Source organism: Halosegnis sp., assembly GCF_042216475.1.
In the GTDB taxonomy this organism is placed as follows: Archaea; Halobacteriota; Halobacteria; order Halobacteriales; family Haloarculaceae; genus Halosegnis.
Genome location: NZ_JBDGTV010000013.1, coordinates 55,550 through 165,781 on the forward strand (window position 1 = coordinate 55,550; position 110,232 = coordinate 165,781).

Below are 110,232 nucleotides of genomic sequence, written 5' to 3' on the forward strand. Positions count from 1 at the left end.
TGATTTCGACGCCGTAGTTGTGTGCAAACCCGTTGGCGACCTCGTGGAGGAACTCCGTTCGCTCCGTTGTGAACACGTTTCGTCGGTATTTCACGACGAGAACGGGGTGATAGTGTAGGGAGTATACGGAGTGCGCTTCCGTGTCGAGGTCGTATTCCATTGGGTTCGTCTCCGTTTTGGGGTAATCAAAAGCAAAAATATTGTGCGGTGTTGTGTTTCTGTTGTTATATCGGAATAGCGTACGGCTGTATCCCCGCCCTACTGCGCTACTCGTTTGCTCCGCTTACTGCGTTGCTCGGTGAGGACGGGGACTTAGCCTGTAAGAGTTAAATTCGCCCCCTCTCAGAGCCGCGTGCTCACGTACGGGCCATCCTGGTAGTACCCGAGCTTCTCGCGGTAGTACTGACGGACGCCGATGCCGGAGATGACTGCGAGCTTCCCGTAGCCCGCGTCCCGGGCGATCTGTTCGGCCTCACCCAGGAGTCGTCGCCCCCAGCCGCGATGCTGATGGCCATCGGCCGTCCGTTCGCCGGCCTCGCCGACACCCACTTCGCTCCCGTAGACGTGGAGTTCGCGGACGACGGCCGCATCGTCGAGTTCGCGCCGCACCGGGTCGTTTGGGAACCGGAGCCGGCAGAACCCCACGAGCAGGTCCCGCTCGAAGTCCTCGACAGAAATGAAGTGTTCCGTGCCACCAGCCGCCTGGTAGGTGTCCACGCGCAACTCCAGATCCGTGGGGTCCTCGTCGTTCATCCCAGCTTCGCGACACCGGATGCACTCGCACTCCCAGCCGTGCTCGTCCATCACATCCCACGCAAGCTGGCGGAGGTTCGACTTCCACACGCCGGCGTCGATGTGGTCAGCGGGGATGTCCCGCTGGACGCGCTGGAGGCGGGTGTAGCGGGGCACCATCGACTTGATCTCGGCGACCAGTTCGGCTGCCTCGTCGTTGTCCAGTGGCTCGTACTCGCCGCGGCGCCACATATCGTACGTGAGCGTATCGCGGACGACGAGCGTAGGGTAGATCTTCAGGTAGTCGGGCTTCCATGCCTCGCGCTCGAAGATCCGCCGGAAGTCTTCGAGACACATCTCCTTCGACATCCCCGGCTGGCCGGGCATCATGTGGAATCCCACTTTGAACCCGGCGTCCCGAAGACGGCGGTTGGCGTCGATACTCGCCTGGACGCCGTGACCGCGGTGCATCTCGCGATTGATCCGCTCGTAGGTGGTCTGGACGCCAACCTCGACTTTTGTCCCCCCGAGCCGCAACATCCGGTCGATCTGCTCGGGGTCACACCAGTCGGGCTTCGTCTCGAAGGTGGTGCCGATGTTGCGGACGGCTGCGGTCTCGTTCTCGGCGATGACGTCTTCGAGATAGCGGAACGGGTACTCCGACTGGGCGAACGACTCATCTTCGGCGGGCGTCGGCTCTGCGTCGGGGTCGAACTCGTTGAGCGCCTCCAGACACCGCTTCACGAACCACTCTTGATAGTCGTGACTCCGGGCGGTCATCGTCCCGCCCATCAGGATGAGTTCCACCTTGTCGACGGGGTGGCCAATCTGGCGGAGCTGGTTCAGCCGCAACGTCACCTGTCCATACGGGTCGTAGTCATTCTGGACGCCACGGGCTGCGGCGGGCTCGTGACCTGTGTACGACTGTGCGGAGTCGAACTCGCTTGCAGGCCCGCCCGGACAGTAGAGACACTTCCCATGTGGACAGCTGTGGGGTGAGGTCATCACGGCGACGGGCGAGACGCCAGAGGCAGTGCGGACGGGTTTCCGCTGGAGGACCGCCTCCAGTTCCTCGCGGACACCGTCGGGGGCGTGGTCGAGAATGTCTGCGTGTTTAGGTACCGACGCGGCGCCGTGCTCCGAGCAGGCCGCCAGCTTTGCCGACTCGATATCATCCTCACCGATGTCGCCCCGGAGGATTCCCTCTGCAAGGCTACGGCACACTCGCTCGAAGGCGTCCGTGTCAGTATCGGGGTCGGCGTCCGCCTCGGCGTCTGCGTCGGTGTCTGTACTCACGGGTGGGGACAGCTACAGGCGGGCGACCGTTGCAGCGAGGACAGCGTCGACGGCTGCCTCGCGACGGCCAGAGAGGAACGACAGCTTCCCCGTCCGGAGGCCGCTGGCGGCGATACCGGCCGTCGGCGCCCGGGCAGCCGCATCGTCGGCGACCGCCTCAAGATCGACCTCGCCGGTCGCCCGGACGAACAGTTCGTCCTTGCCGAAGCCAACGACGACGGGCGTCTCGTCATGGTGGCGGCGCCCGAGCGTGTCGAGCAGCAGTGCCTTCGGAGGGAAGTCGTAGCGGTGGGTGTACGCGTCCATGTCGAGCACGGATACAGGCGTACCGTCGACCTCGCGGCGCTCGATGTTCGCTTCGGCCGTCTGGAGCTCGGCGTCCAGCTTCTCGCGGAACTGCTCTGACACCTGCTCTGCGAGGCCGACCTCCTGGTCGAACAGGAGGTCGATGATGAGCTCGCGTTTGTCCTCGTAACTCTGGTAGAACGCCTCCAGCGCGATGGCCTCTCGGAGGCGGGTCGTCGCCGTCTCGTCGAGGCCTGCCGTCTCGGCGAGGTCGGTGTACACGGCGGGCGGGGCCTCCCAGTAGGTGATTGCCGGCAGGTGCCGGAGATCATCCCGGACATCGTCGTTGACGGCGGCGGCGACGTTGGCCGCGAGCGTGCCCGCGGTGCGTTCGGGAGCGGCGGCAACTGCACTCGCGAGTTCCGCGACCCGCTCGGCGGTCGCAACGCCGTCGACGACGACCGACTCGGCGTCGTAGATGTCGAGCAGTTCGAGCCCGTCCAGCGAGTCCGTCGTCGACCCAGCGGCCGCGAAGACGAACAGCGGGAGCTTCTCGTCGTGACGCTCGCGGTTGTCCAGCATCCGGCTGGTGTCTTTGGTCGCGTCGGTCATCCCGTAGCTGCCGTCCTCGAGGGGGCGACGGTCGAAGTAGTGGTATTCGGCGTCGCCGCCGGCGTGCTCATCCCGGACCAGTGGCAGCACTGCCCGTTCGATAGCCGCGCCGGCGACGTAGCCGTCCGTCGTCGCGGCGTGGCGCACGACCACCGGCCGGGACTCCAGCACCGCCCGCCGGATGGCCGTGGCGACCTCCTGAATCTCGGCGGTGACGGCGGCGACCGGGTCGTCGTCGGCCAGTGGCTCGAACGCGTCGGGGGCAGCCTCCTCGTCGAGCGCGTCGGCCATCCGTGCCTCGACCGTCGCAGCCTCGTCGTCTTCAAGCGCGACGAGGGCCTCCGTTTCAACCTGTAGTTCGTCGCGCCGGACCCGCACCTCACCGTCGAGCCGGACGATGTCGCCGGTCTCGATTTCGGGGTAGGCACGAACCCCGGCCTCGACGAACGCCGCACAGTCGACCACACCGGTCTCGTCGCGCAGTTCGAACACCGTCGGCCCGGACGTCTGTCGGGCAGAGACGACCTCTCCCTCAAGTCGGACGTTTTCGCCGACCTGGTCGCGGAGATCGCCGACCGGCGTGCGCTCGTAGCCGAGGTCCTCCGACTCCTCTACGTCCGTCTCTTCTGCGTCCGTCTCGACGGGCTCGCTGGTCGTCTGGGGGTCGGCCTCGACCTGCACAGCGCCGCGGCCATCGGCCGAGCGGCCGTCGCCTGCCTCGGAGGCCGACACGGAGTCAGCCGGCTCGGCCGACTCGCTTGCCGCCTCACCGCTCGACTCGTCGCTCGCCTCTGCGGGCTCGCTTCCGGCCTCGGCCGTATCGTCTACGGTCGCGGTGCCGTCGTCATCATCCGAATCGTCCGAGTCGTCTTCCTCGGCCAGTCGGTCGCCCTCTGGCTCTTCGATGAGCGTGCCGCGGAACTCGCGGTCGGACTGGCGGATGGACCAGCCAAGGTCGATGTCGCCGTTGTCGCGGACGTTGGTCACCTGGACGTAGACGGTGTCGCCGGCGTCCCAGTCGAGCGATTCGAGACGCTGGTCGATTTTCGAGCGATGCAGCAGGCCGGTGACACCCGGCGCGAGGTCGATGAAGACGCCGAAGTCGGCGTACCCGTCAACGACTCCCCGGTAGAAGCGGTCCTCGGTAAGCTGGTCAGGACTATCCCCGCGGAAGTCGAAGACGACATCCTGCTGGTGGGTGTCACATATCGGCCCGTCCGTGGACGTACCGCAGACAATGCAGTTTCCCATTACCGGCACCCAACGGTCCCGGGGTAAAACTGTTGTCGGAATCGGCGCGTCTCGGCGGGCCTCCAGCGAGCACGCCGGCAGAACGGGAGCCTCATGTAGCCCGGCCCAGTACAGGTGGTAGATGCGCGTCGAGCAGTTGGGGGATGGAGAGCCGGAGATTGCCGTCGTCGGCAGCATCCACGGCGACGAGCCGTGTGGCGCCCGCGCCATCGACCGGCTCGTCGCTGAGGCACCCGAGGTATGCCGGCCGGTGAAACTTATCGTCGCCAACGAGGCGGCCCTCGACCAGAACAGCCGCTACGTCGAGGAGGACCTCAACCGGGCGTTCCCCGGCGACCCTGACGCCGACACCCACGAGGGTCGGCTGGCCCACGAGCTCGCGGCGGAGCTGCGCGGCTGTACCGTCTTTTCGATGCACTCGACACAGTCGTACGCTGCACCGTTCGCGCTGGTCGACACGCTGGACGCGCTGGCGGAGGCCGTCGTTCCCCACCTCACTGTGGAAGCGCTCGTCGAGACAGCGAAGTTCTCGAAGGGGCGGCTCATCCAGACCGAGAACGTCATCGAGGTGGAGTGTGGCATCCAGGGAAGCGAGCGGGCTGCGGAGAACGCCTATTCGCTGGCCGTGGAGTTTCTGGGGGCCGTCGGTGTCTTCGAGCAGCGAGGCCGCCCCCGTCACGACATTCCTGTCTTCCGGCTGGAGCGGCAGTTGCCAAAGCCGGTCGGCGCCACCGAGTACGAGACATTCGTTGCAAACTTCGAGCGGGTCGCCGAGGGAGATACCTACGCCCGGGCGGACGACGAGTTGTTCGTCGCCGACCGTCCGTTCTATCCTGTGCTCCTGTCGCCGTACGGCTACGAGTCGGTGTTCGGTTACTCCGGGTCGCTCGTCGGTCGGCTCGATGAAGGAGTCGAGGCCGGCCCGGAGCCGACCCCAGAGCACGACTGAGCCGGGTCAGTACCACGTCCCGCCGGCATCGACACCGATCTCCTGGGCCGTGATGTGGCGGCCGTGCGGGCCAGCGAGATACGCCACCTGCTCGGCAACCTCCTCCGGTTCGACGGTGTACTCGGGCAGCGCGAAATCGTCCGAGCCGATGCGGTACGGCTCGGCGCCGTCCACGTCGGCCAGTCGCTCCTGCTTTGCGACGACATCTTCGATACGGTCGCCCGCGACCGGGCCGGGCAGCACCGTGTTCACCGTCACATCTGCCCGCCCGAGTTCGTACGCTAGCGTCCGCGTCAGTCCGATGAGCCCCATCTTGGAGACAGCATACGGCACCCGATTCGGATACGGCAGCTTCCCACCGATGGAGCCAATATTGACGACGCTCCCGCGGTTGCTGGCCCGCAGATGCGGTGCGGCATGTTTCACGCAGGTGGCTGCGCCGGTGACGTTGACCGCGACTGTCTCCTGGATGTCCGCGGGATCGAGCCGGTCGAACGGCTGGGTGGGGCCGGCGATGCCGGCATTGTTCACGACACAGTCGAGGCCGCCGAACTCTTCGACCGTGGCTTCGACAGCCGCCGCAACATCGTCCTCGTCGGTGATGTCTGTCTCGACGGCGACGGCCGCCTCGCCGATGTCGGCGGCAGTCCTGTGAACGCCGTCGCTCCGGGCTGCACACGTCACCGACGCCCCGTGGTCAGCGAGCGTATGTGCGATGACCCGCCCGATGCCGCCGCTGGCGCCCGTTACGAACGCCGTGGTGTCCGAGAGCACGCCCGGAGGGCGCCCGGGGCTGGCAAAAAGCTACTCCTCGTCTGGAGCGGCAAACCGCACGAGCGTCAGGTCGCGATCAAGCATACAGTAGTCATGGGGCGGGTCGCCCAGCACTTCCTCGATGCGATATTCGGCGTCGAAGTCGGCGCCTGCGGGCTCACAGAACTCGTGGCTCGGACACTCCGTGTACGGACACGGTCCCTCGAGAGCCGCGGTTGAGCCCTCGTAGGCGCGCGCAGAGGCGACGTTCGCCTCAACGGCGGCCGGTTCGACCTCGACAGCCCGGACGCCGGCATCGTGGACGGCACACTCCAGCGTCTCGGCGTTTTCACGGACACCCGTAATCCGGTAGCGGCGCCCGGGTGTCAGGTTGAGACACTGCCCCCGATAGGGGCATCCTTCGCAGGCAGCCGACTCACCGTCGTAGACGAACTCGACGCCCGTCTCGGCGAGTCGACTCCCGATGAGCGTGACGTCGGCCATACTGGAAGGAGACACGCCCGCCCCTTCTAGTTGTCGCGGCCGGTCAGCTCGTCGAGCCGCCGAAAGTACGCCTCGCGGGGCACCTGATAGAGTGCGCGGTAATCGATTTCGCCGGCTGCGAATGCCCGGGCCAGCTCGCGAGCCCCCTCGATGGCCGCCGCGCGGTCGGGGTACCGTTCGGGGTCGGGGCCGACCTCCGGTTCGAGAAAGAGCGTCACGTGCCAGTCGGCGCCTGGTCCGGGGTCACGGTCGACGCCGGGGCGGCGCGAGCGCCCGCCGCGAGTGAGGTAGATCGTCGGCAGACAGGCCGCGGGGAACGCATCGCCGTCGAAGATGTCCGGCCGGTAGGCCCACACCAGTTTGTCGGCGGCCTCGCTCCAGGGGCGCCAGCCGTCCGGGAGGTCGGGCTCGTCCATACCCATAAGCAGGCCGCGGAGGGCTTGAGGCCGGCGGTCTGGGGGGCAGGCCGGTCACAAGGGTTATGCTAATCCGACCCATAGGTGTGGGTGTAGCAAACGAAACGCCTTCCCCCGATTCGCCACCGGCCGAGCGCCGCCCCGTGCGGGCGGCGGGACGCGAGCGGTGCACTGCCGCGCCGGGCACGTGTCCCCACGGTCGGCAGGCGTACCCCGGCCTCACCGGCTGATACCAATGAGCGATATGGAAACCCTGCAACAGCTCTCCGAGGAGTACCGAGACTCGATTCCCACGGACCTGCGCGAGGCGCGCTCGTTCGACTGGTATCTCGAGGAGTGTTACGCGAACCCGAAGGTAGCGCGCAACGCCCACCAGCGGGTCGCGGATATGTTCGACTTCTACGGGACGGAGTACGACGAGGAGGACGGCGTTGTCGAATACCACATCGCCAGCGAGGACCCCGTCGGCGACGGCGAGAACGTCTTCTACGGCCGCGAGGTCCACGAAGCCATCCACCAGTTCGTCAACAAGGTGAAGTCGGGCGCTCGCGGGCTCGGTCCCGAGAAGCGTATCAAGCTGCTGTTGGGTCCGGTCGGCTCCGGGAAGTCCGACTTCGACCGCCAGATCCGCCGCTACTACGAGGACTACACCGCCCGCGAAGAGGGCCGGATGTACACCTTCCGGTGGACGAACCTGCGTGACGTCATCCCGGACCAGGACCCCGAGGACGACACTGTGCGGTCGCCGATGAATCAGGACCCGCTCGTGTTGCTGCCCGAGCCGCAACGCGAGAAGGTCATCGACGAGCTGAACGACCGGCTCGAGGCGCCATACACGATTCGTAACGAGCAGGCGCTGGACCCCGCAAGCGAGTTCTACATGGACCGCCTGCTCGACCACTACGACGACGACCTGCAGGCCGTCCTTGAGAATCATGTCGAGGTGATTCGGCTCGTCGCCGACGAGAACAAACGGCAGGCAATCGAGACGTTCGAGCCGAAGGACAAGAAGAACCAGGACGAGACGGAGCTGACGGGCACGGTCAACTACTCGAAACTCGCCGTGTACGGCGAGTCGGACCCGCGGGCATTCGACTACTCGGGCGCGTTCTGTCACGCCAACCGGGGTATTTTCTCCGGCGAGGAGCTGTTGAAGCTCCAGCGGGAGTTCCTCTACGACTTCCTGCACGCCACCCAGGAGCAGACGATCAAGCCCAAGAACAACCCCCGGATCGACATCGACCAGGTGATCGTCGGCCGGACGAACATGCCCGAGTACCGCGAGAAGAAGGGCGACGAGAAGATGGAGGCGTTCAACGACCGCACCAAGCGGATCGACTTCCCGTACGTCCTCCAGTACGAGGCCGAGGCAGAAATCTACCGGAAGATGCTGTCGAACGCCGACGTGCCCGACATCCACGTGGAGCCACACACCCTGGAGATGGCAGGGCTGTTCGGCGTGCTCACGCGCATCACCGAGCCGGACGGCGGGCAGGTGTCGCTGGTCGCGAAGGCGAAGGCCTACTCCGGCGAGATGGACGACGCCGACGACATCGACGTGCGCAAGCTGCGCGAAGAGGCTGCCGAAGCCACTGACGTCGGCGAAGGGATGGACGGCGTCTCGCCGCGGTTCATCGGCGACGAGATTGCCGAGGCCATCATGGACTCGATGCATCGCGACCGCGAGTTCCTCTCGCCGCTGACGACGTTCAACCACCTCGAGGAGAACCTCGAGAACCACGGCTCCATCCCGGAGGAGAACTTCGAGCGGTACCACCGGTATCTCGAGCTGGTGCGCGAGGAGTACAAAGAGCGGGCCATCGAGGATGTCCGGGCGGCACTGGCGTACGACATCGACGAGATTCGCCGGCAGGGCGAGAAGTACATGGACCACGTCATGGCGTACATCGACGACGATACGGTCGAGGACTCCATCACGGGCCGTGAGCAGGAGCCCGACGAGAAGTTCCTGCGTGATGTCGAGGAACGGCTCGACGTGCCGGAAGACCGGAAAGACGACTTCCGCCAGGAGGTCGCCAACTGGGTCTCCCGGCGGGCCCGCGAGGGGTCGTCGTTCGAGCCGCACGACAACGACCGGCTGCGGCGGGCCCTCGAGCGGAAGCTCTGGGAGGACAAGAAGCACAACATCAACTTCTCGGCGCTCGTCTCCAGCGGCGACGTCGACGACGACGAGCGGAGTGCGTGGATCTCCGCTCTGGAGGAGCAGGGCTACTCCGAGGCCGGTGCCAAGGAAGTGCTGGAGTTCGCCGGCGCCGAGGTGGCTCGCTCGGAGATGGAGGAGTGACGCGATGACCGACGGGTCGGAGTATCTCGCGGCCGCCGACGACGCGCTCCGCGAGACCTACGAGCCACCGATGAGCCTCGCCGAGTACGTCGAGCACGTGCTCGAGCGGCCGTCGACGGCCGTCCACGCCTCGAAGTACCTGCTGGACGCCATCGAAGCGGCGGGGACCCGCCCAGTCATCGAAGAGGGGCAAGAGCGGGAGCGCTACCGCTTCTTCGACGACCCCTACAACGACGGCGAACACGCCGTCCTGGGCAACACGGAGACGCTCAACGAGTTCGTCGCGGACCTGCGGGCCATCGCCTCCGGCCGTGGCAAAGACGAGAAGATTCTGTGGCTCGACGGGCCGACCGCGACCGGGAAGTCCGAACTGAAGCGGTGTCTCGTCAACGGCCTTCGGGAGTACTCCAAGCGGCCCGAGGGGCGCCGCTACACGCTCACGTGGAACGTCGACGGCGAAACGACGGCCACCGGGATGACCTACGGCGACGCAACCGAACCCGACGAGGACGACTGGTACCGGTCGCCGGTCCAGACTCATCCACTCGCCGTCTTCCCGGAGCCGGTGCGCGAGGACCTACTGGCGGCCGTCAACGACCAGCACGACGACCACATTCCGGTGCGGGAGCCGGCGAATCTGGACCCGTTCTCGCGGGAGGCGTACGATCATCTCGCCGAACAGTACCGCCGACGGGGCCGCGAGGACCTGTTCTCGGCGGTGACGGACACCCAGCATCTCCGGGTGGAGAACTACGTCGTCGACGTGGGCCAGGGCATCGGCGTGCTTCACTCCGAGGACGACGGCACGCCCAAAGAGCGGCTCGTCGGCTCGTGGATGCCGGGGATGGTGCGGGCGCTCGACTCGCGGGGCCGGAAGAACCCCCAGGCGTTCTCCTACGACGGCGTGCTCTCGCAGGGGAACGGCGTGCTCACCGTCGTCGAGGACGCCGGCCAGCACGCGGACCTGCTGGGGAAACTACTGAACGTCCCCGACGAGGGGAGCGTGAAGCTGGACAAAGGCATCGAGATGGAGGTTGACACCCAGATGGTCATCATCTCCAACCCCGACCTCGACGCACAGCTGAACAAACACGCCGCTGCGGAGGGGTCGGACCCGCTGAAGGCGCTCAAACGCCGGCTGGAGCGACACGAGTTCCGCTATCTGACGAATCTGTCGCTGGAGACGGAGCTCGTGCGTCGCGAACTGACGAATCAGACGGCTGTGTGGACCCCCGACGACGAGGTGGACCCTGGCGACCGGGTGCGCGAGCCGGTCCACGTCCGGGTGCGGGTCGGCTCTGAAGAGACCGTCCGCGAGCGGGAGTTTGCTCCCCACACCGTCGCGACCGCGGCGATGTACGCGGTCGTGAGCCGGCTAGACGCCGACGACCTCCCCGGCGGGCTGGATCTCGTGGAGAAGGCGTTGTTGTTCGACCAGGGCTACCTACAGGAGGGTGACGAGCGCCGGGACGCCGACGAGTTCGACTTCGCCGACGACTCCGCAGACGGCGAGCGCGGCATCCCGGTGACGTTCACGCGGGACGTACTCGCGGAGTTGGCCGGCGCCCCATCCGAGCGGAGCCACCCGACGCTTGCCGTCGAGGACGTCATCACGCCGGAGGACGTGGTGGACGCGATGGTCGACCGGCTGGCAGAGGCGCCCGTCTTCTCCGAGGACGAACGCACGGGCTATGCCCGTCGGGCCGATGCGGTCCGCGCGTACGCCTACGAGCAGCAGGAGGCAGACGTGCTCGCGGCGCTGCTGCGTGACGAGCGGCCCGAACCCGACGCGGTCGCCGCCTACGTGGAAGGCGTCTACGCCTGGGCGGAAGGCGAGCAGGTGGTGAACGACCGCGGCGAGCGGGTGGACCCGGATCCGCTGGAGCTGAAGGTGTTCGAGACCGAACAGCTCGGCCGGTTCGACGAGTCCGATTACGACGGGACGGCGCCGTCCCGTGCGGTCGAGGAATTCCGGCGCGACCGGGTCGTCACCGCAGTCAACCGCCACGCGTGGCGGAGCCGTGACGAGGGGTTCACCGCCAGCGAGCTCGCCTTCGAGGAGATTCCCGCACTCCGGGCCGTCCTCGAGCGGGACGACTGGGACGATGTTGCCCGCACGTACGAGGAGTTCGACCCTGCCCAGTGGGTCGACCCGCCGACGGGCACCGAGACCGCCCGTCTGAAGCAGGAGACCATCGCCAACATGACCGACCTGTTCGGCTACAGCGACGCCTCCGCAGAGCTGGCGAGCCGGCGGGTGATGGCGGAGGTGCGCGAGCGATGGGACTGAGAGAGGACCTCGAGCGGTTCCGCGAGGTCGGCGAACAGCGCCGGCAGGACCTCACCGAGTTCATCCAGTATGGCGATCTCGGCGAGTCCCGCCCTGACGCGGTGAAGGTGCCGGTCAAGATCGTCGACCTGCCGGAGTTCGAGTACGACCAACGCGACATGGGCGGCGTCGGACAGGCTGAGGGCGAGCCCGAGCCCGGCGACAAGGTCGCAGAGGGCGAGCCAGAGGACGGCGACGGCGAGGGAGAGCCGGGCGAGGAAGGGGCCGACCACGAGTACTACGAGATGGACCCCGAGGAATTCGCCCGCGAACTCGACGAAGAACTCGGGCTTGACCTCGATCCGAAGGGCCGAGAGGTGGTCACCGAACGCGAGGGAGAGTACCGCGATATTCGCCGGTCCGGCCCCGCGAGCACGCTCGATTTCGAGCGGCTGTTCAAGAGCGGGCTGAAACGGAAGCTCGCCACGGACTTCGACGACGAATACGTCCGGGAGGCGCTGCGCATCGACGGCTGGGGGCCGGCCCGCGCGTTCGAATGGGCCCGTGAAGAGCGGATCCCCGTCTCGCGGGCCTGGCTCGAGGATGCCTACGACTCGCTGCCGGCCGCCGAGCGGGACCGCTGGCGGTCGCTCGCGGAGATGGAGGCGAACGTCGACCGCGAGCCGACGGCCACCCGAATCCGCCGGGACGGCATCGACAACATCCCGCTCCGCCGTGAAGACGAGCGCTACCGGCACCCCGAGACGGTCGAGGAAAAGGAGACAAACGTCGTCGTGGTCAACATCCGTGACGTCTCCGGGTCGATGCAGGAGACGAAGCGAGAACTCGTCGAGCGGACGTTCACACCGCTGGACTGGTATCTGACGGGCAAGTACGACAACGCCGAGTTCGTCTACATCGCCCACGACGCGGAGGCGTGGGAGGTAGAACGTGAGGAGTTCTTCGGCATCCGGTCGGGGGGCGGGACCCGCATCTCCTCGGCGTACGAACTCGCGCAGGAGATTCTCGCCGAGCGGTACCCCTACTCGGAGTGGAATCGCTACGTGTTCGCGGCGGGTGACTCGGAGAACTCCTCGAACGACACCGAGGACCGGGTCATCCCGCTAATGGAAGACATCGACGCCAATCTCCACGCCTACGTGGAGACCCAGCCGAGCGGCAACGCTATCAGCGCCACCCACGCCGAGGAGGTCGAACGGCACTTCAAAGAGTCCGACGACGTGGCCGTGGCGTACGTCCAGAACGCTGCCGACGTCGTCGACGCCATCTACACTGTGTTATCGACGGAGGAGACCGATGAGTAACGAGGATCGCATCCGAAAACGACGTATCGCCGACGACCTCGAGGAACACGTCGAGGCGGCGACAGCCCTCGCGTCGAAGCTCGGGCTCGACCCGTACCCAGTGAACTACTGGATCGTCGACCACGACGAGATGAACGAACTCATCGCCTACGAGGGGTTCCAGGAGCGGTACCCCCACTGGCGGTGGGGCATGAACTACGACCGCCAGCGCAAGCAGCGGCAGTTCCTCGGCGGGAAGGCGTTCGAGATCGTCAACAACGACGATCCCTCGCATGCGTTCCTGCAGGAATCGAACGACCTGGCCGACCAGAAGGCCGTCATCACGCACGTGGAGGCTCACGCGGACTTCTTCCGCAACAACGAGTGGTTCCGACTGTTCGACGACGGCACGGAGGGAGGCCCAGACGCCGCCGCGATGCTGGCGGATCACGCCGAGACGGTCCGCGAGTACGCCACCGATCCCGACATCGACCGCGAGGCTGTCGAGGAGTGGATCGACCACGTCGCCTGTCTGGACGGCTGTATCGACCAGCACCGTGCCTTCCGCCCGACCGACGCCTGGGAGCGGGACCGGCCCGAGCCTGACGAGTCCGACGAGTCGCTTGGCGAGTTGGATATCTCCGAAGAGGTGCGCGACGAGGTGTTCGACGAGGAGTGGCGCGAGCAGCACGAGCCCGGCGAGGACGCTGTCGGCGAGAAGGACCTGCTGGCGTACCTCGCGGTCCACGGCCGCGCGTACGACGAGGAGACAGGCCGGGCCGTCGAGTACGAAGAATGGCAGCGCGAACTGCTCGAGTTGCTGCGTCGGGAGGCGTACTACTTCGCGCCCCAGCGGATGACGAAGGTGATGAACGAGGGGTGGGCCTGTGTGGCTCCCGACACCCGCGTGTTCACCGAGGACGGGCTGGTGGAGATGCGCGAGGTCGTCGACCGGCAGCCTGACGTGTCCGACGGTGCCGAACGACGGCCGGTGTACGACACGAACGTCATCGAATCACACGACACCGTGACTGTCGAGACGCGTCTCGGGTTCGAACTCACTGGGTCCAACAACCACCGTGTGCGACGGCCGGACGGCGAGTGGGTGCGGCTCGACGGGCTCGAGGAGGGTGACGAAATCGAGGTGAGCGGCGGGAACGGCTGCTGGCCCGACGAGTACGCACCGGTCGACTGGGAGACGCCGTCGTGCACGACGCTTGAGAACGTGGCCGACGAGGCCGGCGTCTCCGTCTCGACGGTCCTCCGGTATCAGCGCGTCGGGCGGGCCGAGCGAGCCGATGCCATCGAGGCCGCCCTCGACGGGTACGACCCAGAGGGCGACGTCGGAGCGAACAGCCGCGACCGCATCCGGGTGCCCGAACGTGTCACCGAGCGGCTTGGCCGCTTCCTCGGACTGTTGGTTGGCAATGGTCAGGTCTCGGCAAACGCTCGCCAGGTTACCTTTATTTCGGGCAAGCGTGAACACGCCGAGGAGTTCGCCGGCCTCTGTGCGGAGTTGTTCGGCGTCGACCCGACGGTCGAACAACAGGGCTCACGCTGGCGGGCAAACGCTCGCTCGAACCACCTTCGTGATCTGTTGCGCGACGAATTCGGTGTTCCAACGGGGGAGGCTGCCGCCGAGCGGACCGTGCCCGAACAGGTGCTCCGGTCGCCGAAGGCGGTGGCCTCGGAATTCCTGCGGGGGCTCTTCGATGCTGACGGCGACGCTGGCAACCAGGGCGTGATTCTCTCGACGAAGAGCGAAGCGCTCGCCCGAACGGTCCAGCTCCTGTTGACGAACTACGGCATCCTGAGCCGGCGAGAACAGACCGACGGCTGTCAGTACGTCCACCTGACTGGCGCATCGGCAGACCAGTTTGCCGACGCCATTGGGTTCGGCCACACACAAAAGTCAGAGCGACTCGTCGCCTATCTCAACGACCTCACCCAACTCGAGGACGCGTCCTGGACCGACGAGGTCGTCCACATCGAGACGGGGACGGGCGATGTTTACGACATCTCCGTCGAAACGACCCATCGGTACGCCGCGGCCGGCTTCGTGAACCACAACTCGAAGTGGGAATCCGTGATGATGACTGGCGAGAACTTCGCGGCCGACGACGAGTTCGTCTCCTACGCCGACCATATGGCGCAGGTGCTCGGCTCGCCGGGGCTCAACCCGTATGCGCTGGGCCTCGAGCTGTGGACGTACGTTGAGAACCGCGCCAACCGGCGGGAACTGCTGGAGAAACTGCTCCGGGTCGAGGGGGTGACGCCCACGACATTCGACGAGCTCGACGAGGACCGGGTGCTGCGGCTGCTCGAGCCAGCCCCTGAGGTGGCGACTGTCGTCGACAATCTCGACCGGCTCGACCCAGAGGACCCGCGGGTCGACGCCGAGGGGCTGGCGGCCGCCCGCGCCGGCGAGTTCGATATCGAGCGGTACCCATGGAAGGTGCTCACCTTCGAAGGACTTGCCGAGCGGCACTACTCACTGGTCAAGCCGCAGCACCGCGGCTTCCTCGGGCGGACGAGTCGCGAGGAGCTCGAGCGGATCAACCGATATCTGTTCGAGCGGGACCGCTACGAGAGCATCGAAGCCGCGGTCGGCGCCGTCGACTACACCGCGGGCTGGGAGCGGCTGTTCGAGGTGCGCGAGAGCCACAACGACGTGACGTTCCTCGACGAGTACCTCACCGAGGAGTTCGTCGCCGCCGGCGGCTACTTTACCTACGAGTACAGCCATCGGCACGGCGACTATCGGGCGACGTCAACGGACCCTCAAGACGTGAAGCAGAAGCTGCTGCTCCAGTTCACCAACTTCGGCAAGCCCACCATCACCGTCCACGACGACAACTTCGGCAACCGCAACGAACTGCTGTTGGCCCACCACTACAACGGCATCGCGCTGGACATTGCGCAGGCCAAGCGGGTCCTCGAACGGCTGTTCGAGCTGTGGGGGCGGCCGGTCCAGTTGCTGACCGTCGTGAAAGAGATCGACGAGCGGGACGTGAAGGCGGCCAGCCGGCGCGGTCAGGAGCCCGAGCCCGAGGAGATTGGGGTTCGCATCCGGTTCGACGGAGAGGGGTTCGAGCGGTTCGAGGTGGACCGGTCGTCGTGGCCACCCCTCGAGACCGACGATGTCGACTACGATACCAAGCCCGACGAGTGGCTGAACTAATATGTGACGAGGGGACCCCGCCCCCTGGGGAGTGGGAGGCTGGCACTCCGAGTCTCATCGTGCCACGAGCACGATAGCTTCAAACCGGGGCGGGGCAAAACACCTGGCGGACGTGGCACACCGACAGCAGACGGCGACGGCCGAGACGGAACTGGAGCCGGCGGATGTCCACGACGTGTTGCGCAACGACCGGCGCCGGCTGACGCTCCAGTGTCTTCGGGAGGCCGACGCGGATGAGATGACGCTCAACGAGCTGTCGGAGCGGGTTGCCGCCCTGGAGACGGGGACGACCCCGGCGCCGCGTGACAAGCGCCAGTCGGTGTATGTCTCGCTGAACCAGACGCATCTTCCGAAACTGGACGGGCTGGAAATCATCAGCTACGACAGCGACGCCCAGACGGTGTCGCTGGCCGAGCGGGCCCCCGAGGTAACCGTCTATATGGAGGTGGTCCCGGAGTACGGGCTCTTGTGGGGGGAGTACTACTTCGGGCTGGGGCTCCTGGCGGCGCTGACAACGATCGCCGCGCTGGTGGGCGTCCCCGGGCTCTCCCAAGTGGACGTCACCGTCGTCGCGCTTGCGTTCTACGTGTTCCTGATGGGGTCGGCCGCCTACCAGGTGTACTCCCAGCAGGACCCCATCCTGTTCCAGCGGCTCAGATCCTGACCACAGCGAGCCGCCGCCACCCGTTCAGGGGTGGGAGAATGGCGACCGGTCCCGTAGCTATTTGTGGCTGCTGGGTGGGACATACTAACACGGATGCGGTTCGAAGTGACCACCGACGAGAAGATTGACGTCGTCGACGTGACTGACCAGGTTGCCGAGGCGGTACCGCGGGACCGCCGGGGCACGGTGACTGTCTACTGTCGGCACACGACGGCTGGGCTGGTCATCAACGAGGCCGAACCGCGGCTGATGCAGGATATCCACTCGTTCCTGCGGGCATCGGTGCCAGCCGTCGAGTGGCGCCACGACGAGATTGACGGCAACGCCGCCTCGCATCTGGCGAGTATGGTGCTGGGCCGAGGCGTGACGGTGCCGGTCGCCGACGGCCGGCTTGATCTGGGTACCCACCAGTCGGTCCTGCTCGTCGACTGTGACGGCCCCCGGACACGGTCGATTGACGTCGTGTGAACTACCCCTGCCTACTCGCCGCCTTCGGCGGCTCCTTGAGGAAGGAGGCTTACCGCCTGCATTCAGCTAAACTCCCCGTCCTGTTCGCTCACGCCGTGCGGCCAACGGCGCAATCTCCGCGACGCTGACGGCACGCTCGCCCGGTTCCCGTGTGGCTTTCCCTGTTCCGTCCCAACGGAACGTATGGATACTGCGGTCGTCTGGTTCAGACGCGACCTTCGGCTCCACGATAACGAGACGCTCGCACGAGCAGTCGCCGATGCCGACCAAGTCGTTCCGGTGTATGTCTTCGATCCGGCTCGGTACGCTGACTCGCAGTACGTCGACGTCCCGAAGACAGGTCCGCACCGCGCAGCGTTCATCCGGGAGAGCGTGGGCGATCTACGGGCGAGCCTCCGGGCCCGGGGCGGTGACCTGCTCGTTGAGCACGGCGATCCTCGGGAGGTCGTGCCGGCCGTTGCCGACCGGTTCGACGCCGAGGCGGTCTACCTGCAGACGATGCCCGCGACGGAGGAACTCCGCGTCGAGAACGCCACCCGGAGCGCGCTCAGCGACCGCGGGGTCACTGTCGAACGGTTCTGGACACACGCACTCTACCACGTCAACGACCTGCCGACGTCCGTCGACCAAATCAATGATACGTTTACGCCGTGGCGCAAGCGGGTCGAGCGCGAGGCGACAGTCCGTGAGACGGTCGAGACGCCGGCACGTGTCTCGACGCCAGCGTTCGAGCAGCCGGGCGAGCTTCCGACCCTCGAGGGACTCGGCGTCTCAGCACCCCCAACAGACGAGCGGGCAGCCATCGCTCCTCGCGGCGGAGAGACGGCCGGTCGCGAACGCCTCCAAACGTACATCTGGGAGGACGACAATCTCCGGCGATACAAGCAGACCCGCAACGGCCTACTAGGTGCAGACTACTCTTCGAAGCTGTCGGCGTGGCTCTCGCAGGGCTGTCTCTCGCCGCGGTATATCTACGAGGAGGTGAAGCGGTACGAGGACGAACGGGTGTCGAACGATTCGACGTACTGGCTGATCTTCGAGCTGCTGTGGCGCGACTACTTCCAGTTTCAGTTCCTGAAACACGGCCATGACTTCTTCCAGCCGGGCGGCATCCGCGGGGTCGACAAGGAGTGGCGCCGCGACGAGACGGCCTTCCGACGGTGGGCCGATGGCGAGACGGGGATTCCGTTCGTCGATGCCAACATGCGCGAACTCAATCAGACGGGCTACATGTCGAACCGCGGCCGACAGAACGTCGCCTCGTTCCTCGCAGATGTACTCGGCGTCGACTGGCGGTGGGGGGCCGCCTACTTCGAATCCCAACTCGTCGACTACGATGTCTGCTCGAACTGGGGCAACTGGGCCTACCAGGCCGGCGTCGGCAACGACTCCCGGGATAATTACTTCAACGTCCTCTCGCAGGCAGAGCGATACGACAGTGACGCGGACTACGTCACTCATTGGCTGCCCGAACTGGAGGGACTCCCGCCGGAGTATGCCCACCGACCCTGGCGGCTCGACGAGTCAGACCAGGCCACGTATGGCGTCCAGGTGGGCATCGACTACCCGGCGCCGATGCTCGACATCGAGGAGTGGTACCGCACACACTGAATCAAGCAGCCGTATCGCCCTGTATTAGCTGTCCGCCTCTCCGTAGATATCCTCAAGTGCGTTCGCAAACCGGTCGCGAATGTTGCGCCGCTTCAGCTTCATCGACGGCGTCAGCAGATCATTGTCGGGCGTCCACTCGGTGGCGACGAGTCGGAACTCCTTGATGCGCTCATGGCCTGCCAGCGATTCGTTGACCTGCTCGACATCGGCGCGGATCCACTCGCGGACCCGGTCGTCATCGACCAGTTGTTCGGGGTCCTCAGGCAGATCTAGCCCCTCGCGGACGGCCCACCGGCGCAGCGCCTCGAAGTCCGGGACGAGAAGGGCAGCGACGAACTTTCGGCCGTCGCCGACCACCATCGCCTGGGCGACCCGCTCGCTGGTGGCGAACTCGTCTTCGATCGGAGCGGGCGCGACGTTCTTGCCCGTATCGAGGACGAGCAGTTCCTTCAGCCGGTCGTGATAGACCAGATAGCCGTCGGCCGTCGATTCGATGATATCGCCGGTTCGGAACCACGGGTCGCCGCCGTCCTCTGCCTCGGTGAACGCCGCTTCGGTCGCCTCGGGCTGCTCGTGGTAGCCGTCGGTCACGTTCGGCCCGCGGACGAGTAGTTCACCTACGTCGCCGTCAGCGCGCTCGCGCTGAGCCTCCGAGACGGCTGTCTCGTCAAGCCGGCCTTCGGTGTCGACGACCAGCGGGCCGAGCGTCCCCGGCCGGAGGTCCTCTGGCGGGTTCGTGGAGACGACAGGCGACGTCTCCGTCAGCCCGTATCCCTCGTGGATGGGCAGGCCCATCCCTTCGAACAGTTCTGCGAGCCGTTTCGACAGCGAGCCGCCGCCGGAGATGAACAGTTCGAGCCGACCGCCCAGTGACTCTTGGACCGTCGAGTAGACGAGCCGGTCAGCGAGCGCGTGCCGGACTCGGAGGCCGATGCCCGGGGCGTCTGTGCGGGCGTATTCGCGGGCCACGCCGACGGCCCACGCGAACACCCGCTCGCTCACTGGCGAGCCGCCGGCCTGCTCGCGCATCCGCGCGAAGATGCGCTCGTAGACCCGCGGTACCGACGTCGCCGAGGTGGGCCGGACGAGCTGGATATCCGTCGCGATGGTGTCGGTCGACTCGGCGTACGCCACTGTCGCCCCAGAGGCGAACATGGCGAAGTGGCCGGCCGTCCGCTCGTAGACGTGCGCCAGCGGGAGAAACGACAGTGACCGGCTGTCGGCATCCAGCGTCGGCACGTCTGGGTCGCGGTCCGGCCGCGGCGCGAACCGCTTGCGCACCTGGTCGACGTTCGCGTGGATATTCGCGTGTGTCAGCCGCACTCCTTTCGGCTTGCCAGTCGTCCCAGAGGTGTAGATGAGCGTAGCGAGGTCGGCCGGGTCGGTCGCGTCCACCCATGACGCGAACTCGTCGGCATCATAGGCGGCTACCCCCTGATCGTGGACCTCTGCCAGCGTGTGGACATCCACCGGCGCCTCGTCGTATCCCTCGATGTCGTCCATCACGACGATGAACGAAAGGTCGAGATCCGCCTCGACCGCGAGCACCCGCTCGAGGAGCGTCTCGTTCTCGCAGACGACACCTGTCGCGTCGGGGTCGTCGAACAAGTACTGGGCCTGCTCGGCCGATGATTCCGTGTAGACGGTGGTAACCACCGCGCCGGCCGACAGGAGGGCGAGATCCGATTGGGCCCATTCCATGCGGGTGTCGGCATAGATACCGACGCGGTCGCCGGCCGCGACGCCGAGTTCTCGAAAGCCAGCCGCGAGATGGCGGACGATATCTGCCATTCGGTCGTAGCTCACGGCGCCGTATTCGTCGGCAAGCGGCGCGTCGAGAATCTCCGGGGTCAGCGACCGGTCGTAGACACCGCCCTTGTACCACTGGGCGTCGGCGACCCCGTGGCGAGCCGCGCTATCGAGGAAAAGCCGCGGGAGCGTCGTCTCCCCCATCGCCTCGTCTGTGTACGATTGTTCAGCGCGGAACCAGTCCGTATCGGGGGTCTTCATTCCCGAAGCCTTGCCCCCGGGTGGGCTTGAATGTGCCTGTCAGCCTTCTGTTACTGACGGCGCTGTTCAGTCGATGTCGATCCGGTGGCCGAACCCGGCGTCGTCGACCGCAGGGAACCGAACCTCGAGGACACCATTGTGGTACGAGGCTGTGGCGTCTTCGGGTGTCAAATCGCCAAGGTGGATCCGCTTGCTGACGCGCCGCGACCGACTCTGCGACTGGTCGGCCGTCCCATCTTTGTGGGCCGCTGCCGTCTCGGCATCGATGTGGAGCAGCTCTTGTGATACCGCAGGTCGATTTCCTCGCGTCTGAAGCCCGGCAGATTTGCACTCACGACGAGATGGTCGCCGTCTCGCTCGACGCTGACACGCGGGGGGCGTGCCCAGGCTCATCCTGCTTGTGGTCCGGGGGTGGGCATCGTCGTGGCTGGGCTGCCATCCATCGGCGCCGGCGAACTGTGCCGGTCGCATCTGGGCTAGCATCCGGTTCATTTGCTCGAAGATATCGACGGGAGCGTGTGCATCGTTCATCGACGACGGCGCTCATGGCGGCGAGCACCTCCGGCGGAACTCGCCTGCTTCACCGGCCTTCGGGTCGGCGATGTGCTTCTGGATGCCGTTGCGGACGGCCTCCTTACCACAGCGAACCTTCCTGACCCACGAATCCTCGTCGTGGCGCGTGTTGACGCTGTAGTACGCGACGGTGCCGTCCGCCTGCTCCTCGCGGATAAATCCGTTCCAGCCGGCGTCGTCCTCCCAGAGACGCAGCTCGTCGTCCTGGAAGAGCTCGTCGAGCTCGTACTCGCGACGCTCGACGACGGTCGCGACGGCACGGTTGTCGACATCGTCGATAACGACGTCGACGTCCCGCTCGACGGAGCTCACGCGGACCACCCCGAGATACCGCTAAACGTGTCAGAGAACCCTGCAAAAAGGGTATTACCCGAATGCACCGTCAGGGATTTGAACCCTGGTCCTCGGCTCGAAAGGCCAAGATGATTGGCCGGACTACACCAACGGTGCGCGGTCTGACGTAACCGAGAAATTCGTATAAGCGTTCCGTTCGCGGTCGGCTATTTCCCCTCGAACTCCGGCTCCTCGTCACCCATGAACGCAGTGATGCCCTCCATCAGATCGTCAGTGGCAAGCAGGTGCCCGAACGCCTGCGCCTCCAGTTCGAGGCCGGCGTCGATGTCTTCGGCCCCTTTCAGCATCGCCTGCTTGGTCAGCTTCCGCGCGACAGGCGGGCCGGCCGCGAGGTCGGCCGCCAGCTCGTGGGCTCGCGCGTCGAACTCGTCGTTGCGGACCACCTCGTTGACGACGTCGTAGTCGTACATCGTCTCGGCGTCGAACCGCTCTGCTGTGAGGATAATCTCTTTCGCGCGGGACATGCCGACGAGCCGCTGAAGCCGCTGGGTACCGCCCCAACATGGGAGCAGCCCGAGGTCGTGTTCCGGCAGGCCCAGTTCCGACCGCTCGGACGCGAGCCGGTAGTCACAGCACATCGCCAACTCGAAGCCTCCGCCGAGCGCGAATCCGTCGATGCCGGCGACCACGGGCAGTGGCGACTCCTCGAAGGCACCGAACGTCGACTGCCCGACCCGCGCGAGTTCGATACCGTCCAGCGGCTCCGCGGAGGAGGCCATCGAGGCGACGTCCGCCCCCGCAGAGAACGCCCGAGAGCCTTCCCCCGTCAGGAGCAGTGCCCGCACCTCGTCGTCGGCCTCGAACAACTCAAGCGCCTCGCGCAACTCCGTGAGCATCTCTCGGGTGATTGTGTTCATCCGGGCCTCCCGTGAGAGCACGATGTGACCGACCATGTCGCCGGGATACCGGAGGTCGAGCGTGTCGAAGCTGGTGTCGCTGTCGGCGTCCGGCTCCTCGTCGGCGTGGAACCCGCCGGTCTCGGCCGCCTCTCGCAGCGCGGCGCTTGGCTCGAACCGGGGATGGTCCTGCTGGTCGTACTGTTCTTCCAGGTGTGCGAGAAGCTCCTCAAGCCCGTACCCGTCGGCGAGCTTGGCCGGCCCTTCAGGGAAGCCGGCCCCGAGCATCACCGCCTCGTCGATATCTTCGGGATCGGAGACATCAGCCTCGACGAGGTGGGCGACCTCGTTCGCCATGACGGCAGTGAGCCGTCGCTCGACTATCTCCGTGCCGGCGTCGGTCGGTATCTCGACACCGCCGTTCTCGTAGTCGTAGAACCCCGCGCCGGTCTTCTTGCCGTACCGCTCTGCCTCGACCGTCTCCGCGAGGAATGGCGCCGGCTCGTAGGCCTCGCCGAGCACCTCTTCCATGTACTCGAGGACGTGGTAGGTGACATCGTTGCCCACCTGGTCGCCCAACTCGAAGACCCCCATCGGAAGGCCCATGTCGAACTTCGTCGTCGAATCGACTTCGGCGACGGTCGCCTCGTCGTTCGAGACGAGCCAGCAGGCCTCGTTCATCAGCGGGACAAGCACGCGGTTGACGATGAACCCCGGCGAGTCCTTGCGGACGCGCACGGGGGTCTTGCCGAACGACTCCGCGAGCGCCTCAATCGCTTCCAGGGTGTTCTCAGCCGTGTGCTTCCCGGAGATGACCTCGACGAGTTGCATCCGCACCGGCGGATTGAAGAAATGCATCCCGCAGAACCGCTCGGGGCGGTCAGTCACCTCCGACAGTTCGGTGATGGACAGCGATGAGGTGTTCGTCGCGAAGATGGCCTCGTCGGGAGCGTACTCCTCTACCTCGCTGTACACGTCCTTCTTGATGTCCATCTGCTCCGGAACCGCCTCGATGACGACGTCCGCCGTACTGACCGCCGCCTCGATATCCACCAGCGGCGTCACCCGCTCTTTGGCCGCCTCGGCCTCCTCCTCACCGATTTGCTGTTTCTCTGCCAACTTGTCGAGCGACCAGACCAGTTGCTCGTAGCCGTCCTGAACGAACTCCTCTTTGATGTCTCGCAGCGTCACGCCGTACCCGGCCAGTGCCGCAACCTCTGCGATACCGTGGCCCATATTACCGGCGCCGAGTACCGCGACCGTCTCGATATCCTCGAACTTCATACGAGAACCTCGCCTGTGGCGCGCTTCAACGTTTCCGTCGGGCGGTCACGTCAGTCCGTGGCCCGCCAGAGATATCTGCTGGCGTACGACCGGTAGGGCGCCCATCGGCGGGCGTGTTCGCGCATCCCCTCGCGGTCCTCTTCCTCGAAGCCGTACAGCGCGGCCATCCCCTTCCGGATACCGAGGTCGCCGACCGGGAACACGTCCTCTCGTGCAAGCACGAAGATGAGGAAGATATCGGCGGTCCACGGGCCGACACCCGTGATGTCAGTAAGCGCCGCTCGGACCGCATCATCGTCCATCGCGCGGAGCCGCTCGACGGAGAGGTCACCATCGCGGAACGCCGTCGCAATATTGCGAACGTACTCGACTTTCTGGCTGGACAGGCCCGCTTCCCGGAGCGCCGCCTGGTCGGCTTCGAGCAGCCCCGCCGGCGTGATATCGAAGCGGTCGAACAGGCGCTGCTCGATGGCCGCCGCCGACGCCTGCGAGAGCTGCTGATTGCAGACGGCGACGACGAGTCGTGCAAACGGGTCGTCGGCCGGGTCGAGTGTAAGTTCGCCGTGCTCGGTGACGAGCGGCGCGAGTTGAGGGTCCGACCGGAGCAGTTCATATGGGTCCTGTGGGTCGTCCATACCCGGCCGCCGGGACGGGGCGACTAAGCGTTGACGACCGGCGACACGGCTATGGGGCGTTAGCCCACGTGCGTGACCATGGCCGGCGGCTTCACCTACGACGGCGGGAAGGTCCCCCCCGGGGAGACGCAGAACCTCCGGTACGCGGTCTCGGAGTCGTACCTCGGTGACCAGGTGCGGGTGCCGGTCACGGTGGTCAACGGCGAGCGGGACGGACCGACGGCCTTTCTCTCGGCAGCGGCCCACGGCGACGAACTCAATGGTATTGAGGTGGTCCGCGAGGTGGCCCATGAGTGGGACCACACCGAGTTGGCGGGAACGCTCGTCTGTCTGCCTGTCCTGAACGTGCCCGGCTTCCTCGCGCAGGAACGGTATCTCCCCGTCTATGACCGCGATCTCAACCGGGCCTTTCCGGGTGACCCAGATTCGACAAGCGCCAAGCGAATCGCCCACGAACTGTTCCGCAACTTTCTGTCTCCCTGTGACTTCGGCATCGATTTCCACACCTCAACCCGGGGGCGGACGAACATGCTCCACGTCCGGGCAGACATGTCCCACCGGCGCGTCAGTCGCTTGGCCAACGCCTTCGCGTCGAATCTCGTCATCAACGGAGAGGGGCCGTCGGGGTCGCTGCGCCACGAGGCGACGTCGGCTGGGACGCCGACGGTCACCGTCGAGATGGGAGAGGCCCATCGTTTCCAGCGGTCGCTTATCGACCGGGCGCTCGCAGGAGTACTCTCCGTGCTCTGTGAGTTTGGCCTCCGGTCGACAGAGGCAGTGGCCTGGCCCGGCTGGCGGGCTGTCGTTGACGCTGACGACGGGACATGGCTGCGGGCGGAGGCCGGCGGACTCGTCGAGATGCACCACGACCGGGGGGCGCTCATCGAGGCCGGCGAACGGGTGTGCACAATCACGGACCCGTTCGACGAGGCTACCGAAGTGATGCGAGCCCCGTTCACAGGCGTGCTCGTGGGGGTGACGGAAAACCCGCTCGTCTACCCGGGGAACCCGCTTGCGCATCTGCTGGAACTCGCGCCGTCGCCCCGGCGTGCGTTGAAACGTCGACAGAGCGATACCGGGCCCTGACCGCCAGAGGGCGCGGCGATTCGACGGCCGCTTGGTCGGCGGCCAGAAGGTAACTACTATGTCTGGGCGGCCCTGACAGACAGACGCATGAGCCAATCGTACGACCGGGGCCTCATCGAGGACTTCGGTCGGTGGACGGAGTTCTCCGCCGGGATGTGGGCGTGGATCTTCCACAAGTTCACCGGCTGGGTCCTCATCGGCTACCTGTTCACCCACATCGCCGTGCTTTCGACGGCGATGTCCGGGCCCGAGGTGTACACCGCCACGATACAGGAGCTGGAGGCGCTTCTCATCGTCCGCTTCCTCGAGGTCGGGCTGCTTGCGGTCGCCGTCTTCCACATCCTCAACGGCGTCCGGCTGCTGCTCGTCGACCTCGGCATCGGACTCGAGTCACAGGACCGCAGCTTCTACGCGTCGCTCATCCTGACCGGCGCCATCGTGGTCGCGAGCGTACCGACATTCCTCGCGGGGGCACTATGAGCCAACGCTACTCCTCATTCGAGCGCAAGGGGACTCGCTGGCTGCTCCAGCGGCTCACGGCGGCGTTCCTCGTCGTCGTGCTGGCGTTTCACTTCATGCTGTTGCACTTCGTCAACCACGCCGCCGAGGTGACGTTTGCCGGCACGCAGATGCGGATGCAGACGGCCGGCTACTTCATCACGATGGTCGCATTCGGGTTGACGGCGACGTTCCACGGCGTCAACGGCGTCTACAACGCTCTCGTGAACCAGGGTATCGACGGGACGGCCCAGACCGCGGTCAAGTACGGCCTCGTGTTTGCGGGGCTGCTGTTGGCCGTCCAGATCGTCCGTCTCTCGCTCGTCATGGCGGGGGTTATCTGAACCATGAGCACAGGCATCACCAAGCCCGACGAGGAGGAGGAATCGGACAGCGAGACGCAGGCGGTCGGCGCGGCCCGCGCCGCCGGCGAGAGCGCCTACCAGCAGGCGCGGATGGACAAGAAGGAGTTGGACGCGGCCAACCGCGAGGCCCAGCGGCGTGCCCGTGAGGCCGTCAGAGATGCCGACCGGACGGTGGAGCTGAAGGTGTTCCGCTACGACCCGGAGGTGCCCGAGAAGGAGGAACCGCGGTTCGACTCGTTCACCGTCCCGTTTGCCAAGGGGATGACCGTGTTAGACGCGCTGATGTGGGCGCGGGACCACTACGACTCCTCGCTCACGTTCCGCCACTCCTGTCGACAGGCAGTCTGTGGCTCGGACGCGCTGTTCGTCAACGGGAAACAGCGGCTCGGGTGCAAGACACAGGTGGCGGACCTCGCAGACGAGGGTATCCCGGAGACCGTTCGGATTGAGCCGCTTCCCCACGCCGACGTGGTGAAGGATCTCGTCGTCGATATGGAGCACTTCTACGACCAGATGGAGGCCGTCGAGCCGTACTTCCAGGACGAGGACACCCCCGACGGGCTCGAAGAGCAGCGACAATCCCGGGAGAACCGCGAGCAGATCAAGATGTCGACCCGGTGTATCTGGTGTGGTGCCTGCATGTCCTCGTGTAACATCGCGGCAGGCAACAACGAGTATCTCGGCCCGGCGGCCATCAACAAGGCCTACCGGTTCGCGATGGACGAACGCGAGGGCGAGGATCTCACCGAACACCGGCTCAACATCATCGAACAGGAGAACGGCGTCTGGCGGTGTCAGACCCAGTTCTCCTGTACCGAGGTGTGTCCGAAGGATATCCCGCTGACCGAGCACATCCAGGCGCTGAAGCGCGAAGCGGTCAAGAAGAACCTGAAATTCTGGTAGCGCGCAACAGCCCTAAGACACTACAACCCCAAACACGACCAAGCCACAATGCACGAACACGACGTTATCGTTGTCGGCGGCGGCGGCGCCGGCCTCCGGGCAGCTATCGCGGCCGAGGAGGAGGGCGCTGACGTCGCCATCGTCACGAAGCTCCACCCCGTCCGCTCGCACACCGGCGCGGCGGAGGGTGGGATTAACGCGGCCCTGCGTGACGGCGACGACCCGATGGACCACGCGTACGACACGATGAAGGGCTCGGACTATCTCGGCGACGCGCCGGCTATCGAGACCCTCTGTGAGACCAGTCCTGAGGAGACCATCCAGCTGGAACACTGGGGGATGCCCTTCTCGCGAGAGGACGACGGTCGTGTCTCCCAGCGGCCGTTCGGCGGGCTCTCGTTCCCGCGGACCACCTACGCAGGCGCGGAGACCGGCCATCACCTGCTCCACACCATGTACGAACAGGTGGTCAAGCGAGGCATCACCGTCTACGACGAGTTCTACGTGATGGACCTCGCGGTCACCGACCATCCCGACCCCGAGGAGCGGGAGTGTCACGGCTGTGTCGCCTACGACATCAAAAGCGGTGACCTGGTCGGCTTCAAGGCTGACGGCGTGGTGCTGGCGACGGGCGGCGACGGCCAGGCGTTCGACCACACGACCAACGCGGTCGCCAACACCGGCGACGGGCTGGCGATGGCCTATCGCGCTGGCGTCCCCGTCGAGGACCCCGAGTTCGTCCAGTTCCACCCGACGACTCTCCCGAGCACGGGCGTGCTCATCTCGGAGGGCGTCCGTGGTGAGGGGGGCATCCTCTACAACGCAGAGGGTGAGCGGTTCTTGTTCGAGCGTGGCTACGCGAAGAACGATGGCGAACTCGCCTCGCGTGACGTTGTCGCGCGGGCCGAGTTGACGGAAGTGAACGAGGGCCGCGGCGTCAACGACGAGTACGTCGACCTCGACATGCGGCATCTCGGCGAGGAGCGCATCGTCGACCGACTCGAGAACATCCTCCACCTTGCAGAAGACTTCGAGGGCGTCGACGGGCTCGAGGAACCGATGCCGGTCAAGCCCGGCCAGCACTACCACATGGGCGGCATCGAGACCAACGAGACCGGCGAGACGTGTGTGTCGGGACTGTACGCCGCCGGCGAATGTGCGTGTGTCTCGGTCCACGGGTCCAACCGGCTGGGCGGCAACGCGCTGCCGGAACTCATCGTCTTCGGCGCCCGCGCCGGCTACAACGCCGCGGGCCGAGACATGGGCGAGGCGCAGATTCCGACCGGGCCAAGCGCCCGCATGGAGACGGAGACGGACCTCGACACGCCCGTCTCGCCAGGAGCACTGGAAGGGACGGACCCCGACGCGGTCGCCGACGGTGGCGCCCTGGCGACGGACGCCGAGGCGGTCGTTGAGGCCACCCTGGAGCGCCAGCGCCAGCGCGTCGAGACGCTGATGGAGCGTGACGGCGTCAATCACGCCGAGATTCGGTCCGACCTCCAGGACGCGATGACGCAGTTCGTCAACGTGTTCCGCGAGAAGGAGGGACTTCAGCAGGCACTGGAGGCCATCCGCGACTGTCGGGAGCGGTACCAGAACGTCTCCGTCGCCGACCCATCACGGACGTTCAACACCGATCTCATCCACACCATCGAGACGCGCAACCTCATCGACGTCGCCGAGACCATCACGCTCGGGGCGCTCGCTCGCGATGAGTTCCGCGGTGCCCACTGGCGCAAGGAGCACCAGGAGCGCAAGGACGACGAGTGGCTCAAGCACACGATGGTCTCCTGGAACGACGGCGACCCAGAGCTGTTCTACACGGACGTCATTCTCGAAGGGAAAGAGAAGACCTACGAGCCGAAGATTCGCAGCTACTGACCGCCGTTCCCTTCAGAGGCCGAGAGCACCCAGCAGGTCCACACCGACGCCGGCCCACTCGACCAGCTTGAATCCGAGATAGATGCCGGCGACGCCGAGCACCCCTGGTAGCGTTGCTGGTGCCGGGATTGGCACCTGCACGTACGCGAATAACACACCAACGACAATCCCCGTCAGGAGCGCAAGAATCGAAATCTCGATGTTCACCATACCGCCGGGAGGCGGGTGTCGGTGATAACCGCTTTTGTCTCGCACGACCAGTCAAGCAGGGTATCGCGACCGCCTCCTGGCTAGTCTGTCGAGCAGTCACTGGCAGTCGCGCCGAGGGCGTGCGGCCGCGGCCCCGGTAGCGACACTGGCCCCAACCAAGCGGTACGCCTTTCGGCGTGGCCGGTCAGGCGCCGGTATGCAGGCCGTTATCCTCGCCGCTGGGCAGGGAACCCGGATGCGCCCGCTGACGGAGACCGTTCCGAAGCCGATGCTTCCGGTGGCGGATCGCCCCCTCGTGGCACACACCGCCGACGCAGCCGTCGCCGCGGGCGCCGACCGACTGGTGTTCGTTGTTGGTTATCGAGCCGACCGGGTTCGCGAGCACTTCGGCGACACATATCAGGGGGTGCCCGTGACGTACGCCCGCCAGCGCGAGCAGCTCGGCACCGCACACGCGGCCGCCGCCGCCCGCGAACAGCTCACTGACGATTTCGTCGTGTTGAATGGCGACGATCTCTACGACCCTCAGGCCCTGGCGACGCTGTTCGAGACGTGTCCAGCCGTGGGCGCATATGAGGTCGCCGACCCGCGTCCATACGGTGTGTTCTCGCTGTCGGATAGGGTGGTGACGGATGTCGTCGAGAAACCCGACGAGCCACCGAGCACCCGCGTCAACGTCGGTGCCTATCATTTCCCTGCCCAGGCGGCCGACTGGCTGACGGAAGTCGAGCGGTCTGAACGAGGCGAGTACGAGATAACAGACGTGCTGGAGCGGGTCGTCACGACCCACGAGGTGACGGCTGTTCCGGTCGAGCGGTGGCTCGGCGTCGGTCGGCCGTGGGAGTTGCTGGCCGCCAACGAGTGGAAGCTTGCGGAACTCGACCCGCGAGTGGACGGCGATGTCCACGAAGACGCCGACCTTCGAGGGTCGGTGGTGGTCGAGGCCGGCGCAACGATCGACGCAGGCGTCGTGATTGAGGGACCAGCCTACGTCGGCGCCGACGCCGAGGTAGGGCCGAACGCCTATGTTCGGGGAGCCACGCTGCTCGGCGAGGACACCCACGTCGGCAACGGCGTCGAGGTGAAGAACTCGGTCGTGATGGCCGGCACACACGTCCCGCACCTCTCGTACGTCGGCGACAGCCTGCTCGGCGAGTCGGTGAATCTGGGGGCAGGGACGCAGGTGGCGAATCTCAGACACGACGGCGCGGATGTGAAGATACAGGTGAAAGGTGAGCGCGTCTCGACCGGGCGCCGCAAGTTCGGCGTCGTCGCAGGGCCAGAGGTACGCACCGCGGTGAACACGTCACTGAACGCGGGGGTGGTCCTGTCGGCCGGCGCGACGACGACCCCCGGCGAGGCGGTCACGCGCGACCGGTAGAGCCGGGGGATTATGGCCCGGTCGGCCGAACCCCCGCCGTGAGTCTCGCTCGCCCCGACCTCACCGGCTCGACGGCGTTCGTCACCGGCACGACCCGCGGTATCGGCAAGCAACTGGCGCTCTCGCTGGCAGACTGCGGCTGCAACATCGTCTCGACTGGGAAGACGACCGACGATACCGTCGACGAGACGCCGCTGGAGGGCACTATCGAGCAGACCGCCCGCGAGGTTCGCGAGCGGGGCGTCCAGGCCCACGCGATCGAACTCGACGTGCGTGATACATCCGCGGTCGAGGCAGCCGTCGAGGAGGCCATCGACCACTTTGGCGAGGTGGATATCGTCATCAACAACGCGAGTGCCATCCAGTTGGCTCCTGTGGCGGAGCTGCCGGCCGACCGGTTCGACCTATTGACGGAGGTGAACGTTCGAGGCACCCACCTCGTGTCGCGGGCGTTTGCCGACCACCTCGCAGATGTCGATGACGCGTGGCTGCTGGCGAACGCCCCGCCGGTGACGACCGACCGGGCGCCGGGGAAAGCACCGTACGCGTGGACGAAACTGGGGATGTCGTTCCTGACGCTGTCGCTGGCCGAGGAACTCGCGGACGCAGACGTCGGGTGCAACACATTCTGGCCGGTGACGGCCATCGACACGCGTGCGACCCGGTATTTCGGGCTCGGCACCGAAGATGACTGGCGGTCGCCAGCGGTGGTCGCCGACGCCGTGCTGGCACTCCTGGCACGCGATCCCGCCGAGTGTACCGGCCATAGCTTCTACGACGAGGAGCTGCTTGCGGCGGCCGACGTCACAGATCTGTCGGCGTACAACCTCACCGACGGTGACCCGGAGCCGATATCTGCACGACTGTTCGACCCTGACTTCGAGCGCCCGGCCTAACTCCCGCGGGTTTCGCCGCCGTGCGTACGGCTAAGTGGGCGGGCGTGAACGTTTCGGCGATGGAAGACCCCACGTCCGACCTCGCGGAAGATCTCTCCCCCGAGGACGCGCCAAATTGCCGGGTATGCGGGGCGTCGCTCGCCGACGTCCCTGACCGAAAGGTAGTCACGTGGATTGCCGACGGCGAGGTGCAGACGGCACACTTCTGTGACGCGACGTGTCGCGACGAGTGGGACCGTTCACAGTAGCGACGAACCCAGCAGAATGACTGCGAGGTTGTTTGCGAAGATGGCGAGTCCGGCGGTCAACAGCAGCCCCATGAACACTTCCAGCAGGACAGCGAACGGCCGCCGATAGCGGGGTCGCATGGCTCGCAGCAACTCGACTAGCCCGTAAAAGAGGCCGGCGACAAGGACCACCGCCACGAGATTGACTACCGCGAGTGCCGTCGGCCCTCGTCGGAGAGCTGCCCGCACGAGCGGATTCGCCTCCGCACCGACTCCATGGACGCGGGCGGCAAAGACAGTCGTCACCATGTCGACCGTGACGAGCAGGAACAGCGCGGCTGCGAGCCAGCTCCAGTACTCCTCGATGCGCCGCTCGGCCCGCCGGTCGCGCATGTGCGGACGAGGGCCTGCGGTCACAAACGCTCTCGGCCTCGCCCGACGGAGTCTTGGGGTCGCCGGACCAACGAATCGCGTGGACGAAACCGTCGCCGCATTGCGGGACCGCCCCTATTACGAGGGACAGGTGACGGACCACCGGCGGGTACCCGGTCAGCCGGCGACGACGCGTGACCTCGACATGAACGACCGGCTGGCACGCGCGCTGGCCGACCACGGCATCACCAGCCTGTACGACCACCAGGCGACGGCGATCGAGGCGCTCAGAGCCGGCCAGAACGTCGTGCTCGCAACGCCGACTGCTTCGGGGAAGTCGCTGGCGTATACCGTCCCCGCGTTCGAGCGAGCGCTAGATCACACCGGCACGACCCTCTACGTCGGGCCGCAGGTCGCGCTCATCGAGGACCAGCGCGCGACACTGTCGGACCTCGCGGACGGCCTCGGCTTTGGCTCGCGAGTTACCGTCGACGAGTACACCGGGCGGCTGTCTCGCACCGAAAAAGAGCAGGTGCGCGAGCGCCAGCCGACGGTCCTGCTGTCGACGCCGGACATGCTCCACTACGGGGTACTTCCACACGCGCACCGGCTGTGGGAGTATTTTTTCGAGCGGCTCGAGACCGTCATCATCGACGAAGTGCACGCATACCGCGGTGTGTTCGGTAGTCACGTCGCTCTGCTGTTCCGCCGGCTAGAGCGGGTGTGTGAGCGGTTCGGCGCCGATCCACAGTACGTCTGCTGTTCGGCGACGATCAGCAATCCAATCGACCATGCGGCGACAGTGGTTGGGCGTGACCCGGAGACGTTCACGCTTGTTGATACGGATGCGTCTGCATCAGGGCCGACCCACTGGCTGTGGTGGAATCCGCCGGAATACGACGAGCCGCGCGGCGACGGGTCGCGGCGCCGCTCTTCGCACGTGGAGACGGAACGGCTGTTCTGTGACCTGCTGGCGCGGGGCCACCAGACGGTCGTCTTCACCGGCTCCCGGCAGACCGCGGAGCGGTACGCTGAGAAGTCGGCCCGGAGGCTCCGCGAGCGCGGCGACCACGAGACAGCCGAGGCGGTGACCGCCTACCAGGCCGCGCTGCCGGACGACCGGCGCAGCGATATCGAGGCGGGGCTCAAGTCGGGGGCGATCCGTGGCGTTTGGTCGACGAACGCCCTCGAGTTGGGGGTCGACATCGGCGGGCTGGACTGTGTTCTGCTCGACGGCTACCCCGGGACGCGGATGCAGGCATTCCAGCAGGCCGGCCGGGCCGGCCGAGGTGCAGACCCCTCGCTGGTGGTTGTCGTCGCTGGAGAAGACCAACTCGACCAGTATTTTGTCCGCAACCCGGCTGCATTCTTCGACGGTGACCCTGAACGGGCGGTCGCGGACCCTGCGAACGATCAGCTGCTGCCTGACCACGTCCGGGCAGCGGCCAGAGAGACATGGCTGAAGCCCGAAGACAAGCGCCACTTCGGCGAGGCGTTTCCCGATCTCGTCACGCATCTCGAGTCGCAGGGGCTGCTCGACCGGCGGTCGACGCGCGACGGGACTCGCTGGGTCGACGGTGGGGATGGGTCTCCACAGCACGAGATGAGCCTGCGAACCGTCTCCGATCGGGAGATTCAGCTGCGGGACCGTCGGGATGGCGAGACGATCGCCAGTCTCCCGTTCGCGGATGGCCTCCGGGACGCCCATCCCGGCGCGGTGTACCACCACCAGGGGCAGACCTACGAGGTGGTCGAGCTGGATCTCGAGCATGGCATCGCGGAGCTAGAGCCGACATGGGCCGACTACTACACACGGACGCTCCGCGAGAAGGAGATCATTGTCGAGCGGGACCGCCGGGACACGACGCTCGAAGCCCGGCCAGCGGTGCCGGTCCGGTTCGCGGAGATTACGATGCGCGAGCAGATTACCGGCTTCCAGCGGCGGGACGCCCGCACGGGCGAGACGCTGGGCGAGGAGTCGCTGGCTCTCCCGGAGACAACACTGGAGACGCGTGGGCTCTATTTTACCGTCCCAGCGGATCTTGACCAGCGGCTCCGCGAGGGCGGTGACCTCCCTGGCGGCATCCACGCGGCCGAACACGCCCTCATCGGGATGCTCCCGGCGGCGCTCGTCTGCGACCGCGGCGACGTCGGTGGGCTCTCGACGCCGCTGCACCCACACACTGGGCAGGCGACAATATTCGTTTACGACGGCTATCCCGGCGGGGTGGGCCTCACTCGGCGGGCCTACGAGGACATCGAACAACACCTCCGGCGGACGCTGTCGATGCTGACGGCATGTTCCTGCGAGGCCGGCTGTCCGGCCTGTGTCCAATCGCCCCACTGCGGGAACGCAAACTCACCGCTTGACAAGGAGCTGGCGACCGTCCTGCTCGACGAACTGACCTAATGACTGGTGCCGTGGTCGTCTTCCTCGTCGACCTCGCTAAGAATGCCCCCGAGATAGTGGACACAGGCGACGCCGAACAGAATCAGCACGACCACAACGAGTGCGATCAGCGCGAACACGACGTGACTGCTCATATCGACACTCGCCGACACCCGGATAAGAAAGTATCTATCCGGCGCAGTGCCGAGTTCAGATGCGCCGCGACTCGCCCTCCCAGTATTCCTCGCGAATCTCGTACTTCTGGACTTTGCCGGTCGCCGTCTCCGGCAGGTCGTCTTCGAACTCGATGCGACGGGGAATCTTGTAGTTCGCCATCCGCTCGCGAGCGAACTGCTCGATCTCCGCTGCCGTGAGGTCGGCGTCGTCCTTCTCGACGACGATAGCCGTCACCTTCTCGCCGAGGTCGTCGTCGGGGGTGCCGACGACGGCTGCCTTCTGGACATCCGGGTGGTCGTACAGCGTGTCTTCTACCTCGATCGAGGAGACGTTCTCCCCGCCCGTGATAATGATGTCTTTCCGGCGGTCCTTGATCTGGATCATGCCGTCCTCGTCGACCGTCGCGACATCGCCGGTGTGGAACCACCCCTCGACGCGCTCGTTGAACGCGTCGTGGGTGATTTCGGGTTTGTTGAGATACCGGTCCATCACCTGGTTGCCCTTCACGACCACTTCACCCATCGTCTCGTCATCCTGTGGGACATCCTCGCCGTCCTCGTCGACGACTCGAATCTGGGTCGACAGTGTCGCCGATCCCTGTCGGACCTTCAGGTCGGCCGCACGGTCGGTCTGCGCGATGCGGCGGTTCGAGTTGGAGGTGGTGATGAGTGGGGCAGTCTCCGTCAGCCCATATATCTGGATGAGTTTCCAGCCGAACTGGTCTTCGACCTGTTCGATCTGGGCCTTCGGCGGCGGTGAGCCGGCGGTCGTGATGCGCACCGGGCGATCACCGGTCGTCTCGGGCTCGTTCCGCTCGTACTCCTCGATGAGCCGGTTGATGACCGTCGGTGCGCCACAGAGATACGAGACGTCGTGCTCGCGGATGGTTGCGAACGTGTCGGCGGCATCAAACGCCCGCTGGCAGACGTGTGTCGCGCCGAGTCCCGTCACAGCATAGGTGTGGCCCCACCCGTTGCAGTGGAACATCGGCAGCGTCCACAGGTAGGTGTCATCGTCGACCAACTCCATGTGGTGCGCGAGGATGAGCGCGTGGACGTGTTCCGTCCGGTGTGTGCGGACAACTCCCTTCGGGTCGCCCGTCGTCCCAGAGGTGTAGTTGATCGTCGCATCGTCGTCTTCGGCGATATCCGGGCGCTCGGGCGACTCGGGCGCACCCGACTGCAGGACATCCTCGTACTCGTGCCAATCGCCCTCGATGCGGTCAGCGCCGTACCCCACGAACGTGTCTGCCGGCACCGACTCACGGATAGGCTGAATCTCGTCGGCGTACGCGTGGTCGGCAACGACCACTTTCGCGTCACAGTCGTTGAGGATGTACTCGTACTCGTCGGCGATGAGCCGGTAGTTGATGGGGACAAACACCATCCCGAGCTGCTGGACAGCAAACTGCGTCTCGAGGAAATAGTGGGTGTTCCCCGAGACGAGCGCCACCTTGTCCCCCTGCTCTAACCCCATGTCGAGCAGCGCGTTCGAGAGGCGGTCGACCCGTTCGCCAAACTCGGCGTACGTGTACTCTGTCCCGTCGTCTGCAATCACCCCGGTCACGTCGTCATACAGTTCGACCCCCCGGTCGAGGAAGTCGGTCGTCAGCATTGGTACGTTCATCGGTATCGCCTCACACGAGGTCTCTGCCCGCCTCGACAAAAAGCGTACACGCTAGGCATCGTCATTCCCGCAGTTTGATGGGCCGCGACTGAGGCGGCTCCGGCCCTCACATCGACATGATGCCGGAACTCCTGCTCTATGGCGGAAAGGGCGGTGTCGGCAAGACGACGTGCGCGTCGGCGGCCGCCCTCGGCTTCGCACGTCGGGGCGCCCGGACATTGGTCGTCTCCACTGACCCTGCCGACTCGCTGTCTGACCTCTTCGAGACGGACGTGGCCGCCGAGCCAACCCAGGTGCACGAAGCCGCCCCGCTGTACGCCGTCGAGGTCGACCCGGGCGCTCGGTTTGATGCGTACGCCGAGACTGTGGACGCGGCCGTCGCAGGCCTCGAGCGGGTGGGTGTGGAACTGCCCGATACCGACTCGCTCGATGTCGGCGCGGCCATCGGGAGCGACGAGCTTGCCGCCGTCGATCTGTTCGACCGCTATGCGACCGATGAGGACTGGGAGCGAGTGGTGTTCGACACGGCGCCGACGGGCCATACGCTCCGATTACTCCGGCTACCAGATTTGCTCGACTCGACGCTGGGCACCGCGTTGCGCGTGCGGTCGCGACTGAGCGGCGCCACAGCGGCGGTGGCGGGCCTGTTCGGTGGCGACTCGGGAGGTGGCGTTGATCTCGAGGCGGCTCGGAGCCGGCTGGAACGGGTGGCGCGGACGCTCCGAGACGGCGAGCGGACGCGCTTCCGGCCAGTGATGGAGCCGGCGCGGCTGTCGCTGCGTGAGACCGAGCGGCTGGTCGACAGACTCGCCGATCACGATGTCACGGTCGACCGGGTGGTGGCGAACCGCGTGCTCACAGATATCGATGAGTCGTGTTCGCTCTGCACGGCCCGCCGAGACCGTCAGCAGGCAATACTCTCGACCGCTCGCGAGCAGTTCGACCCGCCGGTGGTGACGGTACCTCTGCTCGAGACACCGGATGCCGATGGTGCGCTTCGTCGGGTTGCCCGACACCTCTCGGGCACGAGCGGCTAATCACACCAGTGTTGCGAGCCGTCGCAGACTCTCGATATCGTAGGTCGGGGAGACGTCGAGTCGCCTGTCATTGTTGTGGTCTCGCCGGAGGAACGCGACATCGATTCCAGCCCGCTGGCCCGCCCGGACATCGCTTTCGCTGTCGCCAACGTACAGCGGATCTGTACAGTCAAGTGCGGCGACAGCCTGCTCTACGTGCCACGGGGCTGGTTTCTTGCGGTGGAGGCTCTGGCGTGTCGGTTCGCGGGCATGAATGGTTCCGAAACGGTCCGCTAGTCCGTGGTAGTTGAGGACGAACTCGACGATGCGCGTCTGGTTGTTGCTCACGACACCGAGCGGAAGCGACAGCGCCGCCAGCGCGTCGACATCCTCGTGGGGGGCTTTCCGGCCGGCGCGCGTCTCTGCACGGAGTCGGCGCTCGATGTGGGCCTCCCGACGTTCCCAGAGCCGATCCGCGTTGACATCGTATCGGTCGGCGACGGCGGTGAGTTGCTCCGGTGAGACGCGAATGGCGAGTGCTGCGATATCTTCTTGTGAGGGGGCCGTCACGCCCACGTCTCGGAATGCCTGGCGGGTCGCCGCGTGGAGCACAGACTCGCTACACAGTTCGACGAGCACGCCGTCGTGGTCAAAGAGGACGCCGTCGTAGCCGGACACGCTCACGGGGTACGCGATGAACGGTCCCGAACGGTCGGGTCGCGGCACCCACTGCCGGTACTGGGCCGTCGCCGAGCCTCTCATGTTCGGCACCACGTCGATAGCCCGCTGTCACATATACAGGTTTGATGAGTCAGACGGGAGACACAGCGGGGAGCGGTACAACAGACAAGGAATGTCCCAACTGCATGACTGGGGCCGGGACACGACGGCTCGGCGAGCAACCACGCGAGTGCGCCGAGGCTGTCGTCGAGCGGCGCTATGTCTGCGAGCAATGTGGCCACCGCTGGACCGTCGATACGTACGGGTTCGGCGGCTGAGCTGACTCAGTCGCCTGGATCCGTCTCGCTGCCGGGCCGGTAAGCACGGCTCACCGCAAGCCACGTCCGCGAGCGGAAGCGGGCGGCGTTCACCACGAGCGGTGCCGTCGTCTCGACGACAAGCGCGAGCGGGAGTGCCGGCACGCCCAGCGATGTCACCGTCCCGAGGTACGCCACGGGGAGTGCAACGAGGTATAGCCCCCCGAGCGTCGCCAGAAACGGCACTCGGGTGTCGCCGGCGCCCCGAAGCGTGCCAGTGAGCGACGCATCCACGCCGAGCGGTACCGCGCTGACGGCCGCACTCGCGACGAACAGTGCCGTCAGCACAACCCCTTCGTCGACGAAGATTGCTGCAAGTGGCCGTGAGACGGCCACGACGAACGCAGCCGCTGCCACGTAGACGACCAGCGACAGTTTCGTTATATCACGACCGTAGGCGACGGCGACCGTCTCTTCGGCGGCACCGAGCGCCTGCCCGACGAGCGTTGACGCTGCGATGGAGAAGCCCCAGGTGAAACTGCCGAGCAGTTGGCGCACCTGTCTGGCGACGCCCAGCGCCGCCAGCGCCACGGAGCCGAAGGTTGCTGCCACCGCCAAGAGCGGGAAGATAGCAAGGCCCTGTGCGACCCGGCGGGCGACAAGCGGTGTCGACACGGACAGTAGTTGCCGGATGAGCCCCGTGTCTGGGCGAGTCCCGCGTGTCACCGGGATTGGGCTCGCCCCACGGCCGGCATACGACCGGCCGGTCATCCCCCATGCGAAGATGCCGGCGACGACAGCCGTCGAGATGGTGGTGCCGAGCGCGGCTCCGACAACGCCGAATCCAAGCCCGAACACGAGCGACGCAGACAGCGCGACGTTGAGCAGCGCTCCGGTCGCGCGAATGGCCATGGGGGTCAGCGTGTCGCCGACCCCGGCATAGGCTCGCGAGGCGACGAGGTTGAGTGCCTCGAAGACCAGTCCCGGCGCGACGACGGCGAGGTAACTTGCGCCGAAGGCGGTGACGGTCTGGGTCCCACCGACGAGTCCGACCAGCGGGCTGGCCCCCAGTCCGAACAGCAACGCCACGGGAACAGACGCGGCCAGCGCCACCAGCAGACTCGCTGCCACGACACCAGCCGCTCGGCCAGGCTCATCGCCGCCGTAGTTCTGCGAAACAAGCGAGATGGTGCCGCCAGCGAGCCCGATAAAGGCGAATTTCCCGACGGTCCAGAAGCCATTGGCGACGCTCAGTCCTGCGACGGCCTCCGCGCCGACGGCAACGCCCACAATCGCGAGGTCCACCGTTCGCTTTGACATGATGGCGAAGCCGGTGAGGACACGGGGCCAGGCCAGCTCGACGGTAGCGCGGAATCGCTGCTCCTCGATGACGTGCCAGCGGGCGAGCAGGCTGGCGAGCGCGGCCACAAGACGGCGCAGCCGGGACACGTCACCAGCACGGCCGCGGGGATTTAGCCGTTGTCGATTCGCCTCAGTCTGTGGCCGCCCGCGAGACGGATTGGGTGTCGAGTTCGTCGGGGAGCCGTAACACTCCCTCATCGTCCTGTACGGCGGCGACAGCGCCCCGGCCGCCGGCGAGCGCAGCCGTCAGCGCCGGGCTGTGGCGGTGCAGCACCGTCGAGGCCCGCTGGGTATCGACGCCGTCGACCGACTCCAGTTCAGCCCGCGACGCCCGTCGGATGGCTGCCAGTGAGTCGAACGACTCCGCCAGTCGCCTTGCCGTGCGCGGATCGACGGCGAACTCGTCGGCGATGGCCCGTTCGAGCGCGCGGTGGCCGCGGGCCCGGTCGGGCATCGTGTGCTGCTCGAGCGTCCCGTCATCGAGGGTGACCGCCGTCCGGTCATCCCGGTCCTCGACCACGAGGAAACAGCGGTAGTCAGCCGCAAACCGGACAAGCGGCTCCGGCACCGTGAACGGCCCTGTCCGGTCGCGCTGGTAGGATACCGTCACGGCGTACCGGCGGACGCAATCGCTCTCCGTCTCGGTGAGTCGGACGTTCCCCCATTGGTCGAGTTCGGCGACGAGCGGCCGGAGCCGACGACGGACATCTTGAGCTGTGGATGCTCGCATACCATTCGGGACTATGTGGGTAGCCATTCAGACCACAGTGCCGAACATGGTCGGGCTATCAGGAGGGCACGGTACCTGATGTGGCTCGCTCGGCCGCCGGCGTGTTTTTGACTCCCCCGGTCCAACCAGACTCTCAACCCGTGCGCCAACCGCCCCGTCTGCCCGAACGATACCGGCCGCAGATACGCTCGCGTCCGTCCGGTGCCGGCGTGGAGGTTCGTGATCAGCTTGCCAACGCGCATTACTACCTCGAGACGCCGGGTAAGGTCACGACACGCGAGGTGGATCGCGAGACGGTACTGTGGCCGTTCCCGGTCGAGACCGCCACAGAGGTGACAACGGACCGCGTCACGACGCCACAGTCGATGTGCGTCTCGGTGCGCACGCCCGACGGCACCTCCTGTGCTACGGTCACAATCGGGACAGGCAGCGAGACTGTCCACAGCGACGGCTGGCTTGTAGCCGAACTGTGGAGTACGCCATTGAAGCTGTTTATCGCCGCAAAGGGCGGACTATCCGTCAAATCACAGGCTGATGGCGCGGACATTCAGGCCGTCGACTCTGCTCACCTGTATCTCGGTGCCCGCTCGCTGCACGAGCAACCGGCCCGGACTATCACAACGCCTGCGGATCCTCGTCCGCTCATGCGGGCCGTCTCGGAATTCGGGAGCGCGCTGAAGACTCTCTCGTGTGAGCGGTCGTTTCCGACGCTTCGGGGCCATCCACCAACACTGGATTTGGGCGATGAACTCGACATTCCAGACGGTCCTCGGGCGCCGAAGACGGGCGTTACCATCGAGATTCCCGAGTCGCTCCGGGCCGTCTATACCGTGGCGCCGCTGGCGTACTATCTCGGGGCGACAGTTGAGCCGGGGACAAAGCCGCGACTGACGACCACCACCGGGGTGTCGTATCCGCTGGCCGCACATGGAAGCCTCGCAGAGTCCGTTCGTGACCTGCTTCGGCACGTGTTCACAATGGACTGTCTCGTGCGCACCGAAGGTGGATACTGCCCGGTGTCGCTGGCCGAGCGACAGGCCGTCGACGGGCTCCTTTCGTCGGTAGATGAGACGTTCGCGTCGCTATATGGCAAGCCCATCGCAGAACAGCTTGACAGCTACCTGTCGGTGCCGTTCGAAGAGGTTGAGCCAGTCCAGCCGACGTGGCGGCACACTGCCGACTTGCCGGCCGGCCCGGCCGGTGTGGAGGTGCTTCCGTTTCTGACTGCCGACCTTGCCACGATACGCTGTTACGACCCAGAGGAGCAGCCGACGCGATCCGCACACATCGACCCAAGTGCAGCCCACGGCGAAGACGCGACCGACGCTATCGACGAGTTCGTACGTGGGCTGGAGACAACAACCGTTCGCAGTTCGTTTGACCAGTTGACGACCCGCTCAGATGCACCACGGGACCGAGGTAGCGAGGTGTCCCGCGACGAATTATTCCACATCCGCGATGCTGACACGCCTGTCCAGACGTACGTCGGCGACGGGTTCCCGATTGGCGCGAACAAAGCCTCTCGGGCCTCCTACGAACGCCAGTTGGCCGCACGGTCGACCGCCGGCGCCCAAGCAGAGGTGCTCGTCATCTGTAACGACGAGGAGATGCTCGCGGAGAGGGACGTACGCGAGGAATACGGCTCATTCGAACTACTGCCCAAACGTGTTCAGGTGAAGACAAATCTGTCACAATCGGCGCTCCGAGAGGTGCTATCCCGCGACGTCGATTTACTCCATTATATTGGGCACGTCGACTCCCGAGGCCTCCAGGCGGCTGACGGTTATTTGGACGTGGGTGCTATCGAGAAGGTGGGCGCGACGGCGTTTATTCTAAATGGCTGTCGGTCATTCAAACAGGGGAGCAAACTGGTTGAAGCAGGTGCCGTTGGTGGCGTTGTGACCCTCAAGCGTGTCCACAATAGTCTCGCAACGGAGATGGGGCGACATATCGCTCGGCTCGTTGACGTGGGTTGGCCACTGGACCAAGCGATGTCATTGCTGGAGGCCGACGCGCTCATCGGTGAATCATACGCTGTCGTTGGCGACGGCTCAACGGAACTCGTCGCGAACGCCGCGACGCCCACTTCAGCGGTGATAGCGCCGGTGGATAGCGGTCATCGAATCCGACTCACATATTACACTCACCCAACACGCTCGTACAATGTCGGCTCGCTGTACCAGCCGCCAACCGGGACGGACGACTACTACCTGTCAGGCGGCGAGATTGACACGTTCGTGCGTGAGGCCGAGGAAGTGGATGGCATCTTTACTCAGGCGAAGTTTCCAATAAAACTCGAGACGGAACAGGGGGGGACAGCGCTCTCGCTGCGGTGGAGTGACGACCTCGCTGGCAACCTATCAACGCTTAACCAGGCAGACGGCGACAGAACGAGCGGGACCGACGGAACTGATGACGCTAACAGTGGGTTCTCGTGACTGCACGTAGATATTGGAGTAACACGATGATTATGAGGGCCACAATTATCCCCTATCGTTCCTGGTGACCCAGTGGGTGGGGTTGTAGAAACCCGACGAAGGGATGGGATGGCTGCTGCTGAACCAGCATGGCCGGATGATTTTTTCCTCCCGCCCCACATAAGACAGGACGACCCGTGTCCGATATGCCTCGCCCGCCGGCACGCTACCGCCCGGTAATTACAAGCCGCGATGACGCGGCGGGCGTCATGCTGCGCGACCAATTGGTCAACGCTCAGTACCCACTGGCAACTCCAGAAAAGGTGACTCCATCAACCGTCGCGCGAACTTCTATCCCGTGGCCGTTTCCTGTGGATACTACCGCCCATGTCCCCGCGGATACGCTTACTACGCCGCAGGCGAAAGGGGCCTCAATTCGAGCTCCTGACACGACGCCACTTGAAACGGTCCGGGCCGTTTCGGTACAAGGTACGAGTAATAATCCAACGACGATTCGCCGTGACGGCTGGATTATTGCCGATCTCTGGAGTACACCGCTGAAGGTTTACCTCGCGACACAGGACGTACTCCAGGTTGAGCCGTTAGGCGACGGTATTCGCTTCCATGCTCCGACGAGTGATGCACTGTTCGTGGGTGCGCGTTCACTTCACGAGCGACCAGCCCGGACGATTACTACACCAGCCGAACCACAGCCGTTGATGGAGGCTGTCACAGAGTTTGGGAACGCGCTAAAAGACCTCTCAAGCGAGCGGTCGTACCCGACACTCCGTGGCCATCCGCCCGCACTCGAGCTCGGCGACAGTCTCGAGATACCAGACGGCAAGCGAGCGCCGTCAACAGGCATCACTATCGAGGTACCCGAGTCGCTCCGTTCGGTGTATACCATCGCCCCACTCGCATACTACCTCGGTGCGACCGTTGAGCCCGGTAGTACCCCTCGACTGAGGACGGACGCCGGGGCGGACTTTTCGCTGACGGCCCGGGAGTCACTCTCAGCGACAGTCAGAGCAGTGCTTCGGCACATCTTCACATTAGACTGTCTCGCCCGAACCGAGGGGTACTACGAGGTGCCACTCGCCGAGCGACGGGCAGTCAGCGGACTTCTGGACACTACCGACGAGACTTGGGAATCCCTGTACAACCGGCCGGTTGCCCAGCAGGTAGCGACGTACCTGAACCTTCCATTCGAGCCGGTCACCGAGGTTGCCCCCGAGTGGCGACATACGGCAGACATCCCCGCGGACGAACGGGGCGTCGAGGTCCTTCCGTTCTTGACTGCGGACCTCGCCAGCATCCGATGTTACGACCCCGATACCGAACCGACTCCCGGCAGTCAATCAGGAGCCACGAGCCACGAATCGGGTGCAACCGAACGGATTGACGAAACTATGCGGCGCGAAGAGTCGAACGGACCGCCAGCAGGCGGCGAGCCAGTATCACGCGATGACCTGTTCCGGATACGTGATGCCCCGACCCCAGTACAATCGTATGTCGGAGACGGGTTCCCCATCGGGGCGAATAAAGCGTCCCGCATGTCATATGAGCAGCAGTTGACCGCCCGGGCTGACGCGAGTTCGAATGCCGAAGTGCTGGTCATCTGTAACGATCCCGAGATGATTGCGGAGACAGATGTTGAGGAGGCATACGCATCTTTTGAGTTGCTTCCCGTGATTACAGCCGTCGAGACAGACGTGTCCTGCGCAGGGCTCCGGGAGGCGTTCAGCCGAGATGTAGACCTCCTCCACTATATCGGCCACGTCGATTCTCGTGGAGTACAGGCCAGCGACGGCTTCCTTGACCTCGCGGCACTCGAGACGATTGGTGCAACCGCGTTCATTCTTAACGGCTGTCGGTCATTCAAGCAGGGGAGCAAACTGGTCGATGCTGGCGCTATCGGTGGTGTTGTGACGCTCGAGCGTGTCCACAATAGCCTCGCGACCGAAATAGGGCGCCATATCGCTCGGCTGGTGAACGCTGGTTGGCCACTGGACCAAGCGATGTCATTGCTGGAGGCCGACGCGCTCATCGGCGAATCATACGCTGTCGTTGGCGACGGCTCGACAGCACTCGTCGCGAACGCCGCGACACCGACATCATACACGCTTGGCACTCCCGGACCGGTTGGCACTACGCCAACGCCTCCGGATACTCCAGGCAGCGCCACCATCGAGGCCACTATCTACACCCACCCGACGCGTGCGTACAACCTTGGGACGCTGTTCCAGTCTCCCGTGGGAACGGACGATCAATACCTCTCCGGAGGGGAGATTGACACCTTCACTGTGTCCGCTCGCGAACTGGACCGCCTGTTCAGTGATGTGACTCTGCCGGTCGTCATCGATCATGAGCGGGCAGCTACGACGCTCTCCCTTCGGTGGAGTGACGATCTTGCTGGAGATATTAACCATCTGGTTGATACCGTCTACAGGACAGACGACGCTCCCGACTCACTTCGCGGTGAAGACATCTTTTCCACCGGATTCCTCGGAGACGATGAGGAGCAAGGTGATGACGCTGCCGGAGAGGAATGGCTATTCGATCAGACAGATACAGAGGACCGAGGGGTCCCCAAGTGGAGGTCCTGAGTCACCGCTGAATGCTGTTAAGATAGAAGTACAAAAGTTACCCTGTCGTCTTCGAGTGGCTCGGTCAGTTAGGGTCCAGGGTAGGAAGCTCCGCCTTCGCCGGCGATGACACCGCCAGCTTGCGAGAGCAGAAGCATCGCGGTGAACAAGACGCCAGTCATCTTCGGGTGCTCTGCAAGGAACGCCGCGACCGTGCTGTCATTCTCGGACATGACATCACCTTGGTCGGCGGGTGGGTGAATCAATCCCGGAGATAGTTTACAGCCACTGAACGGAGAATGTAGCCGGTCAAACAGGCACCTACTTTTTTATTTATGGCATTCAGAAATGGAAGGCCACAGGGTGGATCTGGGCAGCGACAACGCTCCAGTATCTGGTACGTGGATGCTGGCCCCGACTCAATTCTTCAAAAAAGGTTAGCCACCTTCGTCAACCGTCCGAAGAGAATGTCTCTGTTCCCCAGGTGCTCGCGTGTGCATTGCTCCGCGACGAAGTCAGACACTCCAAGCGATGGCACACCGCTGGAGACGTGCCCGTGGCGGCAACCACACCAATCGTCAAGGACAGTATCCGATACCAGTCATGAGCTGCACATGAGACACCCGTAGATACCACAAAGTGCCTCGCCCGTACTGGCGGGTAGCGAACGGAGGAAAGAGTGTTCACAACGACCACAGTTCGGCGGCTGCCGCATGGTGTGCGTGGGAGGCGGCCGCGGATGAATCGGCGGCCACAACACACATCGGCTCCGCCGTCGACGCTCCGGCGTGTCCAACAACTCCATCTCGGGGGCGGGCCGGTTCGGCGTGGCTGCGGCAGCCGGAGCTGCCGCGTGGGTGGTCGGCTATCTGGTCATGTATCTGGCGGCCGCCGATCGCATCCGCGAATCGTTGCTCGCGCCCGTGTTTCAGGCAGCCAATATCGAGGTGTGGCAGGCCATCGGCTGGTTGTTCTTCAACGCGCACTTTGTGTCTACGACGGTTGAGCTGGGGCTGTTTGGGACGGGCGTCGTTAATGCCGTCGGGGGTGACGACGGATTTACCTCGCTGTTGTACCTCCTCGCGCCGGTGTTGTTGACGGCGGCGGGAGGTGTCGTCGGCCGGGTCACTGATGCCGCCGAGATGGACGCGGCGAACGCGGCGTTGGCCGGCGCAGCGACCGTGTTCGGGTATGGCGTCCTCAGCGTTGTCGGGTTGCTCGCGGTCACGACGCCGAACGTCGCTCCCGATCCGGTGACGGCAGTGGTACTCGCCGGCGTGCTCTACCCGGTTACGTTCGGCGTGGCGGGCGCTGTGCTCGCGCGGTTATAGTTCTCTGGCGACCATCTCGCCCCAGTGGCTGAAGTCGTGTCGCTCGTAGAAGGTGCGGGCTCGCTCGTTGTCGCGGTCCACATCCAGCACCAGCCGGTCAAGCGGGAGGTCCTGCTCGCGGGCGTGGACGAGTGCCCGCTCCAGCAGGTCGTCGGCGAGACCAGTGCCGCGGCATTCGGGGCGGACATACAGTTCGTTGAGGACGGCCGCGTCCCAGATGAACGCGAGCCGCTCGGGCAACAGAAAACAGTAGCCGTCGAGACCGTCCTCGGCCGTGGCGACGAAGAGACACGATTCGTCGGCGACACACCGGTCGACCCACGCAAGCCACCGCTCGCGGTAGCGGTCGGTGAGTTTGGCGTCGTATGCGGCCGCCTTCTCGGTGCTGCCGCTCTCGCCGAGTCCCGTCTCGAAGGCGCGCTTCAGCGCCCAGAGCGCGTCAGCATCCCTCGGCTCGTAGGGCCGTATCATCGCTCGTCGCTCAGAGCGCCCGCCTCATGTGTCGTGCGGAGTCGCGCCAGCGTCACCAGTCCGCCCACCAGCAGTAACGTCACCTGCCAGCCCCGCTGGACGAGTGGGAATAGTCGCTCGTCGGCTGCTGATTCTGGACCAGGCTCCGGGTCGACGCCACTGGCGACGTGAACCTCTTTGGTGGAGCCGCGCTGCCCGATGTCGACGGTGCCACCACCGCCGGCATCGCTGTTCGTCGTCTCGCCCGTCTCGAGGAACGTCTGGAAGACGCCGCCGTCAGTCGAGTAGCCAACCGTACCGTCGACGGCCACGAACTGGTCAACGGCCGAGTACAGTGGGTTAACCCCCAACGGTGTGAACATGTCCAGCCCGAGACCGGCCACGACGTAGCCGAATAGCGCGACCCAGGCAACGGCGACAGCGTCGGGGCCGAATCGGCCGCGGAGCCATTGCTGTCCCCGCCGTGATCGGAGGGCCAGCGCGGCCACACCCGGCACGAATAGATTGTGGAGCGCCGCACGATGGGTAGACTCGACCACAAGCGAGGCAAACACGTCCAGATCAGGGATGATGGTTGCCGCCGCGACGGCGAGCGCGGCCCGGCGCGTGAATCGGTCGCCGAGCAATCCCGCCGCACACAGCAGAGCGAACGCAACGTGCACGAGCGTCGATGGCATCAGTCCTCACCTGCTGCGCCGGCAGCCACCTCGTCTGTCTCAAGTGTCGGTCGTGCTACGAGGCGGCCGCCGGCTACGATACCTCCCGCGAGCACCACGAGCAGTTCCCAGCCAGCACCGACGAGCAAGAGCCGCCGGGCTGCGCCGCCGTCGGGGCCCGCCACAGGGTCGAAAAACGATGGGACGCGGTAACTCCCGGCGACGGTCCCGTAACTGGCGCCTGGAAGCCAGGGCCCGCCCGCCAGTGTGGGCTTGAGAAGTGTAATCTCGACCCCCTGGGTCGTGCTGTAGACGACACCACCCGCAACGGCGAAGAAGCGGTCGTGCAGCGGCCAGAGAACGGCGGCGCTCTCGACGTTGAACAAATCGAGCGCGACGGCGGCGGCGTAGGCCGCGACGGCAACCCAGGCGATAGCGACGGCGTCGGGGCCGAATCGGCCGCGGAGCCATTGCTGTCCCCGCCGTGATCGGAGGGCCAGCGCGCCTGCACCCGGGATCCAAATGTTGTGAAGAGCGGCATTGTGGAGCCCCTCATCGACGAGCCAGAGGAGGGCGTCGAGGTCGGGAGCGACTGCCGCCGCGAGCACGACGGCCACCGCTCGCGCAGAGAAGGCCCGCTCCTTGAGGAGGGCAGCCGCCAAGAGCGCCCCAAGGCCGGCGGCGACGATTGGGGTTGGCATAGGCCGGCTGGGTGCGGAAACGGCTTAAGCGCCGCGCCGCAGTGGGGCGGTATGGACCGGAGCGCCCGGCGACAGCTGGCAGAGCACATCGCCGGCGAGGTGACGATGAGCGACGACCCGGGGGCGACGCTCCGCAAGTGGCGCACGGAGTTCGACGTGACCGGTGCCGAACTCGCGTCGACGCTGGATGTCTCGCCGTCTGTCGTCTCCGACTACGAGTCGGGCCGACGTGATTCGCCGGGAATCGGCGTGGTCAGGCGGTTCGTCGAAGGGCTGCTCGATATTGACGAGACACGCGGTGGCGACCGGCTCCGCCAGTTCGCCCGCGTACTCTCGGCGGGATTCGACTCCGACATCGTCCAAGATCTCCGCGAGTACCCTGCGACAGTGCCACTGGCCCGCTTTTACGACGCCGTCGACGCGACGGAGGTGGTCGCGGGCGGCAGCCTCGAGGATGGCCCGCGGACCGTTGCTGGCCACACGGTGATCAATTCGCTGGAGGCCATCTCGCGGCTGTCCTCGGAAGAGTTCTATCGGCTGTACGGCCAGTCGACCAACCGGACGCTCGTGTTCACGGGCGTCACCCGCGGCGAGGGGCCGCTGGTCGCACTCCGGGTAGCGACGCCGACGCCGACAGCCGTCCTCCTCCACGGGCTCTCGGAGGCGGAGCTGTGGGAACACGCGCCGCGGCTCGCACGGGCAGATGGCTACTCGCTGTCCGTCACTGAACAGCCGCTCGAAGAGACGCTGGCGGGGCTGCGCGCGCTTCCGTAGTCAGGGTTTGTGGGTAAACAGCACCACATCGCCCTCGTGGGTCGTCACGCACAGGTCCAGATCGAGCGATAGCTCGAGGCTGTTGTATTCGTCCGTACAGACCACAGCGTCGTCGAACGGCTCGTCACAGGCCGGACAGTTCATCGCGACGGTGTTCGTGTACGTCTCCACGCCGTCGGCCGACTCCATCGGCGTCACCGACGAGATGAGTTGGTCGTACTTCTCGTCGTCCATACGGTACCGTCCGCCCGGGAGGATATAGTTCTACGGCCCGGTCACGCCACGTAGCGGTATTTCCGTTCCCCCATCCGGCCCCAGCCGTCGAAGACGAACTCGTTGGAGGGGGCCGTGAACTCCTCGTAATCGCGATCCTTCGAGTGGTCGTGTGCGTCGTGAACCTCCTCGTACTCCTCGAAGGTGAGGTCGTAGCGGTTGGCAATCTGGTCGTCGATGTTCAGCCCGTCGATTTCGTCGGTCCAGCCGGGCTGGACCGTCTCGTGGTGGACCTCCGCCTGGGCGCCCGACCCGTATGAGGCGACGAGCAGTCGCCGGTCGGTCATCTCGCGGCCCTCGTCGCGGGCCCGCTTGAGCGCCGCGATCCGGGCGACGTGGACCGAACCAGTATACCAGTTGCCAACGTGGCGCGCGATGTCGAGCGTCGGGTCGATCGTCGTGTCGTACCACTCGGCGTACCGATCCGTCTCCTTCAGCGCGTCCGTGTAGTCGCTGACTGCCTCAAGGAACGCCTCCTCGTCGTCGAATTCGTCACGACGTGGCTGCATCCCAATCTCTTCGGCCAGCTGCGTCTCGATGTCCGTGTCCCGTGTGATGTGCCGGTACGCGAGGAGACCAGCCTTCCGGACCATCCCCGGGAACGGAGTGTGGAACGGGGCGTACACCAGTTCGTCGGGGTGGATGTCGCCGGCGACCGATTCGTAGTCCTCAACAGCCTCGCGCATCCGTGCGAGATACACCTGTACCGAGCGCTTGCCGTCGACGCTGGGGAATTGCTGGTTCGGCTTCAGGAAGTCCGTCTCGTCGGCACTCCCGTATCCTTGGGCGTCCGACAGCGAAACGAGACTCGGGTCCTCGTCGACCAGCATGGCGACGGCGCCAGCACCCTGCGTTGCCTCGCCGGGGTCGCCACGGGCGTACAGCGCGGTGTCCGTCGCGACGACGATGGCCGCCCTGCCACGGTTCCGCCCGGCGCGAATCCAGTTGTAAGCGTCGTCGATGGCCTGTGTGCCGGCGACGCAGGCGAACTTCCGCTCGCCTTTGTTGGCGTGATGGAAGTCGCCGTCGAACGTCTGCTCAAGACAGCCTGCGATGTATGTCGAGATGGGTTTGGAGTTGTCGAACGATGACTCCGTGGCGACGTCGATACGGCCGACATCCTCCGGCGAGAGCCCTTTCCGCTCCATCAGCCGCTTGCAAGCGTTCGCACCCATCGTCACGATATCCTCGTAGGTGTCCGGGAACGACGACTCGTAGAGTCCGAGTCCTTTCGTGTACTTGCCCGGGTCATCGCCCATCTCCGGCGCGAACGTCTCCGCGAGATCTAACTTGAGCTTCCCCGTCCAGATTTCGACGGCGTCAATTCCGACTTCGGTCATACTCGTGGCTCGCGCGGCTGGTATAAGGGTCTGACGACGAAGAGTTCGTCGGTCGTCGAAGTCAGTCAAGAGGCGCCAACGCCCGTCTGTGCATCCTCGTCGTTCTGGTCGTACTGCTGCTCAGTGCCATCGCTGAGGTCGATAATGCGGAGGCTACCGTCACTCGGTGACTGGTCGACGTAGACAACGTCCGGGTTCGACGTCCCGATGGTGTTTTGAACCGTCGCAATCGATCCGTCACTCACCGCACTATCTGTTGTGACACTGGCGACGTTTCCGCTGATGTCAACGTAACTGATGGTGTTGCTCCCATCCTTGTACGGCACGTCGAGGTCGTCGTCGCCGTCGAAGTCCGCTGGCTGTCCGACGGCGAGTGCGGCAGATGGTTTGGCGTTCACCGTGCTCGTGACTCCGTCGTCGAAGTAAGCTATCTTTCCATTCGTGTCTTTAATGTAGATAATGTCCTTGTCGCCGTCGCCGTCGAAATCTTCGTAACCAACAATGTTGGAAGCCGTCACCTCGTTGCCATTCTGGTCGGTGATTGTAGTCGGCGTCCCACCGTCATTCACGTCGATGTGCTTGATGTACTGGTTGTTGCTCCCGACGAAGATGATTTCCTCCGAGCCGTCGCCGTCGAAATCACCGACTCCGAGGTGCGTCTTCAGAGCGCCGGTGTTCACGAGTTCTTTCTGTTGGTTGTTCGAAGCTTCAGTGTACAGCAGGTCTTGGTCGCCGTTGACGTAGGGAATCTCGAGGTCCCCGTCGCTACCGTCGATGTTCGCCTCTTTCGCTCCGAGTCCAAGGACATCCTTGTTGTTCTTCGTGGCGAATTCCGTTGAGGTAGTGCCGTCGTAGCCAATCGAGAGTAGACTCGCGCTGTCCCCGCCGTCCACGTACACCACCTCGCTCGGTAGCCGCGGCGCGAGTCCACCGCCGGACTGGTCGGAGACGTCCACAAAGTATCGAGCATTTGAGCCATCGTCGTACTCAACTGCGAACTCGAAGAGGTCGTCTTTTCGCATCCCTGAGTCTGCCAGCGTGATGGTCTCGGTGCCGCCTGCAGGCACCGTCACGCTCTCGTCGACTGTTTCGAGTGCGTCACCGACCCGGAATTCGTCATTCGTGTTCCCATTCAGAATTAACGACTGGACCTCGCTCTGTTTGTTTGCTTCGTAGTAGAAGGCGACACGCGCGCGGCTGAACGTCCGGTCCTCGTCACCGTTGTTCTTGAACGTGAGGTCGACGCTATTGCTATTCTGGTTGAACGTCGCCGATTGGAGCGTCACCGAGTCTGGCCCAGCGGGATTAACTGTGTCTGCACCACTGCCACCGCCATCACCGCCGGTGAAGCCGTCGCTGATTGTCTCGCGGGCGCCCTCCGGCGGGTCACCGCCGACACCGACCGGCGTGCAAATGACGGTGTAGTCGCCCGTCAGCGTCAACTCAAGCACGTCGTCGGTACGGTCGTCGGGGGTGCCGCTGTCGTCGACAGTGACGTCACCGGCGGCTACCTCGCCAGAGAGCAGTTGCTCCCACCGCTCCTCAGAGAGCCGGGTCGGCACCCGAACAGTGGGGTCGGTGACGGCGGTCGTCTCGATCTCACCGGGAACGAACTCAACGGACACAGTGGCGATGCCGTTCTCCTCGTACTCATTGCGTATCGGGACGAGATTGATCCGCTCGCCGGCAACAAGCTTCTGCCCAGAATCGGTCACCGCAGCGCTGTCGTACTGTCGGTACACCACGGTATTCTCAACGGCGAACCTCGGCGGGTTGTCGAGGAAATTGTAGTTAGCGCTGTACCGTAACTGGCGCGTCTCGTCGGTGTCGTCACCGTTGGCGACTGGACAGACATCAACACCAGTCCCGCCCTCCGTGACGGAGATGGGCCGCGTCTCGGTGGTCTGTACAGTCCCGCTGACCGGCGCAGGATTGAGCGCGAGCAGCCGGAATGGATAGCGGGTGCCAAGTTGCACGTCAACCGACGGTTGATCGCCGTCGAAAGCGCTGTTCAATAGCGCTGATCGAGCCTCTGTGAGGTCGTTCTGGACCGACAGCGAGTGTTCGAACTCGGCGTCTTCGTTCTGCTGTGGGACGATGACCGCCTGGTAAGAGACGAAAGCCGTGACGAGGATGGCGAAGACGAGCGTGAATCCGATGACAACGGACTGTCCTCGCTCGTCAACGCCGAACATGCTCGTGAATCGTCTCCGCTTCGCAACCGGGCGATAAAAACGTCGCGGCCCTCAGTCCTCCTCGACGACCTCTGGGTCCGCGAGGGCATCCTGCAGAGAGTCGAGGCCGTTGACCCACTCGGCGACGTAGCCATACTCGAGGTCGGCGGCGATACCGCTCACGTCCGTGTCGGCCCCGTCGATGACGAGCGTGCCTGCCTGCGCGCAGTAGTTGAAGGCTGTGTCGAGGTCTTCCTCGGCCTCGGCGTCGACGGCCGCCTGGATATTTGCCTCGACGGTCCCGTCTTCAGGCGCGCCGTCGATGACGAACATCTCAGCGGCGGCCGCGACACAGTGCAGCGCCATCTGAACGGAGTCGACGAGCATCGCCACCTCCTCATCCTCGATGTCTGCCTCGGCGAGCACCACACCGGCGAACTCCTCGAGTTCATCCAGTGCGGCCTCCTCGCCGAGCAGGCCATCCTGGAACGCCGTGATGATCTTCGCGACGGCGATGGCGGCGTCATCCTGCAGATTCAGCAGGAGCCGGGCGGAGTCTTCGTCCTCGGGGTCAATCTCTTCATCGCGGAGCCGGTCGAGCCAGTTGGCCCACCGGTCCTCGCTGTAGAACTCCTCCGGTAGCTCGCCATCACCGTCACTCTCACTCATGTGTCTCGGCTCACGTTGCCAGCGGTATAAGCGTTTCAAGCCACAGGTCCGGGTGCGGCCGGCTCCCACGGAGGGAAAGACCCATGCCCGCCACGGGGCAGGTGTGGGTATGATAGCCGTCGTCGGCGGGGGAATCGCCGGACTCGCCGCCGCCTACCGACTCCAGCAGCACGGCTACGAGCCGACCGTTTTCGAGGCGTCTGGCACCGTCGGCGGACTGGCAGCCACCTACGAGACCGCTGGCGACCGCATCGAAGCGTTCTACCACCACCTCTCGGCGACCGAGGAGACAATCGTCGAACTCGCTGAGGAACTTGGCGTTGGCGACCGGCTGGAGTGGCGGTGGGGCCACGACTCCTACTATGTCGATGGCGTCGTCCACCCCCTCAATACCGCCTGGGAGATCGCTGCCTACCCGCATCTGTCCGTCTACGACAAGTTCCGGCTCGGCATGCTCACCCTTGGGGTGGACGTGCGTGGCGGCCGTCCCTCGTTCGATAACTACGACGACCTCGCGGCCTTCGAACACGTCCCAATCAAGGACTTTCTGCTTGAGCACACCACCCGCGGTGTCTACGAGTACTTTTTCGAGCCGCTGTTGGACGCGAAGTTCGGCTCCCGAAAGGAGGACGTCAGCGCGGCGTGGCTGCTCGGCCGGATACAGTTCCGCGGCGAACGGGACCTGACGAAAGGCGAACGACTGGGCTACTTTGAGGGTAGCTTCGGCGTCCTGCTGGACGCACTCGTGGAGGCAGTCGGCCGCGAGAACGTCCACACCGACACGCCCGTCCAAGACATCAGCTTCGGCGAACGGGTCGAGGAGATCGTCGTCGGCCACGAGGGCGACAGACAGGTTCACGATGTCGACGACGTCATCGTCTCAACGATGCCGCACCTACTGGAGCGGTGGACTGGCTACGAGTGTGATATCGACTTCCAGGGATCTGTTTGTGCCGTCGTTGGGATGGACGAGGCTGTCACGGACACCTACTGGCTCAACATTGCCGACGAGGCGCCGTTCGGTGCGCTCATCGAGCATACAAATTTCGTGCCGCCCGAACGGTACGGTGGCGAACACCTGCTTTACTGTGCGAGCTACGTCCAAGACACCGACGAGCCGCTTTGGCAGATGTCTGACGCCAAGGTACGCGACCACTGGCTCGCCGGCGTCGCGGAACTGTTTCCGGCATTCGACCGCGAACAGGTGAACTGGATGAACGTGGCGCGCAACCCCCGGACCGCACCCATCTATGAGCGAGGCTACCTCGATATGGTGGTTCCCTACGACCTCGAGGAGGTCACCGGAGGACTCTACTATGCGGGGATGGCCTCGCGCGCCCAGTACCCCGAGCGGTCGCTCAACGGCGGAGTCGTCGCCGGTTACGAGGCAGCCGACCGGCTGGCAGCGAACAGATAACCGGCGTGATCGCCCATGGCTCGGTCAGACGATTCCCAGCAGGAACCCGATACCCGTTAGAGCGGTCACGCCGACAAGCACTGGTCCGTACCCCGCCTCGAGTCGGGCCTCAGGAATCGCATCGAGGATTCGTGGCGCGACGAGCGCGCCCACCGCTGCACTCGCGCCGAACGGCACGACGATGTCCCAGCGCACGCCGAGCAACGTCGCGTACCACGCGACGCCAGCCATGGAAACGCCGAGAATGCAGAAAACGCTCGTACCAACGACGGCCGCCGCTGGTAAGCCGAGCGCGTACAGGCCCGGCAGCAAGGCCGGCGTTCCAGAGATACCGAACGTCGCCGACAGCAGGCCGGTGGCCGCCCCGAGGCCGACAGCGAACACGGCCCGTAGCGGTGTGAGCGGCGGCGGAGCCCCGACGGCGTCGGGTCGCCGGTCCAGCAAGTACAGGAGAGCGGCGACGACAACCAGAAAGCCCCCAAACATCCGCGTGAGCAGCCCCTCCGAAACGGCCCCCACGACCCGGGCACCGAGATAGGCACCGCCGACGGCACCTGCTACGACAGCGAGCCCGTAGTCAGCGGCGACATTGCCGCGGCGAGCATGGCCGAGACTGCCAAACGCCGTCGTCGCGATGACCGTTGCGAGGCTAGTGGGCACAGCGACCGCATACGGGAGTTCCACGACGACGAGCAAGACAGCCAGGTAAAACACGCCACCACCCCCTCCGAGCAAGGTGACGGCCAGCCCGAGGAGGAATCCGGCGACTATGACGAGCGGGGCGACCACCGACGGTCAGTCGGCAGTGGCGTCCTCGTCGTCGTCCAGTCCGGGTGCTGCTGAGACATCCACCTCGTCGGGCGACGGCTCGACTGCATTCTCGCCCTGGATGATGGTTTCACCGTCGTCGACGTACACGTCGTCGGCGAAGCCGGCGACAGCGTTCTCGAATTCGCCATCCTCGAGGGCATCGGGCGTTGCGGGTGCCTCCCGGATGCCCGCTGCCGGGCGGAACTCGCCCAGTGGGTCGTCGATAGTGATGCCATGCTCGCTGAAGAACGACTCGTAGCGGCGGTAATGTTCCTCGAGTTCATCGGCGGGGATCTCCATCATCTCCGCCCAGCCGTGGTTGAAGAAGTCGAAGTTCGCCTGGATGTGCGTGATTTCTCGCGCCTCCGCCTCCGGGTAGCCGGCCTGCAGGGCGGCAACGTAGGTGTCCATCGTCGCGTCGAAGAAGTCATCGAGGTGTGCTTCCCGTTCATCGCGGCGGGATTCGTCGGCTTTCCCGAGGAAAATCTTCGTGTGGAGGTCAACCAGTTTGTCGTTGGCGTAGCTCCCGATGACCGGTGTGGTCAGTGCCTTCTTTGCGGCCCAGTGACGGACGTTCTGGCTAATCTTCATACCAGTTCTGAGAGGGCAAGCCGTTTGAATCCCCCGCCCTGGGGGCCGTCGGGGACCGGTTCAACCACGGTAAAAGACCTTCATACTTGGATGACAACGCACATTAACGGGCCTCACCAACCCTGATTCATGAGTTCGTCGTACGTCATCATCGGCGACGGAATTGCGGGCAGCTCCGCCGCCGAGACCGTTCGGGAGGCAGACCCGGACGCCAGCGTCACCGTCATCACTGACGAGGGGGAGGCCCTCTACAATCGCATTCTCATCAAAGAGTTCGCCAAAGGGAAGCTCCCGGCTGCGCCCGTCTCAATCCACGACCCGGACTGGTACGCCGAACGAGACATCAATCTTCAACTCAACACCCACGTGACGACGGTCGACGCCGACGCTCACGAGGTTCACACACACGCCGGCGACGTCTACGAGTACGACAAGCTGTTGGTCGCGACAGGCGGCACTCCGACCCAACTCCCTGTCGAGAACGCCAACGCCGAGGGCATCCACCACTTCTGGACGTTCGAGGACGCCCGCGCCATCAAGGAGAACGCCGGGCGCGCCGAGAAGGGTGTCGTCGTTGGCGCTGGACTGCTCGGTATCGACCTTGCGGCCATCTGTGGCGCACAGGACGTCGAGGCCCACTATCTGATGCGCGGGGAGTGCTGGTGGCGCTACGCGCTCTCGAAGGAGGGCGCCGATATCATCCACGACGCGCTCCGTGAGAAGGGGGTTACGCCCGTGTTCGACTCCGGGGTTGACCACTTCGAGACAGACGACGAAGGCCACGTGTCGGCTGCTGTCGACCCGAACGGTGACCGCTACGAAGCAACGTTCGTCGGCGCGGCCATCGGGCTCGATTTCAACACAGAGTTCCTGCAGGACACCGACCTCGTCATTGAGAACGGCATCCACACAGACGAGCACATGCGGACGAACGTCGAAGATATCTATGCGGCCGGTGACATTACCCAATTCCACGATGTCCTGCTTGGCGAGCGGGCCCAGAACGGCGCGTGGGGCTCAGCGAAAGAGCAGGGCTCCGTCGCCGGCCAGAACATGGTTGCCGACTGGGACGAGCCGGCCGAGACCTTCGAGTGGGTCTCCTCGTACTCTATCACCCACTTCGACTTCCCATTCCTCTCGTTTGGCCACCCTACGCTGGGCGACAACACCGTCGAGCGGAAGTACTCCGACACGGAGTGGCGGCGCGTCGCCATCAAAGACGGGCAGGTCATCGGCGGTGTGCTCATCGGTGATCTCGCGCCGCAGTCGGCGTTGAAACAGCTCGCCCGCGACCAGGTGGACGTCCGCGGGCAGGAGGAACTCCTGCTCGCCGAGTCCATCGATGTCGACCAGTTCGAAGCTGTCGAAGCGGAGTAACCGACGGATTCCGAAGCGTTTTCTCCCGGGAGCGCCCCCGACGAGATAACTATGCAAGGCGGCGGCTCATCCGACATGACGCTCGCATTCGAGCTGGCAGCGCTCAAGCGACTGGCCGACCCGGAAGCGGTATTTGCCGACGCCCGGACCTGGAGCGAGTACGTCGGCGTCGTGAGCGATAAACCGACGTATGTGGTGACGAACTTTACACGGAAGAACCGCATCCGGCAGGACTTCTTCTCGGGGCCTCGCGGCAAGGCGGAGTCACTGGGCAACGTGAAAAAGCAGTTCGAGACCGACCGACACGTGTTCATCGGCGTCCCGGACAGCGACGACCCCGACGTCGCCGAGGAGGTTGGCTGGGAGTTTCTTCCAATCGAGCAGGCGGCTGAAGCCGCCGAATGGACGCTGGGGGACCCCGAGACGACACGTCAAGAGCGCGAGGGAGCCGACGACCGGGACGACTGGCCGTAGATGGACGGCCCGCGTGCGCTCCGAGAGACGATTGCTGCGCTGCGCGGCCGCGCCGGCGCCGGCCTCGTGCCGCTGTTCGTCGCCATCGGTGCCGCGACGGTGGTGGCCCAGCAGACGCTCGCGGACGCCGCCGCTCGACTCGCTGCCCGTGCCGATGTCTCTACCGGGAGCCTGCTACTTGATCCGGCTGCGACGGCGACACCGCTGTCGCTGGGCGTCTCATATCCGGTCGCCTTAGCCACGGTATTCGGCGTCGCCCTGGTCGCCGAGTACGCCGCAGTGGTGACCCTCCGAGTCGTTACCGGCAGCGCCCTCCGGAGTGCCGCCACGCGGCGTGTCGTCACGACCGTGGCTGTTGGCTTCCTCGTGGGGAGTCTCGTCCGCACGCTCGTCGCGCTTGGGCTGCTCGCGCTCGTCGTGCCAGGCGTGTTCCTCGCCGTCTCTCTGCTGTTCGCCCACGCTGCAATCGCCATCGACGACGCAGGGCCATGGGAGGCGCTCGAGCGGGCCTGGGAGTTGGCGTCGGGTCGCCGGACTGAACTCGCAGGCATCCTCTCATTGCTGGTGGTTCTCTACCTGACGCCGCGGCTCGTCGGCTCGTACGTCCCTGGAACGCCCGGCCTGCTGGCTGGCGGCGCTGTCGCCGGGGTAGGCGGTCTGTTGTCGGCCGGCGTCGTCGGCCGGGCGTATCATGCGGCGACACGGGAGGGCGACGAGCCGGATCACGAGCCAGAGGAGACGGATCCGTACGATGCACCGCTCGGGGCCGACGACCTCCCCGAGCCGGAGTGACCCCTTGGTGTAGACGCGCTTTTACGTCGCGCGTGCCGAGACCAGGTATGCCGGAGCCACGGGTGCCGGGTGGACGGGGCGAACTGCTCGAGTTGCCGTGCGGCGAGCAGAAGGCCGTCTACGACATCGATATGGGAATGCGTGGATTCGACTGCGACTGTGGGGCACGTCATGCTGTCGTCGTCGACGTTCACCCCCTCTCACGGTTCGTCCCCGAGTTCCTCGTCGATACCCTCCGGACCGTGGTGGACACGACGACAGAGGGAGCCTTCTCTATGACCCATCTGATGGGCATCGTGCTCGAGGAGTTTCCCGATTCGGTGGTCGCCGCGGACGTCAGCGACGACGGCGAGGTGGGTTATGCTGTCATCTGGGTGACTGACTTCGACTCCCGGCGGCTCCACGAGGTTGCTGTGGAACTGCTCGTGGAGTTGATGGACCACGCGATGAGCCACGCAGACGACGATACTGCGGTCTCCGAATTCGAATCCCAACTGTTGGAGTTCGACATCGAGGCGTTCGTCGAGCAGTACCGTCAGGAGCGGAACTTTCAGAGCGAACATGACTCGCCCGCGTGAGCGTGTGACACAGTCTGTCGGACGCAGCCGACGCGTGCGTCGGCCCGCCGCCCGCGGGTTCGGCCGGGGCAGCTGTCTGACGCGTGTCTGACGGGTAAATAAGTCGTTCGGGGTGTTGTGTATGCACATGCGCATACGCCGAGGCGAGTTCGAGCGCATTCGCTCGGTGCTCGCGGAGGCCGACCCGGACGGGCCGCTGACGGCCCGCGAGATACTGGCGGTGCTCGAAGAGCACGGCGAGGAGTTCGATAGCCCCCACCAGGTCGCGACAGTACTTGGCCGGCGGGCCGAGTACGGCGATGTCGAAATTATTCGCGACCAGCCGTACCGGTACCGAATCAACCACTGACGGGCGGATGTTCTCAGTGCTCGCTGGCGACCACCACCTCCGTGTATCGCCCTCGCGAGTTCGTCGGCAATTCGAAACCCGAAACTGCTTTGCGAATATCGTAACAGTTCGCCGGGCTTATTACGATGTGCGAACTCGGGTCGAGTAATGAGCGACACGACCGAGGATCGCACTATCCTGCTCATCGGCAGTGGCCCGATTCAAATCGGACAGGCAGCCGAGTTCGACTATTCCGGCGCCCAGGCGTGCCGGGCACTCCAGGAGGAGGGCGCGCGGGTCGTGCTGGTGAACTCGAATCCGGCAACCATCATGACCGACTCCGAGATGGCCGACAAGGTGTACGTCGAGCCCATCACCGTCGAGGCCATCGCGGAGATTATCGAGCGGGAAAACCCCGATGGAGTCATCGCGGGGCTGGGCGGGCAGACTGGGCTGAACGTCACCGCCGAGCTCGCGGAGGCGGGGGTCCTCGACGAGCACGACGTCGAGATAATGGGGACGCCGCTGGACACGATTTACGCGACGGAGGACCGGGATCTGTTCCGCCAGCGGATGGAAGACATCGGCGAGCCGGTCGCCGCCTCGACGACTATCTCGCTGGACGAGGACGAGTCTGTCACCGACTTCGACGAGGCACGGCTCCGCGAGCGCGTCGAAGCGGCTGTCGAAGAGGTGGGCGGTCTCCCGGTCATCGCCCGGACGACGTACACACTGGGCGGGAGCGGTTCCGGCGTGGTCGACGACATGGACGAACTCGTCGAGCGGGTTCGGAAGGGGTTGCGGCTGTCTCGCAACTCGGAGGTGCTCATCACCGAGTCGATCGAGGGGTGGGTCGAACTCGAGTATGAGGTGATGCGCGACGCCGATGACTCCTGTATCATCATCTGCAATATGGAGAATATCGACCCGATGGGAATCCACACCGGCGAGTCGACCGTCGTCACCCCCTCGCAGGTTATCCCAGACAAGGGTCACCAAGCGATGCGCGACTCCGCGCTGAAGGTCATTCGCGAACTCGGCATTCAAGGTGGCTGTAACATCCAGCACGCGTGGCGCGACGACGGCACGCCCGGTGGTGAGTACCGTGTCGTTGAGGTGAATCCGCGTGTCTCTCGCTCGTCGGCGCTGGCGTCGAAGGCAACCGGCTACCCCATCGCCCGCGTCACCGCGAAGGTAGCACTCGGCAAGCGGCTCCACGAGATCGACAACGAGATCACCGGCGAGACGACCGCTGCCTTCGAGCCGGCTATCGACTACGTCGTGACGAAGGTGCCGCGCTGGCCCAAGGACAAGTTCAGCGATGTGGAGTTCGAGCTCGGCACGGCGATGAAGTCGACGGGCGAAGCGATGGCTATCGGTCGCACGTTCGAAGAGTCGCTGTTGAAGGCGCTGCGCTCCTCGGAGTACGACCCAGCTGTTGACTTTTCGACGGTCGACGACGAGACGCTCGAGACCGACTACCTCGAACGGGCGACACCGGACCGTCCGTACGCGATGTTCGAGGCGTTCGCCCGCGGGTACACGACCGAGGAACTCGTTGAGTTGACCGACATCCACGAGTGGTACGTCGAACGGTTCGGCAAGGTCGCGGCGGCCGCCGAGGCGGCGATGGCCGGCGACCCTGGCCCGGCGACAGAACTGGGCTTCACTAACCAGGAGGTGACGGCGATGGCTGACGGCGAGTTCAACGACACCCATGCCTCGTGGCTGCCGGCCGCTCTCGACGTCGAGACGGGCGACGAGCCCGACGAGGAGGTAGCGACAGACGGCGGCGAGACAACCGTCGAGCACGTTGAAGAGTCGACGGTCGGGCGCCGGTTCAAGCAGGTCGACACCTGTGCTGGCGAGTTCGCCGCCTCGACGCCCTACTACTACTCTGCACGCGAGCCACTGTCGGACATTGCGCGCAATGAGGTACAGGTCGACCGCGATGTCGAGAGCGTCGTCGTCGTGGGTGGAGGCCCGATTCGGATCGGCCAAGGTGTCGAGTTCGACTACTGTGCGGTCCACGCGGTACGCGCGCTCCGCGAGCAGGGCATCGACGCTCACGTCGTGAACAACAACCCCGAGACGGTATCCACGGACTACGACACCTCTGACGGGCTCTTCTTCGAACCAGTGACTGCAGAGGAGGTGGCCGACGTCATCGAGGAAACGAACGCCGACGGTGTGATGGTTCAGTTTGGCGGCCAGACATCAGTCAATGTGGGCGAGCCGCTGGCCGACGAGCTCGACCGCCGTGGGCTTGACTGTGAGATTCTCGGGACGAGCGTCGAAGCGATGGACCTCGCAGAAGACCGCGACCGGTTCAACGTCCTGATGGACGAGATGGGCATCAGCCAGCCCGCAGGCGGCACCGCAACCTCCGAGTCGGAGGCGCTGGCGCTGGCGAGCGATCTCGGTTACCCCGTGCTCGTGCGGCCCTCCTACGTGCTCGGTGGCCGCGCGATGGATGTGGTCTACTCTGACGAGGAACTGAAGGAGTACATCGAAGAGGCCGTTCGTGTTTCCCCCGACAAGCCGATTCTCGTCGACGAATTCCTCGCAGATGCCGTCGAACTCGATGTCGACGCCGTCAGCGACGGCGAGGACGTGCTCATCGGCGGGGTGATGGAGCACGTCGAAAGCGCGGGCGTTCACTCCGGCGACTCGGCCTGTATGATTCCGCCTCGGTCACTCTCTGACGAGGTGCTCGCTCGCGTCCGCGAGGTGACCGAAGATATTGCCCACGCGCTCGACACCGTCGGTCTGCTGAACGTCCAACTCGCTGTCCGCGGCGAAGAGGTGTACGTGCTGGAGGCGAACCCGCGCTCTTCGCGGACGGTCCCGTTCGTCTCCAAGGCGACGGGCGTCCCCATCGCGAAGCTGGCGGCTAAAGTGATGGCCGGCGCCAGCCTCGCGGAACTCGGTGTCCACGAGCAGGTCCCCGAGCACGTCTCTGTGAAGGAGGTCGTTTTGCCGTTCGACCGGCTGCCGGGCGCAGACCCGCGGCTCGGGCCAGAAATGAAGTCCACAGGAGAGGTGATGGGCACTGCCCGCTCGTTCGGGAAGGCATATCTGAAAGCCCAGGATGCCGTCGGGAAGCCGATTCCTCGTGACGGAACGGCGTTGGTCGATCTTGAGACGCTACGGGGGCTCTCCCAGAAGAACGAGGATCTGTCAGACATCGACGAGGCCGTCGCGCGTAACTTTGAGCACACGACGCCGGCCGATTACGACGACCTGACCGCAGCGGTTCAGGCCGGCGAGATCGACCTCATCCTCTCGCGCGACCGCGACCTGCTGGAGGTGGCTGTCGACGAGGAGATTACCTACTTCTCGACGGTGCCAAGCGCGCGTGCGGCGCTCGAGGCGGTGGAGACGGCCGACGAGCCACTCGACGTGATGGCGCTGGGCGAGCGGCCAACCGAGCGGCGCGACTGGGGCCAGTAGCGCGTCATTCTCGCTTGCGCGCAGACCGTCGAGAGAAACCGAGACGGATTGAGTTCAGACGCGACGCCGCGTGGTTGTCAGTCTGCTAGGGCTGGCTCCTCTTCGTCAGCCAGCGCAAGGACATCGTCGAAGAAGTCCAATGAGTCGTGGGGTCCGGGGTTCGCCTCGGGGTGGTACTGACGCGTGAGCACACCCAGTTCGTCGCTCTCCAGCCCTTCGGGGGTGTCGTCGTTGACGTTCACCTGTGTCACGTCGAGTGGACCGGGGTCTGAGACGGTGTAGCCGTGGTTCTGGGTTGTCATGACGACGCGGCCGGAGCGGAGGTCACGGACCGGCTGATTGACGCCACGGTGGCCGAACGCCATCTTCTCGGTGTCGCCCCCGAGCGCGCCAGCAACGACTTGCTGGCCGAGACAGATGCCCGCAAGCGGCAGGTCGCCGGCAAGTTCGTCGACGAGTGTTTGTGCAGCAGTGAAGTTCTCCGGGTCGCCCGGCCCATTCGAAATGAACAGTACGTCCGGGTCCACGTCACGCACATCTGTGGGAGTCGCGTCGTACGGGAGCACGTCGACGACGGCGTCGCGGTCGACCAGTGAATCGAGGATAGAACCTTTCGCGCCGCAGTCGATGAGACACACGCGCGGGCCGTCGCCGTCGGCGTTCACTGTCTGGGGTTCGCCGACGGACACCTGCGCGCCGATGTCGGTATGCTCGCTCATCCCCTTGCACTCGGACAGTTCCTCGCGGGCCGCTTCGGGGGTGGCGTCCGGGCCGGCCGCGACGCCACAGCGCATCGCCCCCTGATCGCGAATACCCGTCACGAGGTCGCGGGTATCGAGGTGGTCGACGGCGGGAACACCCTCCTCGGTGAGCCACTCAGCAACGTCGTCAGTGAGTTCGCGGGCGACGACGGCCCGTGGATGGACACGCTCGGACTCGAACCGCTCAGAGCGAACACCATAGTTGCCGATAAGCGGGTACGAGAACGTCAGGACCTGTTCCTCGTAACTCGGGTCGGTGAGCGACTCCTCATATCCTGTGTACGCCGTCGTGAACACGAGTTCGCCCCGCGAGCGGCCCGGTGCACGCGAACGGGCCTCCACGACACGACCGTCCTCTAGCGCAATGTACGCAGTCGTCATTACGAGTCTCGTATCACTCTCGGGTCTTAACGCTTCGGTTCGAAGATTCATTACGAAATTCGTAATCGTGAAGTGGCGGCGCCGAGAACGCCATACAATCAGATGGACGACCTCGACCACCGTATCCTGAACATCCTTCGACGCGACGCGCGAACGCCGTACACGGAGATTGCTGAGGAGGTGGGAACGAGCGAGGGAACCATCCGCAACCGCGTCGAGCGGATGCTCGAGGATGGAGCTATCGAGCGGTTCACAGTCGCCACGCGCACGGGGAACGTGAAGGCAATGGTGGAGGTTGGCGTCGCCGTCGATGTGGACACGCGGGCCGTTTCGGGCCAGATGTCTGAGTGGGAGCCGGTCGACTACGTCTGGCAGGTCTCCGGGGAGGAGGATATCGTGCTCGTTGTCGATGCCGCAGATACAGACGCACTCAACGATCTCATCACGAAGGCGCGGGAACTCGACGAGGTTGTCTCGACGAAGACCCGGCTCATCCTGAACGAGACGCTCGGCTGACTACCACGCGAGTCGAAGGGTAATTAACCCGCGTTGCCGTCCCGGGACACATGAGCACGGACTCCGACCCCGAGGGCGCCGTCGGGGAGGATATCGACCACGAGAACGCTCGGCAGCACGTCGTGGCCGTCGACGCCAATGATGAAAAAGAGGGGCTGGTGAACCGACTTGAGGCCCACACCGGCGATGGCATCCGCCACCGCGCGTTCACCTGTCTCGTCTTCGACGGCGACGGTCACATCCTGCTGGGTCAGCGAGCCCCTGACAAGCGGCTCTGGGATACTCACTGGGACGGTACCGTCGCGTCCCATCCTGTCGAGGGGCAGTCACAGACAGCAGCGACCCGCCAGCGACTCGAGGAGGAACTCGGGGTGACGCCCGACCAGTACTCCGACCTCCGGGTGACAGACAAGTTCGAATACAAGCGCTATTACCACGAGGAAGGCGTCGAGTGGGAGGTGTGTGCCGTCCTGAAGTGTACGCTGGATGACCGCGCTATCGACCCCGATCCACAGGAAATCGCCGGCACGATGTGGGTCCCCTACGAGCGCCTCCACGACAATCCACGCTGGTACCGCCAACTCCGGTTGTGTCCGTGGTTCGAGATTGCGATGCGGCGCGACTTTTGACGGCGGGGTAGCTGTCCGGAGGCAGCGCTCCGCGAACACAAACGACGGGAAGGATAGAGCGGGCTAGATCTCGTCGACGATCTCGTCGGCGTCGATGTCGGCATCCTCCAGCGCCTCTTCGATGTCGGCACCCTCGGCGCCACCGGCACCGCCCATGCCACCCATACCGCCCATCATGCCGGGCATGCCCATACCGCCGCCGTCGATGACTTCTTGGATGACGAGCCGGTCGATTCCGGTCAGGTCCATAATCTGCTGGCCGATTTGCTGTTTCTGGAACATCCACTGCTGATTCATCGACAGCTGTGGGGTTGCCTCGATGTACAGAGACGTCTTCTCGACGGTCTCGGTGACCGTCTCGGGCTCGGCATCTTCATCATCCTCGTCCGGTTCCTCGACACGCGTCTCCTCAACCTCTTCCTCCTCGATGTGCATCTCCAGGTCGAGATCGAGGAACATGTCGAACAGGCCCTTCGCCCGCTCCAGCTGGTCGGTCACTTCGTCGAGGATTTCGTACTCGTACTCGACATCTTCGCCAGCCAGCGGGTGGTTGAAGTCGACACGGGCACGCCCGCCGACAATCGTCTCGAGGTACCCCTGTTCGCCGTCGATTTCTACCTGCGCCCCGGGCCGCATCGAGTCTTCAGGAATCTTGTCTGCCGAGACGGTACGGACCTCGCTTTCGTCGTACTCGCCGAACGCCTCGCTTGCTGGGACGGTCACACTGCCGGATTCACCGGGCTCCTTGCCGCGGATGTCGGCCTCGACGGCCTCGAACAGGTGTCCCTCGCCGAGCACGAGGACGCGCGGCTCGAAGGTGCCCTGGTCGGCGACGCCCTCCTCTTCGGCCACCTCTTCGTCGGTCGTGTCGACGAGCTGGCCGCCCTCAACGGTACGGGCAGTGTACGCAATCCGGATGAAGTCGCCGTCCTGCAGTCCAGTCGTCTCCTCGGCCGCCTCATCGGCCGGCTCCTCGGTCTCCTCGACCTCCTCGGCTTCGTCACTCATACCAGAGTGGACTCCCGTCGCACTCTTAACAATCACGTTTCGTCGGTCGGCGGGCTTTTGGGCCGACCGACCCCACTACGGCTGTGTACGAAGTGGAGCTCAAGCTCCAAGCCGACCACGCGCCAATCCGAGAACGGCTCGCCGACCGCGCGACCCATCTTGGGACGGTGACCCAGCGGGACACCTACTACGATGCGCCGCACCGGGACTTCGCCGAGACAGACGAGGCAGTCAGAGTGCGCGTTGAGGAGCCAGCGGACGGGCCAGCCGTCGCGCGGCTCACCTACAAGGGGCCGCTCGTCGACGAGACATCAAAGACTCGCGAAGAACACGAGACAGGCGTCGACTCTGGGCCGGCCGCCCGTGCCATCCTCGAGGGGCTGGGCTTCGACCCGGCGGCAGTCGTCGAGAAGAATCGCGAGCGGTACGCACTCGGCGAGTATACGATCACTTTCGACACGGTCCGCGGGCTCGGCGAGTTCATCGAGATAGAAACCGAGGTTGAGGACGAGTCGGCGGTGCCAGCGGCACGCGACCGGGCCCGCAACATATTGTCTGAGTTGGGCCTCGATCCCGAACAGACAGTGCGGACGTCGTACCTCGGGCTCCTGCTTGCGGCGGACGAGCCCACGGACCCAGATGCTCCAGAGTAATTACAGCCGCCGCTAGTGTTTCCGTAAGTTATAGAACCGGTCGACGGGTCATTACGAGCAATGACTGAGCGGAACATTCGGGTCGAGCCGGTGGCGGGGCGGGCAGTGGAAGACCAGGCGGTCGAGATAGTCGAGCGGAAAGGGCTCGGCCATCCGGACTCCATCTGCGATGGCATTGCGGAGCATGTCTCCCAAGCGCTTGCGCGAGAGTACCTCGACCGGGTCGGCCGGGTACTTCACTACAACACCGACGAAACCCAGTTGGTTGCCGGGAGCGCGGCGCCGGCGTACGGCGGCGGCGAGGTGGCCGAGCCCATCTATCTCCTCATCACTGGGCGCGCGACAAAAGAGTACACAGAGATGGAGAACGGCACCGTCGTCGACCACCACCATATCCCCGCCGAGACGATTGCGCTGCGGGCGGCCCGCGATTACGTCGAGACGCACTTCCCGGAACTCGAGTTCGGTACCGATGTCGTTTGTGACGTGCGGCTGGGCGAGGGGTCGGGCGATCTCCAGCAGGTGTTCGGCAAGGACGGCAAGCAGGTGCCCAAGTCGAACGACACCTCCTTCGGTGTTGGTCACGCGCCGCTAACAGAGACAGAACGCATCGTTCTCAACGCCGAACGAGAACTCAACGGCGCATTCGGAGCCGACCACCCAGAGGTCGGCCAAGACGTGAAGGTGATGGGGAAGCGCGAGGGCGACCGTATCGACGTCACCGTCGCCGTCGCGATGGTCGATGCGTATCTTCACTCGCTGGAAGAGTACGACGCTGCCGTTGACGCGGTGCGCGAATTCGTCACCGACCTTGCCGGCCGCTACACGGACCGTGAGGTCAATGTCCACGTCAACACTGCCGACGACTACGACGAGGGCTCGGTCTACCTCACGACGACCGGCACCTCTGCCGAACAGGGCGATGACGGCTCTGTCGGCCGGGGGAATCGCGCAAACGGACTTATCACGCCCAACCGGTCGATGAGTATGGAGGCTACCTCCGGCAAGAACCCTGTCAACCACGTCGGCAAAATATACAACCTGCTATCGACGGAGATCGCCCGCGCCGTCGTCGACGAGGTGGACGGCATCCGCGAGATACGCATCCGGCTGTTGTCACAGATCGGCCAGCCCATCGACGATCCACACGTCGCCGACGCGTCGCTCGCTACCGTCGATGGCGTCGATGTCGCTGACATCCGTGCGGACGTCGAACGGGTTGTCGACCGTGAACTCGCCAACGTCACCGAACTCACCGAGCGGGTCATCAAGGGCGATCTTACGACGTTCTGACACGGAAAGAGCGGATGCCCACCCGTTCAGCGGTGGGAGGAGGTCACCCCGAGCGAAACGAACTTTCCCCTCCCCGCACTCGTCGGTCACATGACGCGGGTGTGTCTCGTCGGGTCGCCGGACGTGAACCTCCGGTACGAACTCGTCTCGCGGGAGACAGCCCGCGACGCGCTGGCAACCTACGATCTGCAGGAGCCGTACGAGAACACCGTCGCCGTCGACACCATCAGCCTCGGCGCAGCGGTGGCACTGCTCAACGACCTCGACTGGTATCTCGCCCGGTTTGCCGACGCTGCCTTCGTGCTGGAGCCATCGGTGAGCGACGACGAGTGGCTCTCGCGGACGCTGGCCACGGCAATTCGCGATGACGAGGTTACCCCCGCAGAGTCCGACCGATTCCTCAAGCTATACGGCGTCGACGACGGCCGGCTCGTGGAGCCGATGTTCGTCGCCCGCACTGGCCACGATTTGCCGGAGTACGATCTCCGTGACGTCGAGGAGACAGTGCGCGTGCGCGTCACCGAGGCAGAGTTCGAGGCCTAATCGAACATTCCCGTCGACATATAGCGCTCGCCGGAGTCCCAGAACACGGTAACAACGAGTGGACACTCCTCGGGGAGCGAGCCGGCCGCGCTCGGGCGCCCCCCGAGCACGTCCGTCGTCGGGTCCGGGCCCGGGCAGTCAACATCGGCTGCCAGTCGCTCGGCGACCCGCCTGGCGGCGAGATTCGAGGCGCCTGACGATTGACCCACGAGAATTCCTTCCTCGCGTGCCAGCCGGCGACACTCCGCCTCCGCCGCCTCGATAGAGACCGTCTCCACACCGTCGAGCAGGTCGGTGTCGAGGTTCGGGGAGACGAACCCTGGGCCCATCCCCTGGAACGAGTCTCCCTCTGGCTCTCGGCCCGACAATACTGCGCTATCCTCCGGCTCAACGGCGATTATATCGACATCTGGGTTCGCCTCGCGAAGCCGGCGCCCGATACCAGTGATGGTGCCTCCGGTCCCGACGCCGGCTACCAGCGCATCTACCTCGCGGTCGGTCTGCTCGAGGATCTCTTGGCCCGTCGTTTCGTAGTGGGCCTTCGGATTCGCCTCGTTTTCGAACTGACGCAGTTGGACGGCATCTTCCTCGCGTTCGATTTCGTCCGCACGGTCTTTCGCATCGGAGATGTCTCCCTCCACAAGTTCGAGCCGGGCGCCGTACGCGCGCATGATTGCCTGCCGCTCGGGCGACTTCGAGGCCGGCATCACGATGGCAACATCGTACCCCTTCGCCGCGCCGACCATCGCAATCCCGATTCCCGTGTTCCCGGAGGTTGGCTCGACGACGGTGTCGCCCGGCGTCAAGTCGCCGGCCGCCTCTGCCGCCTCGAACATCGCGAGCGCGGGGCGGTCCTTCGCACTCCCGCCGGGGTTTTTTGACTCGATTTTGGCGGCAACAATGCTGCCCGGCGGCGACGACACCTGCACCAGCGGCGACCCGACGGTCCCGAGGATGCTCCGGTCCATGATGTCTCCGTTCCCGCCGAGCCGTAAGGCGTCTGCGGTCGCGGGCGTCGCAGTTTTACCGGCGGGCGGGCTACGAGTGAGTATGGACCACGAACTGGAGACGATGCGGCCCAATCCCGCTTGGACGCCGGCCGGCTACGAGGAGAGTGTCAAGACGTTCGCCGACCTCGACGAAGCGGTCACAATCCACGTCTGGGGCGGCGACTGGTGCAAGGACTGTCGCGCACAGCTGCCGGATTTCGGAGCTGCGCTTGCGGCCGCGGAGATACCGGACGAACGAATCTACCACTACCCAGTCGAGAAGCACGACGACGGCTCGAAGTCCGGACCGCGCGTCGAGGAGTACGGCATCGAGCGCATCCCAACGGTCGTCATCGAGCGCGACGGCGAGGAGCTTGCCCGGTTCGTCGAGGACGCCGACCAGCCTATTCTCGGCTACCTTGCTGATCAGCTCCGTGCGACCGCCTAAATTATCTCGAACGTCGGTGCCGGATGGCCGTCGTCCTCGGTGATGACGCCCGCCAGCGATACCTGGTCGCCAATCTCGACCCGGTCACCGACTACCCGCCCCATCACACGGGCGTCACCGAGCGACACGGCGACGACCTGATAGCCCCGTTCTTGGAATCCCGCCGGCGGCACCTGCACCGTCGTCTCTGTGTGGACCGTGCCCTCGGTCGGGAGTTCCACCTGCTCGAGGTCGCGTTCACCACAGTGGGGACAGGCGGCGACCGGTGACCCGTTCGTGTGCCCGCAGGCACACGCCAGACCCAGCAGGCGACCCTCTTGGACGGCGTCGGCCCACTCAGCGTACGTCAGCCCGCTCATGGCCGGGCCTCCAGCACGCTGACGACGGTGGTAGCTGCGTCCCCGCCGAGGTTGTGCGCGACGCCGATATCGGCATCAGCGACCTGCCGCTCGCCGACCGTGCCCCGGATCTGTTCGGCCAACTCCACTATCTGTGCTGTGCCGGTCGCGCCGATGGGGTGGCCCTTCGCCTTCAGCCCGCCCGATGGATTGATTGGGCGGTCTCCCTCCAGTGAGGTGCGCCCCGCAGCGGCGTAGCGGCCGCCCTCGCCGTCGGGCGCAAAGCCGATCGCCTCGCTGGCGAGTATCTCTGCGCCGGTGAAGCAATCGTGGACTTCGGCGAAGTCCGCCTCATCGGCGGTGATATCCGCCTGGTCGTAGGCCTGTCGCGCAGCGTCACGGGCCGCCTGTGTCGCCGTCAAATCCCGCTTGTCACCGAGCGGCACCACATCCGTTGCGTGGCCGACGCCCGTCACGTCGACCGGCGCGCCGAACGAGTCGGCGAGGTCCTCGCTCGCGACGATGACCGCACTGGCACCGTCGGAGAACGGACAACAGTCCATTAATCGGAATGGGTCAGCCACGACAGGGCCCTCCAGCACCGCCTCGACGGTGGTCTCTTTCCCGAAGTGAGCTCGGGGGTTGAGCCGTCCGTGGGCGTGATTCTTCACCGCCACCTCGGCCAGTTGCGTCTCGGTCGTTCCGTACTCGTGCATGTGGCGCTTGGTGAGCAGGGCGAACACGCCAGGGAAGGTAAGCCCCGTTGGCTGTTCGTACTGGCGGTGAGAGGCAGAGGCGAAGATACGCGTCATCTCGGGAGTATCCTTGCCGGTTTCGGGGGTACATCGCTCGACGCCGCCCACGAGGACGATATCATGGACACCGGCGTCGACAGCCTGCACCGCGTTCTTGAATGCGTTTGCCGAGGTGGCACAGGCATCCTCGAACCGCTGGACCGGGAGTCCGGCTGCGCCGATATGACTCGCCATTCGGGGACCGAGGTGGGTCTCGTTTTCCGTCTGGCCGCCCATCGCGTTGCCCAGATACAGCGCGTCGAGGTCGCCCGCCGCGACACCCGCGTCGTCGAGCGCGTCGAAGGCGGCCTGGCCGAACAGTTCCTGTAGTGGGGTATCGTGGACACCGAACTTCGTCATGCCGGCGCCGACAACGGCTGCGCGTGCCATAGCCTCCCTCGCGTGTGAACAGTAATCAACCGTTCGTTCCTGTTCAGAAGCGCTCGCGTTTCCCGTCGGGGGATCGCCCGCCTGTACCTGGGAAGACAAACCAGATCAGCGCCCAACCGACAACGGCGCCCGCGACGGCCGCCATCGCAATTATCGGGAGGCCGCCGCCGGCCTGCACGGCGATGAGGGCCGCTGAGACGGCGACGAGCGCCGTCAGCCCCAGTTTCATCTTGAGTGCGAACCGCTCGCGCTCCTCGGTACTGATCGGTCCGACCATTACTCACCCTCCCCGGGCCGGACCGGCACGGAGACGTGCATCCCAGTGAACTCCCAGTCACCGTCGTCTTGGAGCAGCGATCCCGACCACCGGGTGTCAAACTCGTGGCGCACGTCTCGTTCGGTGTCGGTCCACGCCATGTACACCTCATCTGCGAACCACCCACTCGCCTCGGCCGTATCGACCACGAGGTTCGACGACTCGACGGTCCAGTCGGTCGTGGTCGCAGTTTGTGTGCGTAGCCCCGCCCGCACCGTCTCATAGCCGACCAGCCGCTCACCGACACCGAACTTCACCGTCGTTGCTGCCCCGTGGAAGTAGGGGTACAGCGGCTCGCCGGCCCGCAGCGCCTCGTAGTAGTCCCGTACCGTCCCTGCCGCGTCCATACGGCCCGGTCGCGTTCCCGACTCTTACCGGCATCGGTGGGGCCCCACAAGCGACTTTTCTGTAGCCTCAGACCACCAGCTGTGTCCGACACCGCTAGCTACGGCGCGCTCCGTGGTGGGTCAGGCACGCCGCTGGGCGTTCTCCTCGTCGCGGGGCTTCAGCTGTTCAATGCTATCCTCACCCTGTCGGCTCTGCCGGGGATTCTCGGACTGGACGGCATTGCGGGGCCGGCGCTGGTCGTCTTGGGAATTGGGTACGTAGTATTGCTCATCGTCGCCAGCTACTGGCTCGTGACAATGCGGTTCCGCGGCTGGCTCGCCACGCTCGGGCTCTACGGACTTGGTGGTCTCGCGAGCCTCGCGGCCCGGAGTCTGCTCGGGTTGCTGCTCGCGATTGCCGTCGTCGGCTATCTCGCGCGAATCGAAGGCCACTACGAGGAGTGGTGAGCCCCGGCCGAGCACGGTCGGGAACACACGTTTTATTCGGCCGACACCGAAACGGCGGGTATGGACGCCGCCGAGCGCGCGAGGCTGGTGACACGGTACACGGAGGAGGCCGTGACACGCGACGAGATTGAGTCGATACTCGCCGACCGAGACGAGCCACACGTGTACATCGGCTATGCGCCGACCGGTGAGATGCATATTGGCCACTTCACGACGATGCGAAAGCTGGCAGACTTCCTGGCGGCCGGCCTAGAGGTGACCGTCCTCATTGCCGATCTGCACGCGCACCTCGACGACGAGAAGTCGCCGTTCGAACTGCTGGACGCCCGGTCGCGCTACTACGAGGAGGCCATCCGTGGGATGATAGCCGCCGCCGGTGCGGATCCGTCAGCCATTGAGTTCGTCCGCGGCACTGACTACCAACTCGACGAACCGTACACGCTCGAGTTGTACCGGCTCATCGCCGACACGACAATCTCTCGAGCACAGCGGGCCGGCAGCGAGGTGGTGCGTGCTTCAGAGAATCCGAAGCTCGGCGGACTGGTGTACACCTTGATGCAAGCGCTTGATGTCTCGGCACTGGGTGCAGACATCGCCTACGGGGGGATTGATCAGCGAGGCATCTACATGCTCGCCCGTGAGACGCTCGACGAGAAGCCCGCCTGCGTGTTCGCCCCGTTGCTTTCCGGGCTCACCGGCGGTAAGATGTCCGCCTCCGAAGCCAGTTCGAAGGTAAATCTCACTGACTCGGCCGAGGTCATCGCGGAGAAGATCGAGGGCGCCTACTGTCCGCAGGGCGAGGTCGAAGACAACGGTGTGCTCGAGTACCTCGAGTATCTCGTTTTCCCAGTCTTCGCCGAACAGGACGAGCCGCTGGTCGTCGAGCGACCTGAGGAGTACGGCGGCGACCTGACCTACGAGACATACGATCACCTGGAGGCCGACTACGTCGCGGGCGAACTCCACCCGGCAGATCTCAAGCCAGCCGCAGCCGCGGCCATCAGCGATGTGGTCGCACCTGTGCGCGACCGGCTGACGGGTCAGCCACAACTTCTCGCCGAGGCGTACCCCGAGACGTACGACGCGTGAGACCGTCCACCAGACGACACGCGTGTCACCCGGTGGGGACGCCAGTTACCCGGTAACCGTCGTGTCCGCGAGAGTATATGTATTCCCAGCCGGTAGAAGGTAACGTGATGATACCCGATTACCAGACCCAAGCGAGTATCGCGGTGATAGCATGATTCCTCTCCAGACCGAACTCTTCGGCGGCGGCGGCGGTGCCGAGCTGTTCCTGCTCGGCCGTATCCTGTTCGGCGGCGTCCTTGCGTTCATGGGCCTCAATCACTTCCTGAACCTCGACGAGATGGCCGGCTACGCGGAATTCAAGGGACTGCCGGCACCGCGGTTCGGCGTCGTCGCGTCGGGCGTGCTGCTCGTGGCCGGTGGGCTGGGGGTCGTCCTCGGCGTGTTCCCCGGCCTCGCGGCGGGCGCGCTCGCGACGTTCCTGCTCGTCTCGGCAGTGGTGTTCCACGACTTCTGGACCATCGAGGATCCCGAGGACCAGCAGGCCGAGATGACGAACTTCCTGAAAAATGTCTTCGGCGCAGGCGCAGCGCTTGCGTTCCTCGCCGTCGGGGGCGCCGCATGGCCGTACGCCCTGGGCGTCACGTTCCTGTAGCCGCCAACTCTCGACCGCGGCTGTTTATTTTCCCCGCCCCCAGGGGCAGGTATGGAGATTGACGCGCGCGACGGCCGCTCGCTGTACCGGACACTCGCGGGCGCCGTAGTCCCCCGACCTATCGGCTGGATTGCGACCCGCGGGCCCGACGGTGACAACCTCGCACCGTACTCGTTTTTCAACGTAGCGACCCCGAAGCCACCGACCCTCGCCTTCTCGGCTGGTGATACACGCGAGGGGCTGAAGGACACTGCCCGGAACGCTGTCGAGACTGGAGCGTTCACGCACAACGTCGTCATGGCGGACCTCGCGGCAGCAATGAATGAGACCGCTGCGACAGGCGCTATCGATGAATTCGACCGTGCGAAACTCACCGCAGTCGACGCCCGGACGGTCGAGGCGCCCCGAGTCGGCGAGTCGCCTGTCAGCTTCGAGTGTGCCGTCGTCGAGACGGTCGACTTCGGCGCCTCGACGCTCGTGCTCGGGCAGGTTCAGTACGTCCACATCGCCGACCAGGTGACCACCGACGGGAAACTCGATACGGACAAACTGGATGCCCTCGGGCGAATGACCGGAAATGGGTATGCCTACACCCGCGACCGGTTCGAGCTTGAGCGGCCGGAGTGAGTGGCGTGAACGTTCCGGTACGTTCATTTAGCACCGCTAAACAGATGCGAGTATGAGCCACGTCTGCCCGAACTGCCACCGCGCGTTCGAGAGCGAGCTCAAGCTCGAGCTCCACCGCGATACCTGCGGTGCCGACGACCTCGTCTGCGGGGAGTGCGGCGAGCAATTCCCCGAGTCAGCCGCCACACGGGACGGCTGGCACTACGCTTGCCCGAACGACGAGTGTGACGCAGAAGGAATCGGCGAACAATTGTACGACCTCGACGGCGTGCGCGCCCGGTAGTTACGCGAGGCGGGCCAGCCGGCGGAGGCCTCGCCGACACACTGGGACGTAGCCCGCTGCAGCCAGCGGTACCTCGATGACTGCGATGCTCTCTGTGCCGGACCGCCCTCGCTCTGCTCGGTGACCTGTGGCTGGCAGCCCTGCGACTGTCCACGTCCACCGGTAGGACTCGCAGACGTCCACGCTGAAGGAGAGCCAGATGCCAGCGACGGTCTGCACGCCCCCTTCGGTCCCGGGCTCCACGTAGCGAACCGGCGACTCGACAGCCCTGACGGACGGCCCCCACTCTGGCCACGCCTCCGTGTCACGGAGCAGATGCCAGATCCGCTCGCGTGGCACCGGCACCCGCTCGTGCACCTCGATGCGTCGGCCATCAGGTGTGTCTGCGAGTCTGACCACGCCTGTCTGTGCGCACGCGTCGGCAAAGTCCTAGCGCCGCGGTACAGGCTTTTGTCGCCGGCCGCCGAGGTGGAGGTATGATAACGGTTCGCGATCTCCGGAAGGAGTATGGCGACTTCGTGGCGGTCGAGGGATCAACCTTCGAGGTGGCGCCGGGGGAGGTATTCGGCGTCGTCGGGCCGAACGGCGCCGGAAAGACAACGACGCTGAAGACGCTCGCCGGGCTTGTTGAACCGACGGCCGGGACGGTCGAGGTGGCTGGTCGCCCGCCCGATGAGCCGGCCGCCCGCCAACAGCTTGGATTCCTTCCAGAGGAATCTCCACTCTACGAGGAGATGACGGCTCGCTCGTATCTGTCCTTTTTTGCTGATCTCTACGACATCCCCACGGAGACGGCCCAGAAGCGCATCGAATCGACGCTCGACCGGCTCGAACTGGACCACCGCGACCGCCCGTTGGGAGATGTCTCGAAAGGGATGAAACGGAAGGTTGCCATCGCCCGCTCGCTGGTCAACGAGCCGGATGTACTCGTCTACGACGAACCTGCTTCCGGCCTCGATCCCCTGACGACCAATTATGTCGTCGAATTCACCCGTGAACTGGCTGACGCGGGCAAGACAGTCGTGTTCTCGGCACACAATCTTTACCATGTCGAGTCGGTCTGTGACCGGGTAGCGGTGATGAACGAAGGCCGCGTCGTCGCGAAGGGGTCGCCAGCGGCCTTACGCGAGCAGTACGGCACCACCGAGTACCGCGTGTTCACGAGCATCCCGGTGGACGGCAGCGAAGAGACCGACCGTGGCCACCGCGTCACAGTCGAGTCGATGGCCGCCGTCGACGAGGTGCGCGAGCAAGTCACGGCAGCGGGCGGGGAGGTGCGGGACATCCGTACGATCGAGGCGAGTCTTGAGCGGGTCTTCCTCGACATTGCCGACGGCAGCGAGACAGAGGCCGGCGCGTGACGCCCCGCAAACTGCTCCGGGTTGCCCGCTGGGAGGCGACCAAGGGCGTCGCCAGTGTCGATCGGCGCGTCGCGGCCGTACTCGCGGCTCTGCTGGTGGTGACGCTGGCGTCGGTCCCTGCACTCGCTGCAACGGGACTTGCGCTTGACGAGGGAATCTATCGGGTCGGAATCGAGGAGGAAAGTCCGCTCTACGGCCCGGTGGCGGCCGACACCGCCTTCACTGTCCAAGACCCGTCGCGGGCGGCATTCGAGGATGGGCGCATCGATCTGCTGGTGACAGACGGCCGAGTCCGCTACCGTGACACCGAGAAGGGCCGAGCCGCGGTCGCACAGCTCCAGGCGGCCGTCGAGCGGTACAACGACCGTCGGCTGGCCCGCGAGCCGAATCAGACGGCTGCGTTCCCAGTGCGCGTGACTCTCCGGTTCATAGAGCGCGGCGAGGCCGCTAGCACACCCGGCGAGGACACTGCCAGCGGCTCGGAGCCATCGACCCCGACTCCGACGGCAGTCTCCGGGGGTGGTGGCAGCGGCAGCAGTGGGTCAGGCGGCGCCGGAAGCGGGGCTGTACTGCCAGGTGTCGACCTTTTCGGTGGAGAAACGACGACCGGCTCACCGTCCGATATCGCCCCGCCATTCCCGTTTGAATCGCTTGTGCTCGCGTTTCTGTTTGTCCTCCCGTTGAACTTCGTAATCCAGGCGTACGGGTCGAGCATGCTGAAGGAGCGGCTCAACCGCCGCGGGGAGTTGCTGCTTGTGGCGCCGCTGTCACGGGGCGATATCGTTGGCGGGAAGACGCTTCCATACCTTCTCGTCGCGCTCGCGGTGACCGGCGGAGTAGCTGTCGCCGTCGGCGGCGGACTCCTTTCTATGGCCGGCGTCGTTCCGCTCGCGTTGCTGTTCCTTGCGGCGACATTCCTGGCGGCGATGTTTGCCCGCTCGTTCCGGGAGTTGACGTTCCTCACGGTCGCTGTGTCCGTCGGACTAACGACCTACGCGTTTGTCCCGGCGGTGTTTTCCGAGGTTCAAGGGGTCGCCCTCGTCTCGCCGCTCACACTCGTTGTGCGGGACCTGACCGGCGAGAGCGTCGCCCTTAGCGAGGCAGCCGTCGCTGTTGGGCCCCCCACGCTGACGGCCGCCGTCTGTTACGGGTTTGGCCTGGGACTCTACCGCGAGGAGGATCTGTTCACCCAGCGGCCAGTGCCGCTGAAGCTCTTAGACGCGCTGGCCAGCCGCATCAGCCGCGCCCGTTCGCTCGTGTTTGTGACGGCGCTTGTCGTGCCGTTCGTCTTCGTGACGGAACTGCTGGCGGTGGCGACGCTGTTCGCGCTCCCAGTCGGCGTCTCAATACCAGTCGTGCTGGCCCTTGTGGCCGTTGTCGAGGAGCTGGCGAAGTCCGCGGTCGTACTCGCAGGGTTCGAGCATGCACGCTACCCGAAGACGCCGCGATGGGCCGTCGTCGGTGGGGCTGCTGCTGGCCTGGGTTTCTTTCTTGGTGAGAAGCTGACACTCGTCGTGCAGCTGGTCGGACTCCCCGAGCTGCGGGTCGGAGCCGCTGCCTTCGGGCCGCCTGCGGCCAGTGTCTCTCCGTTAGTCCTCACTGTCCTGCTGATCGCACCACTTGGACTTCACGTCCTGACAACAACCATTGCCGCGATAGGGGCGACGCGCGGGCGCGAGGGGTATCTCACCGGGCTAGCCCTCGCTGTCGCCGTCCATCTCGCGTACAACGGTGCGGTGCTCGCTGGGGTGGGCGTCGCGTGAGCGGCCCGCTACGCATCGCCCGCCGGGAGCTGTCGTCGCTGTCGGCCGAGAAGACCATTCTGCTCGCGCTGCTCGTCCAACTGTTTGTCGCCGCATTCTCGTCGTTCCTTGTAGTCGGGCTAACTGCACTGTACGACCCGTCGGCGACACAGGGCGGGCGCGTCGAGATAGCGGTTGCCGGTAACGCCAGCGAGGCCGTCGTGGCAGCCGGCGACCAGGCGGCAGTCACGCCGTATGACGACCGAGCAGCCGCGCTTGCAGCGTTCGACGACAGCCGTGCCGACGCGGTGGTGATTGCACAGTCAGTCCCAACCGGGAACGGCTCGCGAATCGTCGTCGACGCCACAGCGCCGGAGTCGAGCCTCCGGAAGACACTCGTCGTCGTCCGAACGCGTGCGCTGCTGGAAGCCCTCGAGCGAGAGGAGCGGGTGCGACGCGCCGACTCGCTGGACCAGTCGCTCGCACCGCGGCCGCCAGATGTCGGGGCTAGTCCCTATTTCAGCTTCTCGTACACGGTGCTCGTGCCGCTGCTGGTGTTGCTGCCGGCGTTCATCGCCGGATCGACAGCCGTCGATTCCATCACCGAGGAGATAGAGCGGGGGACGCTCGAATTGTTGCGGGTCACCCCCCTCTCGCTTGGGGAGGTGGTCGCTGGCAAGGGCGCTGCAATGGCTGTGCTCGTGCCCGTACAGGTGACACTGTGGCTCGGGCTGCTAGCGCTCAATGATATCGCCGTGGCCAACGTCGCCGGTCTGCTCGTATACGCCGCCGCGGTCGCGGTGCTCCTCGTTACCGCTGGCGTTGCGTTGGGCCTGCTCGTGCCGAACCGTGAGCGCGCGCAGTTGCTCTACTCGCTGGGAGCGCTTGCAGTCTTCACGCTCGCAGGATTTCTCCCCGAGCATCCAGCGACGACCATCGCACGGCTCGCCATCGACAGCCCGGCTGCCGCGACCTACGGATTGGTGGCGGTGAGCGTTGCAGCCGCCGGGCTGGCCGTCGCCGGGCTGGCCAGGCTCGTCGCCAGCCTCGATCCGGAGTCGCTGTGAGAGCTACGCTTTTGACCCCGCCGGCAGACGCCCGTGTGTATGGAGTACACCACGCTCGGTGACACGGGGATTGAGGTGTCGCGTATCTGTCTCGGTTGCATGAGCTTCGGCGATCCGGACTGGCGCGAGTGGGTGCAGGGCGAGGAGTTCGGTCACGAACTCGTCGAGCGCGCGATCGACCTCGGCATCAACTTCTTCGACACCGCCAATATGTATTCGCGGGGGGAGAGTGAACGAATCCTCGGTGACGCGCTCGAAGGGTACGACCGGGATGCACAGGTGGTGGCGACGAAGGTGTTCTTCCAGATGCGCGACGCCGACCCAAACTCCGGCGGCCTCTCGCGAAAGACCATCGAGCAGGAACTGGATGCCTCGCTCAATCGCCTCGGGGTTGATACCGTCGACCTGTACCAGACACACCGGTGGGACTACGACACGCCCATCGAAACCACGCTGCGTGCGCTTGACGACGCCGTCCGTCGTGGAAAGGTTCGCCACGTCGGTGCCTCCTCGATGTGGGCTCACCAGTTAGCGACGGCCCAGCACACGGCCGACCGCCTTGGTCTCGAACAATTCGCGACGATGCAGAACCACTACAACCTCGCGTACCGCGAGGAGGAACGCGAGATGCTCCCCTACTGTGAGCAGGAGGGACTCGGCGTCATCCCGTGGTCGCCGCTGGCTCGCGGCTACCTTACCCGGCCACACGACGAGTACATGTCGACGAAACGTGCGGAGACGGACGACTACGCCCAAGAGCACCCGTACGCGGAGCGGGGCGGCCGGGAGATTAACGCGCGTGTCGAGGAGCTAGCCGACGAGTACGACGCCGAGATGGCACAGATAGCGCTGGCATGGGTGCTCTCGAAGGACGTCGTCACCGCGCCAATCGTCGGTGCCTCCTCGATAGCCCACCTCGAGTCGGCCGTCGAGGCGCTCGACATCGATCTCAGTGCCTCGGATGTCGAGTGGCTCGAGGAACCGTACGAGGCCGTTGCCGTCTCGGGCCACGCCTGACGTCGACAGGTATAAACGGCGACCGAACGCCTCTGCTGGGCACGGAAATGGACCGAGACGTGCCGTTCGATCCCGTCGTTGACGGCGAGGCCGTTACGGCCGTGAGGGCGGCCACCGATGACACTGTCTTCTCCGTCGTCGAGTACACCACCGACGACCTCCACGTCGCCTACGTCTCTGAGGCGACGCGAGCACTGTACGACGACGAGACAGACATGTATGGCCACTTCGACCGCATCCACAGCTACGTCAATCTCGACATTGCAGAGATCGCGCTGTTCACCGACGACCTGTTTCCGTTCGCCGACGACGCGCGGTTCATCACGACAGCACTGGACACGGGGAAGATGGTCCGCGTCTACGTGAGCGACAAGCGAGGAGTGTTTATCGGGCTCGAACCGGCGGCGACCGTCGAGCCGATCGTCGACGCGCTCCTCAACGCGGTCGGGTAAGCGCGCTCGTGTTCCGGGTCTGAGACTCCACCCACGGGGCCCAGTTTAGCGACGCCGTGCGAGTGCGATCCCGAGGACGCCCAGTGGGAGGCCGAACGCGAGCACGTACGGAAGCGCGTACGCGACAGTCACCGTCGCGGCCTGGACGACGGTGACGACGCCATCAACTGAGGCCGCAAACGCCGCTCCGAGCGACGTGTCGGTGTATCCAGGCTCTGGGGTCGGGGTGGGTCGCTCTTCGCGGAGTTGGACGGTGATTGTCGAATAGGCGACACGTCGCTCCAGGCTCCGCTTGCGCGCCTCCAGTCGCTCGATCTCCGTCTGGACCTCGCTTAGCCGCTCAGAGACACGTAGGACGGCCTCCGTGTCGTTAGCTCCCTCGTACAACTCGCGGAGCCGTGCTCGCTCGGCCCGGAGCGTCCGCAGCCGTGCCTCGATATCGACCAGTTGGTCAGTAACGTCTCTCGTATCCGCCGAGGCCTCCCGTACGGTCCCGAGCGTCTGGATCGTGTCGAACGTCTCGTTAAACCGCTCGCTTGGCACCCGAACTGTGACTACCCCAGCCGTCCACGTGCGGTTCTCCTCGCCGCGAGTCTGCCGGCTGGTCTCCGCCACGTAGCCGCCCGATTCCCGGGCGAGCGTTCTGATCCGGTCGCTGGTCGTCTCGAAGGAGTCGACGGTCAACTCCACCCGCCCGGTCCTGACAATCGCCCGGTCCGTGCGTCGGGCCGCGCTCGCATCTCCGTCGCCGCTAGCGGTTGCCTCTGGCGCGGGGGTGCCAGTGGCGGCTGCGGCGGCCTCTTTTTCGGCGACGACGTCCGACGGCGCGTCGTTCGCACTCCCGGCACCACCCCCCGCGGAGCAGCCGGCCAGCAGCACGACCCCGACGAGTACCACCACGAGTACCTGTTTGCGTCTCATAGCCGGGTATTCGTCTGGGCATGGTGTGTGGGTACCGTAATCTCAAATGCCCGTTTGAGCCATCCAGCGTCAGGCCCAAGCAGCCCGGTCCGTTAGTGACGGTATGGCCGATGCCACGGGCTCGCGGCGGCTCTCTGAGCCCGCCCTGTTGTCGATGGTATGGCGCGATGCGCTGTTTGCCCACTGGCCGGTGTCGCCCGACCGGATTGCCGAGACGCTCCCTGACCGGCTCTCTGTCGACACCCACGACGGGCAGGCATTCCTCGGTATCGTCCCGTTCGTGATGGAGGACATCAGCCCGCGAGGGGTTCCGGTCGGGCTCTCCTTCGGTGAATTGAACCTCCGTACGTACGTCCGGGGGGCTGACGGCACCCCCGGTGTCTACTTCTACAACCTCGATGCCGACGACCGAGTCGGGGTGATGCTCGCACGGAGCCTGTTTCGACTTCCCTACTACCGAGCGGAAATCGAGGTCGAGCGGTCGGGTCGTAGAGTCCACTTTCAGTCGCGCCGGGTTGGCGATGGCGAACCGGCGGCGTTCGACGCCACCTACGGCCCCACGGGCGAACCGTTCGAGGCGGCGCCGGGCAGCCTGCCGCACTTTCTTACAGAGCGGTATCGATTCTACACCGCCGGCGAGCGGTCGCTGTTCTACGGTGACATCGAGCATCCCCCGTGGCCACTCTCGGAGGGGACGGTCGAGATACGTGAGAACGACCTGTTTCGCGTCAATGGCTTTGAGGAGCCGACCGGCGAGCCGCTGGTCCACTACGCTCCCCGCGTTGACGTGACGGCAGGACGGGTCCATCGGGTGTGATTAGTAACCCCCGCCCGTCGGAGGAGCCATGAGCGGCGACGCCCTCGAGCCGGCCGTCCGCCAAGTGGACGACGCCGAGCCGTCGACAGAGGAGCTGACCGGGCCCGAGCGACGGCTCAACCCGCGGGTGCAGCTGGTGTGGGCTGTCGGCTCCGTCGTCGGTGCGCTGGCGCTCGGTGTCGGTGCGGCCGTCGTCGGCTTTTTTGTGTTCAACGATCCGGTTCCCACCGGAACGGCGGGCATCTCGCTCGGGCTGGCAGCCGGGCTCATCCTGGCAGTCGTCCGTTACCGGGTGTGGCGTTACGAAGTGCGGGCTGACTCGCTGTTTCTCGAGCGCGGCGCACTCACGCACGTCCGCACCGTGGTGCCGTATGTCCGTGTTCAGCACGTCGACGTTTCACGGGGGCCGCTGGAGCGGACGCTCGGGCTGGCCTCTGTGGTCGTCTACACCGCAGGATCGCGTGGCGCCGACGTGACGGTTCCTGGGCTGGTTCCGGAGCGGGCTGAAGAGCTCCAGTCACGGTTGAAGCAGCTTGCCATCGCCGCCGAGGGTGACGACGCGGTATGAAGCTCCACCCGCTGTCGGTCCTCTACCGTACCGCCGCGTCAGTGACCCGGCTTGGCTGGGTGGTGGTCGTTGGCGCGGTCTCCTCCTCGCAGTTCGACCGGTTTGGGCTGGCGGCGGGCGGCCTGCTGGGAGCCGTCCTCCTCGTTGCGTTCGCCTACCAAGTAGCCGTCGTCCGTCGGTTCGACTACCGAGCAACCGAGGATACGTTCGATATCAGTTCGGGTGTTTTCTCGCGGCGCACCCGCGAGATCCCGTACCGACGGGTCCAGAACGTCGATGTCTCGCGGAACGTGCTCCAGCGTGCGCTCGGTATCGCGGAACTGCGCGTCGAGACGGCGGGAGGCGGTGAGACAGAGGTCCGGCTTCGCTACGTCGGCGACGAAGAGGCCGAGCGGCTTCAGCGAGAAATCGGCCGTCGGAAGCGCGACGAGGACAACGACGCCGCCACGCCGACGGGCGACACCGAGCGACTTTTCGCTATCACGCCTACCGAACTCCTCCTGCTCGGACTGGTGAGCGTCGACCTCCGGCTGCTGTCGTTCGCGACCGTGTTGGTGCCCGTGCTGGTTCCCTCCGTCTCTCGACAGTTCCCGCTTGTCGACCTGTTCCGAGCCGCACCGGCGCTGTTAGCGGGACTCGTCCTGTTGGCGCTCGTCATCTCGTCTCTCCGGGCCGTGACCGGTTACTATGGGTTCGAACTCCGGCGTGGCGACGGGGAACTGCGCTACCGTCGTGGGCTCGCACAAGAGTACAGCGGCACTATTCCGCTGGACAAGGTGCAGGCAGTCGTTATCTCTGAGAACGTGCTTTCGCGGCTGCTCGGCTACGCCGCCCTTTCGGTTGAGACAGCCGGCTACGCGCCGGGCGACGGCGGTGACGGCTCTCAATCGGCCGTCCCCATCGCCGAACGGGCCCGGGTGCTCGCGCTGGCCCGCGAGGTAGAGCCATTCGGGACCATCGAGTTCGAACGGCCACCACGGCGCGCCCGTACCCGCTATGCCATCAGGTATACGCTCGCCATCTTCTTGCTTGCGGGCCTCGGCGTCCTCGTCGCGCGGGTCTCGCCAATCGCGGTGCCGGTGCCAGGCTACGCGCCGCTCGTGTTGTTGCCGTTAGCGCCCGTCGCAGCCCACATGAAGTGGACGCACCTCGGGTTCGCCCTCGGCGAGAACCATTTCATCGCACGCGAGGGCTTCTGGACCCGGCGCACGCGCGTGCTTGCGTACTATCGGGTCCAGACGCTCGTCGAGAGTGCGACCGTGTTTCAGCGTCGACGCGACCTCGCGACAGTCGTGGTTGACACTGCCGGCGCGCAGGGGTTCGGTGCGTCAGATGCTCGGGCGTTGGATATCGACGCAGAGCGGGCAAACGAGCTGCGGCGCGAGCTCGAGACGCGCTTCGAGACAGCGCTTGCGACGACGCGCCGGGAACGCGCGGGCGACGCGGGGCCGAACGCCGCACGCGGAGAGCCGACTCCCGCTGGCGAGTAGGATTTATGATTCGACCCGGTGCTGACCCCAGTGTGGATACACATCGTGGGTCGGCGCTCGCGGGTGTACTGGCCGTCGGGTGCTCGCTCATCGCCACCATTGGTGCGCCCGCTGTCGCGCCGTGGTTTGCGTGGACGACAAACGCCCTGTCGGATCTCGGGACAAGCACAGGCCCCGAGCGACTGCTGTTCAATTACGGTCTGCTCGCTGCAGGTATCCTCGGCTGTGGCTTCGTACCCGCAGTCCGCGCGACCGCGAGCGGCCGAATCGGCCAGGCAGCGGTGCTGCCGGTCGTCGCCGCGCTGGCGGGCGTGGCCGGAGTTGGCCTCTTTCCGGCCGGAAGCAGCCTCCACCTGCCGGCCGCGGCGACGGCCTATCTTGGCTTTATTGCCGCACCACTCGTCTACGGACTCGGCGACCTGTTCGCCGGCGAGATGGCAGTCGGCCTCGCGTCGGTGCTGGACGGACTCATCCACCTGCTGGTCTGGGTCGTGTCGGTCGTGTATCTTGGCGTCGCGGTCGGGCTGGCGGTGCCAGAACTGCTCGGTGCCGGTCTGTTCAATCTATGGGTGCTCGGGGTCGCCGCACGGGTCAGCCGCTACCGAATCACTCGAACGTTTGTACCTCGATAGTACGACCCTCGGGATCGGTCGCAAAGAACTGGTAGATGTCGTACTCGTCGTTGAACCGGGGGGCATCGTCGGCGACGTCTGCGAGCGATTCGTGGGCCGCGTCAACAGCCGCGCGGTCTGATCGGAGGAAGGTGAGACACCCTGCCGTCTCGATGGGGTCGCGAGCACAGAAGCCGAGTGCGTAACTGCCATCACGGATGATGGTGCAATCGGGCTGTTCGCGCCACACGGTACACCCAAGCCGGTCGCGATAGAATGCGACCACCACCTGGCGGTTACCGGTCCGGAAGAACGTGATACCGTCGAACGGTGTCATGGTTGGGCGTGAAGAGCCCCGTTATAAAAGTCCGAGTGCTCGGAGTCCTCCCAGCGGGTCGAAGTCGAAGTACCAGAGATATATCTGGGCGACGCCCGCCAGCGCGAGCAGACCGCCAGAGACGCGAGCCAGCCGGCCAGTTGACCGGGAAAGTAACTGGAGTGCACGGTCCCGTCCCAATGCCGACAGCACGGTAACAGCAAGCATCGTTGCGGCCATCCCGGCCGCGTACGCGCCGAGTGTCACGACGGCCGTTGCAGGCGTACCTGAGAGTGCAACCAGTGCGACGCCAACGAAGACGGGCGCTGTACAGCCGGCGGCGGCGGCAGCATAGACGACACCAAAGAGGAGGAAGCCCCCCAGCGATCGGCGCCGCTCGGGGAGAGGGACGTGGCCGCCGACGCTATAGCCGGCTGCCGTCGCCACCCCAAGCCCGATGAGCAGTGCGCCGACGACTGGTTCGAGCAGCGCCACGTCACGGAGTGCACCAGCGCCCAGCGCCGCGACGATACCTGCGAGCAGTCCGTAGACGAGCAGGAAGCCAACAGAGGTGAGTCCGCCGACCAAGGCTGCCCGCTGGAGTCGGGCCACTGGCCCACGGTCCACGGAGTCTTGACCGAGATAGTAGGCAACGTAGCCCGGCAGCAGCGGGAACGCACACGGGGCGAAGAAGGTGGCAACCCCGGCGGCGAAAGCGAACCCCGGTGCAAGATTCACGCCCCGACCGCCTCCAGTTCCGCGAGGATAGTGTCTGCGGCCGCGAGCCCGACGTGTCGCCAGGTGATCGAACCGTCTGCGTCGATGACGAGTAGCGTCGGGATGCGGGTGACGCCGAACCGCTGGTTCGTCCGCAACTCGGTGTCTTGCGCGACCGGCCACGTCGCGTCGTGTTCCTCCCAGAATGCCTGGATCGCCTCACGATCTTCCTCGTTGGTGATAGAGAGCATATGGAGTTCCGGGAACTGCTCGCGGACGATGGCGAGTTCGGCCATCTGCGGCTCGCAGGGCGCACACCACGTCGCCCAGAAGTCCAGCAATGCCGGTTGGCCCGACGGGACGACAGGAACGACGCCGGCCTCCGAACCCGCGGCCGCGAGCGTCCGTATCTCGTTGTCGCCGGGCGTCTGGGTGGGTCCACCGGCGGCGCTCGATTTAACGCCCGCACAGCCAGCGAGCGCACTCGCGCCGGCTCCAAGAGACGCCAGATACGCACGCCGGTTCATACCCGTCTGTGGGGACCACACCGCTATAGCCGTGGGCCGCTTGTGAGCGCCCCTCACACGACCCCGTATCCGCTATCCGGGTCGGGCCCGCCCACATGAGTATGGAACGGCGACGGCTGCTGAGCACGCTGGCAGCGGGGACGGGCCTGCTCGCCGGGTGCGCCGGTTATCAGAGCGAGCGCGGCTCGAGCGGAAGATCGCCGACGCCGACAGGGACGCCAGAGGGGTTCATTCCGAAGAGCAAACTGGAGCGGGTCGTCGCGAAGGACGCCATTCCCGCTATTACGAACCCGGCGTTCGCGGCCGATTGGTCGGACGCCGAGGCAGCGCCGCTGGTCGACACGAATGACGTCATCGGCCTCATGCGCGACGGTCAGCCGCGGGCCTACCCGCTCCGGATTCTCGACTGGCACGAAGTGGTCAACGACACGCTTGGCGGCCCGCTGCTAGTGACGTACTGTCCGCTGTGTGGCTCCGGAATCACGGCGGTCCGGACGGCGGGTGGCGAGGAGTCACTGTTCGGTGTCTCCGGCCGGCTCTATAAGAACGATCTCGTGATGTACGATGAGGCGACCGGGTCACTGTGGGCACAAATTGAGGCGCAGGCTGTCAACGGCCCGCTGGTCGGCGAGGAACTTGAGTTGGTACCCTCGACATTCACGACATGGGGAGAGTGGCGGGCCGAGCACCCTGACACCGACGTGCTGTTGCCGCCGCCGGACTCAGGCAACATCGCGGACGCGCCGCCCCGCGACTACAACAAAGATCCATATCCCAACTACGAGGACAGCGAGCGCATCGGTATTGGTGGCTCATACAACGACGACCGGCTTCACCCGAAGGCGCTCGTGCTTGGGGTCGCAAACAGCGGCGAAGCACGGGCATACCCGCGAGTCAGAGTCGCCGAAGCCGGCGTCGTCAACGATAGCGTCGGCGGCGTTCCTATCGTCGTCACCGTCGCCGGCGAGGGAACGCTAGTCGGTTACCAGCGACGTGTCGACGGGTCGACGCTCACCTTCGAAACGGATGGGGACGCACTCGTCGCCGGGGGGTCGCGCTGGAACCCGATGACCGGCACCGCGATGGACGGTCCCTATGAGGGGCAGACGCTTGCGCCGGCCAGCGAACGGTCGCCACTGTTCTTCTTTGCGTGGCTCAACTTCTACCCCGAGACGACAGTGTACGGCGAGTAGGTGGGCCACCGTTTTGTCACCCCGGGGCATGAAGGGGAGTATGGAGACCTGGCGACGTCGCATTACAGCCTACGTCGTCGGGTTACTCGGAGTTATTCTGCTGTACGCAATCGTCTACGACGCCGGTATGACCGCCTTCGACGGACGGCCACGGACGTTCCTCCAGTCGCTCCAGGTCGTTGTCGAGACGTTCACGACGACGGGATTCGGTTCCGACGCCCCGTGGCAGTCCCCACAGATGACCGTGCTCGTCATCCTGATGGACCTCACCGGCGTCGCACTGATTTTTCTCGCGCTGCCAGCACTCGTGTTCCCACTGCTGGAGGACGCTCTTTCGACGACGGTGCCGGACAGCGTCGAGGGGCTGGCGGACCACGTCATCGTTTGTGGGTTTTCGCCGCGCTCGGCGGTGCTCATTGAGGAACTCGACGCAAACGATGTCGCCCACGTGATTGTTGAACCGGACCGGGACCGTGCGACCGACCTCTACGAAGACGGCCACACGGTTATCCACGCGGCACCCGACGAGACGGCTGGGCTGCTGGCGGCCAACGTGACCGAGGCGCGCGCCGTCGTCGCCGATGTCTCGGACGAGATTGACACGAGCATCGTGCTCACGGCCCGCGAGGTGGCTGAGGACGTAACCGTGGTGAGCGTTGTTGAGGAGCCGGACCGCGCCCGCTACCACGAACTGGCGGGCGCCGACGAAGTACTGTCGCCGCGAGCACTGCTGGGCGAAAGTCTCGCTCGGAAAGTGACCACTGCTGTTTCGACGGAACTCGGGGAGACCATTGAGGTCGGCGAAGAGTTCGATATCGTCGAGTTCCCGGTTCGGCGGGGGAGTGAACTCGTCGGCCAAACGCTGGCCGAGAGCGGGCTGCGCGAGCGGGCCGGGGTCAACGTCATCGGCGCGTGGTTTGAAGGAGAGTTCCAGAGCCCGCCAGATCCGTCAGCGACGCTCACCGGCGGTACCGTCCTGTTGGTCACCGGTCGGGAACCACAGCTCGAACGGCTCAAAGAACTGACGCTCGCGGGCGTCCGCCAGTTCGGCGCCGGCGAGACACTCGTGCTCGGGTACGGTGAGGTCGGCCGGAAGGTTGTTGGGGCGCTCGACACGGCTGGGCTCCCACATACGGTAGTCGACCGTGAGGCGTACGACGGTGTGGACGTGGTCGGTGATGTAACAGAGCCAGCGACGCTCGAACGCGCCGGGCTGGCAGATGGGCGGTCGGTCGTGCTCGCGGTCGGCGACGACACCGTCGCGGAGTTCGCCACGCTCGTCTGCCGGGACGCTGAACCGGACGTCGAGATACTCGCACGCGCCGAGGGAATCGAGTCGGTGCGGAAAATATACCGTGCTGGCGCAGACTACGTGCTGTCGCTTGCGTCCATCACCGGACGGATGGCCGCCTCGGCGGTGCTTGACGAGGAGGTCATCGCGCTGGACACACAGGTAGAGGTCGTTCGAACCGAGGCGCCTGCCCTCGCCGGCGAGACGCTCGGCGGCGCGGACGTACGTGCCCGCACCGGCTGCACGGTCGTCGCTGTCGAGCGTGATGGCGAGGTGGTGACCAACCTCGGTCCCGACTACCGCGTTCGAGAGACGGACACGCTCATCATCGCCGGCACCGACGAGGGCATCAATCGGTTCACTGAACTGCTTGGCTGACACAGAATGGACACAGGCCGGGACGGGACGGGTTTGTACCCTCGGTCCGTACAGATGGTATGGACTTTGAGGGGGTCGTCCTCGATTTAGACGGCACCGTCTACCGGGGCGATACACTGCTCACTGGCGCCCGCGAGGCGATCGCGTGGTTTCGCGAGCGGGGGCTGGGCGTCGCGTTTGTGACCAACAACCCGACACGGGGGGCGGCCGGCTACGTCGAGCGGCTGGCGGCGTTTGGCATCGACGCGACAGCCCAATCGGTGCTTTCCGCGGGAACGGTGACGGCCGAGTACCTCGCAACACACCACCCCGAGGCGGCCATTTTTGTCGTCGGCTCCGACGGGCTTTGCGAACAGATGCGAGCCGTCGGCCTCCGGCTGACGACCGACCCGGACGCAGCGGAGGTGGTAATCACCTCCCACGATTATGACTTCGACTACGAGACGTTGACGCAGGCGCTGTGGGCCCTCGAAACGGCCGATGTTTTCTATGGCACCGACCCCGACCGCACGTATCCTGGGGGCGACGGTCGACCTTATCCGGGTAGCGGCGCGATAACCCGGTCGGTCGCCGGCGTCGCCGACCGCCAACCCGACCGCGTGCTTGGCAAGCCGTCATCAGTCGTAGCCGATCTTGTCGCGGAGCGGCTGGCTCCGCTGGAGCGGTGTCTCGTCGTCGGCGACGGTCTTGACACGGATATCGCGCTCGGTGAACAGGCCGGTGCGACAACGGTACTCGTCACCTCGGGTCGCAGCGACCGCGCCGACGTTGCTAACGCGGACGTGACTCCTGATCACGTCGTTGAGACGCTCGGTGATGTGCCTGGGCTGTTCGAATGACTGTGTCGTGTGTGAACGTCTGACGAAGGTTTATGTCGCTTCGAATCTGAGCCCTGTCTATGGTCGCAGAAGAGAACCCCTACGAGTTCGGGGATGCGAGCACAGATATCGGTCTGGACGAGGAGGTGCCCGAGGGCTGTGAGCACGGCAGCGACGCGGTCATCGTCGACGGAAAGGCCGTATCCTACCGCAGCTACCGGACAGAGGACTGAATATCGCCGGCCGACACCTGGCTGGCGTTCTCCCAATACCGTCTGAACGCTGTCTCCGCCCACTCTCTGACACGCTGGTCGGCGGTATCAAGCGAACCGCGGACCACGCCCGCTTCGTCGCGCAGTAGAAAGTGCGTTCGGTCGTCTGTCAACTCGACGGCGAACGGGATCTCCTCGTCCGTCACCCGTATCTCAGTGTCTGGCGTCGATAGCAGGTCACCGAGCAGCGCTGCGAGCCGGTCGTCGGCCGCTATGGCGTCGATAGCCTCGCGCGCGAACACCCCCTCAACGGTCACCGATCCATCACCCGCCCGCTCGTGGAGCAGCTCCAGCTTGTCCCGGTTGAATGCGTGTGAGACGAGTCGGGCGCGGTCCGTTGCAGCCAGCAGTTCTGTCATGCGTTCGATGGGCGCGTTCGGCCGGGGTGTCGACGGTGTCGTGATACTCGCGTCGGCAAACGCATCAAGTCCGACATCCACCGCAGCGGTCGGAAAGTAGTCAACGATCGGTCGGAGCCGCGTCTCGGTCGCCAGTCGGTCTCGGAGCGCAGTGATACCATCCGCAACATACGCGCCTGTGACCGTCGCAGCATACCGTTCCCCATCGTAATCGACCCAGCCGCGCTCTGAGAGATCGTTGAGCACGCGCCCAATCGTCGGCTGTGAGGCGTCAACGGCATCGCCGAGTTCTCGACGCGTGTATGCGTCGGCTGCGAGCGTCGCCAGTATCTCGATGCGGTTGTGCGACCGGGCGAGAAACTCTACCTCTGCGAGGGGGTCGGCCATACCTGTCGGTCGGCACCGTAGCCAATAGTTGTTTTGCGTTGTGAAATAGTTTCAGAGCCTGAATAGTCACGTGCGGTGAATCGGCGTCGTGGCGTGACTGCGTTTCTGGCAGGATACTCGTAGGTACAGCCGCTAGGAAGCGTATGCACGAGAGATGTCGAGTCCACGGGGTGGGTCGATGTCGCTGACGGCCGCATTCACCGAGGCGGTATTACCGGTGCTGGGAATCGCTGTCGTCGGCTACCTGCTTGGAAGCCGGACCGGGTTAGATGTCGGTCCGGTGAACACGCTCGGGCTCTACGTGCTGGTACCGGCGCTTGCCTTCCACTCTATCGCGACGACGGACCTCGGCGGAGGCGCGGTCGCGAAGTTAGTGGTCGGCGTCGTCGGCTACGCGCTCGTAATGGTCGCACTCGCGTGGGGCGTCGGGCGGCTCACTGGCCAGTCCGGGCCGTTGCTCGGCGCACTGATGCTCGCGGCAGCATTCCCGAACTCCGGGTTCGTTGGCATCCCGCTGTCGGAGTTCGCCTTTGGAGCAACCGGCCGGACCACTGCCGTCCTCTACCTGACAGTGCAGAACCTCGTCGTCTATACGTTGGGTGTCTACATCGCCTCAGGCGGTGCTGACGGTGACGCTCGCGCTGCAGTCCGAGAGGTGTTCCGCCTGCCACTGCTGTACGCGGTAGTGGCGGCTGTCGCTGTCCGCGCGGCTGGGCTGGTGCCACCAGCCGACGCGGCCGCCATGGAGACGCTCGGCCTGATGGGTGAGGCGTCCATCCCCGTGATGCTGCTAGTGCTGGGGATTCAATTATCGGAGACGGACGTGACAGCGGTATCACGGTCGGTGACGCCGACCGCGCTCAAGCTCGTGGTGGCGCCGCTGGTTGGGGTAGCTGTCGCGCTGCTGCTCGCGTTCGAGGACCCGGTCGTCGCGAAGGTGTTCGTGCTCGAGTCAGCGACGCCGGCAGCGGTGTTACCGCTCGCCCTGACTATCGAATATGCCGACGGCACCGTTGACGGGGTGACGGCGCCGGAGTATCTTAGCACAGCCATCTTCACAACGACGGCCGCCAGTGTGGTCGTGTTGACGCTGCTAATTGCCGTCCTCCAGTCCGGACTGGTCGTCTAAGCGCCCCGAAATTCTTGTCCTGCACTCGCCTCTTACCAGACGTGAGCAGTCAGTACGAGGACTTCCTCGACACGGGCTACAGCCCAGCTGACGACGACCTCGTCTGTACGTTCCGGCTCGTCCCCGCGGAGGGAATGACGACCGAGGAGGCGGCCGCACGGGTCGCCAGCGAGTCGTCGACCGGGACATGGGCAGCCCTCGATGCGGACACGAACGTCGAACGACTCTCAGCGGTGGCATACGCGCTTCGCGACGACGGCACCGTCCGCGTCGCCTACCCGGCAGCGCTGTTCGAGGGTGGATCACTCCCGCAGGTACTCGCCTGTATTGCGGGTACTATCATGGGGATGAGCGCCGTCGAGAGCATCCGGCTGGCCGACTGCGAGTGGCCAGCGGCGCTGGTCGACCGATTCCCTGGGCCGCAATTCGGCAGTGCAGTGCGACACCGCCTGCTCGACGCCGGCGACCGGCCCGTGTTAGCCACGGTGCCGACGCCGAAGGTAGGACTGTCGCCAGCAGACCACGCACGGGTTGGCTACGAGTCCTGGACTGGCGGGGTCGACTTGCTGCGAGATGCCGAGACCCTCACGGACCAGTCGTTTAATCCGTTCGAAGAGCGGGTGACGAAGACATTCGCCCAGGCCGATGAGGCCGAGTCCGAGACCGGCGAACGGAAAGCTTACGTCGTCAATGTCACCGCAGATACGGAGGAGATGGTCCGCCGCGTTGAGTACGTCGCCGACCAGGGCGGCCGGTTCGTGATGATTGATGTCATCACGGCGGGCTGGGGAGCGGTCCAGACCGTCCGCGAGCGAACCGATGACCTTGGAGTGGCTATTCACGCCCACCGGGCGATGCACGCCGCAATGGACCGGTTCCCCCACCACGGTGTCTCGATGCGCTGTCTCGCACAGGTCGCCCGACTGGCGGGCGTCGACCACCTCCACACGGGGACGGGCGGGCTCGGCAGACGGAGCACCGAGAACACTGTCGGTATCGACGCGTGGCTTCGCTCTGATCTTCACGGGCTGGCAGACGTACTACCGGTCCTGTCGGGCGGTCTCCACCCTGGCATCATCGACACGCTGCTTGATGAGACGGGACAGAAGGTGCTGATGCAGGCCAGTGGCGGCGTCCATGGACACCCGGACGGAACACGGGCGGGCGCCCGGGCACTGCGTGCAGCTGTCGACGCTTGGACCGTCGATGAGTCGCTGTCAGCGCGGGCAGAGACGGTGCCGGCGCTGGCGACTGCACTCAACGAATGGGGCACGGAAACGCCCCGCTGAGAAACGGCGCCGGAGTACCCGGCTTAGGCCTCAATCGGGATGGCCGTTCCCTTGTCCGACGTCTCAGCGACCGGGAGCCGGACCTCGAGGACGCCGTTGTTGTAACTGGCGCTCAGGGCGTCCTCGGCCACCGCCTTCGGGAACCGGAAGGAGCGGTGGTATGTCCGTTCGCGGCCGCGGTCTTCGTCGACCGTCTCGGCGGCGATAGTCAGCCGCCCGTCGTGCCAAGTCGCATCGATGTCGGCCGGGTCGAAGCCGGGCATCTCCACTGTGAGGACGAACTCACCGTCCTCTTCGTACAGTTCGTAGTCGTCGGCGCCGAACAGACCGAACGGCCCGTCGGCCCCGAAGAATCGGCTCGGTAGGTCGAACGTTCCCGTCCAGTCGTTCGAGGTCGTGGGCATCGCCATGGTCTGTTCACCTCCGTATCCATCCATTGTTAGTAGATTCAGATACAAAAATTCTGTTCGAGATTCGTGAACAAACCGGCACCCCCCAACGTCACTGGAAGTGAACTGCTGCTCCGTTTCTCAGGTGGGGTTCTCGAACGATATTTAAGCACGCTCACCGACCATCCGGTGTCATGGCCGATCGAGACGAACTCCGTGAGCAGATGATAGACGCCTTCGGCGGCGCCGACTACCCGATTAACAGTCCGATGGACCTGGTCCCTGCGCTCCCAGACGGCCCAGGGACCCGGTTTGAGTCCGGCGACTTCTCGATGACCGCAATGGAACTGAACACGAAGCTTGGCGGCGGCGAGTTCCCTTACGAGTCGGTCGAGGCGTTCGTTGACGATGTCCTCGACCAGCTTGACGAGCAAGACCTCATCTAACCCCAGACGGCAACCACAAGCGCCGCAGTCGCGGCGAGGACGCCCGCGGCGAACAGCCCCCAGTTAGCAAACCGGCTGTCCGCCCGCGTCAGCGAAACGGTGAATTCGTGTGAAGACAGCGGCCACAGCAGCGCAACTCCCGCTGGGGTGAGCACGTCACCGAGGATATGCGAGCCGAGACCGAGGAGCGCGACGCTGCCACAGAACAACGCGCTTTCTACAGGGTCGCCGATGGACGAGAGAGGCCCCGCGGCGAGTTGCCACCCAACAGCGGCGAACAATCCGGCAATGGCGAGGGCAAAGCCAAGCGTGTGAGTGATCCCTCGGTGGGTGGTAAATGGTATCCGGAGGTCGTAGTCCGGAATCGTCGAGAACGCGAGCACGCCCGCACCGCCCACAAGCGCGAGCGTCGGCATTGTCCGAGCGAGATAGAATCCGACGGGCACGTACACAAGCAGCGCGACTCCATAGTGGCCGAGCGCGTACACTCTCAGAGAGGGGATGCGGTCCCGTATCAACCTACGGGCTTTTGTGCCGGGGGGTCACAGTCCCAGCCATGCTGGAGGCCGTCTGGCGGATGTTCGGCCCGTTCCTCATCCCGGCAGCCGTATTCGCCGTCGGCGTCGTTGGTTACTTCCTGTTGTACGGGCTCTCGCAGCTGCGCGGGCCCCGGCAGGACTAAGCCCGGGCGGACGCACGAGGGGATATGACCGAGGCCCCAATGAGGCGATTCGACACGCCTGACCTCGAGGAACTGCCCGAGGATGTCCGTGAGCGCATCACCGAGGAACGTGAGGAGGCCGGCTTCACGCCGAACGTCTTCCCCGCATTCGCCTATCGTCCGAGCCACTTTCGCGCGTTCTTCGAGTATCACGACGCCCTGGTCAACGATACCGCGCTCGAGCGCGAGGAAATCGAGATGCTCGTTGTTACTGTCTCCGGAATTAACGACTGTCTCTACTGTGTTGTCGCCCACGGCGCGCTCGTGCGTATCTATGCCGACGACCCACAGCTCGCCGACCAGCTCGCAACGAACTACCGGAGCGCCGACCTTTCAGAGCGTCATCAGGCGATGTTAGAATTCGCCGAGTTACTCACAGAGTCGCCGGGCCGAGTGGACGACGCCGCCGTTGAGGCGCTTGTCGAGGCCGGGTTCACGCGTGAGCAGGTGTGGGACATCGCGAGCGTCGTCGCTTACTACAACCTCTCGAATCGGATGGCGACGGTCGCAGATATGCGGCCGAACGAGGAGTTCTATACGCTCGGCCGCTGACAGGTTCGGAATCCGGAGGAGATAGCAACAATCACTTTAGAATCCAAATTCTATCGCAGCTATGAACCAACCAGACGAGACCGACCTGCGCATCCTGTCGCTGCTCACCGAAGATGCCCGTCGGCCATTCAGTGACATTGCCGAGGAAGTGGGCCTGTCCGGGCCGGCAGTGTCTGACCGGGTGAGTCGGCTCCGCGAAGCGGGCGTTATCGAGGGATTCACCGTCGAAGTGGACGCGGCTGCCCTCCGGGCCGGCGCGCCCGTATTCGTTCGCGTCGATCCCAATGGCGGGACAGAGCGGCTTCGCGGGCGACTCGCTGACGAGGCGGCCGTCGAACACGTCTTCACGACCGCCGATGGGGACGTTTGGTTCACGGGTCGTACCGACGCCCGGGATGTCCGCGCGTGGGTTGAGTCGCTCGTCGAAGGGGCTGACTATTCGGTGACGCTGCTCGACAGCGTCGAGTGGCACCCCACCTTCGACGCGACGGGCTTCGCCGTAAGTTGCGACGAGTGTGGCAACACCGTCGACGAGGAGGGAGAATCGACGCGTATCGACGGCGACGTCTATCACTTCTGCTGTGGCTCCTGTCGCGGCCGCTTCGAGGAACGGTACCGGTCGCTTGCGGACGGGTAGTTCGGATTCGAAAGTTCGGGACCACGATAGCGCTGGTATCCTAAGGGAAACCGGCCTAAACGGTCACCACGTATGGATAGCTAATGACCACTCGAACCGTCCGGCTCGACATCGGCGGGATGTCGTGTGCCAACTGCTCGGCGACTGTCGCCGAGGCGCTTGAGGAGCTCGACGGTGTCCACGAGGCGGATGTCAATTTCGCGGCCGATGAGGGGTATGTTGAGTTCGACGAGGACCGAACGTCGCTGGCGGCGATACGCGACGCCATCGGGAACGCGGGCTACGACCTCATCACCGAGCAACTCACCGTTCCGGTGACGGACATGACCTGCGCGAACTGCGCGACTACCGTCGCCGAGCGGCTACTGGCTGTGCCAGGTGTTCTTGAGGCAGATGCCAACTTCGCGGCTGACGAAGCACGTGTCGTCTACGTGCCGAGCGTTGCCACCCCCGAAATCATCTACGAGGCGGTTGCCGACGCCGGCTACACGCCGGTCCGCGAAACGACCGACGACAATGGCCGGGAGTCGGCCGCCGCAACGGCCCGTGCGGCCGAGATACGCCGTCAGCGCCGACTCACCGCACTGGGTGCTCTCCTGTCCGCACCGCTGGTCGGAATGCTCGTTGCTGAACTCGTCGCACCGGGGTTGCTCCCAGAGACAGTCCCGGGAACAGGACTGTCGGTCGGCTGGGTCGCGTTCGCACTCGCGACACCGGTCCAGGTCTTGCTCGGGCGGGAGTTCTACGAGAACAGCGTACAGGCGCTGAGAAACCGACGCGCGAACATGGACGTGCTCATCGCGCTGGGCTCCTCGACGGCATACGGCTACTCGATCATCGCGCTGGTCGGCCTGCTGCCGAATGCCGGGCTGTACTTCGATACGGCTGCCCTTATTCTCACGTTCATCACGGCGGGTAACTGGCTGGAGGCACGCTCGAAGGGGCAGGCTGGCGAAGCGTTACGACACTTGTTGGAGATGGAGGCCGACGAGGCGACTCGTCTGCGCGAGGACGGTACCGAGGAGACGGTGGCTGTCGAGGAGATTGAGGTCGGCGACCGGTTGAAGGTGCGCCCCGGCGAGCGTATCCCAACCGACGGCGTCGTCGTTGAGGGAAACTCTGCGGTGGATGAGTCGATGGTGACCGGCGAATCGGTGCCTGTCGGGAAGTCGCCCGGCGACGAAGTGGTCGGCTCCACCGTGAACGAGGATGGCCTGCTGGTCGTAGAGGCGACGAAGGTCGGCTCCGAAACGGCAGTTCGCCAGATTGTCTCACTCGTGAAGGAGGCCCAGTCGCGCCAGCCGGAGATCCAGAACGTCGCCGACCGTATTTCAGCGTACTTTGTCCCGGCCGTCATTGCGAACGCCCTCCTGTGGGGCGTCGTCTGGGCGGTGGCCCCCGAGACGCTCGCCACCGCGGTCGACGGGCTGGCGCCGTGGGGGCTCGCCGCCGGCGGACCGAGCGCGGTCGGAGTCGGTGAATTCGCTCTACTCGTGTTTGCCTCGGCAGTCCTCATCGCGTGTCCCTGTGCGCTTGGGCTGGCGACACCCGCCGCAACGATGGTCGGAACCTCCATCGCTGCGGAAAACGGCGTCCTTTTCAAGGGTGGCGACGTGCTTGAGCGGGTGCAGGCGGCCGACGCCGTCGTCTTCGACAAGACAGGGACGCTCACGGAAGGCGAAATGACGCTCACAGACGTGGTCCCGCTGGGCCCAGCCGCCGACGGCGGCTCCCTCGCCCGGTCGGTTAGCGACGAGTCGTCGCTGCTTTCCATCGCCGCGGCCGTCGAGGACGGCAGTGAACACCCGATCGGCACGGCAGTGGTCGCGGGCGCCCGCGAGCGGGGGCTCGATCCCACCAAGGCGACTGACTTCGAGAGCGTTGCCGGGGAGGGTGTCCGCGCAACCGTCGACGGTCGCACGGTCCGGATCGGCAAGCCGTCATTCGTTGCCGACGCGGGGGCAGACATCGAGCCGGCCCGTGAGACGGTTGATCAACTCCAGTCCGAGGGAAAGACCGTGATGCTCGTCGCTGTCGATGAGACGCTCGCTGGAGCGCTCGCGGTGGCCGACCAAATAAAGCCGAGTGCCGCGACCGCCGTCAAGCAACTCCAGGAGCGTGGGCTGGCCGTTCACATGCTCACGGGCGACAACGAGCGGACGGCCCGTGCCGTCGCCAGCGAGGTGGGCATACCCGCCGAGCGTGTGCGGGCGAACGTACTGCCCGACGAGAAGGCCGCAGCGGTCGACGCGGTGCAGGCCGACGGGACACAGGCGCTTATGATGGGAGACGGTATTAACGATGCGCCCGCGCTGGCGGCTGCGTCCGTCGGTATCGCGATTGGCTCTGGGACAGATGTCGCCATCGAGGCTGCCGACGTGACGCTGATGCGGTCCGACCCGCTGGATGTTCTCAAGGCCATCCGCGTCTCCGCGGGCACGCTCTCGAAAATCAAGCAGAACCTCTTCTGGGCACTCGGCTACAACACCGCGATGATTCCGCTGGCGTCGCTCGGCCTGCTCCAGCCAGTGCTGGCGGCCGTCGCAATGGCGTTCTCATCCGTGTCGGTGCTGGCGAATAGCCTCGCGTTCCGGCGGTACACGCCTGACCACGACTACCGACTGTTCCGGTGGTAGCGACTCACCCGGACACCCGGGACAGAGTTTTTTGCCCCGTCCCCTGGTAGTCGAGCCATGGACGGTATCCACGATGTCGGCGGGATGGACGGGCTGGGGCCCGTCGACACGACGACCCATGAGGACACCTTCCACGAACCCTGGGAGGGGGCGACGTACGCGGCGTTCGTCGCGGGCCTCGGCTCCGGTACCTTCGGCATCGATGCGTTCCGTCACAGCATCGAGCGAATGCCACCGGCTGACTACCTCACCGCGAGCTACTATGACCGGTGGGTCCGGGCAATCACGCGCCTGTTCGTGGAACGAGGTGTCCTTGACGGCGAGCGCGTCCGCAAGCGTACCCGTGCGTTTGCCGCCGGCGACGCATCCGTGCCCGAGCGGTCCGACCCGGACCTGCTCGGCGAACTTGCCGCGGGCGTCGTCGACGCCTACGACTCCGACGCACCTCCCTCGGAGCCGGCATTCAACGAGGGGGACCGCGTGGTCGTCCGGAGCCAATCCCCGTCGGGCCACACCCGTCTGCCGGCGTACGTCCGTCGCGCTACCGGCACCGTGACCGCCTACCGCGGCGACCACACATACCCGGACGCGGCGGCCCATGGCACGGAGCGAAGCGAACCACTGTACAACGTCCGATTCGACGCCGCAGAGCTGTGGGGTGACCGCAGCGATGCGACGGCCATCTCGCTGGACCTCTGGGAACCGTATCTGCGGGGCATCGAGTAGGGATGCGGCTCCCGTACGGTGAAGAGACGGTCGCGGTTGATTTATTCGACTGTGCGGTAACGGTCGCGTCGCCTCCTGGTGGCGACCCCGTCGACCCGCGGCAGGCAGCAGAGCGTGCCGTCGCCGACCCGCATGGCCCACGACTCCAGGAACTGGCCGACCCCGACGACGATGTGGCGCTGGTCGTCACAGATATCACCCGCGCGACCCCCGACGACGTGCTCGCAGACGTGCTGTTGACGGAGCTCGCCCGGGCCGGCATCGATCGGGACCAGGTGACGATTCTGCTCGGACTCGGCCTGCACCGCCCGATGACAGATGCGGAGATTCAGGCAGGCCTGGGTGAGCACGCGGATTTAGCGGTTAATCACGACCCCGACCAGACCGTGACGGTCGGGAGCGTCGACGGAGTCCCCGTCGCAGTTCACGAGGCCGTCGCAGGGGCCGACCGCGTCATCTCGACAGGGATGGTGGAGCCCCACCAGTATGCCGGCTTCTCTGGGGGGGCGAAGACGGTCGTCGTTGGGGCAGGTGCGGCACCGCTCATCCGTTACACCCACGGCCCGGAGATGCTCTCACGGCCGGGAGTGCGGCTTGGCAGGGTCGCCGAGAACCCGTTCCGAGAGGCTATCGACGCAGCCGGCGACGCCGTCGGCTGTGCATTCTGTCTGAATGTCACCCACGAGGGCGGCGAGACGCTCGCGGCAGCCGCCGGCGAGCCCCGTGCGGTAGTCCGTGACCTCGCGTCAACGGCGCGGACGGCGCTGGCGGTCGACGTCGACGGTCGCTACGATGCCGTGGTGGCAGGCGTCGGTGCCCCGAAGGATGCCAATCTCTACCAGGCAAGCCGCGCATTCACCTACCTCGTGCTCGGCGCCCACAACCCGGTTCGAGACGGCGGTCGGGTCGTCATCCCTGCGCGTCTTCAGGAGGGCGCCGGCGACGGCACCGGCGAGCAGCGGTTCTACCAGCAGCTCTCGGCCGCGAGCGACGCCGAGACGCTGTATGAACGGCTCCGTGATGGATACGAGCCGGGGGCACAGCGAGCGTTCGTTGTCGCACGGGCACTCCGGCAGGCTGACTGTTATATTACGAATAGCGAGGCGCCAGACACTGTTGAGGCGTGTCTTATGCGGACCCAAGAGACGGTAGCGGAGGCCGTCGAGCCGGGAAGTGATGTGCTCGTCGTCCCGGATGCAATCGATACGCTTGTCGTGTAGTCAGTCGGTCTCCGCACGAGCGTCGTCATCAATCTGTGCGAGCACGCGGGCGTGGAACTCCTGAAGCACGGCCGACTCGTCCTCGGCGAGCACAACGTCGCTAGCCATGAGCGTTGCCAGCCCGAACGCACGGGGCGACGGCGAGTCGAGCGACCGGACCGATACTGTGAGGTCTCCGTCGTCGACGGCCGCAACCGCCGCCTCGATGGCCTCGACGTTCAGCTTGTCTTGGAGAATCTCGCGGTACGTCTCCTCAATCACTGCGAAGTCTTCGAGCTCTTCCGCAAACGACAGCAACATTTCTGAGGATACCTGCTGCTGGGCGGCTGTCTTCTCGGTCCCCTTGTACCGTTTGAGAATCATCAGCGACCGGGTGGCGTTGATTCGGAAGTAACGCTTCAGCAGGTCAGTGCCCTCAAGACTGGCCCGCAGGTCAGCGCGGACAGCATCCGAATCGAGATTGGTGAACACGGACTCGACATCCACCTTCCGGTTGAGTGGTAAGGAGAGGGTGAACCCGTTGTCCGCGACAGCCACTTGCACGTTGGCATTCGTCTGTTCCGCGAAGTGGTAAGCGAGCAGCCGAGAGAATCCGTCGTTGAACCGTCGGCCGTAGCTCGAGTGGACGTGATAGTGGCGGCGGTACTCGTCGTAATCGAGGGTCGTCTCGACGCTGAGCCTGTCTGGCGTGGACACCGACTGAGCGCCGGCGTACCGGACCTGCTCGTCGTACATCCGCGTCAGCGCGCGGACGGTGTTCTCGTCGATGGGGAAATCGCGGAGCCATTCGCGGACTGCCGGCGGTCCTCCCGTCTGGAGCCGGTCGAGAAGGGTCCGCTGGAACGAAAGAATCTCACGGCCGAGGTCATACGACAGCGGGAGCCGCTCGGAGAACCACGAGGGGACCGTCGCCGCGCGGCTCGTCGGGTCGACGTACGCCTTCGTTCCGCGGCGGTATTTATATTCGTAGTTCGAGCCCCCGAGCACGAACACGTCACCCTTCTCCAGCGTGTCAAGATACTCCTCGTCCAGCTGCCCAACCCATTCGTCACCTGTCCGCGTGAAAACATCCACGTCGAAAGAGTCGGGGATGGTGCCGAGGTTCGTCATGTAGATAACACGAGCCATCCGTCCCCGTTTGCCAACGAGCGGCTCGCCGACGTCGAACGCCTCGTAGTGGTGCTCGCCGTCGGGGGGGTCGTTCGTATCGCGCCACACCTTCGGGTAGACGTTCTTCTCCTCAAGCCCGTCGTAGTCTGCCGTCAGGTAGGCAAACAGCGACTCGAACTCCGCCTCGCCGTAGTCACGGTACGGGTACGCCGACGTGAGCGTCTCGCGGACCCGCGTCTCGGGGAGTGGCCCGTTGATGGCCATCCCGTAGACCTGTTGGGCGGCGACATCGTGGGCATTCTCGGGGACGAACACCCGATCAACGAACCCCTCTTCGGCTTTCTGGAGCATGGTCGCACACTCGACAAGTTCGTCTCTGTCGAGGGCGAACACGCGTCCTTTCACCGTTTCGCCGAGCTGGTGGCCGGCACGACCGACCCGCTGGAGTAAGGCCGCCACCGACTTCGGCGACCCCACCTGAACCACAAGGTCGATGTACGGCATGTCGATGCCTAATTCCAGTGAGGTGGACGTGGTCACCACGTCGATGGTGCCGGCCTTCAGTCGTTCCTCGATGTGCTGTCGGCGGTCTTTGGAAAGCGAGCCGTGGTGGCAGCCGGAGTCAGACTCGTCGAAGCCGCGTTCGCGGAGGTTCGCCAGCACGCGCTCGGCGCCCGACCGCGTGTTTGTGAACACAAGCGTATTCTCGTGGTCGCGCACCAGCCGTGCGAGTTCGTCGTAGAACCGCTCACGGACGACGCCTGGTGGCGTGTCGATGAGATCGTCTGTCGGACACGCCAGTTCCATGTCGAACTCGCGGACGAACCGTGCGTCGACAATCTCGTACTCTCGGGGGGAATTGTCCTCATAACCGACGAGGAACTCGGCAACCGTCTCCAGCGGCTCCACGGTCGCCGAACAGCCGATGCGAGTCGGCGACCCCTCACAAAGCCGCTCAAGCCGTTCGAGCGACACCGCGAGATGAGTGCCGCGCTTGTTCTCGGCAAGCGAGTGTATCTCGTCCACGACGACGTACTCGACGCTCTCCAGCTTCTGCTTGAATTTCGGCGAGTTGAGTAGAATGGCAAGCGTCTCCGGCGTCGTGTTCAGGATATGTGGCGTCTCATCAAGCATCGCCTGCCGGTCTGCTTTGTCGGTGTCGCCGTGGCGGATGGCGTGACGTACCTCGATCGGCTCGTCAGCTCGCTCTGCGACGCCGTCGAGCGGCTCTGCCAGATTTCGGTGGATGTCATTGGCCAGCGATTTCAACGGCGAGACGTACAGACAGTAGACAGAGTTGTCGAGACCGCCAACGCGCGCGCGACCGACCAGGTCGTTGATGATAGCCGTGAAGGATGCGAGCGTCTTCCCCGAGCCGGTCGGGGCACACACGAGGCTGTTCGTTCCCTCGTCGATAAGCGGGACCGCCTCCTTCTGTGGTGGGGTAAAGAAGCCGCCGTTACCGGGGACGAACTCACCGAATTTGTCGACCCACCACTCGCGCACCTCTGGCTCTAACCGTGCGAGCACGTCTGCGTCGTCGATACTGACGGTCTCGGGGTCGAAAGGGAGGTCATCCCGGGTAGCAAGAAGATCCCGACCGTCCATACCCTTCGTAGGGCCGCCGGCACCCAAGGGGGTTGCGCCCGCGGCACGGGGCGACGACTCAAGTGGGTCCCGTCCACAACTTGGGCATGCGCGTCACGTTCCTTGGCACCGGCAGCGCGATGCCCGCCGGTGACCGGAATCAGACTGGGCTGCTGGTGGAGGCTGGCGAAGACACACTTCTCGTCGACTGTGGGAGCGGTGTGCTCGGCGCACTTGCCGACACTGAGGCTGGCTACGAGTCCGTCGAGACGGTACTGTTGACCCACCATCATCTTGATCACGTCTCCGATCTGCTTGCGCTACTGAAAGCGCGGTGGCTCGCTGGCGAGGAGCACCTCACCGTCGTCGGTCCCGATGGCACGAGTGCGCTCGTCGAGGGGTTACTCGATGTCCACGACTATCTCGAAGGCCGGGTCGAGTTGACCCTGCGGGACATCGAGCCGGGCGAATTCCACGTCAGCGGATTCGACGCTCGAGCGGTTGAGACGGTTCATTCGATGTACTGTCATGCCTACCGGTTCAGCCATCCATCGGCCGATGGTGATTTCTGTTTCTCGGGAGACTCAGAAGCGACAGAGGCCGTCGCGACTCTCGCAGACGGGGCTCGCGTCCTTGCGCACGACTGTTCGTTTCCGGACGATATCGACGTATCGAACCACCCAACGCCGAGCGCACTCGGGGAGATGCTCACCGATCGGGCTATCGACCGGCTCTACCTTACTCACCTTTACCCTCATACAGATGGCAGACACCGTGAGATGGTCGAGAGCGTCCGGGAGTCGTTCGACGGCGAGATTCGTGTCGCCCGCGACGGCCACCAGGCCGAGATGTGAGTCCTGACGGATGGCCACCGGTCGCGTCACCCGAAAGAGTGTCATCAAGACCCTCTACAGCGTACAGAGGACAGCTGACGGCTGAGGATGAGCTTCCGCTCGTTAGTTGAGTCGGTACCGAAGTAGCGCGGCCACGCCGCCGAGGTTCCGCAGCTGCTGGCCAGGGTCGAACTCACCCGAAAAAACGGTCACCTCGCCGCCCTTCTGTTCGACGGTCCGCACAAGCTCGTTGGCGTCCACATCCCAGTCCCCCTCGTCGGCCCGCTCGGCACGGAGCCGCTCGTCGAGCACGAGAAGTTGGTCGATAGCGCCGAACTCCGCAGCTTCCATCGTTTGTTCGATGCCGTATGTTGCCTTCGCGCCCTCAGCAATGCGCTCGGTCAACTCGTCGATGAGTTCCGCCTCCTTTGCGATGCGGGTCTCCGTCTGCACCTCCTCAACGGCGCCTCGCTTGAGTACCTCGTGGACGCCCCGGCCGCCCGCTGCCGAGGTGTCGACGACAGTCACTCGCTCGCCTACCGACGGGTACTCCTCCTCGATATAGTCGAGGGCGTCCTGTTTGGTGAAGCCCGGGCCAGCGAGGATGACCGCCTCGGCGTCGGTTCGGTCCAGAACGACGCCAAGTTCGTCGAACAACTCCTCGCGAGGGCGGGCGTACTCACCTTTCCCCGTCGGCTTCGTGATGGCGGCCCGCTCCTCGACTCCGTACTGGGCGACTGTATGCACGTACGCTTCCCCTTCCTCGACGGTGGCGACGGCGACGTCGGGGTTCTCGGTCGCCTCGACAGCCTCCTTGAGCCGTTCGAGCTGGTCAGTCTGCCAGATCTTCTCTACCTCAAGCTCGGTGTGCTCCTCAACGTTGAGCGTGTGATGGAATCCGAGTTGGTCCTCGCGCGAGCAGTCGACAATCTCACCACCCACCCGGAGACGATTGGCGAACTTCGCGAACTCGATATCGTCGACCGCAAGTTCGACCCACATGTGCTCCCGCTCGCCGCCGGTGTCACGTGTCTTGTCGTCGTTCCGCTGGATTCGGCGAGTCGTGTCGCCGCCGACGCGGTCGCCTGGCTCAAGGACGTACGTGAGGTGCCAAAGGTCGTCAAGGCTCTCCGGGACGACCGTGATTCGTTCGCGGCCCCCCTCCCGCTGTTGTCGGTCGGCGATACGCATACGTTGACTCCGGGGGCGGCGGTGTTATGCCCTGTCTTTCGGTGCGCCAGGCATGTCGCCGCCGAGCGCGCGGCCGTAGCCGAGTCCGAACAGATAGAAGAAGGCCACCTGCGTATAGAACTGCACGAACCCACTTAACAGGCTAAACAGTCCGAACGTGAGCGCGGTCAATACCACCGTCAGGACACCGACGAGCAGTGTCAACAGTATCGCAAGCAGACCAGCGACAAAGTAGTCGGCACTGAGCGCCGCCCGACCGATTGTGGCGATGTCGAAGGCCGCCCGTATGGAGTTCGTGCGGGCGAGGGATATCAGCCCCGCGGGGAGCAGGTACATCGCGATTACCAGCAGGATCGTCCCCCATCCGCCTACGGCGGCACCAAGGACGTTAATGCCAGCGACCGGGGCCGATGGCGGGCCCGGCCCGCCGACAACGATGGCAGCCCCAAAGACCGCCAGCGGGACAAGCAAGTACCCGATGAGCACGAGAAGTGACTTCAGCCCGTCGACAAACAGACCGGTCCAGTCGTCGAACGGCGGTGCCTCGTCGTCACCGGCTGCGCCAGCCGCGCCCGCCCGAAGATAGTAGCCGAGCACGAGTACGGTTGGAAGGATGAGGACCCCGAGAAACGAGCAGATTCCGCCGAGAACGACGCTTCGGAGGCCGTCGTCCCCAGCGAGCGGGAAGCGGAGAGCACGGCCAAGCATGACTGGACGGAGTAGTCCCCAGACTAAGAGCCTTCTCTACGGCGACTCGGCGCCGTCGGTTGGCTCGTCGATATTGCTGTTGAGGAACAGCTCCTGCATGCGCGCGTCGCCCCGGTGGCGGTTCGGCGGCGTGACGCCCTCGGTTGGCACCTCGCCGGGGTCCAGCGCCGCTGCGAGTGCAGTCCCCCACAGGTAGCGGGCTGCGACACCGGTGAGAAAGTAGAGCACGACACCGATACCAAGCGCGGATAGTACGACAGCGACGAGACCGACGGTCCACTGGAGGCCCGTCGCAACGAGCCAGCCAACGGCGTAATCCTCTGTCGCTGCTGCGTCAAGCACGGTTCCGAAACGGACGGCGTCGCGGAATGTCCCGTTCCGCGCGAGCGTCCCGGCTGCTGCGGGCGTGAGGTACAGCGCGGCACCGAGTGCAAGTAGGCCGAGCAGCGCCGCGAGCGCGCCGACTCCCTGCCCGAGGATTGCCTGGTCGGGTGGGTTGGCTCCGGGATTCGTGAGCGTCGCGATTCCAGCTGCGGCGGCGAACAAGAGCGCGGCCGGTAGGGCGTACGCGGCGGCTAGGAGCGTGGAGACAATGCCCTCGCGGAGCAGACGCATCAGGCCCTCGAATGATGGCGCAACCGGCGACGGTCGGGTCGCGGCGACGGCAACTGTCCGGTAATAGTAACCACGGATGGCGAGCGTCGCAAGGCCGGCGACGGCGACGGCCGCGAGTGCGGCTGGGTGACCGTCTGTCCCGAGCGCCGCAGTCCCACTCGCGGCCACGGCAGCAAGGGCGACCAGCAGCGACCCGACAAGGACCGCGCGGGAGCCGTGGTCGCCGGACGTCGGAAAATCAAGCGCCTCCCGGAGCATACGTGGAGTTCGGTTCCGGGCTGGTTAACGCCGTCGTCAGTCGACCAGCCGGGAGCCACCGGGCGGACAGAACTCCTGAATCTGGTCGGGGGAGGCGACTTTGCGGAGAAACGACTCGTCGGTGAATCGCTGCTTTAAATCCCGGTAAATCATCTTTGCGATGTCGTTCTGTGCATATCGGCCTGGTTCGAGTCGTACGTGTGTCTCCACGCGATTGACGATGGCCTGCTCGGGGCCCCCGAGCACACGCGTCTCCGGTTCGCACTGGACACCAATCGCACAGTCAACGCTCGTATTCTCGAAGTAGGTCCGGTCGCCACGGATTGTGAATCCGCCCTTCTCGAGGTACTCTCCAGATTCGGGCGTCTTCGACACCTGACCGGGGTCAACCATGTAGACATCTCCCTCAAACTTGCCGTCCTTCCACACTGACGAGTGGGTGACAGCGAACCGAGCGGCTTCCTCCTTTGACGACTGGGGGATGTCGACATCGCGGGACGGCTCTGAGGGTCCCGTGGCCTTCAGCACCGTCACCGGGCCACCGTGGGCTTGCGCGTGGAAAAAGAGGTCGTCCCCGTCCATATACTTCTTGACGATAGCTTCGTTCTGGTCCGCGTTGCGCCCCCCGATGACGAGGAAGCCATCTGAGGTGTGGAACCAGCGGAACTGCTCGTACCATTGTTCGTCATACCGGACGGGGACGTTCTCCTTGGCGAGCCAGTCGGTCTCGCCTGGTTCTTGGTCGTCTTCCTTGTTGTCGGCCGATGTTTCTTCGCTCCAGGCCTCCCGTCGGCGCTTCACCTCGGCGAGATCCCCGCGTGTATCTTCGATGGCCGCGAGTGCTCCCTCCTTTTTCTCCTCAACACGCTTCGCCTCCCGGTAGAGCCGGTCGGCATTCTTTTCGACGCCGTCCTCGGGGACGAGATTGATGCGCCGGCCCTCAAGCTCGAGCGTCACCTCGCCGTGCTCGGGATCGACGTCGATAACGTGACGTGCGCGCTCGTTGCCGGCCTCGGCGGCCTCCTCGAAGCGCGCCTTGACGTCTCCCCAGGAATAGTCTGCCGCGCGCGCCTCTCGAACCGTCGCAAGCACCTCGTCGACGAGATCATAGTTCCCGTACAGCGTCTCGGCTTTCTCTCGGTAGATGGCTGCCTCCTTCTCGAACTCCTCGATCGCGCCCTCCTGCTGGTCGATAATGCGCTCGTACTTGGCGATCTCCGACTCGAAGTCCGGACGCGTGCTACCGGGGTCCGGCTCCTCACGATCCAGTTCGTAGAAGTAGTCCTCCAGCGCACCGGTGAACCGGTCGTAGCCGTCACAGTCAACGCCTTCGTACTCCGCAAGCGGCATCGGCGTTGCGTCGACCGGTCGGCTTCGCTCACCGTCGTCTGTCTCCCAGTAGACCCGGGGATCGAGGTCGCCGGTCTGCAGACGGTCGCGAAGCCGCTCAAGCGCGCCGAACAGCGCGTCATAGTCATCGCTGGTCGCCTCGTCGATTGGTCGCTCCTTCTCGACGCCGGCGCGAGTACACAGCTCTTCGGCCCAGACCCCGCCGAGGTTGTGCTGGGTGGCAAGCGTCCGCACGAGGTCGGTGTTGGATTCACGCATCTTGGCGTCGAACGCCTCCCGTGAACAGTCGAGTGGGTCGAACCGCGAGGCTGGGAAGTCGTACACTGCACCCGGCGCGACTGTGCGGGACTTGAGTCGGACGGTGTCAAGACAGTCGATAACCTCGCGGTCGCGGTTCATCACGACCACGTTGCCATCGCCGAACAGTTCGGCGACGACGAGCGTATCGGCGTCCTCGCGGCTGAATTCGAACACGAGGATGCGGTCGA

Annotated in this window: 112 protein-coding genes and 1 tRNA gene (2 of these 113 only partly in view); 64 read left to right on the top strand and 49 right to left on the bottom strand. The window is 65.1% G+C overall.

Translation table 11 applies throughout. The annotated features are described in order from the left end of the window. From tnpA to ABEJ63_RS08865, 3 genes are all read right to left on the bottom strand, one after another. A protein-coding gene (tnpA, locus tag ABEJ63_RS08855) for an IS200/IS605 family transposase (RefSeq protein ID WP_375796001.1) crosses the window boundary here: on the bottom strand, positions 1–160 show its 5' end (the start). 260 nt of this gene lie to the left of the window's left edge; 160 of the gene's 420 nt are visible here — the first part of the coding sequence; it begins with the start codon at positions 158–160; its stop codon lies off the left edge, out of view. 182 nt (positions 161–342) lie between these two features. Next, on the bottom strand, positions 343–2,028 hold the full coding sequence (locus tag ABEJ63_RS08860) for a tRNA uridine(34) 5-carboxymethylaminomethyl modification radical SAM/GNAT enzyme Elp3 (RefSeq protein WP_375796002.1): 1,686 nt from the start codon (positions 2,026–2,028) through the stop codon (positions 343–345). Between the two features lie 12 nt (positions 2,029–2,040). After that, positions 2,041–4,176 (bottom strand): OB-fold nucleic acid binding domain-containing protein, encoded by a 2,136-nt coding sequence (locus tag ABEJ63_RS08865; protein WP_375796003.1) that lies wholly within the window; start codon positions 4,174–4,176, stop codon positions 2,041–2,043. 121 nt (positions 4,177–4,297) lie between these two features. Here ABEJ63_RS08865 and ABEJ63_RS08870 point away from each other — a divergent pair, with 121 nt between their 5' ends. Next, positions 4,298–5,125 carry a succinylglutamate desuccinylase/aspartoacylase family protein gene (locus tag ABEJ63_RS08870; protein WP_375796004.1) on the top strand — a complete coding sequence of 276 codons (828 nt, stop codon included), beginning with the start codon at positions 4,298–4,300 and terminating at the stop codon, positions 5,123–5,125. Positions 5,126–5,131: 6 nt separating this feature from the next. Here the strand turns inward: ABEJ63_RS08870 and ABEJ63_RS08875 are convergent, their stop codons facing one another. From ABEJ63_RS08875 to ABEJ63_RS08885, 3 genes are read right to left on the bottom strand one after another with little or no spacing between them, the layout of a single operon-like run. After that, the gene (locus tag ABEJ63_RS08875) at positions 5,132–5,899 is read right to left on the bottom strand and encodes an SDR family NAD(P)-dependent oxidoreductase (RefSeq protein WP_375796005.1); all 768 of its coding nucleotides are present in this window, start codon (positions 5,897–5,899) and stop codon (positions 5,132–5,134) included. Between the two features lie 30 nt (positions 5,900–5,929). Continuing rightward, positions 5,930–6,382 (bottom strand): UPF0179 family protein, encoded by a 453-nt coding sequence (locus ABEJ63_RS08880; protein WP_375796006.1) that lies wholly within the window; start codon positions 6,380–6,382, stop codon positions 5,930–5,932. A 26-nt stretch (positions 6,383–6,408) separates the two neighbouring features. Continuing rightward, on the bottom strand, positions 6,409–6,798 hold the full coding sequence (locus ABEJ63_RS08885; RefSeq protein ID WP_375796007.1) for a DUF5820 family protein: 390 nt from the start codon (positions 6,796–6,798) through the stop codon (positions 6,409–6,411). Positions 6,799–7,033: 235 nt separating this feature from the next. On the opposite strand from ABEJ63_RS08885, the gene ABEJ63_RS08890 reads away from it, so the two are divergent. The 7 genes from ABEJ63_RS08890 (at position 7,034) to ABEJ63_RS08920 (ending at position 18,600) form a co-directional block, all read left to right on the top strand. Then, positions 7,034–9,103 carry a PrkA family serine protein kinase gene (locus ABEJ63_RS08890; RefSeq protein WP_375796008.1) on the top strand — a complete coding sequence of 690 codons (2,070 nt, stop codon included), beginning with the start codon at positions 7,034–7,036 and terminating at the stop codon, positions 9,101–9,103. Between the two features lie 4 nt (positions 9,104–9,107). Then, entirely contained in the window at positions 9,108–11,393 is a 2,286-nt protein-coding gene (locus ABEJ63_RS08895) for a PrkA family serine protein kinase (RefSeq protein WP_375796009.1), read from the top strand. Further along, entirely contained in the window at positions 11,384–12,697 is a 1,314-nt protein-coding gene (locus tag ABEJ63_RS08900; RefSeq protein WP_375796010.1) for a YeaH/YhbH family protein, read from the top strand. The genes ABEJ63_RS08895 and ABEJ63_RS08900 overlap by 10 nt, the downstream gene beginning before the upstream one ends. Beyond that, positions 12,690–15,857, top strand: coding sequence for a SpoVR family protein (locus ABEJ63_RS08905; RefSeq protein ID WP_375796011.1), 3,168 nt, complete (start codon positions 12,690–12,692; stop codon positions 15,855–15,857). Before ABEJ63_RS08900 ends, ABEJ63_RS08905 begins: the two co-directional genes overlap by 8 nt. 112 nt (positions 15,858–15,969) lie before the next feature. After that, positions 15,970–16,521, top strand: a complete 552-nt coding sequence (locus ABEJ63_RS08910) for a hypothetical protein (protein ID WP_375796012.1) — start codon at positions 15,970–15,972, stop codon at positions 16,519–16,521. A 93-nt stretch (positions 16,522–16,614) separates the two neighbouring features. Then, positions 16,615–16,989 (top strand): secondary thiamine-phosphate synthase enzyme YjbQ, encoded by a 375-nt coding sequence (locus ABEJ63_RS08915; RefSeq protein WP_375796013.1) that lies wholly within the window; start codon positions 16,615–16,617, stop codon positions 16,987–16,989. Positions 16,990–17,172: 183 nt separating this feature from the next. Further along, positions 17,173–18,600 (top strand): DASH family cryptochrome, encoded by a 1,428-nt coding sequence (locus ABEJ63_RS08920; RefSeq protein WP_375796014.1) that lies wholly within the window; start codon positions 17,173–17,175, stop codon positions 18,598–18,600. A gap of 24 nt (positions 18,601–18,624) precedes the next feature. Here the strand turns inward: ABEJ63_RS08920 and ABEJ63_RS08925 are convergent, their stop codons facing one another. From ABEJ63_RS08925 to ABEJ63_RS08950, 6 genes are all read right to left on the bottom strand, one after another. Beyond that, the gene (locus tag ABEJ63_RS08925; RefSeq protein WP_375796015.1) at positions 18,625–20,610 is read right to left on the bottom strand and encodes an AMP-dependent synthetase/ligase; all 1,986 of its coding nucleotides are present in this window, start codon (positions 20,608–20,610) and stop codon (positions 18,625–18,627) included. Between the two features lie 66 nt (positions 20,611–20,676). Further along, entirely contained in the window at positions 20,677–21,141 is a 465-nt protein-coding gene (locus ABEJ63_RS08930; RefSeq protein WP_375796016.1) for a hypothetical protein, read from the bottom strand. Between the two features lie 12 nt (positions 21,142–21,153). Continuing rightward, positions 21,154–21,495, bottom strand: coding sequence for a hypothetical protein (locus tag ABEJ63_RS08935; protein WP_375796017.1), 342 nt, complete (start codon positions 21,493–21,495; stop codon positions 21,154–21,156). Positions 21,496–21,558: 63 nt separating this feature from the next. After that, a tRNA-Glu gene (locus ABEJ63_RS08940) sits at positions 21,559–21,633 on the bottom strand. A gap of 50 nt (positions 21,634–21,683) precedes the next feature. Next, entirely contained in the window at positions 21,684–23,657 is a 1,974-nt protein-coding gene (locus tag ABEJ63_RS08945) for a 3-hydroxyacyl-CoA dehydrogenase NAD-binding domain-containing protein (protein WP_375796018.1), read from the bottom strand. A gap of 50 nt (positions 23,658–23,707) precedes the next feature. Continuing rightward, on the bottom strand, positions 23,708–24,292 hold the full coding sequence (locus ABEJ63_RS08950; RefSeq protein WP_375796019.1) for a DNA-3-methyladenine glycosylase family protein: 585 nt from the start codon (positions 24,290–24,292) through the stop codon (positions 23,708–23,710). Positions 24,293–24,364: 72 nt separating this feature from the next. Here ABEJ63_RS08950 and ABEJ63_RS08955 point away from each other — a divergent pair, with 72 nt between their 5' ends. From ABEJ63_RS08955 to ABEJ63_RS08975, 5 genes are all read left to right on the top strand, one after another. Next, positions 24,365–25,378 carry a succinylglutamate desuccinylase/aspartoacylase family protein gene (locus ABEJ63_RS08955; RefSeq protein WP_375796020.1) on the top strand — a complete coding sequence of 338 codons (1,014 nt, stop codon included), beginning with the start codon at positions 24,365–24,367 and terminating at the stop codon, positions 25,376–25,378. A gap of 87 nt (positions 25,379–25,465) precedes the next feature. After that, positions 25,466–25,858, top strand: a complete 393-nt coding sequence (gene sdhC / locus ABEJ63_RS08960; RefSeq protein ID WP_375796021.1) for a succinate dehydrogenase, cytochrome b556 subunit — start codon at positions 25,466–25,468, stop codon at positions 25,856–25,858. Then, entirely contained in the window at positions 25,855–26,220 is a 366-nt protein-coding gene (locus tag ABEJ63_RS08965; protein WP_375796022.1) for a succinate dehydrogenase, read from the top strand. Before sdhC ends, ABEJ63_RS08965 begins: the two co-directional genes overlap by 4 nt. 3 nt (positions 26,221–26,223) lie before the next feature. Then, positions 26,224–27,144 carry a succinate dehydrogenase/fumarate reductase iron-sulfur subunit gene (locus tag ABEJ63_RS08970; RefSeq protein WP_375796023.1) on the top strand — a complete coding sequence of 307 codons (921 nt, stop codon included), beginning with the start codon at positions 26,224–26,226 and terminating at the stop codon, positions 27,142–27,144. 48 nt (positions 27,145–27,192) lie between these two features. Beyond that, on the top strand, positions 27,193–29,025 hold the full coding sequence (locus ABEJ63_RS08975; RefSeq protein WP_375796024.1) for an FAD-binding protein: 1,833 nt from the start codon (positions 27,193–27,195) through the stop codon (positions 29,023–29,025). Between the two features lie 12 nt (positions 29,026–29,037). Here the strand turns inward: ABEJ63_RS08975 and ABEJ63_RS08980 are convergent, their stop codons facing one another. Next, on the bottom strand, positions 29,038–29,235 hold the full coding sequence (locus ABEJ63_RS08980; RefSeq protein ID WP_375796025.1) for a XapX domain-containing protein: 198 nt from the start codon (positions 29,233–29,235) through the stop codon (positions 29,038–29,040). A 196-nt stretch (positions 29,236–29,431) separates the two neighbouring features. Between ABEJ63_RS08980 and glmU the strand changes: the two genes are divergently transcribed. Genes glmU through ABEJ63_RS08995 form a run of 3 tightly spaced genes read left to right on the top strand, consistent with a single transcriptional unit; the run spans position 29,432 to position 31,760 of the window. After that, entirely contained in the window at positions 29,432–30,616 is a 1,185-nt protein-coding gene (gene glmU / locus ABEJ63_RS08985; protein ID WP_375796026.1) for a bifunctional sugar-1-phosphate nucleotidylyltransferase/acetyltransferase, read from the top strand. 38 nt (positions 30,617–30,654) lie between these two features. Next, complete coding sequence (locus ABEJ63_RS08990; protein WP_375796027.1) at positions 30,655–31,512, top strand: SDR family oxidoreductase; 858 nt, start codon at positions 30,655–30,657, stop codon at positions 31,510–31,512. Positions 31,513–31,571: 59 nt separating this feature from the next. Then, a complete protein-coding gene (locus ABEJ63_RS08995) occupies positions 31,572–31,760 on the top strand; it encodes a hypothetical protein (RefSeq protein WP_375796028.1) in 189 nt (62 codons plus the stop codon). Here the strand turns inward: ABEJ63_RS08995 and ABEJ63_RS09000 are convergent. After that, positions 31,752–32,132, bottom strand: coding sequence for a hypothetical protein (locus ABEJ63_RS09000; protein ID WP_375796029.1), 381 nt, complete (start codon positions 32,130–32,132; stop codon positions 31,752–31,754). The two genes, ABEJ63_RS08995 and ABEJ63_RS09000, sit on opposite strands and share 9 nt — an antisense overlap. Positions 32,133–32,211: 79 nt before the next feature. Between ABEJ63_RS09000 and ABEJ63_RS09005 the strand changes: the two genes are divergently transcribed. Continuing rightward, positions 32,212–34,521 carry a DEAD/DEAH box helicase gene (locus tag ABEJ63_RS09005; RefSeq protein WP_375796030.1) on the top strand — a complete coding sequence of 770 codons (2,310 nt, stop codon included), beginning with the start codon at positions 32,212–32,214 and terminating at the stop codon, positions 34,519–34,521. Here the strand turns inward: ABEJ63_RS09005 and ABEJ63_RS09010 are convergent. Both ABEJ63_RS09010 and ABEJ63_RS09015 read right to left on the bottom strand, forming a co-directional pair. Next, positions 34,518–34,655 carry a hypothetical protein gene (locus ABEJ63_RS09010; protein ID WP_375796031.1) on the bottom strand — a complete coding sequence of 46 codons (138 nt, stop codon included), beginning with the start codon at positions 34,653–34,655 and terminating at the stop codon, positions 34,518–34,520. The two genes, ABEJ63_RS09005 and ABEJ63_RS09010, sit on opposite strands and share 4 nt — an antisense overlap. 55 nt (positions 34,656–34,710) lie before the next feature. Beyond that, positions 34,711–36,303: a long-chain-fatty-acid--CoA ligase gene (locus tag ABEJ63_RS09015; protein WP_375796032.1), complete on the bottom strand. Its 1,593-nt coding sequence runs from the start codon at positions 36,301–36,303 to the stop codon at positions 34,711–34,713. Between the two features lie 116 nt (positions 36,304–36,419). Between ABEJ63_RS09015 and ABEJ63_RS09020 the strand changes: the two genes are divergently transcribed. Further along, positions 36,420–37,340, top strand: a complete 921-nt coding sequence (locus ABEJ63_RS09020; protein ID WP_375796033.1) for an ArsA family ATPase — start codon at positions 36,420–36,422, stop codon at positions 37,338–37,340. On the opposite strand, the gene ABEJ63_RS09025 is transcribed toward ABEJ63_RS09020, so the two are convergent. Further along, positions 37,341–38,081, bottom strand: a complete 741-nt coding sequence (locus ABEJ63_RS09025; protein ID WP_375796156.1) for an HAD family hydrolase — start codon at positions 38,079–38,081, stop codon at positions 37,341–37,343. 44 nt (positions 38,082–38,125) lie between these two features. On the opposite strand from ABEJ63_RS09025, the gene ABEJ63_RS09030 reads away from it, so the two are divergent. After that, the gene (locus ABEJ63_RS09030; RefSeq protein WP_375796034.1) at positions 38,126–38,317 is read left to right on the top strand and encodes a hypothetical protein; all 192 of its coding nucleotides are present in this window, start codon (positions 38,126–38,128) and stop codon (positions 38,315–38,317) included. A gap of 6 nt (positions 38,318–38,323) precedes the next feature. On the opposite strand, the gene ABEJ63_RS09035 is transcribed toward ABEJ63_RS09030, so the two are convergent. Both ABEJ63_RS09035 and ABEJ63_RS09040 read right to left on the bottom strand, forming a co-directional pair. Next, complete coding sequence (locus tag ABEJ63_RS09035) at positions 38,324–39,745, bottom strand: MATE family efflux transporter (RefSeq protein ID WP_375796035.1); 1,422 nt, start codon at positions 39,743–39,745, stop codon at positions 38,324–38,326. A gap of 43 nt (positions 39,746–39,788) precedes the next feature. Beyond that, positions 39,789–40,388, bottom strand: coding sequence for a hypothetical protein (locus ABEJ63_RS09040; RefSeq protein ID WP_375796036.1), 600 nt, complete (start codon positions 40,386–40,388; stop codon positions 39,789–39,791). Between the two features lie 209 nt (positions 40,389–40,597). Between ABEJ63_RS09040 and ABEJ63_RS09045 the strand changes: the two genes are divergently transcribed. After that, on the top strand, positions 40,598–42,826 hold the full coding sequence (locus ABEJ63_RS09045; RefSeq protein ID WP_375796037.1) for a hypothetical protein: 2,229 nt from the start codon (positions 40,598–40,600) through the stop codon (positions 42,824–42,826). Positions 42,827–43,524: 698 nt separating this feature from the next. Then, on the top strand, positions 43,525–45,411 hold the full coding sequence (locus tag ABEJ63_RS09050) for a hypothetical protein (protein ID WP_375796038.1): 1,887 nt from the start codon (positions 43,525–43,527) through the stop codon (positions 45,409–45,411). Positions 45,412–45,479: 68 nt separating this feature from the next. Here the strand turns inward: ABEJ63_RS09050 and ABEJ63_RS09055 are convergent, their stop codons facing one another. After that, positions 45,480–45,623: a hypothetical protein gene (locus ABEJ63_RS09055; RefSeq protein WP_375796039.1), complete on the bottom strand. Its 144-nt coding sequence runs from the start codon at positions 45,621–45,623 to the stop codon at positions 45,480–45,482. 555 nt (positions 45,624–46,178) lie between these two features. Here ABEJ63_RS09055 and ABEJ63_RS09060 point away from each other — a divergent pair. Continuing rightward, a complete protein-coding gene (locus ABEJ63_RS09060) occupies positions 46,179–46,721 on the top strand; it encodes a transporter (protein ID WP_375796040.1) in 543 nt (180 codons plus the stop codon). On the opposite strand, the gene ABEJ63_RS09065 is transcribed toward ABEJ63_RS09060, so the two are convergent. From ABEJ63_RS09065 to ABEJ63_RS09075, 3 genes are read right to left on the bottom strand one after another with little or no spacing between them, the layout of a single operon-like run. Continuing rightward, complete coding sequence (locus ABEJ63_RS09065) at positions 46,716–47,192, bottom strand: GNAT family N-acetyltransferase (RefSeq protein WP_375796041.1); 477 nt, start codon at positions 47,190–47,192, stop codon at positions 46,716–46,718. The genes ABEJ63_RS09060 and ABEJ63_RS09065 overlap by 6 nt on opposite strands. Further along, a complete protein-coding gene (locus tag ABEJ63_RS09070; RefSeq protein ID WP_375796042.1) occupies positions 47,189–47,869 on the bottom strand; it encodes a metal-dependent hydrolase in 681 nt (226 codons plus the stop codon). The genes ABEJ63_RS09065 and ABEJ63_RS09070 overlap by 4 nt, the downstream gene beginning before the upstream one ends. Continuing rightward, positions 47,869–48,549 carry a hypothetical protein gene (locus ABEJ63_RS09075; protein ID WP_375796043.1) on the bottom strand — a complete coding sequence of 227 codons (681 nt, stop codon included), beginning with the start codon at positions 48,547–48,549 and terminating at the stop codon, positions 47,869–47,871. Before ABEJ63_RS09075 ends, ABEJ63_RS09070 begins: the two co-directional genes overlap by 1 nt. A gap of 51 nt (positions 48,550–48,600) precedes the next feature. On the opposite strand from ABEJ63_RS09075, the gene ABEJ63_RS09080 reads away from it, so the two are divergent. Further along, the gene (locus ABEJ63_RS09080) at positions 48,601–49,323 is read left to right on the top strand and encodes a helix-turn-helix domain-containing protein (RefSeq protein ID WP_375796044.1); all 723 of its coding nucleotides are present in this window, start codon (positions 48,601–48,603) and stop codon (positions 49,321–49,323) included. Here ABEJ63_RS09080 and ABEJ63_RS09085 read toward each other — a convergent pair whose 3' ends face one another. From ABEJ63_RS09085 to ABEJ63_RS09100, 4 genes are all read right to left on the bottom strand, one after another. After that, positions 49,324–49,557, bottom strand: coding sequence for a hypothetical protein (locus ABEJ63_RS09085; RefSeq protein WP_375796045.1), 234 nt, complete (start codon positions 49,555–49,557; stop codon positions 49,324–49,326). Positions 49,558–49,598: 41 nt separating this feature from the next. Continuing rightward, complete coding sequence (hmgB, locus tag ABEJ63_RS09090) at positions 49,599–50,936, bottom strand: hydroxymethylglutaryl-CoA synthase (protein WP_375796046.1); 1,338 nt, start codon at positions 50,934–50,936, stop codon at positions 49,599–49,601. Positions 50,937–51,001: 65 nt separating this feature from the next. Further along, positions 51,002–53,131, bottom strand: a complete 2,130-nt coding sequence (locus ABEJ63_RS09095) for an FG-GAP repeat domain-containing protein (RefSeq protein WP_375796047.1) — start codon at positions 53,129–53,131, stop codon at positions 51,002–51,004. A 51-nt stretch (positions 53,132–53,182) separates the two neighbouring features. Further along, the gene (locus ABEJ63_RS09100; protein ID WP_375796048.1) at positions 53,183–53,779 is read right to left on the bottom strand and encodes a DUF2150 family protein; all 597 of its coding nucleotides are present in this window, start codon (positions 53,777–53,779) and stop codon (positions 53,183–53,185) included. 109 nt (positions 53,780–53,888) lie between these two features. Here ABEJ63_RS09100 and ABEJ63_RS09105 point away from each other — a divergent pair, with 109 nt between their 5' ends. Next, positions 53,889–55,196: an NAD(P)/FAD-dependent oxidoreductase gene (locus ABEJ63_RS09105; protein WP_375796049.1), complete on the top strand. Its 1,308-nt coding sequence runs from the start codon at positions 53,889–53,891 to the stop codon at positions 55,194–55,196. 24 nt (positions 55,197–55,220) lie between these two features. Here the strand turns inward: ABEJ63_RS09105 and ABEJ63_RS09110 are convergent, their stop codons facing one another. Both ABEJ63_RS09110 and ABEJ63_RS09115 read right to left on the bottom strand, forming a co-directional pair. Continuing rightward, the gene (locus tag ABEJ63_RS09110; RefSeq protein ID WP_375796050.1) at positions 55,221–55,985 is read right to left on the bottom strand and encodes a sulfite exporter TauE/SafE family protein; all 765 of its coding nucleotides are present in this window, start codon (positions 55,983–55,985) and stop codon (positions 55,221–55,223) included. A 6-nt stretch (positions 55,986–55,991) separates the two neighbouring features. After that, positions 55,992–56,597 (bottom strand): DUF6149 family protein, encoded by a 606-nt coding sequence (locus ABEJ63_RS09115; RefSeq protein ID WP_375796051.1) that lies wholly within the window; start codon positions 56,595–56,597, stop codon positions 55,992–55,994. 129 nt (positions 56,598–56,726) lie between these two features. Here ABEJ63_RS09115 and ABEJ63_RS09120 point away from each other — a divergent pair, with 129 nt between their 5' ends. From ABEJ63_RS09120 to carB, 6 genes are all read left to right on the top strand, one after another. Further along, complete coding sequence (locus ABEJ63_RS09120) at positions 56,727–57,974, top strand: NAD(P)/FAD-dependent oxidoreductase (protein WP_375796052.1); 1,248 nt, start codon at positions 56,727–56,729, stop codon at positions 57,972–57,974. 51 nt (positions 57,975–58,025) lie between these two features. Then, entirely contained in the window at positions 58,026–58,448 is a 423-nt protein-coding gene (locus ABEJ63_RS09125) for a hypothetical protein (protein WP_375796053.1), read from the top strand. Further along, a complete protein-coding gene (locus ABEJ63_RS09130; protein ID WP_375796054.1) occupies positions 58,449–59,240 on the top strand; it encodes a hypothetical protein in 792 nt (263 codons plus the stop codon). A gap of 47 nt (positions 59,241–59,287) precedes the next feature. Continuing rightward, positions 59,288–59,818, top strand: a complete 531-nt coding sequence (locus ABEJ63_RS09135) for a DUF5815 family protein (RefSeq protein ID WP_375796055.1) — start codon at positions 59,288–59,290, stop codon at positions 59,816–59,818. A 127-nt stretch (positions 59,819–59,945) separates the two neighbouring features. Beyond that, complete coding sequence (locus ABEJ63_RS09140) at positions 59,946–60,167, top strand: hypothetical protein (protein WP_375796056.1); 222 nt, start codon at positions 59,946–59,948, stop codon at positions 60,165–60,167. Between the two features lie 147 nt (positions 60,168–60,314). Then, on the top strand, positions 60,315–63,599 hold the full coding sequence (gene carB, locus ABEJ63_RS09145; protein WP_375796057.1) for a carbamoyl-phosphate synthase large subunit: 3,285 nt from the start codon (positions 60,315–60,317) through the stop codon (positions 63,597–63,599). Positions 63,600–63,676: 77 nt separating this feature from the next. On the opposite strand, the gene carA is transcribed toward carB, so the two are convergent. Continuing rightward, complete coding sequence (carA, locus tag ABEJ63_RS09150) at positions 63,677–64,741, bottom strand: glutamine-hydrolyzing carbamoyl-phosphate synthase small subunit (protein WP_375796058.1); 1,065 nt, start codon at positions 64,739–64,741, stop codon at positions 63,677–63,679. 102 nt (positions 64,742–64,843) lie between these two features. Here carA and ABEJ63_RS09155 point away from each other — a divergent pair, with 102 nt between their 5' ends. Both ABEJ63_RS09155 and ABEJ63_RS09160 read left to right on the top strand, forming a co-directional pair. Further along, positions 64,844–65,257 carry an Lrp/AsnC family transcriptional regulator gene (locus ABEJ63_RS09155; protein ID WP_375796059.1) on the top strand — a complete coding sequence of 138 codons (414 nt, stop codon included), beginning with the start codon at positions 64,844–64,846 and terminating at the stop codon, positions 65,255–65,257. A 50-nt stretch (positions 65,258–65,307) separates the two neighbouring features. Next, positions 65,308–65,886 carry an NUDIX domain-containing protein gene (locus ABEJ63_RS09160; RefSeq protein ID WP_375796060.1) on the top strand — a complete coding sequence of 193 codons (579 nt, stop codon included), beginning with the start codon at positions 65,308–65,310 and terminating at the stop codon, positions 65,884–65,886. A 63-nt stretch (positions 65,887–65,949) separates the two neighbouring features. Here ABEJ63_RS09160 and ABEJ63_RS09165 read toward each other — a convergent pair whose 3' ends face one another. After that, positions 65,950–66,894 carry a peptidylprolyl isomerase gene (locus ABEJ63_RS09165; RefSeq protein ID WP_375796061.1) on the bottom strand — a complete coding sequence of 315 codons (945 nt, stop codon included), beginning with the start codon at positions 66,892–66,894 and terminating at the stop codon, positions 65,950–65,952. Between the two features lie 83 nt (positions 66,895–66,977). Between ABEJ63_RS09165 and cyaB the strand changes: the two genes are divergently transcribed. From cyaB to ABEJ63_RS09180, 3 genes are all read left to right on the top strand, one after another. Next, positions 66,978–67,547 (top strand): class IV adenylate cyclase, encoded by a 570-nt coding sequence (gene cyaB / locus ABEJ63_RS09170; RefSeq protein WP_375796062.1) that lies wholly within the window; start codon positions 66,978–66,980, stop codon positions 67,545–67,547. A gap of 60 nt (positions 67,548–67,607) precedes the next feature. Further along, complete coding sequence (locus ABEJ63_RS09175) at positions 67,608–68,840, top strand: methionine adenosyltransferase (protein ID WP_375796063.1); 1,233 nt, start codon at positions 67,608–67,610, stop codon at positions 68,838–68,840. A gap of 90 nt (positions 68,841–68,930) precedes the next feature. Continuing rightward, entirely contained in the window at positions 68,931–69,383 is a 453-nt protein-coding gene (locus tag ABEJ63_RS09180) for a DUF5804 family protein (RefSeq protein WP_375796064.1), read from the top strand. Here the strand turns inward: ABEJ63_RS09180 and ABEJ63_RS09185 are convergent. Beyond that, a complete protein-coding gene (locus tag ABEJ63_RS09185) occupies positions 69,380–70,351 on the bottom strand; it encodes a PLP-dependent cysteine synthase family protein (RefSeq protein WP_375796065.1) in 972 nt (323 codons plus the stop codon). The two genes, ABEJ63_RS09180 and ABEJ63_RS09185, sit on opposite strands and share 4 nt — an antisense overlap. Positions 70,352–70,433: 82 nt before the next feature. On the opposite strand from ABEJ63_RS09185, the gene ABEJ63_RS09190 reads away from it, so the two are divergent. After that, entirely contained in the window at positions 70,434–70,820 is a 387-nt protein-coding gene (locus ABEJ63_RS09190; RefSeq protein WP_375796066.1) for a thioredoxin family protein, read from the top strand. Here ABEJ63_RS09190 and ABEJ63_RS09195 read toward each other — a convergent pair. Genes ABEJ63_RS09195 through ABEJ63_RS09210 form a run of 4 tightly spaced genes read right to left on the bottom strand, consistent with a single transcriptional unit; the run spans position 70,817 to position 73,005 of the window. Next, positions 70,817–71,179, bottom strand: coding sequence for a Zn-ribbon domain-containing OB-fold protein (locus ABEJ63_RS09195; RefSeq protein ID WP_375796067.1), 363 nt, complete (start codon positions 71,177–71,179; stop codon positions 70,817–70,819). The two genes, ABEJ63_RS09190 and ABEJ63_RS09195, sit on opposite strands and share 4 nt — an antisense overlap. Then, positions 71,176–72,342 (bottom strand): thiolase C-terminal domain-containing protein, encoded by a 1,167-nt coding sequence (locus ABEJ63_RS09200; RefSeq protein WP_375796068.1) that lies wholly within the window; start codon positions 72,340–72,342, stop codon positions 71,176–71,178. The genes ABEJ63_RS09195 and ABEJ63_RS09200 overlap by 4 nt, the downstream gene beginning before the upstream one ends. A 43-nt stretch (positions 72,343–72,385) precedes the next feature. Continuing rightward, positions 72,386–72,619, bottom strand: coding sequence for a hypothetical protein (locus ABEJ63_RS09205; RefSeq protein WP_375796069.1), 234 nt, complete (start codon positions 72,617–72,619; stop codon positions 72,386–72,388). Next, positions 72,619–73,005, bottom strand: coding sequence for a nuclear transport factor 2 family protein (locus ABEJ63_RS09210; protein ID WP_375796070.1), 387 nt, complete (start codon positions 73,003–73,005; stop codon positions 72,619–72,621). The genes ABEJ63_RS09205 and ABEJ63_RS09210 overlap by 1 nt, the downstream gene beginning before the upstream one ends. Before the next feature lie 81 nt (positions 73,006–73,086). Here ABEJ63_RS09210 and ABEJ63_RS09215 point away from each other — a divergent pair, with 81 nt between their 5' ends. From ABEJ63_RS09215 to ABEJ63_RS09235, 5 genes are all read left to right on the top strand, one after another. Beyond that, positions 73,087–73,452: a hypothetical protein gene (locus ABEJ63_RS09215; protein ID WP_375796071.1), complete on the top strand. Its 366-nt coding sequence runs from the start codon at positions 73,087–73,089 to the stop codon at positions 73,450–73,452. Positions 73,453–73,512: 60 nt separating this feature from the next. Continuing rightward, the gene (locus tag ABEJ63_RS09220) at positions 73,513–74,541 is read left to right on the top strand and encodes a tyrosine--tRNA ligase (RefSeq protein WP_375796072.1); all 1,029 of its coding nucleotides are present in this window, start codon (positions 73,513–73,515) and stop codon (positions 74,539–74,541) included. A gap of 151 nt (positions 74,542–74,692) precedes the next feature. After that, positions 74,693–75,133: a DoxX family protein gene (locus tag ABEJ63_RS09225; protein WP_375796073.1), complete on the top strand. Its 441-nt coding sequence runs from the start codon at positions 74,693–74,695 to the stop codon at positions 75,131–75,133. A gap of 51 nt (positions 75,134–75,184) precedes the next feature. Further along, on the top strand, positions 75,185–75,760 hold the full coding sequence (locus tag ABEJ63_RS09230; RefSeq protein WP_375796074.1) for a flavin reductase family protein: 576 nt from the start codon (positions 75,185–75,187) through the stop codon (positions 75,758–75,760). A gap of 52 nt (positions 75,761–75,812) precedes the next feature. Beyond that, positions 75,813–76,043 (top strand): transcriptional regulator, encoded by a 231-nt coding sequence (locus ABEJ63_RS09235; RefSeq protein WP_375796075.1) that lies wholly within the window; start codon positions 75,813–75,815, stop codon positions 76,041–76,043. Here the strand turns inward: ABEJ63_RS09235 and ABEJ63_RS09240 are convergent, their stop codons facing one another. Further along, entirely contained in the window at positions 76,044–76,442 is a 399-nt protein-coding gene (locus ABEJ63_RS09240; protein ID WP_375796076.1) for an SRPBCC family protein, read from the bottom strand. A gap of 77 nt (positions 76,443–76,519) precedes the next feature. Here ABEJ63_RS09240 and ABEJ63_RS09245 point away from each other — a divergent pair, with 77 nt between their 5' ends. Genes ABEJ63_RS09245 through ABEJ63_RS09265 form a run of 5 tightly spaced genes read left to right on the top strand, consistent with a single transcriptional unit; the run spans position 76,520 to position 81,682 of the window. After that, entirely contained in the window at positions 76,520–77,404 is an 885-nt protein-coding gene (locus ABEJ63_RS09245) for an ATP-binding cassette domain-containing protein (protein WP_375796077.1), read from the top strand. After that, complete coding sequence (locus ABEJ63_RS09250) at positions 77,401–79,167, top strand: PrsW family intramembrane metalloprotease (RefSeq protein WP_375796078.1); 1,767 nt, start codon at positions 77,401–77,403, stop codon at positions 79,165–79,167. Before ABEJ63_RS09245 ends, ABEJ63_RS09250 begins: the two co-directional genes overlap by 4 nt. Further along, the gene (locus tag ABEJ63_RS09255; RefSeq protein WP_375796079.1) at positions 79,164–80,213 is read left to right on the top strand and encodes an ABC transporter permease; all 1,050 of its coding nucleotides are present in this window, start codon (positions 79,164–79,166) and stop codon (positions 80,211–80,213) included. The genes ABEJ63_RS09250 and ABEJ63_RS09255 overlap by 4 nt, the downstream gene beginning before the upstream one ends. 39 nt (positions 80,214–80,252) lie before the next feature. Next, complete coding sequence (locus tag ABEJ63_RS09260; RefSeq protein ID WP_375796080.1) at positions 80,253–81,230, top strand: aldo/keto reductase; 978 nt, start codon at positions 80,253–80,255, stop codon at positions 81,228–81,230. Positions 81,231–81,277: 47 nt separating this feature from the next. Further along, positions 81,278–81,682, top strand: coding sequence for a hypothetical protein (locus ABEJ63_RS09265; RefSeq protein ID WP_375796081.1), 405 nt, complete (start codon positions 81,278–81,280; stop codon positions 81,680–81,682). Positions 81,683–81,727: 45 nt separating this feature from the next. On the opposite strand, the gene ABEJ63_RS09270 is transcribed toward ABEJ63_RS09265, so the two are convergent. Continuing rightward, entirely contained in the window at positions 81,728–82,603 is an 876-nt protein-coding gene (locus ABEJ63_RS09270) for a DUF4349 domain-containing protein (RefSeq protein ID WP_375796082.1), read from the bottom strand. 103 nt (positions 82,604–82,706) lie between these two features. Between ABEJ63_RS09270 and ABEJ63_RS09275 the strand changes: the two genes are divergently transcribed. The 4 genes from ABEJ63_RS09275 to ABEJ63_RS09290 are packed head-to-tail and all read left to right on the top strand — an operon-like array spanning position 82,707 to position 86,110. Then, positions 82,707–83,420: a YqjF family protein gene (locus ABEJ63_RS09275; protein WP_375796083.1), complete on the top strand. Its 714-nt coding sequence runs from the start codon at positions 82,707–82,709 to the stop codon at positions 83,418–83,420. Between the two features lie 28 nt (positions 83,421–83,448). Beyond that, positions 83,449–83,988, top strand: a complete 540-nt coding sequence (locus ABEJ63_RS09280; RefSeq protein WP_375796084.1) for a PH domain-containing protein — start codon at positions 83,449–83,451, stop codon at positions 83,986–83,988. Then, positions 83,985–85,478, top strand: a complete 1,494-nt coding sequence (locus ABEJ63_RS09285) for a PH domain-containing protein (protein ID WP_375796085.1) — start codon at positions 83,985–83,987, stop codon at positions 85,476–85,478. The genes ABEJ63_RS09280 and ABEJ63_RS09285 overlap by 4 nt, the downstream gene beginning before the upstream one ends. Positions 85,479–85,510: 32 nt before the next feature. After that, positions 85,511–86,110, top strand: a complete 600-nt coding sequence (locus ABEJ63_RS09290) for a DUF998 domain-containing protein (RefSeq protein ID WP_375796086.1) — start codon at positions 85,511–85,513, stop codon at positions 86,108–86,110. Here the strand turns inward: ABEJ63_RS09290 and ABEJ63_RS09295 are convergent. The 3 genes from ABEJ63_RS09295 to ABEJ63_RS09305 are packed head-to-tail and all read right to left on the bottom strand — an operon-like array spanning position 86,085 to position 87,649. Beyond that, positions 86,085–86,426: a VOC family protein gene (locus tag ABEJ63_RS09295; RefSeq protein WP_375796087.1), complete on the bottom strand. Its 342-nt coding sequence runs from the start codon at positions 86,424–86,426 to the stop codon at positions 86,085–86,087. The genes ABEJ63_RS09290 and ABEJ63_RS09295 overlap by 26 nt on opposite strands. A gap of 21 nt (positions 86,427–86,447) precedes the next feature. Beyond that, positions 86,448–87,143, bottom strand: a complete 696-nt coding sequence (locus ABEJ63_RS09300) for a cytochrome c biogenesis CcdA family protein (RefSeq protein ID WP_375796088.1) — start codon at positions 87,141–87,143, stop codon at positions 86,448–86,450. Beyond that, positions 87,140–87,649, bottom strand: a complete 510-nt coding sequence (locus tag ABEJ63_RS09305; RefSeq protein ID WP_375796089.1) for a TlpA family protein disulfide reductase — start codon at positions 87,647–87,649, stop codon at positions 87,140–87,142. Before ABEJ63_RS09305 ends, ABEJ63_RS09300 begins: the two co-directional genes overlap by 4 nt. 101 nt (positions 87,650–87,750) lie before the next feature. Between ABEJ63_RS09305 and ABEJ63_RS09310 the strand changes: the two genes are divergently transcribed. The 4 genes from ABEJ63_RS09310 to ABEJ63_RS09325 are packed head-to-tail and all read left to right on the top strand — an operon-like array spanning position 87,751 to position 91,562. Continuing rightward, the gene (locus ABEJ63_RS09310) at positions 87,751–88,842 is read left to right on the top strand and encodes a DUF3179 domain-containing protein (protein ID WP_375796090.1); all 1,092 of its coding nucleotides are present in this window, start codon (positions 87,751–87,753) and stop codon (positions 88,840–88,842) included. A gap of 40 nt (positions 88,843–88,882) precedes the next feature. Then, positions 88,883–90,511 (top strand): potassium channel family protein, encoded by a 1,629-nt coding sequence (locus ABEJ63_RS09315; RefSeq protein ID WP_375796091.1) that lies wholly within the window; start codon positions 88,883–88,885, stop codon positions 90,509–90,511. 59 nt (positions 90,512–90,570) lie between these two features. After that, positions 90,571–91,350, top strand: a complete 780-nt coding sequence (locus tag ABEJ63_RS09320) for an HAD-IIA family hydrolase (RefSeq protein WP_375796092.1) — start codon at positions 90,571–90,573, stop codon at positions 91,348–91,350. A 59-nt stretch (positions 91,351–91,409) separates the two neighbouring features. Further along, entirely contained in the window at positions 91,410–91,562 is a 153-nt protein-coding gene (locus ABEJ63_RS09325; protein WP_375796093.1) for a hypothetical protein, read from the top strand. On the opposite strand, the gene ABEJ63_RS09330 is transcribed toward ABEJ63_RS09325, so the two are convergent. Then, positions 91,544–92,347, bottom strand: a complete 804-nt coding sequence (locus ABEJ63_RS09330; RefSeq protein WP_375796094.1) for a helix-turn-helix transcriptional regulator — start codon at positions 92,345–92,347, stop codon at positions 91,544–91,546. The two genes, ABEJ63_RS09325 and ABEJ63_RS09330, sit on opposite strands and share 19 nt — an antisense overlap. A gap of 178 nt (positions 92,348–92,525) precedes the next feature. On the opposite strand from ABEJ63_RS09330, the gene ABEJ63_RS09335 reads away from it, so the two are divergent. Beyond that, positions 92,526–93,476 carry an AEC family transporter gene (locus ABEJ63_RS09335; protein ID WP_375796095.1) on the top strand — a complete coding sequence of 317 codons (951 nt, stop codon included), beginning with the start codon at positions 92,526–92,528 and terminating at the stop codon, positions 93,474–93,476. A 41-nt stretch (positions 93,477–93,517) separates the two neighbouring features. Beyond that, the gene (gene rbcL / locus ABEJ63_RS09340; RefSeq protein WP_375796096.1) at positions 93,518–94,765 is read left to right on the top strand and encodes a type III ribulose-bisphosphate carboxylase; all 1,248 of its coding nucleotides are present in this window, start codon (positions 93,518–93,520) and stop codon (positions 94,763–94,765) included. 23 nt (positions 94,766–94,788) lie between these two features. Here the strand turns inward: rbcL and ABEJ63_RS09345 are convergent, their stop codons facing one another. Further along, a complete protein-coding gene (locus ABEJ63_RS09345; protein ID WP_375796157.1) occupies positions 94,789–95,169 on the bottom strand; it encodes an Hsp20/alpha crystallin family protein in 381 nt (126 codons plus the stop codon). A gap of 179 nt (positions 95,170–95,348) precedes the next feature. On the opposite strand from ABEJ63_RS09345, the gene ABEJ63_RS09350 reads away from it, so the two are divergent. After that, a complete protein-coding gene (locus ABEJ63_RS09350) occupies positions 95,349–95,600 on the top strand; it encodes an MTH865 family protein (RefSeq protein WP_375796097.1) in 252 nt (83 codons plus the stop codon). Here ABEJ63_RS09350 and ABEJ63_RS09355 read toward each other — a convergent pair. Beyond that, a complete protein-coding gene (locus ABEJ63_RS09355) occupies positions 95,597–96,088 on the bottom strand; it encodes a metal-dependent hydrolase (protein WP_375796098.1) in 492 nt (163 codons plus the stop codon). The genes ABEJ63_RS09350 and ABEJ63_RS09355 overlap by 4 nt on opposite strands. Before the next feature lie 68 nt (positions 96,089–96,156). On the opposite strand from ABEJ63_RS09355, the gene ABEJ63_RS09360 reads away from it, so the two are divergent. The 6 genes from ABEJ63_RS09360 (at position 96,157) to ABEJ63_RS09385 (ending at position 102,092) form a co-directional block, all read left to right on the top strand. After that, entirely contained in the window at positions 96,157–96,282 is a 126-nt protein-coding gene (locus ABEJ63_RS09360; RefSeq protein WP_375796099.1) for a hypothetical protein, read from the top strand. Between the two features lie 24 nt (positions 96,283–96,306). Then, positions 96,307–96,873: a peroxidase-related enzyme gene (locus ABEJ63_RS09365; protein WP_375796100.1), complete on the top strand. Its 567-nt coding sequence runs from the start codon at positions 96,307–96,309 to the stop codon at positions 96,871–96,873. Between the two features lie 61 nt (positions 96,874–96,934). After that, entirely contained in the window at positions 96,935–97,510 is a 576-nt protein-coding gene (locus ABEJ63_RS09370; RefSeq protein ID WP_375796101.1) for an AsnC family transcriptional regulator, read from the top strand. Positions 97,511–97,593: 83 nt separating this feature from the next. Beyond that, positions 97,594–100,146: a heavy metal translocating P-type ATPase gene (locus ABEJ63_RS09375; RefSeq protein WP_375796102.1), complete on the top strand. Its 2,553-nt coding sequence runs from the start codon at positions 97,594–97,596 to the stop codon at positions 100,144–100,146. A gap of 57 nt (positions 100,147–100,203) precedes the next feature. Further along, on the top strand, positions 100,204–100,872 hold the full coding sequence (gene nthB / locus ABEJ63_RS09380) for a nitrile hydratase subunit beta (protein WP_375796103.1): 669 nt from the start codon (positions 100,204–100,206) through the stop codon (positions 100,870–100,872). Between the two features lie 2 nt (positions 100,873–100,874). Beyond that, the gene (locus ABEJ63_RS09385; RefSeq protein ID WP_375796104.1) at positions 100,875–102,092 is read left to right on the top strand and encodes a lactate racemase domain-containing protein; all 1,218 of its coding nucleotides are present in this window, start codon (positions 100,875–100,877) and stop codon (positions 102,090–102,092) included. Here ABEJ63_RS09385 and ABEJ63_RS09390 read toward each other — a convergent pair whose 3' ends face one another. After that, positions 102,093–104,810 (bottom strand): ATP-dependent helicase, encoded by a 2,718-nt coding sequence (locus ABEJ63_RS09390; protein WP_375796105.1) that lies wholly within the window; start codon positions 104,808–104,810, stop codon positions 102,093–102,095. An 86-nt stretch (positions 104,811–104,896) separates the two neighbouring features. Between ABEJ63_RS09390 and ABEJ63_RS09395 the strand changes: the two genes are divergently transcribed. Beyond that, positions 104,897–105,643, top strand: coding sequence for an MBL fold metallo-hydrolase (locus ABEJ63_RS09395; protein WP_375796106.1), 747 nt, complete (start codon positions 104,897–104,899; stop codon positions 105,641–105,643). 102 nt (positions 105,644–105,745) lie between these two features. Here ABEJ63_RS09395 and ABEJ63_RS09400 read toward each other — a convergent pair whose 3' ends face one another. The 4 genes in view from ABEJ63_RS09400 to rqcH are tightly spaced (at most 36 nt apart) and all read right to left on the bottom strand, a layout consistent with a single transcriptional unit that may run on beyond the window. After that, positions 105,746–106,813: an mRNA surveillance protein pelota gene (locus tag ABEJ63_RS09400; protein WP_375796107.1), complete on the bottom strand. Its 1,068-nt coding sequence runs from the start codon at positions 106,811–106,813 to the stop codon at positions 105,746–105,748. Between the two features lie 24 nt (positions 106,814–106,837). After that, positions 106,838–107,521 (bottom strand): DUF4013 domain-containing protein, encoded by a 684-nt coding sequence (locus ABEJ63_RS09405; protein ID WP_375796108.1) that lies wholly within the window; start codon positions 107,519–107,521, stop codon positions 106,838–106,840. A 36-nt stretch (positions 107,522–107,557) separates the two neighbouring features. Further along, the gene (locus ABEJ63_RS09410) at positions 107,558–108,394 is read right to left on the bottom strand and encodes a DUF4013 domain-containing protein (protein WP_375796109.1); all 837 of its coding nucleotides are present in this window, start codon (positions 108,392–108,394) and stop codon (positions 107,558–107,560) included. A gap of 36 nt (positions 108,395–108,430) precedes the next feature. Next, on the bottom strand, positions 108,431–110,232 hold the 3' portion of the coding sequence (gene rqcH / locus ABEJ63_RS09415) for a ribosome rescue protein RqcH (RefSeq protein WP_375796110.1). Its footprint extends 301 nt past the window's final position; the window shows 1,802 of its 2,103 coding nt (coding positions 302–2,103); its start codon lies off the right edge, out of view; it ends in the stop codon at positions 108,431–108,433.

Excerpts from the sequence above, each read along its gene's own strand:
- ABEJ63_RS09160 (WP_375796060.1), top strand. The coding sequence starts at position 65,308 with ATGAGCACGGACTCCGACCCCGAGGGCGCCGTCGGGGAGGATATCGAC.
- ABEJ63_RS09210 (WP_375796070.1), bottom strand. The coding sequence starts at position 73,005 with ATGGACGCGGCAGGGACGGTACGGGACTACTACGAGGCGCTGCGGGCC.
- ABEJ63_RS09205 (WP_375796069.1), bottom strand. The coding sequence starts at position 72,619 with ATGGTCGGACCGATCAGTACCGAGGAGCGCGAGCGGTTCGCACTCAAG.
- ABEJ63_RS09010 (WP_375796031.1), bottom strand. The coding sequence starts at position 34,655 with ATGAGCAGTCACGTCGTGTTCGCGCTGATCGCACTCGTTGTGGTCGTG.
- ABEJ63_RS09155 (WP_375796059.1), top strand. The coding sequence starts at position 64,844 with ATGGACGACCTCGACCACCGTATCCTGAACATCCTTCGACGCGACGCG.
- ABEJ63_RS09120 (WP_375796052.1), top strand. The coding sequence starts at position 56,727 with ATGAGTTCGTCGTACGTCATCATCGGCGACGGAATTGCGGGCAGCTCC.
- ABEJ63_RS09165 (WP_375796061.1), bottom strand. The coding sequence starts at position 66,894 with ATGAGTGACGAAGCCGAGGAGGTCGAGGAGACCGAGGAGCCGGCCGAT.
- ABEJ63_RS09190 (WP_375796066.1), top strand. The coding sequence starts at position 70,434 with ATGGACCACGAACTGGAGACGATGCGGCCCAATCCCGCTTGGACGCCG.
- ABEJ63_RS09365 (WP_375796100.1), top strand. The coding sequence starts at position 96,307 with ATGACCGAGGCCCCAATGAGGCGATTCGACACGCCTGACCTCGAGGAA.
- ABEJ63_RS09280 (WP_375796084.1), top strand. The coding sequence starts at position 83,449 with ATGAGCGGCGACGCCCTCGAGCCGGCCGTCCGCCAAGTGGACGACGCC.
- ABEJ63_RS09130 (WP_375796054.1), top strand. The coding sequence starts at position 58,449 with ATGGACGGCCCGCGTGCGCTCCGAGAGACGATTGCTGCGCTGCGCGGC.
- ABEJ63_RS09020 (WP_375796033.1), top strand. The coding sequence starts at position 36,420 with ATGATGCCGGAACTCCTGCTCTATGGCGGAAAGGGCGGTGTCGGCAAG.
- ABEJ63_RS09270 (WP_375796082.1), bottom strand. The coding sequence starts at position 82,603 with ATGAGACGCAAACAGGTACTCGTGGTGGTACTCGTCGGGGTCGTGCTG.
- ABEJ63_RS09070 (WP_375796042.1), bottom strand. The coding sequence starts at position 47,869 with ATGCCATCGACGCTCGTGCACGTTGCGTTCGCTCTGCTGTGTGCGGCG.
- ABEJ63_RS09305 (WP_375796089.1), bottom strand. The coding sequence starts at position 87,649 with ATGAACCGGCGTGCGTATCTGGCGTCTCTTGGAGCCGGCGCGAGTGCG.
- ABEJ63_RS09265 (WP_375796081.1), top strand. The coding sequence starts at position 81,278 with ATGGACCGAGACGTGCCGTTCGATCCCGTCGTTGACGGCGAGGCCGTT.
- ABEJ63_RS08945 (WP_375796018.1), bottom strand. The coding sequence starts at position 23,657 with ATGAAGTTCGAGGATATCGAGACGGTCGCGGTACTCGGCGCCGGTAAT.
- ABEJ63_RS08975 (WP_375796024.1), top strand. The coding sequence starts at position 27,193 with ATGCACGAACACGACGTTATCGTTGTCGGCGGCGGCGGCGCCGGCCTC.
- ABEJ63_RS09140 (WP_375796056.1), top strand. The coding sequence starts at position 59,946 with ATGCGCATACGCCGAGGCGAGTTCGAGCGCATTCGCTCGGTGCTCGCG.
- ABEJ63_RS08930 (WP_375796016.1), bottom strand. The coding sequence starts at position 21,141 with ATGAACGATGCACACGCTCCCGTCGATATCTTCGAGCAAATGAACCGG.
- ABEJ63_RS09125 (WP_375796053.1), top strand. The coding sequence starts at position 58,026 with ATGCAAGGCGGCGGCTCATCCGACATGACGCTCGCATTCGAGCTGGCA.
- ABEJ63_RS08870 (WP_375796004.1), top strand. The coding sequence starts at position 4,298 with ATGCGCGTCGAGCAGTTGGGGGATGGAGAGCCGGAGATTGCCGTCGTC.
- ABEJ63_RS09185 (WP_375796065.1), bottom strand. The coding sequence starts at position 70,351 with ATGGACCGGAGCATCCTCGGGACCGTCGGGTCGCCGCTGGTGCAGGTG.
- ABEJ63_RS08905 (WP_375796011.1), top strand. The coding sequence starts at position 12,690 with ATGAGTAACGAGGATCGCATCCGAAAACGACGTATCGCCGACGACCTC.
- ABEJ63_RS09175 (WP_375796063.1), top strand. The coding sequence starts at position 67,608 with ATGACTGAGCGGAACATTCGGGTCGAGCCGGTGGCGGGGCGGGCAGTG.
- ABEJ63_RS09350 (WP_375796097.1), top strand. The coding sequence starts at position 95,349 with ATGGCCGATCGAGACGAACTCCGTGAGCAGATGATAGACGCCTTCGGC.
- ABEJ63_RS09180 (WP_375796064.1), top strand. The coding sequence starts at position 68,931 with ATGACGCGGGTGTGTCTCGTCGGGTCGCCGGACGTGAACCTCCGGTAC.
- ABEJ63_RS08980 (WP_375796025.1), bottom strand. The coding sequence starts at position 29,235 with ATGGTGAACATCGAGATTTCGATTCTTGCGCTCCTGACGGGGATTGTC.
- ABEJ63_RS09000 (WP_375796029.1), bottom strand. The coding sequence starts at position 32,132 with ATGCGCGACCGGCGGGCCGAGCGGCGCATCGAGGAGTACTGGAGCTGG.
- ABEJ63_RS08970 (WP_375796023.1), top strand. The coding sequence starts at position 26,224 with ATGAGCACAGGCATCACCAAGCCCGACGAGGAGGAGGAATCGGACAGC.
- ABEJ63_RS09230 (WP_375796074.1), top strand. The coding sequence starts at position 75,185 with ATGGAGATTGACGCGCGCGACGGCCGCTCGCTGTACCGGACACTCGCG.
- glmU (WP_375796026.1), top strand. The coding sequence starts at position 29,432 with ATGCAGGCCGTTATCCTCGCCGCTGGGCAGGGAACCCGGATGCGCCCG.
- ABEJ63_RS09105 (WP_375796049.1), top strand. The coding sequence starts at position 53,889 with ATGATAGCCGTCGTCGGCGGGGGAATCGCCGGACTCGCCGCCGCCTAC.
- ABEJ63_RS09275 (WP_375796083.1), top strand. The coding sequence starts at position 82,707 with ATGGCCGATGCCACGGGCTCGCGGCGGCTCTCTGAGCCCGCCCTGTTG.
- ABEJ63_RS09260 (WP_375796080.1), top strand. The coding sequence starts at position 80,253 with ATGGAGTACACCACGCTCGGTGACACGGGGATTGAGGTGTCGCGTATC.
- ABEJ63_RS09200 (WP_375796068.1), bottom strand. The coding sequence starts at position 72,342 with ATGGCACGCGCAGCCGTTGTCGGCGCCGGCATGACGAAGTTCGGTGTC.
- ABEJ63_RS09080 (WP_375796044.1), top strand. The coding sequence starts at position 48,601 with ATGGACCGGAGCGCCCGGCGACAGCTGGCAGAGCACATCGCCGGCGAG.
- ABEJ63_RS09295 (WP_375796087.1), bottom strand. The coding sequence starts at position 86,426 with ATGACACCGTTCGACGGTATCACGTTCTTCCGGACCGGTAACCGCCAG.
- ABEJ63_RS09075 (WP_375796043.1), bottom strand. The coding sequence starts at position 48,549 with ATGCCAACCCCAATCGTCGCCGCCGGCCTTGGGGCGCTCTTGGCGGCT.
- ABEJ63_RS09330 (WP_375796094.1), bottom strand. The coding sequence starts at position 92,347 with ATGGCCGACCCCCTCGCAGAGGTAGAGTTTCTCGCCCGGTCGCACAAC.
- ABEJ63_RS09040 (WP_375796036.1), bottom strand. The coding sequence starts at position 40,388 with ATGCGAGCATCCACAGCTCAAGATGTCCGTCGTCGGCTCCGGCCGCTC.
- ABEJ63_RS08995 (WP_375796028.1), top strand. The coding sequence starts at position 31,572 with ATGGAAGACCCCACGTCCGACCTCGCGGAAGATCTCTCCCCCGAGGAC.
- ABEJ63_RS09065 (WP_375796041.1), bottom strand. The coding sequence starts at position 47,192 with ATGATACGGCCCTACGAGCCGAGGGATGCTGACGCGCTCTGGGCGCTG.
- ABEJ63_RS08865 (WP_375796003.1), bottom strand. The coding sequence starts at position 4,176 with ATGGGAAACTGCATTGTCTGCGGTACGTCCACGGACGGGCCGATATGT.
- ABEJ63_RS08965 (WP_375796022.1), top strand. The coding sequence starts at position 25,855 with ATGAGCCAACGCTACTCCTCATTCGAGCGCAAGGGGACTCGCTGGCTG.
- ABEJ63_RS09245 (WP_375796077.1), top strand. The coding sequence starts at position 76,520 with ATGATAACGGTTCGCGATCTCCGGAAGGAGTATGGCGACTTCGTGGCG.
- ABEJ63_RS09030 (WP_375796034.1), top strand. The coding sequence starts at position 38,126 with ATGAGTCAGACGGGAGACACAGCGGGGAGCGGTACAACAGACAAGGAA.
- ABEJ63_RS09325 (WP_375796093.1), top strand. The coding sequence starts at position 91,410 with ATGGTCGCAGAAGAGAACCCCTACGAGTTCGGGGATGCGAGCACAGAT.
- ABEJ63_RS09135 (WP_375796055.1), top strand. The coding sequence starts at position 59,288 with ATGCCGGAGCCACGGGTGCCGGGTGGACGGGGCGAACTGCTCGAGTTG.
- ABEJ63_RS09370 (WP_375796101.1), top strand. The coding sequence starts at position 96,935 with ATGAACCAACCAGACGAGACCGACCTGCGCATCCTGTCGCTGCTCACC.
- ABEJ63_RS09390 (WP_375796105.1), bottom strand. The coding sequence starts at position 104,810 with ATGGACGGTCGGGATCTTCTTGCTACCCGGGATGACCTCCCTTTCGAC.
- ABEJ63_RS09345 (WP_375796157.1), bottom strand. The coding sequence starts at position 95,169 with ATGCCCACGACCTCGAACGACTGGACGGGAACGTTCGACCTACCGAGC.
- ABEJ63_RS09400 (WP_375796107.1), bottom strand. The coding sequence starts at position 106,813 with ATGCGTATCGCCGACCGACAACAGCGGGAGGGGGGCCGCGAACGAATC.
- ABEJ63_RS09025 (WP_375796156.1), bottom strand. The coding sequence starts at position 38,081 with ATGAGAGGCTCGGCGACGGCCCAGTACCGGCAGTGGGTGCCGCGACCC.
- carB (WP_375796057.1), top strand. The coding sequence starts at position 60,315 with ATGAGCGACACGACCGAGGATCGCACTATCCTGCTCATCGGCAGTGGC.
- ABEJ63_RS08900 (WP_375796010.1), top strand. The coding sequence starts at position 11,384 with ATGGGACTGAGAGAGGACCTCGAGCGGTTCCGCGAGGTCGGCGAACAG.
- ABEJ63_RS08925 (WP_375796015.1), bottom strand. The coding sequence starts at position 20,610 with ATGAAGACCCCCGATACGGACTGGTTCCGCGCTGAACAATCGTACACA.
- ABEJ63_RS09195 (WP_375796067.1), bottom strand. The coding sequence starts at position 71,179 with ATGAGCGGGCTGACGTACGCTGAGTGGGCCGACGCCGTCCAAGAGGGT.
- ABEJ63_RS09320 (WP_375796092.1), top strand. The coding sequence starts at position 90,571 with ATGGACTTTGAGGGGGTCGTCCTCGATTTAGACGGCACCGTCTACCGG.
- nthB (WP_375796103.1), top strand. The coding sequence starts at position 100,204 with ATGGACGGTATCCACGATGTCGGCGGGATGGACGGGCTGGGGCCCGTC.
- ABEJ63_RS09220 (WP_375796072.1), top strand. The coding sequence starts at position 73,513 with ATGGACGCCGCCGAGCGCGCGAGGCTGGTGACACGGTACACGGAGGAG.
- ABEJ63_RS09410 (WP_375796109.1), bottom strand. The coding sequence starts at position 108,394 with ATGCTCCGGGAGGCGCTTGATTTTCCGACGTCCGGCGACCACGGCTCC.
- ABEJ63_RS08920 (WP_375796014.1), top strand. The coding sequence starts at position 17,173 with ATGGATACTGCGGTCGTCTGGTTCAGACGCGACCTTCGGCTCCACGAT.
- sdhC (WP_375796021.1), top strand. The coding sequence starts at position 25,466 with ATGAGCCAATCGTACGACCGGGGCCTCATCGAGGACTTCGGTCGGTGG.
- ABEJ63_RS08895 (WP_375796009.1), top strand. The coding sequence starts at position 9,108 with ATGACCGACGGGTCGGAGTATCTCGCGGCCGCCGACGACGCGCTCCGC.
- ABEJ63_RS09050 (WP_375796038.1), top strand. The coding sequence starts at position 43,525 with ATGGAGGCTGTCACAGAGTTTGGGAACGCGCTAAAAGACCTCTCAAGC.
- carA (WP_375796058.1), bottom strand. The coding sequence starts at position 64,741 with ATGACGACTGCGTACATTGCGCTAGAGGACGGTCGTGTCGTGGAGGCC.
- ABEJ63_RS09385 (WP_375796104.1), top strand. The coding sequence starts at position 100,875 with ATGCGGCTCCCGTACGGTGAAGAGACGGTCGCGGTTGATTTATTCGAC.
- ABEJ63_RS09405 (WP_375796108.1), bottom strand. The coding sequence starts at position 107,521 with ATGCTTGGCCGTGCTCTCCGCTTCCCGCTCGCTGGGGACGACGGCCTC.
- ABEJ63_RS09225 (WP_375796073.1), top strand. The coding sequence starts at position 74,693 with ATGATTCCTCTCCAGACCGAACTCTTCGGCGGCGGCGGCGGTGCCGAG.
- ABEJ63_RS09310 (WP_375796090.1), top strand. The coding sequence starts at position 87,751 with ATGGAACGGCGACGGCTGCTGAGCACGCTGGCAGCGGGGACGGGCCTG.
- ABEJ63_RS09085 (WP_375796045.1), bottom strand. The coding sequence starts at position 49,557 with ATGGACGACGAGAAGTACGACCAACTCATCTCGTCGGTGACGCCGATG.
- ABEJ63_RS09315 (WP_375796091.1), top strand. The coding sequence starts at position 88,883 with ATGGAGACCTGGCGACGTCGCATTACAGCCTACGTCGTCGGGTTACTC.
- ABEJ63_RS08890 (WP_375796008.1), top strand. The coding sequence starts at position 7,034 with ATGAGCGATATGGAAACCCTGCAACAGCTCTCCGAGGAGTACCGAGAC.
- ABEJ63_RS08885 (WP_375796007.1), bottom strand. The coding sequence starts at position 6,798 with ATGGACGAGCCCGACCTCCCGGACGGCTGGCGCCCCTGGAGCGAGGCC.
- ABEJ63_RS09360 (WP_375796099.1), top strand. The coding sequence starts at position 96,157 with ATGCTGGAGGCCGTCTGGCGGATGTTCGGCCCGTTCCTCATCCCGGCA.
- ABEJ63_RS09395 (WP_375796106.1), top strand. The coding sequence starts at position 104,897 with ATGCGCGTCACGTTCCTTGGCACCGGCAGCGCGATGCCCGCCGGTGAC.
- ABEJ63_RS09235 (WP_375796075.1), top strand. The coding sequence starts at position 75,813 with ATGAGCCACGTCTGCCCGAACTGCCACCGCGCGTTCGAGAGCGAGCTC.
- ABEJ63_RS09015 (WP_375796032.1), bottom strand. The coding sequence starts at position 36,303 with ATGAACGTACCAATGCTGACGACCGACTTCCTCGACCGGGGGGTCGAA.
- ABEJ63_RS08880 (WP_375796006.1), bottom strand. The coding sequence starts at position 6,382 with ATGGCCGACGTCACGCTCATCGGGAGTCGACTCGCCGAGACGGGCGTC.
- ABEJ63_RS08950 (WP_375796019.1), bottom strand. The coding sequence starts at position 24,292 with ATGGACGACCCACAGGACCCATATGAACTGCTCCGGTCGGACCCTCAA.
- ABEJ63_RS09375 (WP_375796102.1), top strand. The coding sequence starts at position 97,594 with ATGACCACTCGAACCGTCCGGCTCGACATCGGCGGGATGTCGTGTGCC.
- ABEJ63_RS09055 (WP_375796039.1), bottom strand. The coding sequence starts at position 45,623 with ATGTCCGAGAATGACAGCACGGTCGCGGCGTTCCTTGCAGAGCACCCG.
- ABEJ63_RS09095 (WP_375796047.1), bottom strand. The coding sequence starts at position 53,131 with ATGTTCGGCGTTGACGAGCGAGGACAGTCCGTTGTCATCGGATTCACG.
- hmgB (WP_375796046.1), bottom strand. The coding sequence starts at position 50,936 with ATGACCGAAGTCGGAATTGACGCCGTCGAAATCTGGACGGGGAAGCTC.
- ABEJ63_RS08915 (WP_375796013.1), top strand. The coding sequence starts at position 16,615 with ATGCGGTTCGAAGTGACCACCGACGAGAAGATTGACGTCGTCGACGTG.
- ABEJ63_RS09115 (WP_375796051.1), bottom strand. The coding sequence starts at position 56,597 with ATGAAGATTAGCCAGAACGTCCGTCACTGGGCCGCAAAGAAGGCACTG.
- ABEJ63_RS09335 (WP_375796095.1), top strand. The coding sequence starts at position 92,526 with ATGTCGCTGACGGCCGCATTCACCGAGGCGGTATTACCGGTGCTGGGA.
- ABEJ63_RS09285 (WP_375796085.1), top strand. The coding sequence starts at position 83,985 with ATGAAGCTCCACCCGCTGTCGGTCCTCTACCGTACCGCCGCGTCAGTG.
- ABEJ63_RS09100 (WP_375796048.1), bottom strand. The coding sequence starts at position 53,779 with ATGAGTGAGAGTGACGGTGATGGCGAGCTACCGGAGGAGTTCTACAGC.